Here is a 115,343-nt window from a genome sequence, read left to right as displayed (position 1 = left end):
CCACTAAACCGGCTCTAACCGGAACGAATATCTTTATTTAAGGGTATCCATTTTTTCTGTAACAAAAAGGAAGGGGGCTATGATGAAAATACATAATACGATTGTCGCTCTGGCACTGGGGGTTAGTCTTGTATTTCCCATAGGAACATCTGCACAGAGCATGAGCAATGAAATAACTACGCCGATTACCGTCTTGGAAGACGGGGTACCGAAGAAGCTGAAGATGCGAGGAGCAGATCGATTCGAGATCAAGTGGAACTACAATGCAGGGCAAGGATATTTCTCTGAAGTTGTTGATGAAGCGACAGGTATGATGTATTTGCTTTCGGCAGACGGTGTGCTTCATGCGCTGAATCCGAGTGGACAGGTCAAGTGGCACAGTGATCTGGGGCTTGACTGGGCTAATCACCTTAAGCTAGGCAAGGACGGATTGTTGTACGCACAAAATCATAACTTGTACGATTTTAAAGATGGCGAACCTGCTTGGATTCTTGCCGTAGACAAAGCTGGGAAGGAACGCTGGACAATGGAGCTACCGCATATGTACAGCTACGGTTCGACTTTTGATGTGTCAGCCGACGGTATTATGTTCGTGCTAACGGATAGAGGGGTTACGGCAATTGATCAGGATGCAAGACTGATCTGGGCCAACGATCAAGCGGTCACCTATAAATACGATTACTACCTCTCACATGACGTGGTACGGTTGACATGGATCGAATCCATTCAAACATTGCTAGTGGAGAAGACAGACAACAAACTGGTTGCTCTTAGCCTAAGTGGGAAAATCAAGTGGCAGCGGGAAAACGTGCAGCCGGGGAGAAGGTATGTTTCAGACGATGGCATGGTGTACATCATAGGAGAAAAAGGTCTGTCATTTCTCCATGCTTCCGACGGCAAAGATCGTGCTGAAGCCCCAGTAGATACAGAGACACTCAATAAAGCAGGAATCCCGCATGATGGAGCGGGGAATTTTTACATCGAATATGATGAATTTACGATTGAGAAGGTAGATCGCACGGGCGAGAAAATTTGGAGCTACAGTCGTCCGGAGGGGCAAACGGGAGTAATAGGATTGGGTCTCATTTCTGATCGTCAAGGAAATGTTATCTTTACAGATACAGGCGGAAGTATTTTCTCGCTAGATCCAAATGGTAAGGAACGCTTTATTGTGTTACGTAATGACGAGGGGCTTGTTTTTACGCGCATTTGGGCAGGTCCTGATGGGGTATTGTATGCGAGTGCGGATGGAATGGGCTTGTTGGCGATCTCACCGAAGGGCAAGGCGCACAAAGGAACAAATACAAAATAAGTCACTCTTCTTTAACTGGATGGAAGGGCAACTCGTTTACAACAGGCGCATGGTTATCGCCCATTGGCCTCACCGTCAACTCATACACTTTCTTGTTTTTGATATCGTGGACCCTCGTGAAATACCGATTCATCCCGTAACGAAAAGATGGTATGTCAGCCTTCAAATCTTCTAAAGGAATGTTATATTTTTGATGGATGTAAGTAATCGCCGTACATCCTCCTACAACAACAGGAATGGACATGATCAGGAGGGCATAGCTTAATACTCGTTCTCGTTTGGCCATAATTGCACTTCACTCCCTTCCTCTCATGTAGCGATTCATTGATCTTGTATAGTAAAATAATACAAAAAAGGGGACGGAAGGTGTAAGCGATGTGCCGAAACATCAAAACCTTGTTCAACTTCGAGCCACCCGCGACAGAAGATGAGATTCAAGCAGCAGCCCTGCAATTCGTGCGAAAGCTCTCGGGCTTCAACACGCCTTCGAAGGCTAATGAAGAGGCTTTTCACCGTGCAGTCCAAGAGGTCTCCGTTGTTGCAAAAAATCTCCTGGATTCGCTCGTGACGAATGCAGAGCCACGCAATCGAGAAGTTGAGATCGAGCGTGCTCGTGCGAGAAACGCTAAACGGTTTGGCACGACAGGGCAGTGAGACCATAAAGACAAGCAGTCTATTCTAGGGGCAGTCCATTTGGGAACTGCCCATTTTTCTTAACTGTTTCGGGACTTCCCTGATTAATTTTGGATGACAGTTGCTATGTATCAGAAATTTCAGCATCTTATCATCGCCGTATGAGATGATTTATCATTTCGCTACTATGTTTCTCTCCTGCAAATTATATTATCGTAGAAGGCAAAGGGGAGAGGATCATCATGGAAAAGGTGAACGTCGCACAACATTTATCACGCTTGCAAGATTCCTGGGGCTCTCTGGTTGTCGGAGAGATGAATGATACGTCTATTAAGCTAGAGAAGCTGCAAGGTGAGTATCCTTGGCAACAAAACGACCAGAAAGATGAACTGCTGTTTGTCGTCAAAGGCAGACTGCTGCTGATGTATCACGAGCGTAATATATGGGTGGAAGCCGGAGAGTTTATCGTTGTGCCAAAGGGAGTTTCCTACAAGCTGTTTATCCCGAATGGCGATTGTCATCTACTGGCGATTGAACCGAAAAAATTCGCTGCTCTCAAGCGCTGCTCCTAGGACGATTAACATAGAAAATCAAGCGTTATTCGTTCGCGGATAGCGATGATATAGAGCTGTCAATCGACCGGTCACTTTCGTTGGCTGGACAATTGGCGGCTTTTTTGCTATTACTATATGTTCAAAAAGACGACCTTTTGAGCTTCTATAAATAGAAAAAAGTGTTGACTTATGTGCAATTTGTTATGTAATAAATACTGATAGCTCCAACTCTTTTCGAGGTGATGAATGTTGGACGACGGCATATATGTATTGATCAAAAAGGGAGACCCCGAACAGCTTCAAAAGCGTCAGTTTCTACATAAGGAAGAGTGTATGATTGGGAGACGGGGCAATCAATTACAACCAGACATTGCTTTTTCCAGTCCGTATATATCCAGAAGGCATGCAGTGATACGGAAAATCAATAACCAATATACGATTTCTGATTTGCAAAGCAAGCATGGGACAGAAGTGAACGGAATGCCGATAGAGCAAGCACCGCATTTTCTTTATCATGGTGATCATATTACGCTGGCAAAAGGCGTGGTAGAAATGATATTTTTCGCAGAGGGCAGCGAGATGGATGTGACGCGGGAGTTCTCATTCCCTTTGACGAATCCAAAAGAAACTACCTCCACTTCCGGCTTGGTCATCAATCTGGAACGCAGAGAAATACGTCTCGATGGCGCACGAATCCATTTGACCGGAAAAGATATGGACTTGCTCATGCTTTTGTACCAACGTGCGAACCAGGCGGTCAGCTATGAGGAAATCATGGTGCTCGTCTGGCCAGAGCGTTTGCTGAATGCAAAGAGCAGCGTTCCCGATGTTGGACGAGCCGAGATCAACGCTCTCGTTTATCGCTTGCGTAAGCGTCTGGGCAGATATGGCGAGAATGTCACCACGATCCCGCGCTTTGGTTACATGTGGGAAGAATAGTAGGCAGTACGACAGACACAGGATGAATCTCCTGTGTTTTTTTTGCATTTGATGTAACTATCTGACACTTATCATCGTCCTATGAGAATAGTCTCATCTTGCCATCATCTTTTTTCCATATATTATGGTATCCGACTGTAATATCGTGTGATAAGGAAGGTGAATGACTAGTGAAAAAGACATGGATAGTATTTTGGACGGTTTTTGTCGTTGTTCTTTCAGGATTTTTTTATCTTTTCTGGGACTTTTGGAAGGACACCACGCAGTCGGAAGGCGAGAGGGCAAAGGCAGCATTCACCGCGTATACGACAAAGTGGGGAGAACAGAAATTCTCGGACATGTACGAGCAGCTTTCTTTACATACAAAAAAGACCATCAGCAAAGAAGAATTCGTTTCCCGTTACCAAAACATTTACGGTGGAATCGATGCCAAAGCAATTGTAGTCGAGCCGATGTACAATGGCGACGTCAGACCAGGGGAGAATGGGCAAATCAACTTTCATTACCGGTTGACGATGGAAACTTTCGCCGAACCAATTTCCTTTACAGGGAAAGCAACACTTGTCAAAGAAACGCAGAACGACTTGGAGGACTGGTACATTCAGTGGAATCCTTCTTTTATTTTTCCAGAAATGAAAGAAGGGGACAAAGTAAGAGCCAATACGGTGTATCCCAGACGAGGTGAAATCACGGATCGGGCAGGGCGTCCGTTGGCCACAGAGCGTATCGTAGTAGATATCGGGATAAATCCGGGAGAATGGAGCCAGGCTTCACAGACCGGGAAATTGGAGGTCAGCAAGCTTTTGCAAATTCCGTTGGATGACCTCACCTCGAAGGTCCAAGCTACGACAAGCAAGGCGGCCAAGTTCATCCGGATCGCCACGCTGCCGGAGGATGATGCACGCATCAAACAATTAGAAAAAACAGAAGGTCTCAAATTGCATAAAAAGAAAGCCCGCTACTATCCCTATCAGGACGCGACGGCCCATCTGGTTGGCTATGTAGGAGCGATCAATCAGGAAGAGTACGAGAAGCGAAAGGATCAGGGCTATAAAACGTCCGATGTGATTGGAAAATCAGGACTGGAACAGATTTTTGAGGAGAAGCTAAGAGGGAGTGCAGGTGGGCGTATCGTCATCACGGATGCAGATGGAATGGAAAAAAAGACCGTGGTGGAACGCTTCGCCAAGCATGGACAGTCACTGGCCTTAACCATAGATGCTGAAGTACAGCGGACGATTTACCAGGAGCTGAAAAGCGAAGCAGGCATGGCTGCGGCCATCTCACCGAAGACCGGGGAAATACTGGCCCTCGTTAATTCTCCGTCCTTTGATCCGAATGCGTTTGTGCTTGGGATGTCGGCTACAGAGTGGAAGCAATTGAATGAAAATCCACAAAAGCCGCTTCTCAATCGATTCGCTCGCGGGTTTGCGCCGGGCTCCACCTTCAAACCGATTACGGCAGCGATTGGACTTACGTCAGGAGCCATTACCCCTGCGGACAGTATCCACATCCGCGGACTGCATTGGCAAAAGGATACGTCCTGGGGTGGATACGAGGTAACGCGGGTCAGCGATTACGGGGGACCTGTTAATTTGGAAAAAGCATTGGTGTACTCCGACAATATTTATTTCGCGAAAGCGGCGCTCTCCATAGGAAAGGAGCAATTCGCAAAAAAGAGCGAGTTGCTTGGATTCCATGAAGCTCTCCCGATTCCATATCCACTGGACAAGTCGAAGCTGTATAACGACGGTTTTCAAAACGAGATTCAATTGGCAGACTCCGGTTACGGTCAGGGCGAGGTAACGATGACGCCGCTTCACCTCGCGTTGGTGTACAGCGCTTTTGCAAATGACGGGAGTATCGTTTATCCATCACTGTTGCAGGAAGACAAAAAAGACGGGTATTGGAAGACAAATGTCATACCTGCCGATGTGGCGAGCACGGTGAAGCAGCATTTAATACAGGTTATGGAAGACCCGCGCGGCACCGGGCGAGGAGCACGCGTGCCTGGTATTCGCATGGCGGGCAAGACTGGAACAGCTGAGCTGAAACAGAAAAAGGGCGAGCTCGGGTTGGAAAACGGATGGTATGCCGTTTTCAATGTAGATGATCCGCGTTTGCTGGTTACCATGATGATAGAAGATGTCCGTGGTCGGGGTGGCAGTCATGTACTCGATGCAAGTATTAAACGGATTTTCACGAAGGTACTGAAAGAGTAGGGAGAGCAAGTATGAAGGAAGAAAAAAACGACCGTGTGAAACGACTGCAAATCGTCTATATCGTCGTGTTTCTGATGTTTGTGGTAATCATTTTGAGATTAGCGCAAATCCAAATTCAGCAAGGGAGCATTTATGCAAATGAGCTGGCAGACAGATCGTATAAAAAAGATTATATTGCCGCTATGCGAGGAAACATTTATGACCGCAACGGATATGTCATTGCCGAAAGTCGGCCTTCTCACCTCGCTGTCTTCCGTGAACAAGAGGTCATGGAGAAGAAAGCGTACTTTGACCTGGTGGAAAAGCTGGAGAAAATACTGAGCGTCGACAAGGCTACGCTGTTAAAAAAGATGGATGTCGGCTATGCCTACGAGAAAGGTAAGTATGTGGAAGCGGCGCGACAATTGCCGCGCTATTTGGAGAAAGAGCTGAAGGTGGATTTGACGAATAAAGAAATCGCGGTACTGGGTGAGCAGCGTGGCGATCTGCCGGGGATTGAGGTGGTCACTAAACCGATCAGAAAATACGATCCCAAACAAATCGCTGTACAGGCGGTCGGGTATGTCCGGCCCTTTCACATTGCTGAAAATGTGAAGCTCGCCTCCTACAAGGATGAGAGTTCACAGTATTTGCCGAACCAGCTGGTCGGACTCGATGGCATTGAGCTGTCTTACGAAAAAGAGCTTCGCGGGAGTAACGGTTACCGGATGTATGAGGTGGCGGCAGATCAGACGGTTGTGAAGCAAGTGGAGGAAGTTCCATCTATTCCGGGTAATCATGTGTATCTCACCATTGATCAGCGGGTACAGCTAGGTATCCGGGATTCAATCCGAGAATTTCTTCCGAAGATGCGTGCAACTATTCCCGAAGCGAGGAGAGCAAAGGGAGCATACGTCGTGGCAATCGAGGTTAAGACAGGCAAGGTCGTCGCGATGGTCAGCTATCCGGAATACGATCCAAACGTGTGGATTGAGGGACCGGATCAAAAAATGTATGACGAGATCAAGCTGGCCGTGACGAATGGGACGATTCGGGAAGCGCCATACGATACAAGGCCATTAACGGGCGAGGCGGCCATCCAGGAGGGCTACAAGCATCCGGGTTCAATTGTGCCATCAGGGTCTGTCCTCAAGCCGATTACGGTATTGCTCGGTTTGCAGGAAGGCATCATCTCTCCCTTCGATCGTTGGAATGATGGAGGTGTGTATCACTATGGACGTGGTACGGATCGGATTAAGAACGACAATTCCAAAGCGCATGGCATGATTACTCCTGCGATCTCCCTGCAAAAGTCATCGAATACCTACATGGCGAGAATCGGGGAGGAGCTGTCCCGTCGAAAAGGAAAAGAATCAGCGTCCGTGCTGCAATCGTACTATCACGCGTTCGGATTAGGGGTTCAGACTGGTGTGGATTTGCCGAATGAAAACAAAGGCAAAGAAGACTATTTGGTGATGGATGAAAACTATGGGCCATTAGCCGCGATGGTGCAGGCTTCCTTCGGGCAGCAAGTTCGGGCAACGACGATGCAATTGGCACAGTATGCAGCGACACTTGCGAATAAAGGTGTACGTTTGCAGCCGCAGATGGTAGATAAGATCACAGACGCAAAAGGAAAACTGGTCAAAACGCACACGCCAAAAACCATGAGTACCTTCCCTCACCCAGATAAATATTGGGACATTTTGGAGCAAGGCATGGTGATGGTGACGAAACCAGGGGGAACAGCAGTCCGCGCGTATGAGGGAATGCCGTTTCAGGTAGCTGCAAAAACGGGTACATCTGAGCAAGATATTTATGTGCCGGTGACAGTGACAGATGAGAAAACAGGACAGAAAAAGACAAGGTGGAAAATGCACGCCCGCATTACGAACGGCGTCAGCATTTCGTATGCGCCTGTCGACAATCCGGTCCTGGCAGTAGCCGTAATCGTTCCTGAGGGTGGTTATGGGGGAAGATCGGCTGCAATCATTTCACGTTCCGTATACGATGTGTATAACAAGCATATCGGATTGAAATAGCAAGCTGTTCGAAGTGGTTCTGTCGAGAATCTACTTCGGGCAGCTTTCTTTCGTTTTCTATGGCCCTCCCATCCCCTGAAATAATGCGGCAGATAGCGTAAACAGGCTATAATAGAAGGAATAGGAGAGGGGGAAGCAGCGTTGATTGCAAATGAAGCCTATCGACAGTTAAAACAGATGATCTACTCCCTCGGCACGGTCAGTCTTGAGACTTGCCGTCACAATGAACCACTGATCCTCTCGCCTGCTGATTCTCATCAAATCGGTTTTGTCAAAAATAGTAAAGGAACAATGGAAGAGGACGGGAAGAGACAGTCAGTTGAGGCAGGAGATGTGCTTTTTATCAAGCCAAAGACGAGCGTTTCTATGTGGACGGAACAAGACAAAGAGCTGGAAGTCTTTGTTATTTCGTTCTCCTATTGGATCGAACAAAACGAAACAGGGAAAGAGAGAGTATTTGTTCCGGGCGGAGAAAATTTTCCTCTGGAAGGGATTTTCCGAGTACGCAGCCATTCGCAGGTCTTGCATTTAATGGAGGAACTACATAAAAGCTATGCGTCGGATGAGGAGAGAGAGCAATTTCGGCAAAGGCTGATATTCGAGCGCATTCTGTACATTCTGGTGAAAGATTTTTCTTCGATTGAGAGCAACGAAAATACGATGGCTAGCATCGAGGAAACGATTTTGTATGTCGACCAGCACTATATGCTCAATCTCACGCTGGAGATGTTGGCAGGAAAGGCGAATGTCAGTCCCAGCTATTATTCACGTATGTTCAAAACGTTAAAGGGTGTGAGCTTTTCCGATTACATGACAAGCCTTCGGATCAATCGGGCAAAGGTGCTGCTCCGATTGTCGGGGAGTCGATTGCGTGAGGTAGCTCAAAGCGTAGGCTATAACGATGAGTTTTACTTCAGCAAGATGTTTAAAAAAGTGGTTGGCTTATCACCATCGGAATACGTCAAGACGCATATGAGACAAGATAATTCATGAAATCGAGCAAGATTCTTCATGGTATGGTGTAGTGGCTATCGATATAATCTCTATTGAAAATGATTTTCAATTTCGATAGAGTTTTATTTTGGCAGGAGGTTTTCTCATCATGAGAGCAAGACTGTTGTTACCCGGATTTCTTCTTATTTTTATACTGTCTGTCTTTTTGAGTGGTTGCGGTACAGCGATACAAAATGCACAGGGAACAGCGCCAGCAGCTGCGACCCAAACAGAACCTACACCAGCTGCTTCAAGTGAAAAGCGAGTGATCAAGCATGAGCTGGGGGAAACGGAAATCGTCGGCAAGCCTGCGCGTATTGTCGTGATGGACTTTTCCTTTGCAGATGCTTTGGCGACATTGGGTGTAGCTCCTGTAGGAATCTCTGATGACAATGATGCGAATCTGATCATTCCTGAGGTGAAAGGAAAAGTAGGAACTTATACATCGCTCGGTTCTCGTTACGAACCAAACATGGAGCTGATCAGTTCCCTTGCTCCTGATCTCATCATTGCAGATTTGAACAAGCACAAGGCTGTTTACGACAAATTGAAGCAAATTGCACCGACCATTGTACTGAATGACCACCAGGCGAACTACGAGCATATGCTAGCCAATTACGCCGTAATCGCTGATGCAGTAGGCATGAAAGAAGAAGGCAAAAAACGCCTGGATGAGCATCAAGCGAAAATGGATGCCATCAAAGCGAAGCTGCCAAAAGCCGATGCTAAGCTGAAGGTTCTGCCGGCAGTAGTGAACCCGACCGGATTTTTCGCTCACTCCAATGCTTCCTATGCGGGCTCATTGATGGAATACCTCGGGTTGGAGGATGCGGCAAAGAGTGAAGAGGCGTATCCAAAAACCAATCTGGAACAGCTGGTTGCCCTCAATCCAGACGTGCTGTTTTTGATGAAAACAGGTGACAAGACGATTGTGGATGAATGGAAGACGAATCCACTTTGGCAAAACATCAATGCTGTAAAAAATGGCAAGGTGTTTGAAGTAGCTCGCAATAAATGGGCGCTGTCTCGAGGCTTGATCGGATCGGAGTTGAGTTCGGAGGAAGCAGTAACGCTTCTTTCCGGAAAATAAAGGGAAAGTTTTCGGGATGGGTGTCGTAGCTGACATCGATCCCGTCGTTTTTGCGGGAGGAGGTAGTACATATGCAGGGAGCTTCAAAGGCGGGCATTGTTCTTGCAGCAGGAATGCTCCTGCTCATTTTTGGCTTAGTCGTTAGTATCTCGGTTGGTTGGACAGACATGGGAGTGGTGAGTGGCGTAAAATCCCTTTTTGCCCCCTCTACATCACAGGAGCACCTGATTGTGACGACGCTCAGGCTTCCAAGAGCGCTATTGGCGGTAATCATTGGGGCCGGTCTCGGTGTGGCTGGTGCAATTATGCAAGCAATGACAGGCAATCCGCTTGCTTCTCCACAGACGTTTGGAGTTAACGCAGGTGCATCGATGGCTGTCGTTGCTGCCTTGGTACTCTTGCCCCATCTCCCGGTGCCATTTTTAGCGCCACTCGCTTTTGGCGGGGCTGTCATGGGTGGCTTTGCAGTGTACTATCTCGGTGCGGCTGGGGGGATGACTCCTGTTAAGCTGGCGTTGGCTGGCACAGCCGTCCATCTGTTTCTCGCTTCGATTACAGAGGCATTCATCTTGTTTCATCAGCACTCTACCGATCAAGTCCTGTTTTGGCTTGCGGGGTCATTGGATGGAGCAGATTGGACGGATGTGAACCGTGTGCTGCCATGGTCGATCGGTGGGCTCGTGGCAGCCTTTTTTATGGCTCGCTCCATCGGGATTATGCGTATGGGTGAGGATGTGGCCAAAAATCTTGGGCAACATGTAATCCGGGTACGGACAATCTGTGGAATCATTGTCATCGTACTCGCAGGCTCGGCTGTTGCCGTTGCTGGTCCTATCGGCTTTATCGGATTGATGGTGCCACATTTGACACGGCTTTTGCTAGGAAGAGAGAGTCAGCTATACCTCCCGATTACAGCGCTGCTCGGCGCATTGCTGCTGGTCTATGCCGACGTTCTTGCCAGGTTTATCGCGTATCCGTATGAGTCGCCAGTAGGCATCGTGACCGCTTTTCTGGGCGCTCCCTTTTTCCTCTACTTAGTGGGGAAGGAGAGGAGAGCATCATGACACGCAGACAAAGTATTGCACCTGCCTTCCTTCTGTTGCTCATCGTCACTGCCATTATCAGCATCGGAACTGGGGCGGTGTCCATATCGCCGCGTGAGGTAGTCGAGTCGCTTTTCGGGACGGGACCGAAAAATCATAGCTTTATTATTGGGGAATATCGTTTGCCGCGTGTTGTCCTCGCCATGCTGGCTGGAGCGGGATTGGCGGTATCTGGGGCTATTTTACAAGGAATGATTCGCAATCCGTTAGCCTCTCCTGACGTAATCGGCATCACTAAAGGGGCGGGACTCGCCTCTGCCATCGTCATTTTTCTTTTTCCCAAATCTCCGGCGTATTTGCTGCCGTTGGCGGCATTTGGGGGTGCGGCAGTTGTCGCTGCTATTTTGTATGTATATACCGCCCGAAAACGCGTCCAGCCTGCTACTCTAGCACTGGTAGGGATCGCCATCGGGGTCATTTGTCAGGCGGGCATCCAATATCTGATGGTCAAAAATCCAGGGGATGTCAATGCGGCACTGCTCTGGATGGCAGGCAGCTTGTGGGGGCGGGGATGGGAACACGTATGGGCGGTGCTTCCGTGGATACTCGTCTTTCTTCCGATTGCTTACTCATTGGCGAACCGACTTGACGTATTGTCTCTCGGAGATGAGGTAGCAGAAGGGTTGGGCGAGGATGTGACGAGACTTCGTGTTGTACTTTTGGTAACCTCTGTGGCACTTGCAGGAGCATGTGTGGCGGTTGTCGGTTCCATTGGGTTCGTCGGTCTGCTCTCACCGCATATCGCTCGTCGATTAGTAGGCGGGAAGCACGCACTTCTTCTCCCGGTCGCTGCTCTGCTCGGTGCTACGCTCATGGTCGCAGCTGATGGGCTAGGCAGATGGCTTTTGCCGCCGATGGAGGTTCCCGTGGGCATCGTGACAGCTGTCATTGGGGCTCCGTATTTCTTGTATTTGATTGGGCGAGAGAAAAGAAGAGGAATATAAAAAGGGACCAAATCTTGCAAAAGAGCTTGCGAGATTCGGTCTTTTTTGTGTGGTGGCGTTTTTATTTCGTATCTGCTTTTTGCAAAAAGCGGCGGATAACCCGCACGTATTCGTCTGTCTCTTCCAAATAGCCGACATGCGAGCTGTTTTCAAACACATGGAGCTCGGCGTTTGGCACCAGAGACTGATAATAACCTGTCGATTCAGGCGTCGCTTCATCATAACGGCCGCAAACGAACAGGGAAGGGATGTTGATTTGATGCAGCTTGGGTGTGTAGTCGAATGTTTTCAGATTCCCTGTCGGGCAAAACTCAGACGGTCCCCACATCGTCATGTACACTTCTTTGTTCGCTTTTGGACGGCTTTCTGTCATGATGGTTGGCATTGGATCAAGGCGGCACACATGGCGCTTGTAGTATTCCTTCATGGCATCCTGGTACTCTTGTGAATCAGTTGTGCCCTGCTCCTCATGTGTGGCGATGGTTTGTTGCACATCCACTGGCAATTGCTCGATTAAACGATCTGCGTCCTGTTTCCAACGCTCTGCGCTCAAGCATGGGCTGGAGAAGATGATGCTCTGTACCCCTTCCGGCTTGGCATCCACCAAATAAGCGGCTGCCAGCATCGTGCCCCACGAGTGCCCCAGAATGTGAACCTCTTTTAAGCCAAGGGCTTGTCTGATGCAAGCCAGCTCTTCCACAAAGCGCTCGGTTTTCCAAAGAGTCAGATCAGTCGGGCGATCGGAATTACCTGACCCGAGCTGATCGTAGAAAATGACGGGTCTGTCGTTGCCTAAGACATGAAGCGTTGATTTGAGCGGGTCATGCGTATTGCCAGGTCCTCCGTGAAGGACGATCAGGGGCGTTTTCTCCCCTTCGGCGACACGACTGTACCATACTCTTCCACCAGGAACGTCAATATAGCCTTCTTGCTTACTCATCGATAATGCCTCCACTTCAGGTTCAGACTGATTTCTCTTCCTTTCAATATAGCATATGGAATTGTTTTTACACTTTTTTAGAATTGAGTTAGAGCGTGTTTAGACCCTCTATTTATCATCACTGATATACCAGCACATCGGAAATGCGGCATACGTAAACACTTGGGTAATTAGTACCAAGTGTTTATTCTGTTTACCATAAATCGACAAACTTAGGTAAAATAAATGGCAGATGTCGAATATTGTATGAGTAATGCGAGCTAAGGGAGACACAGATCATGGAGAGAAAAATCAAAATCCTCGGAACAGGGAAATACTTGCCCACTCGGCGAGTGACAGCGGCAGAACTAGAAGAAAAGCTGGGACTTGCGCCTGGATGGGTAGAGAAAAAGTCCGGGGTAAGCGTCAGGCATTTTGTGACGAACGAAACGGCAGCACAGATGGGAGCCATCGCTGCTAGGCGTGCTTTGGAAGCGGCGGGACTTTCCCTTCACGATATCGATTGTATCGTATGTGCAAGCGGGACGGCGCAGCAGGAAATCCCATGCACGGCTGCTTTGATTCAAGAAGAGCTTCAAATAAGCAAATCAGGTATTCCTTGCTTTGATATAAATTCGACATGCCTAAGCTTTGTCACTGCGCTGGATGTGATGTCTTGCCAAATGGCGGTTGGTATTTACGAGCGAGTTTTGATCATTTCATCAGAAATATCCTCCGCAGGTTTGAATTGGGAGCAAAAAGAGAGCTGCGTGCTGTTCGGAGATGGTGCTGCGGCTGTTGTCATCGGCAGGACGCCGGAAACAGAAAGCTCCCGCATCTTGGGTTCAAGCATGAAAACATACAGTGAAGGCGCACATTATTCCGAAATAAGGGGTGGCGGCACGCTGATTCACCCGAGCCAATTTGCACAAGGAAGAGAAGCAGACTTTGCATTTGATATGGACGGACGGAAAATTTTTCGCCTGACCTCGCAGTTGATTACCGGATTTGTGGATCGTTTGCTGTCCTCAGCCTCCGTAACCAAGGAGCAGATCCGTACAGTTATTCCTCATCAGGCCAGTGGGATGGCGATGCGGATCATGGCAGGCAAGCTCGGGTTTAGCGACCAGCAAATGGTGAACATTCTGGCGGATCATGGTAATGTCATCGCAGCTTCGATCCCGATGGCGCTGCATGAAGCGATTGGGCAGAATCGAGTACAGCGGGGCGATCACCTGATGCTGCTGGGCACATCGGCTGGCTTGTCTCTCGGAGGAATTGTGCTTGAATACTAAACAATCAGTCTTGCTGACAGGAGGACGAGCTCCAGCTACGTTAGAGCTGGCTCGTTTGCTGGGCTCTGCGGGACATCGAGTCATTGTTGCGGAGAGTGCGCGGCGACATTTATGCCAGCACTCTCGTTATGTAGAGCGCTCCTACCAAGTGCCTCCTCCCCGACAAGAGCCCGATGCTTATATCGAAAAGCTGTGCGAAATCATGCAGCATGAGCGCATCGATCTTTTGATCCCGACTTGCGAGGAGATCTTCTACATATCGCGCGGGCGGGATCAATTGCTTGACTATGGTGAAGTGCTTGTAGAAGGAATCGAGGTACTGCGTTCGTTGCACGACAAATGGCTTTTTGCCGAAATGGCGCGCGAGGTGGGAGCTCTGGTTCCACAGACGGTTCGGGTACAATCTTCGGCTCAATTGCGGGAGACCATGCTGCAAGCAAGCGGACCTGTGGTGCTGAAGCCCGTCTATTCTCGCTTCGCAGCTCATGTACAAATCGTGGCAGACCCGTCATCTGCGGCAGGGCAGTCCACGCTGCCCGAACCGACAGTTAGGCAGCCATGGTTAGTCCAACAGTTTATAAAAGGGAAACAGGTGTGCAGCTACGCGGTTGCTCAGGATGGACAGCTCACCTTGTACGCCGATTACGAAACAACACATACAGCAGGGCAGGGTGCCTCGATTTACTTCGCCTATTCAGACCATCCACAGGTAAGAGATTTTGTTAGTCGCTTCGTGCAACGAAATACGTTTAGTGGACAAATCGCATTTGATTTCATTCAGAATGAGCAGGGAGAGCTATATGTGATTGAGTGCAATCCACGCCTGACAAGCGGTGTGCATTTGTTTACAGGACAGCAAGAGGCTGCTACTGCCTATTTTGCTGATCGGGGAAAAACCGTTGTTCCTGCTGGAAAACAAGCTTGCATGCTAGGGATGGCGATGCTGACATACGGTCTTCTTGGCATGACGAATGGAAAGAAGGCAAAGCGTTGGGTGAGCGACCTCCTTTCTGCAAGGGATGTTCTGTTTAGGTGGGACGATCCAAGGCCTTTTTTTGATCAGTTCTCCATGCTGGCAGATTTGGCTTGGCAGAGCTTTCGAACGGGAAAAAGCATGATCGCTTGCAGTACGAGCGATATCGAATGGAACGGAGAAGAGGCATAAGGAAGTGAGGAAGAGATGAACAAGCGAGTTCTAGTAACAGGGGCGACGGGGTTTCTCGGACAGAAGCTGGCTACACGACTGAATGAAATGGGCTATGAGGTAACAGCGCAAGGCCGAGACGAGCGAATCGGCCAGCTATTGCAGGAGCAAGGCATTCGATTCCTTCGGGCAGACCTAAGAGACAAAGAAGCCATGGTGAAGGCTTGCCGCGGTCAGGACATCGTGCATCACGCGGCAGCTTTTTCCTCCCCATGGGGAACGTACCGTGACATGTACGAGACGAATGTGACAGGAACCATTCATGTCATCGAGGGCTGCAAGCATCACGGCGTCGAACGTTTGGTCCATGTATCGACGCCGAGTATATATTTTGCTTTTGAAGATAAACTGGGAATCCGCGAAGATGAGCCGATGCCCGTGCGGTTTGCCAATACATACGCACAGACAAAATACCAGGCGGAGCTGGAGGTCGACAAGGCGTTTCTTGCAGGGCTTCCGACGATTACGATTCGTCCTCGGGCCTTGTTTGGCCCTGGGGACAATGCAATCCTTCCCAGATTGATCCGCGCCAATGAAAAGAAATTCGTTCCGCTGATCGACGGAGGCAAGGCGATCATTGATTTGACGTATGTGGAAAATGTCGTGGACGCGCTGATCTTGTGCATGGATTCTCCAGCGCACACATTGGGACAGGCTTACAACATTACAAATGGGGAGCCAGTGACGATGATCGAGGTGTTGTCAGATGTGTTCCGACGTTTGGGGGTTCCGCTGAAAACGCGCGAGCTGCCATATTGGAAGGCGTATGCGGCAGCTTGGGTGCTGGAGACACTCTCCAAGACCGTTTTGGGCTATCGTGAGCCGGTTTTGACGCGTTACTCGGTCGGTGTGCTCGCCAAATCACAAACCTTGGATATCTCAAAGGCGAAGCGCGATCTGGGTTATGAACCGCGGGTGAGCATTGCCGAGGGCATCGAGACGTTTACAGAATGGTGGAGGACGCATGATGGACGTTAAACTGACGCTGATGGACACGGGCTACTGCCAGCAGCTCGAAATGTTTTCACGAAAAGGCGGCCGGATGAAAAACATCCCGTTTCACGCCATCGCAGGGCTTATCGAGCATCCCGTCCACGGCTTGCTGCTCTTTGATACGGGCTATTCGCAGCGCTTTTTTGAAGCCACGAGCAAGCTTCCTTATTCGCTGTACGGCAAAATAACGCCAGTAGTCTCAGAGCCACATGAGAGTATTTCTGAGCAACTCGCGGCACGCGGAATCAAAACGACAGACATAGCGGGTATTCTCATTTCCCATTTTCATGCGGATCATATTGGCGGTTTGCGAGATTTTCCGCATGCGCGACTATACTGCTTCGAGAGTGCCTACAACCACGTCAAGGGAAAGACGGGGTGGGCGGCACTGCGGGAGGCGTACTTGCCTGATTTGATGCCGGACGATTTCGATGAACGGGTGATTTTCATTGATCGAGGAGCGCTGGTTGCATTGCCTGAAGCTTACGCGCCATACACCGAAGGCTACGATTTGTTTGCGGATCAGAGTCTGTACATCGTCGATCTGAACGGACATGCAATCGGGCAGTTTGGTGTGTTCCTTTGCGATCGGGATCGTGGAGACATATTTTTGTGCGCGGATGCCGCTTGGTCGAGTGAAGCCTACCGCGGTAACCTGTTGCCTCATCCGTTTGCTATGTTGGTCATGGCGGATCGACAGGCGTATCGCGAGCATTTGCACAAGCTGCATGTGCTATCCCGCCAGCGTCCCGATATGAAAATCATGCCGACTCACTGCGGGGAAGTCTGGCAGGCCAGCAGAGGAGCGTTCACATGGAGATCATGACCATCTTGAAGCAGTATGTAAAAACGAAGTGGCTTGCCCGTCGGTTTTCTTCGCGTGAGCAGCTGGTGAAATGGCAAGAAGCCCAGGTCAGAGAGATGTTGTCACGCATTTTGCCAGCTTCTCCTTTTTACCGACAGAGATTGGGAACGCCAGAACAATGGAGACAAATGGAGCCGATTGATAAAAAGCACATGATGGGCCATTTTGACGAGCTGAATACGTGCGGAATCAAGAAGGAAGAAGCATTTGCGATTGCACTGAAAGCAGAAACGACACGCGATTTTACTCCCCAATTAAATGGCGTGACCGTAGGCTTGTCTTCCGGGACATCTGGCAATCGCGGGCTTTTCCTCGTGGGACCGCAGGAGCAGGCGAAATGGGCAGGGGTGATTTTGGCGAAAGCGCTGCCTGGTCAGCTATGGTCGACACATCGGATTGCTTTTTTCTTGCGAGCGAATAGCAACCTGTATACGGCGGTCAACAGGCGTCGCATTCAATTCTCGTTCTTCGATCTGCAAATACCGCTCGATCAGCACCTTGATCACTTGAATCAGTATCAGCCAACGGTGGTGGTTGCGCCAGCCTCGATGTTGAGAATGCTCGCGACTGCCCAGCGTCAAGGGAAATTGCGGATATCTCCGATCAAGGTGATCTCGGTGGCGGAAGTGCTGGACCCGTTGGATCAAACGTACATCGCTGAAGTGTTCGGGCAGATTGTGCATCAAATTTATCAATGCACAGAAGGGCTGCTTGCGGTGAGCTGCTCACACGGGACGCTGCATGTCAATGAAGACCTCGTGGTGGTGGAAAAGGAATACCTCGATGAGCAAAAGGAGCGATTCTTTCCGATCATCACAGACTTTTCCCGGACGACGCAGCCGATTATCCGTTATCGATTGAACGACATTTTGACGGAAAAGCGTACGCCATGTCCGTGCGGCTCGGTGTTTATGGCATTGGAATCGATTGAGGGCAGGGCAGATGATCTGTTTGTTTTTCGCCATGAACACGAAGCGCGATGGATATCGGTCTTTCCTGATTTCATCCGTCGTGCTGTCATTACCTCGTCTGATGCGATTGAAGAGTATACGGTACGGCAGCTAAGCCACGAGCAAGTTGAGATAGCACTGCTCATGAAGAATGGGGAAGGACCGTCCATACGAGAGCAGGAACGAGTACGCCAAAGTCTTGAGGAAGTCATTGCCGATCAGCAAGGACAATTGCCTAAGATTGTGTTTGCACCGTACAAGTTGAATCTCGGTACAAAAAAATTGCGGCGGGTAGAGAGGATGTTTGTTCCAGGTGAGCAGGCAATGGATTGAATGGTATGAAGGGAGCTCGGCGGGGCAAATCCCTTGGGAACAGGCACAGGATGCCGACTACGTCAGAAGCTACTTGCTGCCCATGATGACGGAACAACCATCCCGCTATGTGCAAAATGTCCAGACGCAGATGCATGCACTTCGTGTAGGAGATCGGATCATGCCTGTAACGGTGAACCATACCGAGTACGACAATTCGTATGTCAGTTCGGTGTTTACCCACTACGTGACGTACGCGAAGGAAGAGCTAAGCATGCTCGATTCAGGGGTGTTGAGGCGGGTATTGTCGACCGTACTCACAGGCCTTGGGCGCTGGATGAAAAAAAGCCAATGCAACCAAATGGTCATCGTCAACAACTGGCTGTTATCAACGAATCTGTATCATGATGTGAGTGCAGATGAAGTAAAGGATATCACGGAAAACTGCATCCAAAAGTTCCCCGGCCATATCATCGCGTTTCGATCTGTTTGTCGCAGGCTGTATCCGGATCTCCACAAGGGACTCGTCGAGAAGGGCTATCTCATGGTTCCCAGCCGTTACGTCTACCTTTTTCACCCCGATTGGCCAGCGCAGGGCAAGTGGCGGGTCCGCAATACGCTCAATCGTGATCGGAAAATGCTTGCCAAATCCGGCTATCGCATCCTGCGTCATGAGGAGCTGGGAGAACAGCATGTCGAGCGAATTGTTGCTTTATACAACGCGCTATATCTGGATAAATACTCCCAGCATAATCCGCAGTTTTCGGTGGAGTTCGTCCGATTGGCGATGCAAAAGAGAACATTGACCCTCATCGGCTTGGAAAAAGACGGACGGCTGGACGGCATTCTTGGCTATTTCGAACGAAATGGTGTGATGACGACACCGCTATTCGGCTATGATACGACGCTCCCCAAAGAGACCGGGCTGTATCGGATGCTGTCGTGCCTCTTGGTACTAGAAGCAGAGAGCAAGGGCATCCTGCTCCATCAAAGTGCGGGCGTAGGCGCATTCAAAGCGGACAGGGGAGCCGAGGGGGAACCAGAATATACAGCGGTGTATGTCAAACATTTGCCGTTCTATCGTCAAGCAGTTTGGAAGGTGCTCGCTATCTTGCTGAACCGAATCGGGGTCAAGATGGTAGAGAAGTATCAACTGTAAACCAATAATACACTTCGACCCTCATCGAACTAACCGTCAGGTACACTACATGTAAGAGGAAACAAGTAGCTTGCCTGAAACGGGGGAACAACGCCATGAATCGAATTTTGTTCGGCATACTTGTCGTCGTGACGACATCATTGATGGGCTCGTCTTTTGCGGTAGGAAAGATTGGATTGGCCTATTTTTCACCATTGCTGCTGGTAGGACTGCGTTTTACGTTGGCAGGACTGATCATGGGTGCGTGGGTATGGAAAAAACCGCTCCCGAAGTCGGCGGGTGACTGGGGGAAGCTGTGTGTGATCGGATTTTTGCAGACGGCCGCCGTCATGGGGTGTATCTTTTTGAGTCTGCGTACAATCACAGCGGGTGAATCCTCGATCCTGACGTTTATGAATCCACTGCTCGTGGTCATATGGGGAACGGTGTTTCTAGGGATATCCTATCGGCTGACGCAATGGATGGGGGTTCTGATTGGACTGGTTGGGGTGTTCATCACGCTTGGCTTCCATCTGCAATGGGAGACGGGAACGCTGTTTGGTATCGGGTCCGCCCTTGCGTGGTCTATGGCTACGATTCTCGTCAAAAAGTGGGGAGTCCGCTTCAATGTGTGGGTGATGACAGCCTATCAGATGCTGTTCGGAGGAATTCTTCTCCTTGTGATGGGGTTCACGCTGGAAACGCCGAAGCTGATTATCACACCGACCGCTGTATTCGTCGTCCTCTGGCTCGCGATCATGGCTTCCATTGTACAGTTTGCGACGTGGTTTTACTTGCTGAATCACGGAGATCCGGGCAGGACGAGTGCTTTTTTGTTCCTCGCTCCGTTCTTCGGTGTTTTGTCGGGGTGGGTGTTGCTGGGTGAGGTAGTACAATGGCATGTGTATGCGGGAGGATTGTTGATTTTCGCAGGGATTTTTTTGGTGAATTGGACGTTTGCTCCACGACGCCAAGTAAGTGAAAAAGCACAGCTGGCAGAGTAGCTAGCTGTGCTTTTTGCATTCATCTACATGCAGTCCGAACTCGGTCATAAAGCCAGAGCTGCCCAATTCCGTGACACGGACTGCCCTTCCTCCAGGCACTCGCTCGATCCAGCCAAGCTCAAAAAATCGGTGGGTGAGTGAAGCCCCGAGACTGCCTGCCAAGTGGTGGCGACGCTCGCTCCAATCCAAACACGGACGAGCAAAGCGACGTCTGCTCTTCGGCTTGGCCACAAGGTCTACGCCGAGTGATTGCAGCTTGGTTTTTCCCGCTTCACTGAGCACGTAGTCCTGATCAGATACTTCCATTAACTGCAACTCCAGCATTCTCTGCGTCAGGGCAACGCCAACTTCTCCTGCGAGATGGTCGTAGCAGGTACGGGCATAGCGGATGGCTCGCAATTGGTCAGACTCGCGCAACGAACGAACCGGCTTAGGTGCAGCGATCGTCATTAATGATTCCAGGGCATGGGCGACATCAGGGCTGGCTAGGCGATAGTAGCGATGTCGTCCGTGTGATTCGCTGACCAAAAGACCGCCTTCCACCAGCTTTGCCAAATGCGTGCTTGCCGTTTGGGGGGTGACTTTTGCGTTTCGTGCGAGTTCACTGGCAGGGAGTGCCTTGCCATTCATCAGGCTGATCAGGATGGAGACGCGGGATGGTTCTCCTATGAGGGACGCGACCTCTATAATATTCGGGCTGGTACTCATCAGACAGCGGACCTCCTCCATCATTTTTTATCCTCTATCAATGACTCTAGCAGAATCTTACAGCTAAAAAAACTAAAGATGCTCGCAAAAGTATATTGTAAAATATATCCAAATGAAAATGGGGGAGATCAACATGGAGACTAAGCAATGGCGAGTAGGAATTTTTTTGTTTGACGATGTAGAGGTGTTGGATTTTGCAGGTCCGTTTGAAGTATTCTCGGTGACATTTATGGAAAATGGCGACCATATACCTTTTCGTGTAGAAACGGTATCGGAAAAAGGGAGCATGATTCAGACGCTGAATGGTCTGAAGGTTCAACCTGATTACAGCTTTGCCAATATGCCTGTTTTTGACATTCTCATCATTCCTGGCGGGGTAGGTGCGAGGGAGCGAGAAGTGCATAATGAGCCAGTGATTAAATGGATTCGTGAGCAAATGCAGCAGGTGGAGCTGATGGCGTCTGTCTGCACAGGAGCCTTTTTACTTGCAAAAGCGGGCTTATTATCGGGCAAAAAGGCAACGACCCATTGGGCAAGTCTCGATCGAATGGAAAAGGAATTTCCAGAAGTCGTTGTGCAAAAAGGAGTAAAATTCGTGGATGAAGGAAATATCGTCACCTCTGCTGGAATCTCAGCGGGGATCAATATGTCCTTTCAAATCATCAAGCGATTAGTAGGCGCGGAAGCAGCAGAACAGACTGCGAAGACAATGGAGTATGATATTGTCCTCTAAAAGAAAGCGGCAGTCCATCTCTTTGTATACAAGACAAAAGGATGGACTGCCCCTGTTTAACAGCTACACTATTTATTTCGCAGGAATGCTGTCACCTTGACGCGGATTCAATCCGTTCTCCCACTGAACGCGAATGGATTTGCTATGGAACAAATCTTTTCCGTCAGAGACCTGATAATGCAGATGAGGCTCGCTGGAATTGCCAGAGTTGCCGCATAGCCCAAGCAAATCCCCTTTCTCCACACGATCACCAACCTTTACCTTAGCGGAGCCTTCCTTCAAATGGGCGAAATAGCTGTATTCTCCATTGCCATGATCGAGGATGACGATGTTGCCAGCGGGCTGCTGTGCGTTCATCGCTCCGACAGGGGCATTATCCTTGATATTATTGACGACATGCACGACGGTTCCTGCCTGCGGTGCGAGTATTTCTTGCCCGAATGCGAAGTAGCTCTCGTTTTTCGCAGGATCACCCTTGTAAGATAATCCGTCTTTGACCTGAATCAGATCGTATGCATAGCGTTGGCTAGCCACCTCGTAGTGATAGTTTGAAAGGACATTCTGACCTCCCCAGAACACATACCACTCACCTGTAAACGGTGCGCTGTACGCCAGCTTTGTCAAAGCATTGTCGGTGTCAGGGTAGCTTTGCAGCGGCTTCAATAAAACACCCGTAATGATCCCTTTTTCATCCATCGAAAGGACAAGGCCTCGTTTGGCGTCCTGATCCACCCAGGTACCATAATAGCTGCCGTTTACGGACGTATGGGAATGGTGATTCCACGACTTTAACCCTGAGCTGAAAGCCGCATACCCTTCTACAAACTGTGCTTTTGAAACCTGCTGTTTGAATGACGGGCTTGTTTGCTCATAGACCTCCTCTATTTTTCCGTTAAGGAGAGCTTGCACAATAGATTCCGCTTGAACCGTCATTGTCTTTGCACCTTCTTCTTTCTTTGTAAGGGATTCAGCAGTAGAGGGGATTGCGGTTGCTTCTGATTGCGCAGCACATCCTGTCAAAAGAATTGCTCCTACACCGAGTGAAATCCAAACTTTTTTCATGTCGCCACTCCTATCTTTTTCTTAGCGTTAGCTCCATTATAGAAAGCCACTCTTATCGGATATGAAACGCTTGCTTACAGGATGCTTAAATCTGTCGCGGCAAAATTATGATTCCGTTAAGGTTGTTGCGGACGCGCGCTGGCACTACGCATGATAAAATGGAGGATAACGCAAAGCGCAAAAGGAGCGAAGTGATCGTGAAAGATGCAGCTATCCTTCTCGTGGACGATGAGCAAGCCATTCTCCAATTGCTTGAAACCGTACTGCACAAAGAAGGATTTCACTCGATCGACAAGGTGAAAACATCTGAGGAGGCGCTCTGTGCATGCGAACGAAAAAGCTATGACCTGATCGTCCTGGACGTAACGCTTCCAAACATGAGCGGCATAGAAGCCTGTCCATTCATCCGCCGTCTGACGGATGCGCCGATTCTGTTCTTGAGTGCGAGAGATACCGATTTTGACAAGCTGACCGGATTTGCCGTTGGCGGGGATGATTACGTGACCAAACCGTTTAATCCGATGGAGATCGTCGCACGCATCAAGGCATTGCTTCGCCGCACGCACAAACCGAACTCGGTTGTACCGACAGCACCCGTTCAAGGGGTCTATGATTTTGGTCGATTTCAAGTCTATGAAGCAGCAGGCGAGCTCTATGTGGAGGGGAAAGTCATTCCTTGTCCGTCCCTTGTTTTTCAACTGTTGCTATTTTTGTGTAAAAATCCGAATCGGATATTTTCGAAAAGCGAGCTGTACGAACGGGTATGGGGCGTAAATAGCTTGCGTGATGACAACACCATCATGGTGCATATCCACCGGATTCGGGAGCGCATCGAGCCCGATCCAGCGCAGCCGGAGTTTTTGGTGAACGTCAGGGGACTCGGGTACAAAATGGTGAAAAAGGGCCTTCCTTATGAATATTAAGAGCAGAATTGCGCTCCATCTGGTCATGTGGTTGGTGCTGGTTGGCCTCATTCTCTTTGTGCTAGCCGGGCTTACGTTATATTGGACGCTTGAAGAAATGTCAAAAGCACAGTCCTCACGTGAATTTGAGAGTGTCGGCTTGCAGCGGCTGATCCAAACCATAGAAGTAGAAGGAGAGAATGTTCGCTTTGATCCGAAGCTGCTGGAGAAGGTGCGAGATAGCGGAGGGTGGCTTCAGCGGATTGATGAAAAGGGGTATGTCACCGACTCTTTCTTTACCCCGCCTGACGTACCCAGCTACTACGGTCCTGGCCAGTTAACGGCTTATTGGCTCCGAAAAAGCCCATTCCCGTATCAGCTATCGTTATGGATACAGGAAAAAGACGGCGTGGTACACACCTTGCTGTATGGCATGACGAACCGCGATGACGATTTCTTGCAACAGGTGATCGAGGAGGCTGACCATAAAAATAACGAGATCATGCTTCCTCCGAGTATCCAAAATCAATTGAAGAGTAAAGCGGGCTGGGTGCAGCTCCTTGATCCGAAGGGAACAGAGCTGGCTTCCTTCAATAAGCCAGAAAAAGCGATCAAGGACTTTTCGTTGGAAGAGCTGGCGCTCCGCTCGGTATACCCGGATCGCTACGGGGCAACAATCGTATCGCATTATGATCAAAATAGCGGCCAAACCTGGGTACTCAGTTATCCATTGCCAGGAATGACTCCCGGGGAAAAACCGCTTTTGACACCGGAAAGTAAGGCCCTTTTTATCGGGATGGGCATGCTGCTCTTGTCGGCAATGCTCGTCTTCGGGATTGTGTCCTACTTGTTCGGACAGCGATTTGGCGCACCGATTGTTCACGTGTTACGGTGGCTGACCTTGCTGCGTGGAGGAAGGTACGAGGAGCCTGCCAATTCGGATGGTGTTCCGTTCAGCCAAGACAAGCGAGGGAAGAGAAAGCGCAAATACCGTATCTACCAAGATGTAATCGATTCGATGGACTCCTTGTCGCAAACGCTTTACCGCAATGAAAAGCTTCGTCAGGAAACGGAGCAATTGAGAAATGAGTGGATCGCAGGCGTTTCCCATGATCTGAAAACGCCGCTGTCCTCTGTCAAAGGGTACGCGCATCTGTTAGGAAATGCCGAGTATACGTGGACGACAGAAGAGGTACATACTTTCGCCAAAATTATTTTGGACAAGTCTGCGTATATGGAGGACTTGATCAATGATTTGGCGCTGACGTATCGATTGAGGAACGGACAAGGCGCCCCTACAGTCGAGCTCGTTGACTTGAATGTTTGCACAGCTGATGCCATTACAGAAGCAGCAAAACATCCGTTTTACCCGGAAGGCTGCATCCAGTTTACCCCCTCTGCCGAACCTGTTTACATGCTCCTCTACAAGCCTTGGTTTCAGCGTATTGTGGATAATTTGGTTGCCAATGCCTTGATTCACAATGAAAATGGTACGATTGTGTCCATCAGCGTACAGGCAGTCGAGCCATCTACAGCTCTGCTCATTTTTAGCGACAATGGTAGCGGGATGGATGAAGAAACAGCAGATCGACTATTTGAGAGGTATTATCGCGGCACAGACACTGAGTCTCGGACGGAAGGCTCAGGCCTTGGGATGGTCATTACAAAAGCATTAGTGGAAGCGTTTGGTGGTTCAATCGAGGTGAAAACAACTATCGGGCAGGGGACGACGATTTCGATTACGTGGGAAGCAGAGCAACCGCCTCGGGTTTAAATAGGGTGATAGGGAGAGGAAAAGGCTGCGTTTGCGAGGTCAGTGTTGACCAGCAAACGCAGCCTTTTTTCGTTTCAGAGATGATATTACACCTTAAATTGTTGAATCGATTCATGCAGCTCGTCCGCCATTTTTGACAAGGAAGCAGCAGAGGACGAAATTTCCTCCATAGAGGCTAATTGTTGTTCAGCGGCAGCCGAAATGTTTTGTGTTCCGAAAGCCGTTGTCTCCGCAGTGGTGGCAATCGCTTCAATGGAATGGACAGCTTGCTCTGCTCCGGTTGTCATGTGGTGAGTGGCAGAGGTAACTTGCTGAATCTGGCGTGCTACTTCTGTCGTTCCAGACAAAATTTCCTGGAAGGCCTTGCTGGCTTCATGTACGACTTCGATTCCAGCCGAAACCTCAGATGTCGTCGTCTGCATCACGTATACGGCTTTGTTCGTATCGACCTGAATCGCGCTAATGAGGTCTTTAATTTGCTGGGTAGATTTTGCTGATTGCTCAGCCAAGATACGTACTTCATTGGCGACGACAGCAAATCCACGTCCATGCTCTCCAGCACGGGCCGCTTCGATCGCAGCATTTAGCGCCAACAGGTTCGTTTGTTCGGCAATCGAGGTGATGACCTCGACAATATTGCTGATCTCCGAAGAGCGGTGGCCAAGCATTTTGATTGATTCTGCCAGCTCTTGGACAGTCGTGTTGATGGAATTCATTTGAGCGATGGCACCGACAATCGCTTCATTGCCGTTTGAGACCAGCATGTTCGTTGTATCGACTGTCAGAGAGACTTGTTCGGAACTGGATGCAATTTGTTGCAGACTCGACGACATGTCGTTGATCGTCTTGACCGTTCCATCGATCGTTTTGGACTGATCCTCTGCTCCGACGGCGATCTCTTGCATCGTGACGGCAATTTGCTCGGTTGCCTTACTCGTCTGTTCTGCACTCGCCGTCAACTCCTCAGAGGTAGAAGCGACATGCAGAGAGCTGATGCGGACACGAGAGATGAGCTCGCGCAAATTCTCTGTCATATGGGTCACGTCATGGACCAATTGTCCGATTTCATCACGGTTTTTTACGACGATGTCTTTCCCGGACAGATCGCCACCAGCAATTTCTTTCACACGCTCGGCAACTAGGGTAATAGGCTTGGAAATGAAACCGGAGGCATACCATGAGACGACGAATCCGACAATCAAGGAAATTCCCAGCACGATCATTAAATCAGACAGTACACTTTCGGCAGGGGCATTGAAGTCTTCCATGTAGCTGCTTGCGCTTACGATCCATCCCCAGTGAGGGTCTAGCTTGGAATAGGCGATTTTCGGATAGAGAACATCGGGCTCCGTTGGCTTCGACCACTGATAGTATGTAAAGCCGCCACCTTCCTGACCGCGCTTAATCATTTCTTGGGTAAAAAAGACACCGTCAGAATCTTTTGTATCCCACTGATTCTTCCCCTCAATGGAAGGAGAGGCCAGCATGACACCTTTCTCATCCAGAACAAACATGTATCCACTGGCACCGGAATCGACATTTTTGTTAATCGAGCGGGTTCCATCCGACTGCTTGGGGCCGAGGATGCGAATTTTTACTTGCTCTTGTGCATCTTCTTTGCTGATTTTTCCAGCTTCGACCTGTTTCTGGAGAACATCAATCATTTCAATCGTCAAGTTCACATTGTTTTTTAAGATGCGGCTGCCCAAGTCGTCCAAGCTGTAGCTCGCAGAATAATAGCCCTGAATTCCGATGTTAAGGCAAGGAAGCGCCAATAGCAGGAGACATAACAGGACGAGCTTAGTTCGTAGAGAGCTTGAACGGGAAAACTTGGCTGTTTTCATAAAGAACACCTCGTTGATCCATAGTATTTCATCTAGAAAAGAAAACACCAAGATGATTGCCCCTAGACTTACGTCAATTATCGACAATATGTAAACGTTTTTATAGAGGATTTTCAAAAAATCAACAAAAAATATTAGATTAGGAAACAATGCTTCTTACTTGAGCAGGATTCGAAAGCAGTATAGACCAACGGGAAATGGTATGATTAGGATGATAGAACGCTTACGGATGGAGGCTATCTCATGAAATTCATCGATAATCAAGGGATTACAGATCCGCGCATCAATTTGGCGATTGAGGAGTACGCCTTGAAGCATTTGCCCAATAGTGACGACTACTTGCTGTTTTATATCAATGAACCTTCTATTATTATTGGGAAAAATCAAAACACAATTGAGGAGATTAATGCGACTTATGTAGAGGAAAATCATATTCATGTCGTTCGCAGACTGTCTGGAGGCGGCGCTGTTTATCACGATCTGGGCAATCTCAATTTCAGCTTTATTACGAATGATGATGGCGAATCCTTTCACAATTTCCGCAAATTTACGGCTCCTGTGGTACAAGCCTTGAAAACATTAGGAGTAGAAGCAGAACTGACAGGACGAAATGACATACAGGTCGGAGAACGGAAAATTTCTGGCAACGCGCAGTATTCGACCAAAGGACGGATGTTCAGCCACGGCACGCTGCTTTTTGATTCGGAGATGGAAAACGTTGTGTCTGCGCTGAAGGTAAACGCAGAGAAGATCCAGTCCAAAGGGATCAAATCGATTCGCAGCCGTGTCGCCAACATCTCGGAGTTTTTGGAGACGAAGATGACCATTGAAGAGTTCCGTCAGGCGATTCTCCGTTCGATTTTTGGAGAAGGGGAGGTCGAAGAATACAAGCTGACTGAAAAGGATTGGGAGAACATTCACGAGCTTTCCCGTTCCCGTTACCAGACTTGGGAGTGGAACTACGGCAAGTCACCGAAAAGCAATTATCGTCAATCTAAACGCTTCGATATTGGCACGGTGGAGATCCAGCTTGATATTGAGAAAGGCAAAATTAAAGAAGCGAAGATATACGGAGATTTCTTCGGTGTACGTGATGTAGCAGAGCTTGAAGCAGTGCTGCGAGATACGCCGTACGATCGCACCTCGGTCAGTGAGCGACTCGCCGGCATCAATCTTCAGGAGTTTTTTGGGAAGCTGGATCAAGCGTCTTTTGTCGATCTGTTACTCGTCTAAAAAAAGAACGTCAAAAAACCTAACTTTTGTTAGGTTTTTTTCATTTTCCTCTCTGATAGCATTAGTTTGCATGATTTTGTCCTACAAAAGAAAAAGAGGGGGTATTTACATATGGGCAAACAGCAGCCAAAAGCCAAAACAATCCTAACAGCGGTTGTATCCACGGGTTTTTTGCTTTCTTTTGTCGGCAATGCCTATGCAGCCGTTTCCTATCCGATTAAAGAAATCCAGACAATTGGGACAGCCAGCGCATCAGTAGCAGAAGAGCAAACGGATGAGGAAGTACGAGAGGCATCAGAGGAAGTAGTAGAAGAAGATAAGCAGTCATGGGAGTCCTTGCTAGAGTCAGAGGGGCATACAGCGACGAATGGCTTTATTGCCTATCGATTGGAGAATGCTCCAGACAAGGCACCTGCTGCAAAGGATTTCCGGTTGACGGCCGCTATAGATGATCGAAATCCTACACGGATCAAAATCAAAAACTTTATTTGGCTAGAGGAAGAACAGCTTGTTTTGCTCAGTTTTTCACCGATTCGTGCCGCGAAAAAAGAACAGACGGTTTCCCTGCGCTTGCAGTATGACGGTGAAGAAGAGGAATTTGAACCATTTGTAATGGCCGAAAGAGGGACAAAAGCAGAGCGGATCGAGCTGGTAACGGTCGCAGAGGATGCCCTGCTATCTACCAAAGATCATACGGATAAATCGTTGACGCTGATCGCTGTTGCATTCGATGAAAATGACCGCATTGTTACTGGGCGGGATCTGCTCTGGAGCTCTAGCAATAAACGAATTGCCTTCGTCAACATTGAGGGGAAGGTAACAGCCAAGAACGAAGGACTGGTAGAAATTACGGCAAAAATGGATGATGCAGAAGCGGTCTTTGAGGTAGCCGTAGATGGAGCCGAGCTACCTGATTTGCCCGCGCTTTCTGTCAGCGAGACGGTGATAGAAGAATCAGGAGCAAATGATGGCAGCATCACAGCCAAACAGAGGCTCAAGCTGTCTAATGGCAAGTTCCTTGGTGAACTATCTGCCGATGATATCGAGGTACATAATTTGCCTGACGGGTTGGATATTGAGGTCAACCAAGAGAGCGATGACGAGCTCACCATTTTGTTTACGGGACAGGCTAGAAAGCATACAGTCGCGGACACTGTAAAAGAGGTCAGCTTCACGATCGACAAACGAAACATCAAGCGGGCACAGAAAGATGTCACGAGTGACAGTTTCTCCATCCGTTTCAAAGACCCCGTCATTGTGATTCCGCCTCCAATCGATCCTCCCCCGATTCCGGCTCTGCTAAAAGCGAAGAGAGCAGTCGAAGAGCTGTTTACGGATGGGAAGAAAGAGGAGCTGCGGGCAGGAACGACCCAGAAACAGATCGATGATGTCAAGAAGCTAGTCGAGGGTCTGGACAATCGTGTATCGGAAAAGCCAGGTCTGCTCGCCGATATCGAGAAGGCACAAACGCTGCTGGATAACGGGAACAATCTGCTGGAGGAAGTGAAGCAGGCTGTTGAGGGTCTTTATACGACGAATGATATGATCGAGCTGAGGCCCAAGGTTACTCAGGAAATGATCGATGCGGCCTCTTCCAAGGTCGAGCTTCTGAGTGAAAGTCCAGAAAAAACACACTGGATGTCGTATGTGGCAAAAGCACAAATGTTGTTCAGCATTCCACGCATGGATCGTTTGCCAGATGCAAAGATCGAGCTGCCGATTGCTCCGACTCAGAACCGTCAAGTTACGATTGCCGACAAATGGGAGCCGGCAATGGACAAAAGGGTATTGAGCGAATATCTTGAGGTATCTGTAAAAAACCAGCCTCTCTCGTACAAATATGACAACCAGTTGGACCGTTTTGTGATCAATGAAAAGGAATACATCACAGTCGAGGTCGACGGGTCATTACTGGAAATGAACCATGGAGATTATGGTGTGACGATCAAGGCCAAGCCAACGGTTACAGAAGATGACAACTCTTATGCAGTGTTCAAGCTGTATCGCGGCCAAGATTTGCTGGATACAGAGGAGATCGGTGTCGGGTTTGATGCTACTAACCCACAATTGTCCTCAGACGTCACTGAAGAGGGAACGACCTATACATTGTCGGCGTCAGAACCACTTCGTAATGACCCAAATCCCAATTTGCGGTTGTTATTCTCACCTTCCGGGAATTTTGACGACATGAGAGAGGTAACAGGGTATGCCAGATTCCAGGTGTCAGGAAACACCATTCGGGTAACGTTTCAGGATACATTCTACACCACGTTCGGGTCTCTCATCACGGAACAGAGCAAGGTTTCCTTTGAACCAGGCTTCATGAGGGATAAGGCCGGGAATCTAATACAAGGTAGAGCAACAGCACCTGTAAAACCCAAGCAATGAGTAAGCCAAAGTCCACGAGGAGGTACGAACATTGCAACTAGAGGAACTGACTGCTAGCACTGCACGGGCGTATAAATCGTTGGTGCACCCCAAGCACTTGGAGTGGCTGGACCAGATCAACAGCTCATCCGTTTGGGGATTTGGGGCTTCTAACAACAATCAGCCTGCGGGCATCGTTTTGGGGCGATCCGCTGTAAGCGAAGGACAGGCCAAGATCATCGAGCTTGTGGTAGCAGAGGGGCACCAACGGCGGGGAATGGGCATGAAGCTGCTGTGGCACGCTGAGCAAAAAATGAGAGAGCAAGGTATCAGCGATGGACAGTTTGCAGGTTTCATCAAAGCGCAAGATTTTTCATGGCTCTCCAAAATTGCGATCAGGGAAGGCTGGCAGTTGCCAAAGGTAAAAACCTATATGTACACACTCGGCTCGATGCGGCTGGGTGAATGCCAGTGGGTAGAGAGGCTTGCACTCCCCGAAGGTTTCACCCTCTTTCCCTGGAGAGACCTGACCCCAGCAGAGCGTCTGGAAATTGAGCAAGGTGAAGGGCAATGGTACACGTCGCTTTTGTCGCCATTTTTTGAAGAAGGAAAATTCGATCCCGATTACAGCACAGGCTTGCGTTATCAGGGGAAAGTTATTGGCTGGGTGATCGTACAGAGAATGGCCGGTAATCTGCTTTTGTACAAAACGATGTTTGTTCAGGAAAAGTATCAGAAGCAGGCAAGAGGGATTACGCTTTTGATGAAAACCATTGCACAGGCGCAGCCAGCGTTTCCTTTTGGCATTTGTTTTATCGAGCATGACAACGAGCCAATGCTGCGGTTTATGGAAAGAAGATTGGGTCCGACGATTTTGCACCGGAAGCTCTGGATTGAAACTACAAAGGTGCTGGTAGGACAATATTCGGATCACTTCTGTTAAAAATGTATGCATCACGCAGGGGTAACGGCGACCCTCGATATAAAAAAGGATAGAGATTCAGGGCTTCCTGAATTTCTATCCTTACTTTTTTAGACTACATGGACGGAACTTTTCTTCCACTTGGTTGTTGCTTTGTGACCGTTCGGTATTGCAGCTGTTTTCTCTGGAAGTGGTTGTTCCCAATCAGGGCAAGGATCACGAGCAAGGTGCCGCACAATTCGTAACGGCTGATCTCATAGCCTTGAAACGCCATCATGGCAAAGGTCGTGATCGGAACCAGGTTGATAAACAAAATGCCGTTGAGCGGAGTGAGCAGCTTAATGCCTGCATTCCAGCTCAAAAGAGCTACAAAGCCGGGTAAAAGAACCATGAACGCCATTTCGTATTTAATGGACATCACCGTTTCGACCGTAGGAACCGGAAGCCATTGAAAGAGTGAGGAAGTCGTGACAATCACGAAATTCACTCCTGTTCCTAAGAGACACGTCAACGTGGAGTAGCGAAGCGTAGACCATGTGTTAAAACGCCCGCCGCCGATCGAGTAGACTACCCAACCCACGACACCGATGAAAATGAAGAACAGCGGAAGCAAATGCTCACCTGCTGTAGTAAAGAAGGTAAGATTGCCATTGGTAATAACAAGGACCGCGCCGACCAAAGCTACGAGAATCGTCGCCAACGTATAGTACGGCGGCAGCTTTCTAGTGGTAATGGACAAAAGTACAATCGAGATCATCGGCATGAGCACTTCCATAATGGACGCTGCAATCGTGCCTGGCTCTCCCATCAAATCCTGCCCAAGAAATACTCCCATATTGTAGACGGTAAACGCCATTGTTCCAAAAAACAGCAGGGACTTCCCGCGCCCCTCCAAACGAAAAGCAGACAAGCCTTCTTTTGCCCAGAGCAAACCGCACAAAATGATCGTTACGAAAAAATAGCGAAGAAATGAGAAGTAAAATGGATCGATTTCTTGCAGTGCGATGTGCGCAACCGGAAACATCGCCCCCCATGACATACTGGCGACCATGCAGAAAATAGACCCTAAAAGTAGTTGCTTGTTCATTATGCGATTTCTCCCTTTCCATACAAAGCTGACTTACCACATCATACTGGATGGAAATATGTTAGTATAATGATTGATAATAACTTTATGTATCATTTTCAGTGATAGATAAAAGGAGGGAGAGAAACCGTGGAGATCAATGATTTGAAAATATTCCAGATGGTCGCCACATTGGGCAGCGTGAGCAAGACCGCAGCCGAGCTGAGCTACGTTCAGTCGAATGTGACAGCGCGGATCAAGCTGCTGGAAAAAGAGCTTGGAACGCCTTTGTTTTATCGCAACAAGCGAGGCATGACCTTAAATACAGAAGGGAAGCGCCTGCTCGAATATTCGCGAGAGATCATCGCCAAATTCGAAGAAATGCAAAACTACTTCCATCGGGCTTCCGAGCCGTCTGGGGTGCTGGAGGTTGGGATGGTCGAGACGATCAATGCCCTTCCGAGATTGCTATCCTCGTATTGCAGCCAGTATCCGCATGTGGATATTTCACTTAAAGCGGGCGTGACAGAGCATTTGCTGCAAAAAGTATTGGATCTCGCGCTGGATGGAGCGTTCGTGAGTGGACCGATCAACCATCCTTTGATCGAGCAAGAGCAAGTGTTTCAAGAGGAGCTTGTGTTGGTAACGAAAAACAGTTCCTTCACTGCCAGTGATATCACAGGGAAAGCTCTTTTGCTCTACAAAAAGGGGTGCGGGTATCGAGAACGGTTAGAGACTTGGATGAAGGTAGAGGGCTTGATCCCGAAAAAAGTGATGGAGTTCGGAACGTTTGAGACCATTATCGGGGGCGTAGCAGCGGGGATCGGCATTACTATTTTGCCGAAGTCGGCAGTACATCACTTGGTCGAGAGTGGAACGGTTCATATTCATCGCATTCCGGAGCCTTATCATGAAGTGACAACCGTTTTTATTCGCCGAAAAGATTCCTTTGTAACGAATACGATGCAAGCGTTTCTGGACGAAATCCGTTTGCAGAAAACGAATGCGTAACTGCTGTAATTTACTCCTTCCATCGTTCAGAAAAATATGGTAAATTTTATTTCAGAACAAACGTTCTGTATTTAGCTATGCAGAAGAGGGAGGGAGCAGCTCGATCGATGGACAGGTATACCGAAATTGACGAAGTGATCGCTTATATACATCGGCATTTAGACGAGCCTTTGCCACTTTCCCGGTTGGCGAATCATGTTGCGTATAGTCAGTATCATTTTGCGCGGATTTTTAAAGAAAGAATCGGTCTCCCGCCTCTTTATTACGTATCGACCATGCGACTCCAACGGGCAAAGGATTTATTGCTACGCACGAACATGAGTGTTCGCGACATCGGTCTGGAAATTGGCCAGCAGAGCCTGGGGACTTTCTCTACCCGTTTTACGGAGCGTGTCGGGGTATCGCCTAGCGAATTTCGAGAAACGGCCCAGCTAGCGGAGGACCGTCTCCGTTCCTTGCAGCAGTTGACCGAGTGGACTCGGTTACATCCAGCCCCCGAGCGACCGATGACCATTGCAGGGACAATCGAGTCCACAGAGCCTTTTCAAGGCGTCATTTTGATTGGATTGTTTGCCAAGCCGATTCCAGAAGGTCTTCCTTTATACGGAACATTGCTGCCCTCTCTAGGCCATTTTTGTTTTACCAATGTCAAGCCAGGTACGTATTACTTGATGGCGACATCTGTTGCCTGGGGCATGCAAGCGATGGATTTTCTCTTGCCGTACGAGACATTGCGCACACGTTCCAAGAAACCAATCATTGTCACACCAACTGCGATCGTCCCTCATCAGCAAGTTACTCTTCATGTGCCTCATCCGGACGACCCTCCCATCTTGATTTCTCTTTCTTTGCTCATGAATAGATTCATTCAGCGGCTTCCTCAATAGAACAAGAATCCCTTATTTTAAAATGGCGGTCTACGAATCTTTGGACTGCCTTTTTGGCATGGTCCGGTTAGAATGGAGCTTCTTGGGAAAGCATACTATCACAATAGTCGAACTTTTTTTCGTGAGCAGGATATTGGACGAAAAAGTGAAATGATAACTAGGCGCGACTATCATGCGCAAAAGAAAGGAAAGCAGGGAACGAGAATGTCAAAGCCTTACAAAAAAGTTTTTTGGGCAGCCGGTTTTGGCTGGATGTTCGATGCCATGGATGTTGCACTTTTATCTTTTATTATGGTGGCATTACGACAGGAATGGGGTTTGACGGGGGAAGAGGCTGGGCTCTTAGGGACGGGCAATCTCGTCGGCATGGCGATTGGGGCGATTGCAGGTGGCTATTTGGCTGACCGCATTGGCCGCAAGCCAGTGTTTTTGCTGACTTTGATCTTGTTTGGCTTGGCGAGCTTTGCGAGCGCTTTCGCGACTGGTTTTGCGACCATGCTGCTGTTCCGTTTCCTGATGGGACTCGGTTTGGGTGCCGAGCTGCCGGTAGCCTCGACGCTGGTAAACGAGTTTGCGCCACCGGAGAAGCGAGGAAGTACGGTTGTACTGCTGGAGAGCTTTTGGGCGGTTGGTTGGATCGCGGCAGCCGTCATATCGTATTTCATCATTCCGGACTATGGCTGGCGTGTGGCTGTCATGATCGGGGCGTTGCCCGTCGTGTACGCTTTGTTTGCCCGTCGAAGCATTCCTGAATCTCCGCAGTTTCAAAAGCAGGCCGAGAATATTCCTGTTGGAAAGCTGTTGACGTCCCATCGCACAGAGACAATTACGCTGTGGGTCGTCTGGTTTGCAATTGCTTTCTCGTACTACGGCATGTTTTTATGGATGCCATCTGTTTTGGTCGACAAAGGCTTTACGATGATCAAAAGCTTCCAGTATGTACTGATCATGACGTTGGCCCAACTGCCAGGTTATTTCGCGGCAGCCTATCTCGTGGAAAAATGGGGACGGAAATGGACGCTGGCGACCTTCTTGTTCATGACTGGTGTGATGGCCTTCGCTTTTGGACAAAGCAGTGGGACCATGGAGCTGTTGGTAACAGGAGCCTTCTTGTCCTTCTTCAATCTGGGGGCCTGGGGTGCTTTGTACGCGTACACGCCGGAAAATTATCCGACACCGCTGCGCGCTACCGGTTCTGGTATGGCATCTGGTGTCGGAAGAATCGGCAGTATTATCGCACCGTATCTCGTCGGTTACTACTCGTCGCATCATTACAGCTATACATTTATTTTTAGTGTATTTACCACGGTGTTGATTGTGGGAGCAATCGTCCTGCTCATCTACGGACGAGAAACAAAAGTCCTTGCTAATTCGGGGCCTCGTACAGGCCAAGTGTAGCACGCACCTGCTCTATAACCTCACGTTTCAGTTCATGTGGCTCCAATACTTGAATGTGCGGGCCGAAGCTGAGCACCAGAGAGCATGCTGACGCAAGTGTGTGAAATTCAACCTCTGCTTCCATCCAGTCGTCTGTTGCGGCTTGGGTGGAAGCTATTTTTATATAACGCTCCTGTTTTACGGCAGGCAACGTCTCTTTTTTGACGAGCAACCGCGCAGGATAACGTGGGAGACTGGACTTGAAGTCCAAAGTGGATTGTTCCCAATAAGAAGCGAGGTCGAAATCATTTGGGCGGAGGAAGACATCATCTAGGAGTTGGGCATCCAAAAGTCGTGAAATCCGGTACGTCCGCATGTCTTCGTCCACTTTTGCGACCAAATACCAAATGCTTCGCTTGGCGACGAGTCCGAGCGGGCAAACAATGCGCTCTACGGCCACATCCTCGCGCATGTAACGAATGAACAGCTTGCGGGAGAGCCAAACGGCATCTTGAACCATTGACAAGAATGGAAACGTCTCCGTCGATTCATGCCAGCCAGCCCCATCGATATGAAGGAGCTGGCGTACGTGGATGGCATCCTGCTGAACAGTTTTTGGCAGTGCGGACAGCAGCTTGAGAAAAGCAGCTTCATAGTTTTCATGCAGTCCGAGATCATTCAACAAGGCAGCTGGGGAGGCTACGAGCAGTGATTGCAGCTCATTTATTTTCATTCCGGTCAAATTACTGCGATACCCATCTGCCAAAGCCCAGCCCCCATCTGCACCGCGCAGCGCATAGACGGGAACACCTGACGTACTCAAAGCTTCCATATCACGATGAACGGTTCGCTCGGATACCTCCAGCCTTTCTGCTAATTGCTTGGAAGTCATGCGACCGTGGTTTTGCAAGAGTAACAAGATCGTAAGGAGTCGATCTGCCCGCATAAAAAGCCCTCCTAGAAGAAAGTCACAACATTACTTTGATTGTATCGTAACGAATATGACAGCAGTTGTCATATTTACTTCGTTATTCTTGATGCATGAATCGATAAGGAGGCATTATGAATGAAACCATTACAAGGCAAAGTAGCGGTGGTAGCAGGCGGTACAAGAGGAGCGGGACGGGGGATTGCGGTCAGTCTGGGAGAAGCAGGGGCGACGGTATATGTGACGGGACGCACGGTGCGTGGTCAACACTCTGATATGGCACGCCAGGAGACGATAGAAGAGACAGCAGAGCTCGTGACGGCAAGCGGCGGAAACGGGATCGCTGTGCGAGTCGATCATACGCAGGAAGAAGAGGTAAAAGCGTTCTTTGAGCGAGTAAAAGCGGAGCAAAATGGTAAGCTCGATCTATTGGTCAATGACATCTGGGGTGGAGATCCGTTGACTCACTGGGGGACGCCGTTCTGGGAGCAGCCATTGGCAGACGGCTTATTGATGCAAGAACGCGCCATTCGTACGCATATGATCACCAGTCACTATGCGGTTCCACTCATGGTGGCACAGAAAAAAGGGCTGATCATCGAGATTACAGACGGAATCGACTATCGGTACCGCGGCAATCTGTACTACAGCTTGGCAAAAATCTCGACGATTCACCTAGCTGTGTCGATGGCAGAGGACCTGCGTCCACACGGGGTTACTGCGTTGGCTTTAACGCCGGGCTTCCTGCGCTCAGAAGCGATGCTCGATCATTTTGGCGTGACAGAAGAGACGTGGAGAGAGGCGGCGAAGCAAGATAAGCACTTCCTCATGTCGGAAACACCTACGTACATCGGTCGAGCGGTGGTTGCGCTGGCTTCAGACCCGGCTGTCGCAGGAAAAACAGGGAAAACGCTCAGTACATGGGGCTTGTCGGACGAGTATCCTTTTACAGATAGAGACGGCAGTCGCCCGCATTGGGGAAATTACGCCGAGGAACAAGGGTTTTACCGGTAAGAACATACAAAACGGCTCCTTCGAATCAGTTCGAAAGAGCCGTTTTCCCTTAAAGGTTTATACCCCTTTCACTTCCTCCTTGTTTCGTCGGAGTGAATACCAGTTCATAAAACCGCGCATGCCATATACCGTATTTGCCGCCGTACAAGCCACGACATGACGGCTTTTTCGCAATGGATGGGTACTCGTTGAAATGCTAATGCTCCGGAGCTGCTCAACCGTGATGTCTTTTTTGGTTAAAGCATCGTCAAACTCCTTTTGCGCAGCTTGTTTTGCTTTAAACAGCATCATCTGTATGCGGCTGTATACGTTGATCGCTCCATCTCCCGTTGTTTCAATCGGAAGGAAGATGGCATCGGGGTATTTTTCAGTAATGAATGATTGAACACCATCGGAGACGCCAGAAGACGGCATACATCCGAATGGCTTGACGGAGAGGGTCATGTTTACTTTCCGTTTGGCGACGTTTAAGATTAGCTTTCCTACTTCCATATGACCTTCTCCACCGCGGACATGGTTGTTGTAGTGTTGGTGGGATACCTCTGCGATCTCGTCCATGTCGGGCAGATGATAACCATTGAGCCCGATCGTCTTCGCGTAGACCTGGAACAGGACTCGAATGGCACGGTCAGCTATAGCCAACATGCGCAGACGTACCACAGGGTTTTTCCCTTCCAAGCCGTAGCGGCCTGAATCTTCTCCACGCAGTCTCATCCGCTTTTTGGTGTCATAGCGTCCTTCCCAAATCAGGAAAAGAATCCACGCGGTAATCGATTGTACTTCCACCTCGGCTCCTTCCTGTTCGAGAAACCGCTGTAATTGATAGTTGCCGTCACCTTCTGTTGTCATCGCCCAAAACTCGCCGATGATGCTCACCTTCGGCTTGACTTGTGTACGGTCTACCTTGATTGCTTCCAGTTCTTTGCGGCATCTGATCAGCGCGGGAATCAGCCACTTGCGTTGATGCAGGGCATCGTACAGGAACTGCTTACAGCGTGCGAGAGCGGCATCGGTGGAGCCTGCTTCCACCTCATAGGGACGAATCCGATAAGCGATGGCATTCAAAATATCTCCCAGGAGAACCGCTTTGAGAAAACCGGCAAAAAACGAGGTGTCCAATTTCAGAGCCGATTCGCCGCCTGTTGCCTGTTTCAGACCGTTCTGCTGCTGAAACAAAAGAACGCGAAATCCGTCAAATCCGGCATCACGCAAGGCTTTGCGATACTCCGTGACATAGGTGCCAAAGCGGCATGGGCCGCAAGAACCGCTGGTGATAAACAGGTAGTTGCTCACGATTTCCTCTTTTGATTTTCCTTCGACCTCGCGCAGATGATGCAGATACTTAATCAGGTTGCCTACGGTAAAGTACGTCGGGTTGCATTGCCCGCGGTTTCCGAACTCTTTGCCAAACCGAAGTGACTCGGTATCCGGGCAATCCATGTGCTTCACCGTATAGCCCAATCCTTTCAATACTCCCTCAACCAGAAAATCGTGCGCCATGGTAAGTCCGCCAAAGAGGATGGTTGTGGTTGCCTTATCCTTCATTAAAAATTGACGCGGTACCGGATCGAACCATTGTGTTCTTTTTGCCTGTTCCAAACCTAACGCAAGTTCCTGTTCCGCTTGAAAATGAAGCAATTTACTCTCATCAGTTGAGCGGTTTGTCTTTGAGTCGTTGGGAAGCACTTTGCTTGTTGTCATCTGTTGGCTGTCGCTCCTTTTTTCTGGACGTTTAGTTGCCCGTCTGAGAAAGGTTTTTTTGCTCGTAGGAGTCCGTTTGCAAGCTGGAAAGCTCCAGTCGCTTCTGTTCTAAACGCAGTTGCAGTTCCGCTTTTTTCTGGGCCAGATCATGCAAGCGTTCTTCATGGAGTCCCAAGCTATGGGCATAGGTTTTTACGCGAATTTTGATCGACCCGCTTGGCTTGTTGGCATCAATATCGTGCAAGGCGGAGTAAGGCGTCCCTGCAGTCGAAATGATCGAGTCAATGAGTCCGTAGGTAGGCGCATCATGTCCGCATTTAAAGCTGGATAAGTCAAGTACGGCCACATTGGGATGACGGGCGGCAAATTTGGATGCCCATACTTTTTGCACAGAATTGGAACTGAAGTTTTCCGGCCACACATCACTGACCTCTAATGCATACTCCACACGTCCGCTCTCCAGATCGTCTTGGAAAAAGCGGTGCAGCCACTCTTCATCTTTCGGAATGGAGCGCATGGAGAGAATCGGATAACCCAATACTTGAAACTCTTCCAAAACGCCATGATTCATGCCAGGATCGGAATGATAGGGACGGCCGATCATCAGAATCGCGAGCCGATTATCCGCTTCCACCTGCTCGAGGATCATTTTTCCTCTTTCCTGCATCTCGGCATCAAACAGATTCATCGCGATCCAGCCCTGCTGCACGGCAAAATCGCTTTCATCCTCTGTCATTTGCAAAAAGTCTTTGAACGCTTCATACAACTGTTTTTTCATCAAGTTCAGCTCGGTGAAGGTAACGGCTGGATCGAGATAGGTAACTCCTCTCGTCTCAAAAAAGTTGACTTCTTTAGTAAAGGCGGCCTTAATCACGTTAGGTGCTCCTGCTACAATGGGACAGCTTGCTGAATCCATCACATTTTGCAGATGCGTCGGGATATGGGTGATGCATGGGAAAAAAATGTAGTCGAGCGGCTTTTTCTCATGGTGCTTAAACAGCAAATTGTGGATATGGGCTTGCGCCACCTTAGACGGGTAGCAAGGGTCGATGGAACCGTACTTTCCGCCTTCTTGCCACATTTCTTCACTGGTAAAGTCACTGAAAACAATATTGTTTTTATCTACACCGAGCGTTTCGAAGTAGGTGCGCCAAAAAGGGGCGGTGGACCAAATATTAAGCACGCGGGGAATCCCGATGCGTATCTGGCTTCTTCGTTCCATTTCCGCCGGGGCAGAGCGTTGGAATGGACGTTGATAGGAAGCCTTCCGCGTGCCGCCCCATCCTAACCAGCTTCGTTTGAACCGAACATCCTCTACGAGTGTATCCGTTTCGGGGAGCGGCTCTGGGTCGTAAAAGTGCTGATACATCCGAACGGCTTCATATTCCACCAAATTCGGATAGTGCTTCTTCAGCTCTTGTCGCTTCTTGGTGAGCTGGATCACGGCTTCCTTGTCCTCCACCGTTCCTTTCTCACAGCTAAAACCGGAGATATACCTGGCTGTTTGCCCATCCGGCGTCTCGGAATCGATAAACGTACGGCTGCAATGGTTCGGGCAGAATGTACAGCGAGTAGATTCATCGTTACGGCTCAAATAGGACAGGTTAATCGCTGATTCAAGACCCAAAAAGGTAGAATGGCCGCGGCGCTTGACTACACGCAGCGTTTCCATCGCGGCGCCGATTGCTCCCGCTTCTCCTGGATGGGGATGAACGTAAACTTCTGCATCAGGAACGCGCTGCTTGATGTAATCGACTTGTGCTTTTACCGCGGCGAGATTATATTGCGTTCCCCCTTGCAGAACGAACTTGCGTCCCAGTTCAGACATGCGAGGGATTTGCACGACATATTGCCAAACGTTTTTCGGCAAAACCAAAGCGAGGCCGGCCAACAGTTCTTCCTTCGAATAGCCTTCCTTTTGGAAATTGACACGGTCGGCATCGAGGAAAACGGCACATCCGTATGAGAAGGTAGGGGAAAGGTCAGCTTGGAAAGCTGTATCCGCATATTCTTGAACGGGAATGCCGAACTGGTCTGCCATCGCTTGCAACAACATTCCGTTTCCAGCAGAGCATTGGTTAGACAGTCTGAAATTGCGGATGTCTCCATTTTTCATGAAGAGAACCTTGATATCTTGTCCACCGATGTCGCAAATAACATCGATATCGCCAAATTGGTTGACAGCACTCATCATATGAGCAACGGTTTCGACAATGTTGACATCCGCCCTTAATGTTTTTTCCAGAACATCGGCAGCATAACCTGTGGCCCCGAAGCCGATGATCTCTAATTCGGCTCCTTGCTCACTCACCCTGTCTCGGAGCCTCTTCAGCATTTCCTTTGTATCTTCCAAGGGATTGCCCTTTGATAATTGGTACTCCTTCAGCAAGATGTTTCCGCTATCATCGACGAGAACCGCTTTGGATGAAGTAGAGCCGCCATCGAGACCGATTACGGCGCGTACCTTTTGCCCCGGCGTGAAGCTCGCAGATGTAAATTTGGGTATGCTGTACATCCTGCGGAATTCTTCCTGTTCTGTTTCCGACCGCATAAGCGGGGGGCCTGCCTTCTCGCCCAGTTTTGCCTTCCGACCGTTCGCAATAAATTCCTTCAGTCCTTCCAAACCCGTGTAATTGCCAACGCCAGCCGGCTCATGCATTCCGTAAATGACGGCACCGTAAGCGGCGTAGTACTGGGAATTGTCAGGAACAAAGATCAGTTCTTCTATCGGGACGTTTCGAGGATATTCGTATCCGCGCTCTTGCCAGGTCTGCGGAATCCGTTTTCGCCAGCATTCTTGAAGGAAAGGCAAGTATGTATTAGGGCCGCCTAGTAAAAGGACACGGTGGCGCAACGTATTGCCGCGGGTGAGAACGGAGAGATTTTGCATCACAATCGCATCGGCAAGGGAGCACATAATTTCAGCGGAGGGAATTCCGCTTTTCACCAGATTGACAATGTCTGTTTCCGCAAACACACCGCATTTGGCTGCCACATGGTGCAGTTTGGAATCATCAAAATGCAGTCGGCCCACTTCATCCATCGGCATGCCAGCTTTTATCATGCACTTGTCAATCGTGGCACCCGTGCCAGATGCGCATTTGTCATTCATTGACGTAAGGGCTTGCTTGTTGCCTGTCTCCTCGTTTTCCTTAAAAATAATGATTTTGGCGTCCTGTCCTCCCAGTTCGATGACACTCCCTACATCGGGATGAAGTTGTTCTACAGCCATCGTGACGGCATTCACTTCTTGAACAAACTTCGCTCCGATGTGCTCAGCAATCGGACCTGCACCAGAGCCTGTAATAAATACACGAATTTTTTTTTGAGGAATGTGAGGAAACTGATTTCCAATGGCAACCAATAGCTCCAGAACCTTTTCCGCCTGCTTTGTATGGTGCCGTTGATAATCTGACCACAGAATTTCTTTGCTGTTCGGGTTTACCACTGTCGCTTTGACGGTTGTCGAGCCGACATCAATGCCGAGAATGACAGAATCTAACCATTGATCTGTGCTGTCCATATCATCATTCCTTCTCCAAATTCTTCAAATACATTATTCGAATAATGGAAGCAACATATACAACATGGTTACAGTGATAAATGAAAGTGTTGAGATTGATATAAAAAACGCCGGTATCCTGTACGTTAAGGAATACCGGCAAGCATTCATTTGTGAAGACCGATTCGTTATCGGGCGTTTGGAAAAACCCGTTGGACCATCTCGTTAAATTCCTCAAAAAAGCCAGCAGCGGGTCTTCCTTGTCCTACATCTGTCACATACCGATTGACGCTATCAACAAATTCCGGGTTGGTGGATACGTACACATTTTGAATGTTTGGATCGGCTGCTCGGACTTGCTTGGAGATCTGATCTTCCAGCTCTTGGGTGAGTTTACCTTGATTAGTATTCACTGCAGCAGCTACATAGGCATTTCTTTGTGTAACCAGTACATTCGCTTGCGTCACACCGTTTATTTTTGCAATCTTTTCGGCCGCCTGATTGGCAATTTGAATGCGATTATCCAAATTATCCTGCGGTTGAGCTTGGTTTTGCTGTTGATTTTGGTTTTGTTGTTGATTTTGGGCTTGCTGTGTTTGAGCCCCTGGTTGTTGGCCTTGGTTATTGTTCAGGCAGCCAGCCATCATTATGGAAATGATGAATAGCCATATAATTCTTTTCATGCTTGTGCGTCACTCCTTCCAGCAATATGCCCTTATTATGTTTCATGCTTCGTATCCCATTCGCCAAATTCATTGATTAACTTCAATACGAACGGTTTAGAGGAGGGTTAGGGCATACTGAAACGGTTAGGAGGTGAGCAAAGATGGGACGAACAACAAAAAGAGCAGGAAGCCATCTAAGGTTCCTGCTCTTGTTTAACTTGTAGCATAGATGCATCGTTGGAACACACCTATATTTAAGCTAACGGCTGCGTATTCTTCTTTTTCACAAACCAGCTTTTCACATTGCCATTCAAAATCAAATGGGTGATTACCCCCGCAATCAAGCCCCAGAAAGCAGCGCCGATCCCGCCAATGGAAATACCGGAAATCGTGACGAGAAATGTAACCAAGGCGCATTCCCGTTCTTTCGCTTCGCTCATCGCCTGTGCGAGGCTGGAACTGAGTGAAGCAAACAGAGCCAAGCCAGCAATGACGGCGATCAATTCTTTGGGCAAGGTAGCGAATACAGAAGCCATCGTAGCGCCAAACATCCCGAAGATTAAGTAAAAGCCTCCGCAGGCAATCCCGGCAATGTAGCGCTTGGTATGATCCGGATGAGCTTCTTTTCCTGTGCAAATGGCTGCTGTAATCGCTGCCAGATTGATTCCCGGTGAACCAAAAGGAGCGAGCAACAGCGACGCGATGCCAGTAGTCGTTACGAGCGGTCCAGCAGGTGTATCGTACCCGTCTGCTTTTAAGACGCTAATTCCTGGGGCATTCTGAGAGGCAAGCGCGACGATGCACAATGGAATCCCCAAGCCGATGATCGCATCGAGAGAAAACGTCGGCATCGTAAAGACAGGCTGGACAAGGGACATCTGAACATTGTCCATTTGCAAATGCCCCAAAAGAAAGGCGACACCCAAGCCGACGAAAAGCGTAAGCACGACGGCATACCGCGGAGACCAGCGTTTTGCGAATAAATAGCAAAAGATCATCGGCAGAGCCAATGCAGGCAGGTGCTGCATGGAAACAAAGACTTCTACGCCAAAAGACAGAAGAATCCCCGCGAGCATGGCGGTCGTAATCGACTGCGGGACGTATTTCATCAAGACGGAAAACAAACCGGAAACGCCGACGAGTGTAATGACCACGGCTGAAAAAATATACGCGCCAATCGCGTCGGGGAAGGAGTATACTGTCAAACTGGTGACCAAAAGGACTGCCCCCGGCGTCGACCAAGCCGTGATTACCGGGGTGCGAAACCAGATGCTGAGCACAATACATGTTAAGCCGCTCCCAATCGAGATGGCCCAAATCCAAGAGGCGAGGACAGCATCGCTGAGTCCTGCACCCTTGGCAGCTTGAAAGACGATCAGCAATGGGCCCGCATAGGAGACCATCGTGGCGATGAGTCCAACAATAACGGCAGATAGAGAGAAGTCAGCAGGGATTTTTTTCAGGGTCGAGAAAGGTTTTTCGGGAACCACGACGTAAATGCCTCCTAGATGCGCCAATGCAGACGTTATGCTTTTTCGTTCAAAATGTAGCGAATCGTCCGTTTGGTGATGTTTAATTTTTTGCTTAAAAGCTGCCTGTTTCCATTCGTTTCGGTCAAGCCTTTTGCGATAATCGTTCGCCCGATCTCGCCTTCGAGCTGTTTAACCCGCTTGATCAAATAATCGAAGTCGATCCCGTCTACAGAGGTGACAAGTCGACTGATCGTATCGACAAAGCGTTCGCACTCGTGATCGATGGCCTGCTCGATCCGTTTGGGGACAGTGGGTGGATTCACTTGTACCGTGCGGCTCCGCAAATTCGCTGGCAAATGCTCGGCACGCAGTCGTTCGCATTCGTGCAACGCGATGGTTTGATTCAGTACGTTGATCAGTTGTCGGACATTGCCTGGCCAATCGTAGCGCTGCAAGAGCTCGATGGCATCCTGCTCGATTTCACATGGCCCTCCACTGCGCTTTTGCAAGTAGTAGTGCGCGATTGTGGGAATATCCTGAATCCGTTCGCGAAGAGGCGGAATCGACAGCTTGATCCCTTCCAGACGATACAAGAGGTCACTGCGGAAACGATTCATTTCGACTTCATGCTCCAGATCGCGGTTGGTAGCAGAAATAAAGCGAATATTGCTCTGACCGATCTGCTCGCCACCGACGCGCATGAACTCTCCCGTCTCTAGTGTCCGCAAGAGCTTCACTTGGATAGAAGGGGGAGCCTCCCCGATCTCGTCGAGAAACAGCGTTCCGTTATGTGCCAGCTCGAATAAGCCTTTGCGGGATTTGAGCGCTCCGGTAAAAGCGCCCTTTTCATAGCCGAACAACTCACTTTCCAGCAAGGATTCCGGCACGGCCCCGCAGTTAAAAGCGACAAAAGGCTGCTGGGCGCGATTGCTTGCTCCGTGGAGAAAACGGGCCATCAGCTCCTTGCCGGTACCCGTTTCGCCCTCAATAAGCACGTGGATCGCCTTTTTTGCTAATTTTTTGGCAATTGCGGTCACATTGGCCATCGGACTGTCAGATGAATACACGATACCATATTGGGCGGCTTCTTGGGATAGGTGATCGCTGTGTTTGCTGGAAGAGGAGAGCACCGCGTCGATGACCTGCTCCAGACTGCTCAGGTCGTCGAACGGCTTCTCTAAGTAATCGCGCGCTCCCCATTGCATCGCTGTCACAGCCGATTTAATCGTACTGTAGCCCGTCATGATCAAAACTTCGCAGGCGGGAAACACGGCCTTGATCTGTTTGAGCAGCGTCAATCCGTCGGCATCTGGCAGCTTTAGGTCCACGAGTGCAGCATGAAAGCCGGTAGTATCCGTATGAAGCAGCCGTTCCACGTCCTTGCCAGAATTGGCGACGACGATATCGCAGCCTTTTTTCTTGAGGAAATAGGTGAAAAAGGTAGTCACTTCTGTTTCATCATCCACGATCAAAATCCGTTTTTTCTCCATCGTTGTCCTCCTAGTCAGCTAACAGTGGCAAAAGCATCGTAAACTTGCTGTACTCTCCCTCCACGCTTTCGGCAAACAGCTTCCCGCCGTGTGCTTCTGCAATTCCAAGACTGACGGAAAGTCCGAGACCAGTCCCTTTTGTTCGTTCCTTCGTCGAGAAGAAGGGCTGAAAAATCTGCGAAAGCTGCTCTGCACAAATCCCTGTGCCGTTATCGTAAACGGATAAGCCTACGTAAGAGCTATTGTCCTCTTGTACGAGGAAGGAACGGATGACGATGCGTGGAGATTCCCTGCCTGCCACAGCGTCCCGTGCATTTAACAGGAGATTGATCACAATTTGCTCGATTTGATGACGACTTCCATGAAACAGCAGGGGAGGCTCAGACATTTCCCGGGTTATGGTCAAGCCGGAAACAGACAGCTGGTAGCCAATCAGCCCCAGTACGTCCTCTACGACCTCGTCAATAGAGGTAGTGGAAAACAAGTACTCTTCCTGCCGAGAGAAAGTGAGCAGGTTTTGAATGATCTTTTTGCAGCGCACCCCGCATTGATAGATGTCTTTCATCAAAGGAGCCGCTGGTGCATCTGCATCTGTCATCTCGCGCATGAGCAATTGAGAGTTTCCCAGGATGGCCGTGAGCGGACTGTTTAGCTCATGGGCGATGCCGGCAGCCATCTCGCCAATCGCCGCCATTTTTGCAGATTGAATCAGTTGGGCTTCGATTTTGATTTTTTCACTCACGTCTTGAAAAAGCAGGCTGTTTTCTACGACGACACCGACATGGCTGGCGACAAGCTGGATCAATTCGGTTTCGTCCCGATCGACTGGCTGCTTTGTTTGGCGTAAGAGTGTCAGAAAACCAAAGGTCTGATTCAATTGGCTGCGCAGTGGAACAGAGGTGGCGTGATGCTCTGGCAGCACTTCGGCAAGGGTAAGATGAACCTGCCCGGTGAGCACAGGCGCTTCCACTGAAACAGTCTGTGTCAGCGTATGGCATTGCCAATCTCCGTCATTCCACGTGGCGAGATACGAGGAGAGCATGCCCCCCTTCACAATGGTCAGGGCAAAATGCTCGAACACGAGAATTTGCGAGAGCTGTGCGGCGATATAACTAGTTGTCTGTTGCCAGGTGGCGTTGATCTGGATTTGTGTCAGCTGGTTAATGACGGCGAGCTGCTTGTTTTTCTTTTTCATCTCCTCGATCAGATAGACGAGCTCGCTGTAATAGCTTTTTCGCGAAGATTGAATCCCGGTCAATTTTTCTAGAATCTCTTGTTTGGTATGCATGGTAAACCTCCTACAAGGCTTGGCGAAACAACGTCGCGACATCGTGGACGGTCATGTCGCGAGGATTGGTCGTCATGCACACGTCCAGGACAGCGAGAGAACTGAGCAGGTCGATTTGCTCCGGATGCACTCCGATGTCCGACAACGATTGAGGCACCTCCAGATCGCTTACCAGCTCCTTAACCGCTTTGAGTGTGAGACGAGAGGCGGCATGTGTGCTTAAGCCCGCCGTGTTTTCACCGAGGCATTCAGCGATTTGCCTGTACTTTTCCGGTGCGGCGATGTAGTTGTATTCGAGTACATGGGGGAGCAGGATGGCATTCACCTCGCCATGCGGAGCGTCAAGGAATCCCCCAAGCTGATGGGACATGGCATGCACAGCACCGAGTATGGCGTTGGAAAAAGCGATTCCGGCTTGAAGACTTGCCATGGCCATTGCTTGCTTGGCCTCTGTATTGTATTGACTGGCGACAGAGGGGCGCAAATGCTGGGCGATGAGACGCATGGCTTGCAGCGAATGCACCTCGGTCAGCGGCGTCGCGGCGAGCGAAATATACGATTCAATGGCATGTGTCAGTACATCTATGCCTGTATTGGCAGTAAGCAGCTTGTCCTTGGTCATCAAGGTTTGCGGGTCGATGATGGCGATATCGGGTATGAGTGATTTGGAGATAATCGCCATTTTCACCTTGCGTGCACTGTCTACAATAATGGAAAATTGCGAAACCTCCGAACCGGAGCCGGCTGTCGTCGGTACCATCACCATGGGAGGAAGAGGATGCTGGATATTATCGACGCCTTCGTATTGGACGATGCTGCCCTCGTTGGTAGCCAACAGTGCAATTGCCTTTGCTGCATCGATGGCACTGCCTCCGCCAACACCGAGAATAGCATTGCATTCCTTGGCGCGATATTCAGCAATCCCGGCATGAATCTCGTAATCTTTTGGATTGGCCGTCACGTTGGTCCATAGATGGTAGTCGAGCTTTTGCTGCTGCAAGTAAGAGATGATCCGCTCGACCCAGCCTGCGCTTGCCACCCCCGGATCACTGACAAGAAAGACGCGAGAAGCTCCCAATCTCCGCAAGCTTTCCCCTACCTGTCCGAGAGACTGATTCCCAAAAATAATTTCCGGCGTCATGAACTTGGATATTTGCATGCGTTCGCCCCCTTTTTCCACTACGTAGTAATACCGCAGGCAGGGAGGAATACCCTTTTTTGGACAAAAGGTTGGCAAGTGGGCCGTTTTTTCGGCTCATGTGCCGCAATATCGGCTGCGTGGAAGAAAAGAAGCCGCATAATGACTCGTTTTTAAAGCGTTTTCATTTTGGCATACTGCTTGCAATTAGTAGGAGGCAGGAAGAACACCTGCCCTTTGCGCACATGCCTGAAGGGGATAAAAGAGGAGGAAGGTCAAGATGAAAGCAGCAGTAGTCAACGAGTTCCATCAAAAGCTGGAAGTAAAGGAAGTCGCCATTCCAGAGGTCGGACACGGTGAGGTTCTGGTAAAAATCAAGACGTGTGGTGTCTGCCATACGGACCTGCATGCGGCACACGGAGATTGGCCTGTAAAGCCAAAGCTGCCTTTGATTCCTGGACATGAGGGCGTAGGTGTTGTCGAAAAGCTCGGGGAAGGTGTTACCTCGCTGAAAATTGGTGATCGGGTAGGCATTCCGTGGCTCTTCTCCGCTTGCGGCGAATGCGACTACTGCCTGACAGGCTGGGAGACACTGTGCTTGCAGCAGTTAAACGGGGGCTATTCCGCAGACGGTGCTTATGCCGAATATTGCGTGGCACCTGCTGCTTATGTCGCGCGGATTCCTGATGAGCTGGGCGATGTGGAAGCAGCGCCGATCCTGTGCGCTGGGGTAACCACGTATAAAGCATTGAAGGTAGCAAACGTGAAGCCGGGTGAATGGGTAGCGATCTACGGCATCGGCGGCTTGGGGCATGTGGCTCTCCAATATGCCAAGGCGATGGGCTACAACGTCGTAGCGGTCGATATTCACAAAGAAAAGCTGGACTTGGCCAAAGAACTTGGGGCAGATGTGACAGTAAACGGCAGTGAGGTTGATCCGGTACAAGCCATTCAAGAGCAGGTGGGCGGTGTCCACGGGGCGATCAGCGTGGCAGTTACCAAGAAGGCGTTTGAACAAGCGTACAAATCCGTTCGACGCGGCGGCTCTCTCGTCGTTGTTGGCTTGCCGAATGCAGAGCTGCCGATTCCGATTTTTGACACGGTGTTGAATGGCGTGACGGTGAAAGGCTCCATCGTGGGGACGCGCAAGGATATGCAAGAAGCACTTGATTTTGCGGCACGTGGCAAGGTTCGCGCGATCATCGAGACGCAGCCGCTGGATCAGATCAACGATGTATTGGAGCGTTTGGAAAAAGGTCAAATCAATGGTCGGGTTGTTTTGACGATGGAGTAATGGAAGGATAGGTGAAGCTGTTGTCAGGCTATGCTTTTCTTAAGCATTGTCCTGACGACAGCTTTCTTTTTATAAAAGGAGCTCAGTGGGGGGAAGAAGCGAATTTCCAGTCTACGCTTCGGCCTACGCCCTGCAAGGCGGGGAGACTGTCCGCTCAGGAAGAAATAGCGGGAGCGCTTCAAACGTAGAAATTTCGATGAGGTAATTCATAAGTGAAGCTTAAATTCTCCGCCATTTCTTCCTAAGCCGGGCCGGGCTCCAGAAGCGCTTGGACTGGAAGTTCGCTTCTTCCTCCCACTTCTTCACTTTGAAATCCGATAGACAGAAAAATCCTGATATGATTAGAGCAATGACTTGAATGCCAAGAAAAGCTGTCTGCATAATGGTAGTAACACTGAATCAGTAAAAAGTGTAATCTATTTAAAAAATGATTCAAATCGATTATATCATTCGTGGTTTATTGTGCTATCATATCCATAAAAAGGAATCATCAGGAGGGTGTATTTGCTGTGATTTCAGAGGGAAAGACCTTTGGGGGCATATTACGAGTATATCGAAATAGAGCAAACTTAACACTGACTGAGTTATCAGAAAGAACAGGTGTAGCTTCTGGAACCATTAGTAAGATAGAATCCGATGCATTTACTTTACCAAACATGCAGCATGTTATGAAACTGGCAAAAGAACTAGATATTCCACTCTATACAGCGATCGTACCCTATTTACATAAAATTAAGCGCGAAGCGACACTTCGGACTCTATTAGAGGCTGTGATGCAAGAGAAGAATGTAGTACTTACCAACAAAGTCGCTTTGCAATTGCTAAATTGTCCCAAAAGCAATACGTTTCTTTCTTTAGACTATCTGTATCAAACCGCCGGAACGGAAGCGAATGAAGAACTGCGCTTGGCTCTTTATGACGTGATCTGTGACTACTCACGTGAGAATGGAATTCCTTTGTATCTGGCAAGATCGCTTTTCCAACGATACATGATTCGACGAGAAAATCTAAGCCAGCTAGATCAAACCTATGTAGAGGGTAAGGAGCTATTACACTATACATCCTATCTGCATATCAATGAGCGAATTTTGGCCTACTACAAATTTTCCTTCCATGCATTGCGTCTAGGATTCTATTCAGATTGCATTCATTTGTGTAAACAAGGGCTTGAAATCGATCATAGTCAGAGTGAGCAAAAAGCAGCAGCGATCCTTGCGATCATCATTTCCTATTTTGAGCTGGAAGACTATACATTGGGACATTTTTATCTGGAGAGATACGAAATGTTCGATTATCCCGAGGTGCATAAACATGCAAGACATATTCGGGGGAAACTATACGGAAAGACGGGGAAATTTGATAAAGCCATTCCGGTATTACAAGAGTGTCTTGCGCAACAAGCACAGGATGACAAAATTGTGATCGCGAATGATTTGTTGGAGATTTATCTCCAGGTAGGGGAAGAAAAGAAAATTCGTGAACTATTTTTGGCAGAAGCATCGATTTTGCCAGAGAATTTAACTACTCCGAATCAATACAATCAAATGGGACTGTATTTCCGAACGAAGGGCATCTTTTACATTCAAAAAAACGAAGTAGACCTGGGAATCGATAGTCTTGTGGAGAGCGTGAATTATTATCGGGCAATCAATGAGATAAAACAAGCAGATAAGAGTCTTAGTGTTCTTTTTGAATTCTATGTGTCACAGAAAAAAAATCTTCCTGTTGGTATACTCCATAAATTGGTAAACGTGTATAATGGAAGTAGTAATCATAGATCCAAACAGGAGGTATAGGTCATGAAGAAATGGATATTGTCTTTGTGTATGTTAACCGCCTTCATTACAATGCCAGTTTTAGTAGAACAACCAGCCAAGCAATCTAATCTATTTATACAATATGGCTGGCCGGAGCCTTGGTAATCATCTTTTATTCTCTGACAGTAGAAACATAAGCAACATACTGAACCATACAATCAATGCCCTCCAATTGGAGGGCATTTCTTATTCGTACAAAATGTTTCATGCACGAAGAAATCCAAAGCTGTACAGAAGTCGGAAGACAACTTTTACTTGAGTAATTTGTTATAATTAATTATAACTAGTTATATATAGTTATAATTGGTGTGGGGGTAGCGGATGCAGATGGTGACGACGACGATGGTCGATTCGCAAAAATTACGGATGGTGGTTAAGCGGATGGAGCCTCATTTGATCCGCAATCAAGCCAATATGGAGAAGCTTTTGAAAATGCTCATGATCTACGATGTTTCGAACGGCGATATCAAAGAGCTTTGGAGCGAGCTTGAAAGCAATGAGACGTATGAAGCGAAAGTGGCTCATGCCATTATTCGTCTGAGCAACCAAATCGAAATCTAAATGACTACCATATGCTGTGTCCCGTACGGACTGGCTATGGTAGTTTTTTCATGCTTTCGCACACAATGGGCGCATATGCCATAGGCTGTTGGTAGCTTTTTTGCTGAGGTGATACACATGAGACCCCCGGATAATCAGCCAGATTTTATCGGTGCCCTTCTAAGTATGTTCCTTGGAGTCGTCATATCATTCGAGGCCTATCGTTTGGAGGCATTTTCGACATCCTTGTACGTAGGGGATCACACGCTGCCTGCGATTCTCGGCTTATTGTTTTTCATGCTCGGAGGTGTGCTGCTAATCCAATCATTTCGTGTGACTGAGGAAGCCTCTTCGCCAAATCCCGGACCGCTTTTTCCTGGGAAAAGGCTGCGCCTGCTGCTTTGCTTTTTATTCCTGTTGCTGTATGTCTGGCTGCTCGGCGCGATCGGCTACACAATGGCTACGCTATTTGTCTCCTTTGCATTTTTTATACTGATCGGCAGCTATCGGTGGCGTACGTCGATCGTGTACTCCGTCCTTTTGACAGGGGGGCTGTATGTGGTGTTCATCTACTCGCTGCATATCACGCTGCCTGGAGGAGATTTGTTTTAGAGCAAGCATGATAAGGAGGTGCTGATCATCGAGACGTTCCAATTACTACTGGCTGGCTTTGCTTCAGCCCTTACGCCGGAGCATTTGCTCATGGCAGCACTCGGCGCTCTTATTGGCACTTTTGTAGGTGTATTGCCCGGCCTCGGTCCCACCTCTGCCATCGCGATTCTGCTTCCGGTGACAGCCGTACTGGAGCCGACACAAGGGATGATCATGCTGGCAGGTATATATTACGGTGCCATGTACGGTGGCTCGACGACAGCGATTCTGCTCAATATCCCGGGGGAGCTATCATCAGTTCCCACGTGTCTGGATGGCTATCCGCTCGCGAAAAAAGGGAGAGGTGGGCCGGCATTGGGGATATCCGCAGTGGCTTCGTTTGGTGCAGGGGTACTGGGGGTCATCGGTCTTGTATTTTTCGCTCCGATTCTGGCAGATCAAGCGCTAAAATTCGGACCGCCTGAATATTTTGCGCTGATGATTTTGGCTCTCACGCTGATGGTCAGTCTATCAGGAGGATCATTGGTCAAATCGTTTTTGATGGGGGCGTTCGGCTATACGCTTGCTTTAGTTGGGCTGGGACCGTCCTCAGGAATGCCGCGCTTTGATTACGGCGTCCCCGCGTTGGTCGGCGGCTTTGACATGATTAGCATTATTATCGGATTGTTTGCGATTACGGAAGTACTCAAAGGGATTGATGAAAAACGCACAGCCACCCTGATTGGCAAGCCAGGCAGCGTCTACCCGAAAAAGGAAGACCTGAGAGCAAGTGCCGGGCCCATGTTAAGAGGCGGGATTGTCGGCTTTTTTCTTGGATTGCTGCCGGGCTGTTCGGCTGCGATCACGTCGTTTTTGGCGTACGATATGGAGAAAAAACTATCGAAGCATCCCGAAAAGTTTGGTCAGGGAACGATCGAAGGGGTGGCGGCACCAGAAGCAGCGAATAATGCGACGAGCAGTGCGGGCTTCATCCCGCTTTTTTCGCTCGGGATTCCATCCTCACCGCCACTGGCGATTTTGTTGGCAGGCTTGATGATCTACGGATTGACGCCGGGCCCTGTTTTGTTTGAACAAAATGCGAGCTTTGTCTGGACGGTCATCGCCTCGATGTTTGTGGGGAATGCGATGCTTCTCGTGCTGAACCTCCCGATGGTCTGGGTGTGGGTCAAATTGACGAGGGTGCCATATGGCATCATGGCTCCGATCATCTTGATGTTCTGCACGATTGGGGCATACAGTGTCCGGAACAGTATGTTTGATGTGTGGGTAGCGTTTTTGTTTGGTGGACTTGGGTATGTTTTTTCCAAATATAAATGGCCCGTTGTTCCGCTGGTGTTATGCTTCATTCTGGGACCTCTTCTGGAAGAATCATTTATTCAAACGATGGCGATGGGATCGGGTGATCTCAGCATTGTTTTGTTTCGGCCGCTATCATTGACCATATTGCTGGCAGCAGGAGCACTCTTGATCATCTCTATGATGCTGAACCGCCGGACACAACAACGGTTGAAAGAAGAGCGAGATCGGGGAGTAGATGTCGCGTAGGGAGGATAATCATTGAAAGGGTATAAACAATGGGCGGCTGTCATGATGTCACTGCTTTTGGGGGTAGCCGTCAGCGCATGTGGAAATCAAGGTACAGCCGAGTCGGCCTATCCATCGAAGCAGGTGGAGTATATCGTGCCGTATTCTGCCGGGGGCGGGGTCGATCTCGTAGCCAGAGCGGCAGCAGATTATTTGAGCAAGGAATGGGGGCAGCCCATCGTCGTCGTCAACAAGGCGGGAGGTGGTGGGGCGGTAGGAGCGGAGTATGCTCTAAAGCAAGCGAAAAACGATGGCTACACAGCTCTTGCTGTCAATGTATCCAATACCACGATGCTCGCTGCTGGCATGAAAACACCGCCGATTACAAACGAGGATCAGGTCTATACAGCTAGGATTGGCAAAGGCACGCTTGCTTTTGCCGTTAAAGCCGATGCGCCTTGGAAAGACTTCGCTGAATTTTCCGCGTGGGTGCGCGCGAATCCAGAGCAGTTAACATGGACTTCTGTAGGCCCAGCAGGCTTTTCCGCTTTTGGGGTAGCAGAGTGGCTGGATGTGATTGGAGCTGACTTCGCCAAGACGAGAATGATCGTGACGAAAGGCGCCTCCGATTCTGTCCCGAAAGTCGCTGGAGGGCACGCAGTTTTAGCGGTGCATACAGTGGGAGAGATCATGCCGATGCTGCAAGCGGGCAAGGTCAAAATCCTCGCCGTATCTGGTGACACGCGAAGTCCCTTCCTCCCTGACGTCCCGACTGCGGAGGAGCAAGGGATTCAAGGCTTGTCGGTTTTCTGGTGGACGGGAGTGTCTTTTGCCAAAGGAACGCCGGAGTCGGTTATCCGCAAATGGGAAGAAGCGATTGCCAAAATGGAAAAGGACCCAGCCTTTTTGCAAAAGCTGAGTGAAATCCAAGTGGAGCCGGCATATGCGGCAAGTGAAGCATTTACGAAGGAAACACAGACAGAAACGACGTACTACTTGGAATTGGCGACCAAGAAGGGCATTCGAAAATAAGAGTGACGAAAGAAAAAAGGGAGAATGGCCTGTAGCTGTTCTCCCCTTTTCCATCTATCTATTTAGGTATCCGTTTTTCGTACCTGAATTTATAAAAACCATTCGCTGCGTTCGGTTCAGTCTCGCCGACCTTTTTGTAACCGCATTTCTCGTAAAAGTGTTGGTTGCGTACGGCTTCATAGCCAGTATCAAGCGTCCACTTCTTGATGTGTGGATACGCGGCCTCCATGAACTGCATGGTTTGGCTGCCGATACGCAAGTTTTGCTTATCAGGATCGACATAGATGATCCCCAGCTCCAAATGCTCATGATCGACTGGAATGAGGCAAAAACCGCCGACGATCTGGTCATCCAGCAAGATCGTATAGTAATGGGCCTTTTGCATGAACAAAATATGCTGGTCAGGCTGGTCATGTCCGGCAGGGCCCTCTCCGTACTTTTGGACGTCTTCTGCGAAGCAGCGAATAGCAATTTGGGTGAGTTGCTCTGCGTTCGCGGGGACAGCCTTTTTGAAAAAAACCATAGGACTCATGAGATCATCTCCAGTTCGTCTGACTAATGATTAGTAAAATTCTCCTATATAGCAGACGGATGAACCCACAGATTGGTTACCCACTTATTTTTCTCATGAAGCTTTCCAACGGTCCTCGCTCGAACCAACGTCTCCATATAAGCGTGAGCACAATGGAAAAGAGGAAGAATCCTACGGCGTAGAGCATCGCAAAAGCGAGGGTTTGATTTTCAAGCCTGCCAGTGAAGGCGAGGAATCCGAGCCCGATAATAATATGGCTGACGTAGTGTGTCAGTGTCAGCTGTCCGGTTTTTACCCATGTCTGCGTAAACCAGCTGCTTGCGAATTTTTCCGCAAAGCTGACGCACAGAAGGATGATGATGACAGCGGTGCTTGAGCTGGACAGCACATAAAACAGGTTGGGTGGAACTGGTTTCGTTCCCCATAAAAATAGGGCCATCTCGCTTCCGACGATCGGAATAGAGAGCTTGATCAACCCATATGATAAAACTTCCAAGCTGACGAACAGGGCAGTTGCCCAGCCCAACATTTTTTTGCGTACAGATCGATCGAGCAGGTTTCGTCGACCCAGCCATAAGCCGAGAAGGAAAAAGCACATCCATGGAAATACCGGGTGATAACCGTTGTACAGCAGGTTGCGCAAGAATCCTTCGACTGTCCAAAAATCAAGGTACTCGATAAATAGTTGCCTCGGGTCCCACCCTTGCAAATAGTTGAGCGACAACTGTAGCGTTTGAGCTGTGAGCAGGATGCCGCTAAATGCGAGAAGAAGCGTTTTTCCAGATACGACGAGGAGGAAAGAGGCGATGAGCATATAGACACCGTAGTAATGCAGGATGTCACCGCTCCAACCGCCGAGATAAAGCAACATCCCGGTCACAAATAAAAACAAGGAGCGGTTCCAAAGGACGCGGCGGCTAGTCTGCAAGAGGGTCGAGTCGCCTGAGATCCTCGCTTTTTTTGTCATAAACGCAATGCCAATTCCCGCTAAAACAACAAATACGGTAGATGCTCTGCCTTGAAACAAACTGGATAAAGCAATGAGCCAGTCAGGTCCGTTATGTTCTGCGTTCAAGATGACGACGTAATTGACGATCATCATGCCCAGCATGGCCCACGCCCTCGCAAAATCGAGACCAATGACTCTGGTAGAAGACACTTTCATCCGGGTTTTTTCCTCTCCACTTTTATTTACTTACCGGTAAGTAAAATATAATGGGTTAGATTGTAAATAGCAAGCACTAAAATGTTGGAGATGGAGAAGCACAACTGTCCTTTGCCCGGACACAGATGTCTCACACCTGTCTGGATTTGAGAAGGTGCAGACTGCTTGTCACTTGTAAAAACCACGTACGACGAGGGGGAACTCGGTTGGTATCCAACTTGCAGAGCTTTTTTCTGAATGCGGATGCAATTGCAGAGGAAGGGAGAGAATGGCTTGGATATGCGGGAAGTGGTTGCCATTGTAACGGGTGGTGCTTCCGGTTTGGGAGAAGCCGCTGTGAGGAATGTAGTTCAACACGGGGGAAGAGTAGCCATTCTTGATTTAACGGTAGAGAAGGGGCAAGCGCTGGCGAATGAGCTGGGGCGCGAGAATGCTTTGTTCGTGCATACGGATGTCATGAGTGAGGTGAGCGTACGAGAGGCAATCGATCAGGCTGCTGGCACATTCGGTACGATTCACGCCGTGGTTAACTGTGCGGGCATCAGTTTGGCACAAAAAACGCTGTCGCGAAGCGGGCCACATCCACTGGAATCCTTCAGCAAAGTCATTTCAGTCAATCTGATCGGTACTTTTAATGTCATTCGGTTGGCAGTGGAGCAAATGGCAGGAAACGAGCCGAACCAACAGGGGGAGCGGGGTGTTATCATCAATACCGCATCGGTGGCAGCTTTTGAAGGGCAGGTGGGGCAGGTTGCCTACAGCGCCTCCAAAGGCGGAATTGTAAGCATGACCCTGCCGCTAGCAAGAGATCTGGCTTGGTATGGCATACGCGTGATGGCGATTGCTCCGGGCCTATTTGACACGCCGATGTTCGATCAGCTCCCGCGCTCTGAAAAAGCTGCGTTGGGTGCGACTGTTCCTTTTCCCGCTCGCATGGGTGATCCGCAAGAATACGCGATGCTCGTGAACAGCATCATCACCAATCCGATGTTGAATGGAGAAACGATCCGGCTGGATGGGGCAATCAGGATGGGACCGAAATAATTGAAGGCGATCTGCTGCACTTCGCCTGAAGCACTCCGACATGATGATCTAATGGAGTATGCAAATGCAAGAACATATCGAAAAGTTCCGTTAATCAACAGGGCTATTTTCCAGCAGCGAAATTTCTTGGGCTTTCAGAAGAGCCTGTGTGCGATTGGTGACACCGAGCTTGCCATATATCCGATGCAAATACACCTTGACCGTCCCGAGTGTATTCCCTAGCTCATCGGCAATCATCTTGTTGGATGCTCCTTTGGCCAGCATGGAAAGGATGATCATTTCTTTTCCGGTTAGCGGCTCGATCAAAGGAGCTTTTCTTTTCTCTATTTTCTTAGGGAAAAGGGATAGCAGTTGATTGACATGCGCAGCCGATACGGACGGACCTGGTTGTTGGGACCGTTTTTTCAAGCGCAGCTGGTAATCGTGCAAGAGGTGAGACATCGCCGTTCCTTCGTCCAGAAAGCTACGGACGTAGCAGTTGTTTCCTCCAATCAAGAGGGCTTCGTGGAGGAAAGCCAGCGCTTCCTTTTTGTTGCCGGACTGCTGGTGGGCAAGCGCTTGCAGAATGGCGATGTCTACCTGACTGATCAACAGCTCCTCGCGAATACTGGATGGCTTTAGGAGCGTTAAAATACGCAAGGCTTCCTGTTCCTGCTGCTGGGCGAGCAGCAAACGGACATAGGTCAAAACCTCTAATTCTCTCTGAATGCTAGGCTGATTCAATATGGAAGGGGGAAGCTTGGACAACTCCGTTTTCGCCAAAGCGATGTCCCCTTCCTGGATCGCGATGTGTGCGAGAAATGCTTGTAATGGGTTTAACCAATACGAGACACCCCAGCCTGCGACTGTTTCCCGTGCCTCTGAAATGATTTTTCGTGCCGCAGCAAAATTCCCCTCCACTAGCTTGTGCTTGGAGTATGTCAACGCATAGGGGACGAGCAGGCCTGGGATTTTCTTTTGCAGTGCGACCAAACGAACTCGCTGAAGATGATCGAGGCTTTCTTCCAGCCTGTTTTCCTCATACAGCCCCTCCGCCAATGCCTGAACGACATACAGATTGATCAAGGAATCCTTCCAGCCATGTGCTTCGAGTATGCCGGAGAACTGCTTGCCAACAGCCTCTGTCTGATCGGACAGCATCCCTTTTAACCCGAATCGCGTACGCCGAATAAAGGGCTCAGTCGTGTTGTAATTAAAATGGTAAAATAACGGGCTCTCTGGCAGCTCACCACTTAACTGTGATGAACTGGCAATCCAGCTCTCAAAATCTCCGGTTGCAAACACTAGATTCGCCCGCACAAAAAACAGCCCGCTCAAAAACTGTTGATGCTCCGTCGAGTCTTCTAGGCTCACAGCGCTTTGCTCCAATTGGGTGAGGGCGAGCTCTGCCCGGTCCGTATAACCGCAAGCAACCAAGAGGAACACATAGAGCAGGCGAAAAAGTGGTGAGAAATGGTTCGCGTGATCAGGGATGCTGTCCAGCGTTCTGAGAAAGCTGGAAAACTCGCCGCGTTGGAGCAATACCGGAATATGTTGGGCAAGGAAGCTTGCAGCCAGCGTGTAATCGGCAGCGGCAATCGCATGATCGATCGCTTCGTCCATCATTCCACGCTCCGCATAGCTCTCACTGGCTAGTCGGTGCAGCTCACGTGCTTCACCGGGAGTTGTCTGCTCCAATTGACTGCGCAAAAAATCGGCAAACAAGTGATGGTACCGATACCACGTCCCGTAATCATCCAGTGGGATTAAGAAAATGTTTTGGCGGTGCAAGTGGGTCAGCATTTGTTGGCACTGGGGCAGGCCGGTGAGAGCGTGGCACACGTGAGCGTCCATTCTCGCCAGCACAGAGGTTTTGAGCAAGAAGCTGCGCTCCTCTTCCGGAAGTCGCATGATCACTTCATGAAACAAATACTCCGAAATATTGCGATGAGAGCCACTAAATCCGGCAAAAAATTGATCGTGATTCTCCGTATTCACCAGTGAAATGGCTGCGAGCTGCAAGCCGGCGACCCAGCCCTCCGTACTTTTCACCAGTTGTTCAATTTGCGTTTCGGTCAGTGGCAAATCGTGAACCTGCCGGTAAAAGCTGTCCGTCTCTTGTTGACTGAAAAGAAATTGTCCCGCCTCAATGTGACATACTTCATGGCGTACGTTCCATTTGACAGTAGAAAAAGGCAACGAATTGCGACTGGCGATGTACAGATGGACGTGACTCGGGACATATTCCAAAAAATAAGCAAGACTGTTGTGAATCGTCTCATCCGAGATCACGTGATAATCATCGAGAATGATAGCAAGAGGCTGTGTCGTAGCAGCGAGTTCATTGAGCAGACAATCGATGAAGGTAAAGATCGAGGTATGACTGGTTGCCTTCATGGCGGGTTCCATTCGCTCGGAGAGTTCAGTGAAGTCAGATTCAGACAGCGTAAATACGATGTATCTCCAAAAGCGAATCAGGTCATTATCCATCTCATCGAGTGAGAGCCATACGGTGGAACCGCCGTATTGATGAGCCCATTGACTGAGCAAGGTTGTTTTTCCATAACCGGCTGGGGCGTATAGTGTAGTTAGTCGGCATTGCAGACCAGCGTCCATTTTTTGCAGCAGTCGGCTCCTATGAACGCTATTTGACCGAACGGCGGGCATTGCTGTTTTGGTTTTCAGCATAATGGAATGATGGAGCATGTTTGTACCGTCCTATGTATTAGAATCTTACGTGTCCATTATACTGGTTATCGGCAAAAATCGACATTTGGAAAAGGAAGGAATATTTTGACTCGAGGAGCAGGACCCAAACCGCCATCTTTTGCATGCCCGTCACTTTTCGGCGAGAAATTTCCACGGAAGCCAGACATGCTTCAACAGGCTTCACATCCCGCGGCTTCTAGAATGGAAGCAAAAAAGAGAAGTGGGCGAAAGAGGCATGAAAATTGGACGATGGAAACACGCCGTAATCGTGGTAGCTGCCGTGATGCTCTGTATTGCGATGGGAACGGAATCTGGCGCCGTCCAGGCGAACAGCGAAGAGGATGTGCAAGAGCAGGATTCTATTCAGGTTGCATTTGTCGGGGATATGATTTTGGATAAGAGCGTTGGGAATCAGATCGGGCGTCACGGCGTAGATTATCCGTTTCAAAAAACAGCGGATTTTCTCAAGCAGGCAGATCTGACGATTGGCAATCTAGAGACACCCGTCAGCACGCGGGGGCGTCCGGAAAAAAAGGAATATACCTATCGTGCGAAGCCAGAGTCATTGAAGGGGCTCGTGAACGCGGGCTTCGACGTGGTCAACCTGGCAAATAATCACTCGCTGGATTATGGACCAGACGCGCTCTCTGACACGATGGTGCATTTGAAAAAGGCGAAGATCGGTTACGTAGGGGCAGGGAAAAACGAGGAAGAAGCATTCGCTCCCTACATCCAAACGATCAAGGGAAAACGCGTGGCAGTCATCGGGATCAGCCGTGTCCTTCCTAATGAGCGTTGGTATGCGCGAAAAAACAAGCCAGGTCTCGCACATGCCTACTCGTACGAGCCGATGCTGTCCCATGTAAAAAAGGCAGTGGCGGAGTCAGACATTACGATTGCGGTCATGCACTGGAATCAGGAATATAAGGATTACCCAGAACCTTATGCGCGTGAGATGGCGAAAAAGCTGATCGACAGCGGTGTGGATGCAATAGTCGGGTCGCACAGCCATTCGATTATGGGCGTTGAGTTTTATAAAAAGGCGCCGATCTATTACAGCGTAGGAAATTTTGTGTTTACCACCTCGCGCAATCCGAAAGGTCGCGAAGCCATGATGGTCCAACTAACATTTACAAAAGACGGGAGCAAGAGCCGCGTGATCCCGGTAAAGCTCACGAACGGTCAGCCTGCTCCGATGGACGAGAAAAACAAACAGAGGATCATCGACAAGCTCAACCGCATTTCCTATGGGGCGAGCATATCCGAAAAAGGGGAAGTAACCGAGTCTAAGCCTCAATAGCGAGTCGCCGCATCATTTCTCTGCGTGTGAAACCAAACATTAACTAAGACAGGCATTTGCCTGTCTTTTTCTATTTTCTTACCAAAATATCCGAATGCGCTAATTAGACTCCAAAAATAAAGTTTTCTTAGTTCTTTATTCTGAAAGCTAAAGACCACATGCTAAATACGTACGAGCTACATTTCATATTTGGAAATTCATTTTTGTTGAATGAAGGGATTTCCTGTGATTTAAATGACCATGAGCCAGTTTTTACCTCTGTCTAAAACGTGAAGGTCGTTTATGGTACTTCTGAAATAAGTTTATTGCCAATTTCGCGAATCAGTACCTTAAACTGAAGGGAACACGCTTTCAAAGTTTGCGGACTAAAACCCAGCATGCGTTATCGGCCTCATACAACGTCCAGATATCAGTCATTTTCATAAAACAAACCCCCTCCCAAGGCTAATTTCTATTAGCTTCACTATGTTGGGGAGGGATTAATCCGTATTTCGAATTTGTTGAACTAGTGATACCCGTTAGTTTAATACTGCTTAAGGCACTCCTTAGCTCTTTATAGACACATCTTTTTCCAATGTTAATTCATGAAATGATTTCATACGTAGTTGTAAAAATGGGGTAAACAATAATGTACAAGCCGAAGCTAACAATCCAATGCCACCCGCAAATAAAGCGAACCGCAAACCCATTGCCCCCCCTATCATTCCTCCAATTAACGAACCAAGCGGTAAAGAACCCCACGAGATAAATCGAAATGTAGCATTCACGCGACCTTGCAGGGCATCGGGTACAATTACTTGACGTAAACTGATGGTACTAATGCTAAACATTGAGACACCCATTCCGAAAAGAAGCTGTCCGAGCATCATAATCAACGCAATACTTAATTCTGATCCTACTGCTAATGGAGCAAGCAAACCGCCACTTGCTGCTATCGTAGCGGAACCCACTATTGTTGGACCTACTCCAAAACGACGTACAGCCCTTTGGGCAAGCAGAGAGCCAAATAAGTACCCTACTCCTAGCGTTCCATAAATGATGCCAAGAATGTTCGCACTGATTTTGAGTTCTTGCGATGCATATAGAACATAAACACTAAAAATAACATTCCAGGAAAGGTTAAAGACTGTTGAGCAGCGCACCACTCCCCACAACAACGGTTTTGTGTAAACCGTATGCAGCCCTTCTTTAATTTCCAGCCACATGTTTTTTTGTTTTTTCGCATCTGTCACGACTGTCTCCAACTTGCGAATCCGGGCTATATACACAGCGGATACAAAAAAGGATACCGACGTGAACAATATTGCAAAAGGAGCGGTGATTAACTGTTCCAGTCCACCTGATAAACCCGGCCCAGCAATTTGTGCGGTAGATTTACTTGTCTCTAGTTTGCTATTCCCATCAACAAGCTGCTCCTTGCTCACAATGGAAGGCAAAAAGGATGTATAGGCAACATCAAAAAAGACAGTACAGATACCCACTATGAAGGCTATCAAATATAGAACTGTCATATTCAGGAATCCAGTTAAGGCTGTCAGAGGCACAATGAGCAGTAATGCACCCCTGAAAAAGTTAGCGGCGACAAGAATTGGTCGCCGGGGAAATCTGTCTATCCATACACCAGCCAGCAAACCGAAAATGATAAATGGCGCATACTCGGCAAAACCAAGCAACCCCATTTGCATGGGACTGGCCCCTAAATAGAGAGCTGCCACTAATGGCATTCCTAATAATGCAACCTGAGTCCCAAACTGTGATGCAGTTTGCCCAATCCAGAGCCTGCGAAAATCTGTGTTAGTTAACAATCCTTCCACCTTGTTACTCATGCTCGTTCCCCCATTCTTCGTCACATTTTTAGTATAGGGGAACTTACGTTTCAAGATCTTGCGCTTTCATTATCGCAAATGTTGGATGATTTATTTTGTTATGCAGGCCTATGTCTGCTTTTTTCGTTTATAATGCCATACAATTACACCTCGGTTCTGCCAGTATCGTTAAAATATTTGAACTTCACTTAATCTACCCTTTTTATTCAATAAATATATGGCTTGAAAATAAAAATAAGCCGAGGAAAAACAGATATGCATACCTGAATTTCACTCGACTTATTAACATGACTTTAATCGCAAAGAAAAACTTTATACTCTTTACCAAGTCTAATGTAAATTTACTTACTCTAATGTCAACGAACAATAATCAGGTGATGTTCAGTGATAATAAAGTTCTAGAATGAATGGGTTAAGCAAACGGGCAACTTGACTTAGAGTCAACTCAAAGGTGTAAGATTGGACCAAGTCGACAACAGAAGGAGCTCCTCGAAATGAATATTAAAGAAGCTGCGGAAAGAACCGGGCTTTCTGCACATACCATTCGATTTTATGAAAGAAGTGGGTTATTTCCTAAAATAAAGAGATCCAAAAATGGAATACGCGAATTTAGGGATTCTGATGTAAACTTTCTTATTTTCATGGCGACTCTCAAAAAAACAGGGATGTCACTTGAAGATATTTCGGAGTTCACAAAAGATGGCTGCATTCTTGAACGTTTGGAAGCCGGGGAGATGCCCAAAGAACCAGTTAGGAATCGACTTTCGATTCTTATGGATCATCGGAATAAGTTGCTCGAACAACAACGAAATATTGAATTGTTTATAAATGCCGTAACTCAAAAAATTTCATTTTATGAGAGTTACATTGAAGGTACAGATAACAAAGAAGCGGAGGATTTTAAAGATGGCAGAAATAAGGTATGAAGTCGGTTCACAAGTAATGAATCAGGTTGTCGGAGAATCTGGTGTTCATACTCGTGAGTTTTTGAAAGGAATCGCCCCTGACTTTGAACGTTTATTAGTTGAATTCCCGTTTGGAGACATCTATAGCCGGCCAGGATTGGACTTGAAATCTCGTGAGATTGCGACTGTTGCAGCCTTAACCGCTCTTGGGTACGCAATCCCTCAACTGAAAGTTCATATTAACGGTGCCTTAAATGTTGGATGCACAAAAGAAGAGATCATGGAAATAATGATGCAAATGGCCGTTTATGCTGGTTTCCCCGCCGCATTAAATGGACTGAACGCAGCTAAGGAAGTTTTTACAGATAGAAGTTTTTAAAAGGGGGAGTATCAACATGTTAAACCGAAATATTTCTTTTACATGGCTTGGTTTTGGCGGATTTTATATAAAAACATCTGGAAATAAAAAAATACTTATTGATCCATGGATTAAAAACAATCCCTCCTGTCCCGAAACGATTAAAAACATAGAAAAAGTAGATTACATTTTTTTAACACATGCACATCGAGATCATGCTGAAGATGCCGTTTGGCTTGCGCAAAAAACAGGTGCCAGCGTATTGGCAGGTTGGGAACTGGCTTTTATTCTCCAGAAAAAAGGTGTTCAAAATATTGTTGCGATAAATAAAGGTGGAACTCGACAATTTGAAGATATTGCGGTTACTGCTGTACATGCAGACCATTCCTCGGCTTTCGTTGATGGTGATCAGATTCTCTATGGTGGGGAGCCTATGGGGTACGTAATCAAATTCGAAAATGGATACACTGTCTATCACGCTGGGGATACAAACGTATTTGGTGATATGGCTCTAATTGCTGAATTATACGTTCCAGACCTGGCACTATTGCCTATCGGTGATGCTTATACGATGTCTCCCCGAGAGGCTGCTAAGGCAGTCCGCTTGCTAAATATAAAAAATGTCATCCCTACACATTTTGGTGTATTTGATTTTTTAACTGGTCGGCCAAGCGAACTCTCTGCTTTGCTTTCTGATGTTAAAGATTTAACGGTTTATGATATAAGTCCTGGTGATACTGTTGTTATCAATCACGATAAATGAGAAAGAGAGATAGTATTCAGTTAAGGATGTTATAACGGCAATGACTTTCTAGTGTGAAGCAGAGTTATGCATATTGGAGGAACGGGCAGAATGGAGATGTATAACATCACGAAAAGGAGTGATTGTCAGTGCAAGCTATCACTACGTTTTTCATGTTCCACGGACAAGCGGAAGAAGCGATGAAGTTTTACACTTCTATTTTTGATCGCTCCGAAATCAAGCAGATCATGCATCACGAGAATGGACAAGTCCTGCACGCCACCTTCACCTTAAAAGACCAGACCTTCATGTGTATCGACAATACGAACGGTGACTATCATGCCTTTACTCCGGCGATTTCGTTGTTTGTGGACTGCGATACGGAGGAAGAGACTGATCGGGTTTTTGGACAGCTTTCCTTGGATGGACAAGTACTCATGCCGCTCGGGCAATATCCGTTCAGTGAAAAGTTCGGATGGGTTCAAGATCGTTACGGATTATCATGGCAGATTAATTTACCGAAAAGATGATATTGAAAAGCCGGTACACCTCCTGGTACCGGCCCTTTTTATGTTTATAAACGTTACTGTAGTGGGGGAAGAAGCGAATTTCCAGTCTACGCTTCGGCGTACGCCCCGCAAGGAGTATACACTGTCCGCTTCGGAAAAAATGGCGGGAGCGCTTCAAACGTAGAAGTTTCGAGGAGGTCATTCATAAGTGAAGCTGAAATTCCCCGCCATTTTTTCCGAAGCTGGGGTGGGCTCCAGAGGCGCTTGGACTGGAAATTCGCTTCTTCCTACGTAGCTTAAGCTAATTCGTTGAGAAGTGGTTCTAAGATGATTTTTTCTAATTGAATTGGCCTTTCAGAAGCTTTCCTTGCGTTAACTTGCAAAACGTTTTAAACCCACGAAAAAATCTACAGCTGTTCGGAAGCCCTGCCACATGTTTGGAAGGAGACCGCCCGAACGTAGTGAGGATACAGGCGACTGGAAAATATGTGGCAGGGCTTCTCCCGACCACAACCGATGGAATACAACTTTTTTTCTACATCGTCATCAACTGACGAAAACTACGACGATAACTCCACAGCAAATACACTTCCAATATCGCGACAATCAGTCCCATAGTAAGCATATCGGGATCGACAAACAGGTGGAACGTCAAGATGTTGACAGCAAGAGGAGCAGTGGCGGTTAGGGCCAGTGGGACGAAGCGGTTGGTCAGGAATAGCAATCCACAGATGATTTCGACGGTTTTGACCAAGACGAGCAGGTACCCTTGCAAAAGCTTCATGGCGGCAGGACTCGTTGGGAAGATAGGCTCGAATCCAAACAAGACGATGTAGCCATTCACACCTGCTCCAAGCAAAATCAATCCAAGGATGATACGGGCGAATACGGGCAAAGTCCGTGTCATCAGGCATCACTTCCTTGTGGTGGAATAGGGATGATGAAGTCTTCGAGGAAAGTATAACTCCGCTTTGACCACCTGGTCAATATGCGTTATGATAGGGAAAAGAAGAACGGGGAGAAGGTGACGGACATAAAAGCAATCTGGCAAGACGAAACGCTGGAGCCGAACAAGCGAAAGCTGTTGGAAGCGGCCCTTGTTGAATTTTCCGCGAAAGGCTACGAACGAGGCTCCACCAATCAAATCGTCCAGAACGCAGGCGTATCAAAGGGGATGCTGTTCCACTTTTTCGGGAATAAAAAGGGATTGTTTCTCGCGATTGTCGATGCTTGTATCGAACGTTTTTTTGCCTATATACAGACGCGAATGGAAGCGGCGCCGGAGGACTTTTTTGCGCGATTTCTTCACGTCAATCATGCGAAAATGGCACTCTTCGCCGAGGAACCAGCTATTTATCAAATGGCAGTAGCGACCTTTTTTGATTATCCTGAGGAATGCCGGGCTGAGATCGAAGACAGAGAGGCCCAGTTCAATGCGCGATATCTTCCCTTGTTTTTGGATCAAGTCGATACGTCATTGATCAAAGCGCAGTTCGATCCACAGAAGGCGCTGCATTTTTTGCTGTCGGCTGTAGAGGCATTGACGCAAAAGTACGTCCGCGAAAACTACGACGCCAGCGACAAAGGCTTTGCACATGTCCAATCCTTTTTTGCGGAATTAGAATCGTATATGGAAATGATGAAAGTAGGACTGTACAAACAATCAGACAGTGGAGCATAAAGGGGGTAAAACAATGGATGAGAAATGGACACGCCTGGTACATAATATGAACCCGTCAGCCAAGCTCCTTCGTGCATGGGAGCTAAAAGGCGGGATTTCTGCACAGGTCACCGCGCTTGAAATGGAGACCCCTGACGGCACGAAGAAAAAAGTAGTCGTCCGCGAGCATGGCCAGGCTGACCTCAAACGAAATCCGCAGATCGCATCAGATGAATTCAAACTTTTGCAAATACTGAAGGCAGCTGGCTTGCCGACTCCAACGCCTTATCACCTCGAAGCATCCAGCGATATGTTTCCCACACCGTGCCTTGTCATCGAATTCATAGATGGACAGACAGTTACCGCGCCAGCCGACTTGTCCAGCTTTCTGCAACAAGCAGCTATGGTGCTGACTCGCATTCATTCAGTAGACGCTTCTAGGCTAGCGGACACTTATTTGCCGAAACAAGAAGAAGCGATAACGGAAAAGCTCCACAAAAGACCTGCGATCCTGGACAAATCATTGGATGAGGGACTCATTCGCGAAGTGTTGGAGTCCGTTTGGCCGCTGCCCCAAGCGAATGCAGCATCCCTTTTGCATGGCGATTTCTGGCCGGGAAATACGATGTGGAAGGAAGAAAAACTGGCTGCTGTCATCGATTGGGAGGACGCTGCGATCGGCGACCCCTTGTCTGATCTCGGCAATGCCAGACTGGAGATTTTGTGGGCATTTGGAGTGGAGGCTATGAATGATTTTACCCTTCACTATCAATCTGCCAGCAAGACAATCGATTACAGTCAGCTTCCGTATTGGGATTTGTGTGCTGCACTGCGGCCAGCTTCGAATCTATCTGATTGGGGATTGGAAAAAAGAGTAGAGAAAACCATGCGCGAGCGACATGCTCTATTTGTGATGCAGGCGTGTGAAAAACTAGGCATTCCGTATAAAAGACATGCCACTTATGAGAGCCTCGAATAATCGGGGCTTTTTTTGTTTGGAAAAAAATGTTGACTTGATCAGGTGTAGATACCTATAATCTAATTCATAGTAAACGGGTAAGAATTATAAGGTATCATCTTTTGATCCGACCGGACCACCGGAGGAGCGGTTTCACTGAGTGAGTGGATATGAAGGAGGATCATCATGAAAAAAAGGCTTTCGCAGATCATTTCAACTTTGCTGCTAGGGACGCTACTGGTCACAGGGTGCAGCTCCGAAGGCAGTGCGCCGGCTACCTCGACACAAACGGCGACTCCGTCGACAGAAGCATCAGCGCCTGCTGCCAGCAAGGTGCAAGACATAAAAGACGGCATCAATTTGGCAACGGATTTATCCAAGCTGCCGGAAGCAGCAGCCAAAAGGACAGACACATTCATTGCGGGATTGACGGAGCCAGGCGGCGTGTTTAACCCGTTTTTTTACCACAACGGCTACGATGGCAACGTTTCCGCAGCGATTTTTGAATCACTGGTGGATGTCGATGCGACAGGAAAGCCAGTACCTAAACTCGCGGAAAAATGGGATGTATCTCCTGACCAGCTCACGTATACGTTCCACCTGAGACCGAATCTGAAATTCAGTGATGGTTCACCGCTGACGGCAGAGGATGTAGCCTTTACACTGACGGTTCTGCACGACAAAACGTACGACGGCGAAACAGACATTTTCGTTGCAAGTATCAAGGGTGGTCGTGAATACAAGGAAGGCAAAGCGAACACGATCGAAGGGATCAAGGTGATTGATCCACAGACGATCCAGATCACGACGGAGAAAGTGAACGCCAAGTCTCTCGTCCTGTTAGGCGGGCAGGTGCTCTCCAAGGCGTACTACGGCAAGGAGTACAAACCAGGCGATCTGGAGTATCTCCGCACCTTGCACGGCAAGCCATTGGGAGCTGGACCTTACAAATTCGAGGCGTACATTCCTGGTCAAGAAGTCCGCTATCTCGCAAACGAGCATTATTACGCGGGCAAGCCGCAAGTCGAGCACTTTATCTACAAGACGACCGAGGGTGACGCTCTGCAGTTTATCCAGACAGGAGAAATGGACTACAACTCCTTTACCGTCAACTCGGATAACATTGAGCAGTTGCAACAGCTGGGATACGTGAATATCAATCTGTACACATCCAGTGCTTATTCGTACATCAAGTTCAATCATTCTAAGCCATTTTTCAAAGACAAGCGCGTCCGTCAAGCCTTCATCTACGGACTGGATCGCCAAAAGATTCTGGACCTGACTTATCAAGGATACGCGCAAGTCGCCAATGTACCGATCAGCCCTGTTTCGTGGGCCTATACGGAGGATGTCAATCCGTACGCCTACAATCCAGAAAAGGCGAAGCAACTCCTGGATGAAGCGGGCTGGAAGCCGGGGGCCGATGGTATCCGCGAAAAAGACGGACAAAAGCTGATCGTGCATTACTACACAACGAAAGGAAAGCTTGGAGAGGTTCTGATCCCCATTGCCAAAGAAAACTACAAAGAGCTGGGCATCCAGTTTGAAGCAGAAATGATGGACTACAACGCCGTTTTGGCACGGACGGAAAAAGGAGATCACGACCTCGCTTCGTTCTCGACCACGATGCTGATCGATCCGGACGACGGTGTAGAGGCCTTCTCGACGAAAAAGGGCAAGAGCGGATTTACCGGAACAAATGGCTACTCCAATGCCAAAGTAGACGAATTGCTGGAAGCAGGTCTATCTACGCTGGACATCGAGAAGCGCAAAGCGATCTACAAAGACCTGTACAAAGAGCTGAGCGATGACCCACCGTACATCTTCCTCGGCTACCGCAAAATTTTGTCTGCGCACAACGGCAAGATCAAGGGCTTGGAACCGAATCCGTTCACGGGCATTTCGACCAGCCTGCCTGGCATCAAAATTGAGTAGCAAGTTCGAGTAACTGACTCACGAATGTTGTGCCCGGCCCTGGGGCTGGGCTTTCTTTTTTCCCCAAGCATGAAAGGAGGCCAACGATGACGTCCTACTTCCTGAAAAGGGTCTTTTACATGGCGTTGACGCTCTTCGGCGCATCCATTTTAATTTTTTTCTTGTATGCCCTAACGCCCGGTGATTTTGTCGATACGAGTCCCAAGCTGACAGCCGAACGAAAGCTGGAGCTAAAAGCGATGTACGGGCTGGATAAGCCTGTCGTCGAACGTTATTTCATCTGGATGAAAAACGCCCTCCAAGGCGATTTTGGTTATTCTCTGCAATACCAGCAGCCGGTGATGTCGCTATTGAACGATTACATCTGGAATTCATTTTTGCTGGCGATTACCTCCACCTTTTTTACGTGGCTGATCGCGATCTCAATCGGAGTTCTGTCTGCTGCAAGGCAGCATTCCTGGTTCGATGCGCTCGTGACGATCGGTGTTTTTGCCGCGATGTCGCTGCCTGTCTTCTTCGTCGGGCTGCTGTTTATTAAAATGTTTGCCGTCGATGCCAAGCTGTTTCCCGCAGGGGGCATGATGACGATCGGCAGCAAGGAGACAGGGCTTGCTTATGCGTGGGACGTGGTTCAGCATATGTTTTTACCTGTGACGGTGCTGACTTTGCTGAGCGTAGGGACGCTGACTCGCTATTTCCGAACGAACATGCTGGAGGTCATTCAACAAGACTTCGTGCGCACGGCCCGGGCAAAAGGGCTGAAGGAAAAAGTCGTCCTGCACAAGCACGCGCTGCGCAATGCGCTCCTGCCTGCCATTACACTGCTAGGCTTTGAGCTGCCAGCATTGTTCGGCGGGGCGATCATTACGGAAAAAATCTTTAACTGGCCCGGTGTCGGACAGTTGTACATGCAGGCGTTTTCTGTACGGGACTACCCGCTCTTGATGGGCTTTACGATGTTCCTGGCGATTCTCACCGTCATCGGAAACTTATCTGCTGATTTGCTGTACAGAGTGGCTGACCCGCGCGTTCGGTTGAAATAGGAGGGAAAACGATGGCATCAACGGTAAGTGAAATAGCGGAGGTGACGAGACCGGAGCAGGTAGCATTGCGTTCGTCCTTGTGGCACGAGGCGTTTTTGCGACTGAAAAAGAAGCGTCTGGCCATGGTTGGACTTGTGTTTTTACTCGTCATGGCAGCGGTATGCTTCATCGGTCCGTTTTTTTCTCCGTACGCATCCGGCAAGATTAATACGGCCATGATCAACAAACCGCCAAGCTTCTCCCATTGGCTCGGAACGGACAGCTTGGGCAGAGACATTTTGACGCGGTTGATGCAGGCTGGCCGAATCTCATTGACAGTCGGCATCGCCTCCATGGTGCTCTCCGTTTCCATTGGCGCCCTTCTCGGTGCACTGGCAGGCTTTTACCGCGGGTGGGTCGATCAAGTGATCATGCGTGTAGCAGACGTGCTGATGACCATTCCTGGTCTGCCGCTCTTGTTTATTATGGGCGCAGTCCTCTCCGAGTGGAAAATCCCGACCGACTACCGCATTTACATCGTCATGGTCATGCTGAGCCTGATCGGCTGGCCCGGCTTGGCGCGAATGGTCCGCAGCCAAATGCTCACCTTGCGCGAAAGTGAATTCATGCAAGCAGCAGAAGTACTCGGTCTGCGCGACAGACGCAAGCTATTCTTCCATTTGCTGCCCAATCTGACACCGCTCTTGATTGTTGTTGCTACCTTGAACGTCGGCGGTGCGATCCTGAGCGAATCCGTATTATCGTACTTCGGCCTCGGAGTCGTCCCGCCAACGCCGACTTGGGGCAACATGATGGATGCAGCGAATACTTTAATCGATTTTCAGAAAAGACCGTGGTTGTGGGTTCCTCCGGGTATTGCTATTTTTGCTACTGTCATCTCGATAAATCTGCTAGGGGATGGATTGCGAGATGCTTTGGACCCGAAGCAGAAGCGTTGATAAGGGTTATTGAAGTGTTGTCACCATCTTGAATCTACTCTCAAGAGAACTGGAGTAGCGTAGGGAGAAGTGATTTCCAGTCCAAGCGCCTCTGGAGCCCAGCCTAGCTTCGGAAAAAATGGCGGGGAATTTCAGCTTCACTTATGGACTACTTCCCCGAAACTTCAACGTTTGAAGCGCTCCCGACATTTTTTTCGAAGCGGACAGTGATACCCCCTTGCGGGGCGTAGGCCGAAGCGTAGACTGGAAATCACTTCTCCCCCTCCACTACAGCTACTTTTATAAAAAAGGCAGGTGAGCCAAGCATGAATGCTCTAGTCGAAATCCAAAATCTAAGCACCTACTTCAAGTCCGAGCAAGGCGTGGTCAAAGCAGTCGATGCCCTCGATCTGCGCGTCCATGAAGGAGAGACCGTATGCATCGTAGGCGAGTCAGGCTGCGGCAAAAGCGCGGCAGCCATGTCATTGATGGGACTGATCCCAGAGGCGGTAGGCAGTATCGTTTCGGGTGAGATATGGTTTGCAGGCCGTGATCTGCGAAAAGTCAGCAAAGAAGAAATGCGAAAACTCCGTGGCAACGAGTTAGCCATGATTTTTCAGGAGCCGATGTCGTCCCTCAATCCCGTACTGACCATCGGTGAGCAAATCATGGAGCCGATCATGGAGCATCAGGGCGTAAGCAAAAAAGCAGCTCAAGCGCGAGCTGTTGAGCTAATCGAGCTAGTTGGAATCCCACGGGCAAAAGAAATCGCCAAATCGTACCCCCATGAATTGAGCGGGGGCATGCTGCAACGCATTATGATTGCTATCGCAATATCCTGCAATCCCCGCCTGTTGATCGCCGATGAGCCGACGACTGCTTTGGATGTGACCATTCAGGCGCAAATTCTCGATCTGCTGCTCAAAATCAAGGAGGAATCCCAAACTGCGATTCTTTTTATCACGCACGATCTGGGGGTCGTTGCGGAAATGGCTGATCATGTGGTCGTGATGTACGCAGGGAAAGTAGTAGAGGTATCTCCTGTCGTCGAGCTGTTCGAGGAGCCGAAGCATCCATATACACAAGGCTTGCTTCGCTCCAAGCCTGTGTTGAATCAACGCAAAGCCAAGCTGTATTCCATCCCTGGTCAAGTGCCGAATCCGACGACCCTCGGCGAATCCTGCTATTTTCTTGACCGATGCGATCAGTGCTTGGACATTTGCCGGGTGAAGCAGCCGCCTTTGCGTGACGGGGGAGACGGCAGAAAGGTCGCGTGCTGGCTGTATGAGGAGGAGATCACCCGTGGAAAATAACTTGCTGGAAGTGCACCGATTGAAAAAATATTACCCGATTACCGGAGGGCTTTTAGGCAGGACGATCGGCCATGTAAAAGCGGTGGATGACGTCAGCTTTTCCATCCAAAAAGGGGAGACGTTCGGGCTGGTCGGTGAATCCGGCAGCGGGAAAAGCACGACAGGTCGCACCATCCTGCGCCTTTTGGAAAAGACAGAGGGAGAAGTCCGCTTCCAGGGTATCGATGTGCACGCCTTGAATCGTCAAGAGCTCCGAGCTTTGCGCCCCCGGATGCAATATATTTTTCAAGACCCGTACAGCTCCCTGAATCCGCGCGTCCGAATCGGAGAAGCACTGGGGGAAGCGCTGCTTGATCACGGGCTGCTCCCACAAGCGGAGGTCAGAGAAAGAGTCTTAGAGGTCATGGCTTTATGTGGATTGGCGACGTATCATGTCGATCGGTATCCGCATGAGTTCTCGGGTGGTCAGCGTCAACGGATCGGTATCGCGCGGGCCATTATGATGAACCCTGATTTTATCGTCGCGGATGAGCCAGTATCTGCACTGGATGTGTCGATCCAAGCCCAAATCATCAATTTGTTTGCAGAGTTGCAGGAGCAAAGGAAGCTGACGTACTTATTTATTTCTCATGATTTGAGCGTTGTGGAGCATCTGTGCACGAGGATCGGGGTTATGTATTTGGGGTCACTGCTGGAGCTGGCACCTCGGGATGAATTGTTTTTGGAGCCGCTTCATCCGTACACCAAAGCATTGCTCTCCTCTGTCCCTCTCCCGATCCCAAAGAAAAAGCGTGAACGCATCGTCCTGCAGGGAGACATGCCAAGTCCGGCGAATCCTCCGACAGGGTGCAAATTCCACACGCGCTGCCCGTATGTGAAAGACATTTGCCGACAGGAAGTGCCTGCTTTTCGGGAGGTTAGCACAGACAGATTTGTTGCCTGTCACTTGGTGTAACGGGAATCATAGGGAAACGAAGAACTGCACGGGCATTGACCGATTGCAGAAATATATGGTAATATTTTTATATCATAGTAAATGTATCGGTTTTTGTTAAATTGGCTGATCGGTCGACCGAAAGCTCCCGCGAGGACAAAGACAACCAAGCTGTCTAGTTGCGCAGGGAGCTTTTCGTCAATCAAAGGAAAATGAGGTGAGAAAAGCCTCTTGATGTCCGAACTGTTCGACATTGACAGCAATCGGGATCAAGAGGTATTATCAGGCTATAAAACAAAGTAATTAGGTAGGAATAATATACATTGATTATTACGAAACAGGAGGGTGATCCCCATGGCCAAAAATGAACTTCCCCTGGACGATCTCTTATTAGAGAAAATTGCACGCGCACTGGACGGTCTGGAATACGGGTCCATACATATTGTGGTTCACGATTCACAGGTCGTTCAGATTGAGCGAACGGAAAAATACAGACTTACGGCGGAAAAGCCTGGGGCAAAGATTCCGCAAGCGGGGACCGGAAAATAGATGGGTAGGCGTGGAAAAAAGAGAGGAGGAAGGACTATGGCAGGCGTTCTTGTGGTAGGAGGAGATCGGGTAGCAGAAATCGAGAGCTTGTTGCAGAACAAAGGGTTCCAGAATGTCTATCACGTATCGGGTCGCAAAAAATCCGATGTGAAGGCGACGATTCCTTCTGATACAGAGCTCGTTCTTGTCTTTATTAACTTCGTCAGTCACAGCTTGAGCAAAAATATCAAGAAGCTGGCGAAGCAAAAGCACGTCCCGATCGTTTTTTGCCGACGGTCATGTGATGCGGTAGCCATGTACGAACCAGCGATAAGCTAGAGAGGACAGCCCAATATGCGCGGATGAATAGAAGTATTCAAGGATGAATACTTCTTTTTTGCGTGACAGAGACTACTAGTAGAAACTTGTCAGAATGACTCGGGTAAAAGTATTCAGCAGGGAATAAAATCAACAAAAGAACAACCGAAAACACGAATGGCATAAAATTTGCAGAATATTTATTTAATATCCGGTTATCCGACTCAAACAGGGGGGTACAGCATGAAAAGACCAGTTGTCATGACAAGTCTCTTCGTATTGCTTACGGGACTATTTGCAGGCTGTAGCAGCGGCAATACGCCGACTCAAACCGCGCCAGACACCCAGCAGCAACCAGCGCCAGTACAGCAGGCAACTGTGCAGTCTGCGGCAGAGCAGACCTTGCATATGAATGCCGCAGAGCCTGAAACACTTGATTCAGGCATGTCCAACGATGTGATTTCCGGTGCCTTCATCCGTTCGCTGTACGACGGGCTCGTTCGATTGGACAAGGATGGCAAGCCAGTCAATTCTGTTGCATCCGACATTCAAGTATCTAAGGACAAAAAGGTGTACACCTTTACACTGCGCGACAGCAAGTGGAGCAATGGCGACTCGGTTACGGCTCAAGACTTCGCCTTTGGTTGGATGCGCGTGCTCAATCCGAAGACAGCCAGTGGCTCCGCCTACAAGTATTATCCGATCAAAAATGCCCGTGCCTTTTATGAAGGGAAGGCGAAAGCGGAGGATGTCGGCATCAAGGTCGTCAATGACAAGACACTGCAAGTCACCTTGGAAAACCCTACTCCTTACTTCCTGACACTTGCGACCTTCTACTATCCGGTCAACCAAAAGGTGGTAGAAGCCAATCCCGATTGGGCGAAAAAGCCTGAGTCCATCGTGACCAATGGGCCGTTTAAGCTGGTGAATTGGGAGCATAAAAACAAGATTGAGCTGGCTAAAAACGAGCACTATTGGGACAAAGACGTCGTGAAGTTTAACGAAATCGAGTTTTCCATGATTGAAGATACCAATACCGAGCTGGAGCTGTTCAATAGTGGCGAGCTGGATTGGGCTGGCGGCCCGATTAGCGGTCTGCCCGCGGATGCCATTGGACCGTTGCGCGACGAAGGCAAGCTGCAAACTATGCAACGTGCGACCAACTACTATCTCTTATTCCAGACACAGAAGCCGCCATTCACGAATAGCAAAATCCGCAAAGCGTTTGCCTACGCGATCAACCGCAGTGACATCGCAGAAAACATCGGTCAAGCCGGGCAGACTCCCTTGATGGGCTTCGTCCCGTTATCCGCCTCTCTGAAGCCGGAGGGATATTTCAAGGATAACGACGTGGAGACGGCGAAACAGTTATTGGCAGAAGGAATGAAGGAGATGGGCATCACCAAGCTTCCCGAAATCACCTATCTCTACAATACCTCCGACCTCAACAAGAAGATTGCCGAAGCGTTGCAGGCTCAATGGAAGCAAGCTCTCGGTGTGGACGTCAAGCTGATCAACAAAGAATTGAAGGTCATGTTTGACGATCAGGAGCAGGGGAAGTACATGATTTCCCGAACAGGCTGGACGGGTGATTACAATGATTCCGTCAACTTCCTGGAGCTGATGATGGAGAAGTACAGCTCCAATAACTCCACCTTTTGGTTTAACGAGAAATACGTTGAGCTGGTGAAAAAGGCGTACGCCGAGCCAGATGAGGCCAAGCGCAATCAGTATCTGGTCGAAGCGGAGAGCATCTTGATGGAAGAAATGCCGGTCACAGGTGTGTACTCCAGCGTCAATTCCTGGGTACAAAATGAAAAAGTAAAAGGCATCACAGTCGATCCTTTGGGCTACATCGACTTCAAATGGGGATACAAAGAACAATAGCGCTGAAAAGAAATGGCCGATACGAAAATCCATGTGTGGGCCGTTTCGGGAGCGATGGGGGAGGAATTTTCATGACATGGCAGCAAGCAGTAGAAAACGAGCTGAAGGAAGCGCCCGGTATTTTTGGAATCGCAGCTGTGCATTTGGAAACAGGAGAGACAGCAGGGCATTTGGATGAAGAGTTGTTTCAACTGGCGAGTACATTCAAAATTCCGATCATGGTCACCTTGATGCGCGAGGTGGAAGCAGGACGAATCCGCCTCGACCAACGTGTGACATTAAAATGGGAGGATCGCGTGCCGGGGTCAGGCATTTTGCAAGAGCTGGATGCCGGAGCAGCCTTGACGGTGAAAGACTTGGCGACACTGATGACGATTGTCAGCGATAACTATGCGACAGACCAAATCATTGAGCTGATCGGCGGCATCGACAAGGTGAATGAGCACATGCATGAGCTGGGTCTCTCGCAGATTCATTTGCCGCATAATTGCTGGGAGCTCCTCAACCATTGTGTGGGTATGAACGAGCCTGCACCTTCGCAGGCAGGGTTCGATGAGTTCATGCGACGGGAAGAGTCAGGCAATTACGAATTGATCCGCGATGTATCGATGCCTACCCGTGATAATAACGTAGCGACACCAGCCGAGCTGAATCGCCTTCTTATCATGATTGCGCGAAAAGAAATTCTCACGGAGGCCTCCTGCGAGCTGATGCAAGACATCATGCGACGTCAGCATTACAACAGCCGTCTGCCGTACTTGTTGCCAGAAGGAACAAAGGTCGCGCATAAGACAGGGACCGTCAATACGGTCGTCAATGATGCTGGAATCATTTATTTGCCTGAAGGAAAAGGAATGATTGCGATCACGGCATTGTCACGCGGTGTAACTGACAAAGAAGCCGCAGAGCTAACCATCGCCCGTGTTGCAAAAGCAATTTATGAGCAAGCGATGGGGAGTTGATGAGAATGACGGCATGGAAGGAACAGTTCCAGGCGTATGCACAGCAGCTGCTAGACGAGGCGAAGGCTCCGGGCGCAGCTATTGCTGTTGCGCGTAACGGTGAGCTTTTGTACGAGGGGATGTTCGGGTTTCGTGACAGGGAACAGCAACTGCCGCTTTCCCGCGACACCGTTTTTGGCATCGCATCCATCACCAAATCGTTTACCTGCGTTGCGATCATGCAGCTACAGGAGGCAGGCAAGCTGTCTGTCCATGATCCGGTCGTGAAATATTTACCTGAGTTTCGGGCGGGTGATCACGAGCTGACAGCACGCATGTCGATCCATCACTTCATGACACATACGCCCGGAATAATGCCTATGCCTTACTTAGACGGCGCAATGAGGCGGAGTATGGAAAATGATCCTGCTGTCATTGGTACCAAGGCAGAGGAAGAACTCAAGACCGTGCCTTACCTAGATACGTATGAAGAAGTCATGGAAGCCATTGCAGGATTCGAAGGGAAGCCACTCTCAGAGCCAGGGGGTGCCTTTAGCTACAACAACGATGTGTACGGGCTTTTGGGGGCGATCATTGAACATGGTCAGCAACCAGACGTATGAAAACTACGTTGCGACGCATATTTTGCAGCCACTGGGTATGAACAGAACCGTTTTCTCCGTGGATGAGTTGGCTGACCAGGATGACGTCACGATCTTGTATACCAACAAAAAAATCGATGACGAAAACCAAATCATTGCAGCACCTATCTGGCACGATGCCCCGGCGATGCGAGCAGCGGGGTTCCTCAAATCAACTGTGAATGATCTACTCGCTTATTTGGAAATCTTTCGTTTGGGGGCAGTGGGAAACCCGACACCTATTTTGTCTGCCGATAGCGTCCGGCAGATGCTCACTCCCTTTGCTCGTGTAGACGGACACCGCTCCTACGGCTATGGTCTGATGGTCTCGCCTGCCTTTCCGGATGGCTTGCTGGTAGAGCATGGCGGATCGTTGAAGGGAATCAGCTCGCACATTTTTTCGGTTCCGGCTCAAGGGATTACGGGCGTGATTCTGGTCAATCTCGATGGCGTGAGCGTCCGGGAGTTGGTCCTCGGCTTTTTGAACAGTTATTTTGCAAGACCGGCTGAAGCTCCGTTGTATAACTATGATCCATACGTGGTTACAGATGAGCAGTTGTCACTGTACGAGGGTCGCTACTCTTCGCAGGAATGGGTAAGCGCATCGATAGCCAAATGCGAAGGCAAACTATACGTGGAGGTGGATGGTCTCTCGTACTCACTGATCCCGGTACAAAAAGACAGCTTCGTTTTCCAAAAAAGAGATTCCATCCCCTGGATGGAATTTTTCCGGGATGAAGACGGGCAAATAGCGAGAATGAGCTACGGATTACGTCAGTTGACGAGGGAATCCACAAAATCACCAGGTTAAAGGGCTAAACAAGGGTAGGAATCCGATGGGTTCTTATCCTTTTTCGTTTCAATCAGGCAGCCGCTTTTGTCTTTATTTTGCTTTCTGTGCCCGATCCGAGCCATAATAGAGACAATACATACAGGATGTGATTACGCTTGCAGATCATTGTTTTTGACCTTGAAACGACACTGACTTATCAGAAAGACAAGATTCCGGAAATTATTGAGATCGGAGCGGCAAAAGTCGTACCCGGAAAAAATGGCGTGGAAGTCGACACATTTCAGCGCTATACCTTTCCAGCCATTGAGCGCCGAATCTCAGAGAGAACACGCAAGTTCATCGGTCTCGATAAAGAGAACATGCCAACCTTTATCCCGTTTCGCCGGGCATTTGCCGAATTTATGAAGTGGATTGGCAACGATTCTGAATACTACCTGTGCACTTGGGGGCAAGACGACAAGCGGCTGATGATCGAGCATTGTGCGCGATTTGGTTTGGACTTCAACTGGATGCGCAATTACAACGACATCCAGCCGCCAATTAGCTTGCTGTTGGCTGATCGCAAACAGATGAGCCTGAAAGAAGCGATCGACACGGCAGGGATCATCCAGGAGGGCAGGCTGCACTCTGCCTTGGTCGATGCCATCCACACGGCTCATTTGCTCATCAAATACAACAAGACGGTTCATCTGAAAGAAAACACGCCGGTGGAGAACTACAATTTGTCGAGCTCGTTGTACATTACGTGCCGGTCTTGCAAAAAAAGCAAATATTACACGGCTTTCGGGCGAAAAAGCAGAAGGTGCGAGGCTTGCCTGCAACATCGCAAGAAGTTGGAAAAAGCCGCAGAAGCAGCAACCGTCCAACAGAGCTAGCGGGAGAGAACGGAGGAGTGCGTAGATGATACGACAAGCACAATCAAATGACAAAGAGACAATCGTGACGATGATTGGCGAGGGCATGCTTTGGAGGACCGAAGAGATTGGTGATATCGTGGAAAAAGCTACGGTTTACATTTGGGAGGAAAACGATCAAATCCTCGGCTGCGGCACATATGATTTGAACTCCTCCGGCGAAGACGGGACAGCAGAAATATACGTCTATACACGACCTAACCATCGAAAGCGAGGAATCGGCTCACGGCTGTTCGATCAGCTTTGGCTAGAACTGCAGCAGCACGAGAAGAAGCCGACGGCAGTCATGGCTACCTATCGGGTAGATCACGGGCAGGGTGCCGATTTTTTTTCTAAGAGAGGCTTTGCTCCTATCTGGGGACATCATCTCATGAAATACACAGGAGAGATCGGGCCTGCACCGACACTTGACGTACGAAAATTCTCGGAGTCTGATATGGATATGTACATCCAATCGCAGAGTGATGCTTACTATGAGGTGCGCAAAGGCATCGATCTTCAGCCATACCGTTTGGCAGATTATCCTGAGAAAGCGATGAACGCGTGGAAAAACTGGCTCCTGAACGATATGAGAGAAGATATTTACTTATTCGAGCATGAGGGAGCATTCATAGGGTCTTTGATCATCACAGGACATGGCGAAGTTTACGATGTATTCGTAGATCCCGTGCATCAAGGCAAAGGCTACGGCAAAGAGCTTGTCCGCTTTTTTGTGAACCGGACGCTGGAGAAGGGCTTGCAGCCGTATCTCGTCACAGGCACCCATAACGAAACAGCGATTGCGTTGTACGAACGGACAGGCTTTCAAACGTTTCAGACGACCACGACAGCGAAGAGAGACTTCGCATGATTGCTCATAAAAAAATGCCGCCGGGATTAGACCCAAGCGGCATTTTTCGTTGTGACCGATAATCACTATACTCCGAGCAGGAGCAGGATAATGGACGTCAGACTAAAGCAAACACTGATCAAGCACAGGAAGGTGACGACCTGCTTCGGATTGAGTCCAGAACGCAGCAGGCGATAATGAACCTGGCTGGCATCTGCTTGGTAGATCGGCTTTCCTTGCAGGAAGCGTTTGGTCACCACAAACAGATTATCAAAAATCGGCACACCGAGTGCCAAAATCGGAATGAACAAGGAGAGAACGGTAGCCTGTTTAAAGGCACCATCCAACGCAATAACTGCCAAGATAAAGCCGAGGAAGGTCGCGCCTGCATCTCCCATGAAAATTTTGGCCGGCGGTTTGTTATACCGCAGATAAGCCAAGGCAACACCGATCAGACTGATCGCCATAATCGCAGATGTGCTTTGTCCTTTGACCAAAGCGACTACGAAGAGCGTGCCTGCGGAGATCGCAGAAAGCCCTCCAGCCAAGCCATCCATGCCATCCGAAAAATTGATGACCGTCGTTACCCCGAAAATCCACAGGATGGTCAGGATGAACTGCAACCATTGCGGGAGCAATATGTATTCGCCACTCAATGGATTGTAAAAGCCGGAAAAAGTAATACCCGACAGATAGACAATGACGGCGGCCGATACTTGGACGATCAGCTTGGGCAGGGCGGAAAAATCCTTGCCTTGCGTCTTGTACCAGTCATCAATGGTACCGATAATCAGCAGCAGTAGTGAGCCTGACAGAACAGCGATCGTTTGCCCGGTTGATTCTTTCGAGAAGAGCAAAAACGATGCAGCAAAGCCAACAAAAATAGCGTAGCTGGCTGTCAATGGGATAGGCTCCCGGTGAATTTTTCTTTCCACGTCTTTACGAGGCTTGTCCACAAAATCAAGGCGAAATGCCAATTTAGCCAGAGGCGGAATCAGCACCATAACGATACAAAACGACAGTAAAAACGAAAGAGCGTACGTTATCGTGACCATCTCCTACAGGTAGTGAGCTTTCTATATGCAAAGATACTCGCATACCATGTTGTTTGACAAGTCTATTATAGGAAGTATTCCAAATTTTGTCGACTCTTGCAATCACGTGAGGGTGAGGTACCAAAAAAAGTTGGTACTTATCTCCAGCAGATCCGATCCCTATAATCCTTCGTAGGAGGGATCCAGATGGAATACATGGCATTATGGTTTATCCTAGGAATCATTTTTTCCATAACACTCGCAGCGAAACAGATCAAGCCTTGGCTGAAATTTGTTATATTCGGTTACTACCTCGTGCTATCTTACCTATTTATATCACGTAAAGAACAGATATATAGTGAATATCATAAGGTGCCCGTGCCGGAGCAGTTCTGGGAAACCAACTCGGATTGGGTGGGACTCATGCTTGGCTTTTATTTTGTCCCATTTCTCCTCATCCTGCTGTTCATCTACTTTTGGCTGTTTCGAAATGCCAACGGTGTGAAGAAACGGTTTTTCATTTCTCTTACCATTGTACCCGCAGCGATCATCTATCTATGCTTGCTGTTTGTTTTCAGTATGTACGGATATCGACCTTAAAAACAATTCGGAGGCTCCTCGTTTTGGATACAAGAGCGGGCGATCCATCCAGCCAGTTGTATCAGTCGATGGGCTATCAAGAAGCAGGACGTATTCCGGGGCTTGCCCGATCGGCTGATGGCAGCCTGCATGATACCGTTCTTTACTTTATACATTGGAATAGTCGAACAAGCTACAAGCGGACGGTTAACAGGCGTCCGTTTTTCTGTTTAAATAGTATGAATAGCTTCCGATGCGAGGAGGTTATTTATGGAGGAAGCAGGTACCCGTCAGGATTTTGACCTGACGGATTTTTTGGTGAAAAAATACTGATTATTCAAACAAGTAGAAAGGGGCCATCATGAACAGGAAAATCTCGACGCTTTTTTTGCAAGGAACGCTACGGGCGAAGATTCTCACGCTTTTTCTCTGCTTGATCGCAATCCCGTTAAGCTTGCAAGGAATCATCACGTACAGCAAGTTTTCGGCTTCAACGGAATTGAGAACGGCTGAATACACGGAGCAGATTGTGGGCCAGATCAATCGCAACCTGGAGCGTAATATTCGGGAGATAAAGCGTTTATCACTCATGCCGCTCTACGATCCAGAAATCCTGTCCATTTTAAAAGAAATTCAGACAAATACGTCGGCTACTTCTGTCGGAACGCAAATTGGAATCCGTGAGACACGCAGAATCGTCGGAGAGTACAGCTTGACGATCGAAGACGTGGTTGCAGGCAGACGTTTTCCGGATGTCGTCGCACGAAGCGGCTATCGGTTGACACTCACGATCCTTCTGGCAAAGGCGTAGTGGCAGCAGATATTGAGGGGGAGGGCGCTTATGACATTCCGTATCGATGCCTGATCCCTCAGTCCGTCGACAACTTGCTTGCGGCGGGGCGTTGTATCTCTACGACACATGAGGCGCTGGCTACGACCAGGCTTACCCCGAGCTGTATGGCGACAGGGCAAGCAGCAGGTACAGCAGCGGCCATCGCGTTTCATGGCAAGACCATTCCGCGTTCGATTCACGTGGCGAAATTACAGGAACAATTGCGTCTAGCGGATGCCGTTCTCGAGTAAACCTTTTCATTTTGAAAGGAGATTGGCTCTATGAAAAAGTTGCGCGTTGTCATTTCAACACTGGCTATGGCGGCACTAGTAACAGGCATGGTTCCATTTGCGCAGGCGAGTACAGTAGCGGCGAAAAAAGCGTTACCCAAGCCCATTGCCAAAGTCGCCCTTGTCCCCCTCGATGATCGCCCAGTCAATACGTATTTTCCGCAAATGTCAGCACGGGCAGGCGGAGTGGAGCCGATTATGCCGGACGAAGACATACTCGGTCATTTTATAACTCCGGGCGATGGGGAAGAAATTGGCGATTGGCTTCAAGCTTCCCTGGGAGCGGTTGTTTGAAGTCTTTGTCGGGCCAGAAGTGAGGATAGAAAGGGAGTAAGCTTTTTAAAAATCCGGTCTATTTTTCGAGTCTGCACATATCATGTCTCTATCGCTATAAGAAGGTGACGAGGATGGAGACTCTACAATGGTTGTATGTGCAGTATGACTTGGAAATGTATGCGCGGGTAGTGGTGAGCGCGATTCTCGGTTTGTTCATCGGGTGGGATCGCTCGCACAGAAACAAGCCTGCCGGACTGAAAACGTATATGTACGTGTCCGTAGCCTGCACGCTCATCACACTCGTTTCCATTTACAGTACAAAGCTATACAGTGCGCCTGGCAACGGAACGATGATGGACCCGATGCGCTTGGCTGCGCAGATTGTTACAGGTCTTGGCTTTTTGGGAGCAGGCGTCATCTTAAAGGACGGCTTGAAAGTAAAAGGACTGACCTCCGCAGCCATGATCTTTTTCGCTGGAGGGATTGGCATAGGGATCGGAGCCGGATTTTACGGCATTGTGATATTCTCGGTCATCATCGCCTTTGTACTCGCCAGGATCAGTCAGCGTGTGGAGGATGTCCAGCACAAGCGGTTAGGAAAGTGAATCGTGGAGAAGCGGTGCAGGGCAAGTTCCTTAGCATCGCTTTTTTGTATGAAATGGGGCTGTAGTGTGGGAAGAAGCGAATTTCCAGTCTACGCTTCGGCCTACGCCCCGCAAGAAGTATGACTGTCCGCTTCGGAATAAATGGCGGGAGCGCTTCAAACGTAGAAGTTTCGAGGAAGAATTTCATAAGTGAAGCTTAAATTCCCCGCCATTTATTCCGAAGCTAGGTTGGGCTCCAGAGGCGCTTGGACTGGAAATTCGCTTCTTCTACGCAGCTTCTCGTTATTGTTTGAAAGCAAAACTTAGAAGGTGAATGCAGTACAATGATCTCAAGAACTTCTTCGTACAAACTTGCCAAACGCCAAAAGCACGAAATCATCAACAGCTGTTCCCGATGATATTCCTCTGACAAACGCGCGTTATGCTGGAAGAGCAATCAAAATCCAGAAAGGACGCGTGCGCGATGAGAGATGAAAGACTAGGAAAAATAGCAGACAACTTAATTTCTTACAGCATGGATGTGCAGGCCAAACAGCATATTATGATCATGGTCGTGGATGAAGGAGAACCGCTCGCAATGGAATTGGTGAAGCGACTGTATGCGAAGGGAGCGTATCCCCACCTGCGCTTTGTACGGCCCCAGGTCCAGCGGGAATGGTTGAAAGGGCTAACCGAAGAGCAGCTTGCCCAGACCGTTCAGTGGGAAAAGGACATGTGGTTTGGCATGCAGGGCTATATCGGAATTCATGGCGAAACGAATGACAGTGAGATGAAGGATGTTCCGCAGGAGAAGTACCGTCTGTATGCAGAAGCGTATGATTCCATATTCCATTATGTCGACAATCAGATTACGGGACTGCGCATTAACTACCCGACTTCGGCTCTGGCCCAAAAGGCCAACATGACGACAGAAGCATTTGAGGATTTTTATTTCAACGTATGTTCACTCGATTATCGGAAAATGGCCGAAGCGTGCCAGCCGTTGTACGACCTCATGGACAAAACAGACAAGGTGCGCATCGTCGGACCAGGGACAGACCTGACGTTTTCGATCAAAGGGATTGGGACGCGGACAGCGGTAGGCAAACGAAACATTCCCGATGGAGAAGTGTACACCTCTCCTGTGCGCGACTCGATTCACGGGACGATCAGCTACAATACGCCCAGCAATTTCAAAGGTACGACGTTTGAAAACGTCCGGTTTACTTTTCGGGAAGGAAAGATTGTCGAGGCGCACGCGAACCATGCGGACAAGCTAACAGAAATATTGGACACAGATGAAGGTGCACGCTACATCGGTGAATTCGCCATTGCGTTTAACCCGTACATTTTGCATCCGATGGGGGATACTTTGTTTGATGAAAAAATCGCTGGCAGCTTCCATCTTACACCGGGTCGTGCCTATGATCAGGCGGATAACGGCAACCGCAGCGCGATTCACTGGGACCTGATCTGCATTCAGCGCCCCGAATACGGTGGCGGCGAAATCTGGTTTGACGATGTACTCATTCGAAAAGACGGAAGGTTTGTGCATGAGGCGCTGCTGGGGCTGAATCCGGAGCAATTGATTTTGTAGGGGAGGGCGATAATGCCCTACGCCTGCGATCATCATGCCGATTCCTTTAAACAAAGCAGGAATATTCGGATAGATTCGAGAAGTACAATTGTCGAGATAATAGGAAAGAGAGAAACGAAGGAGTGGTTCACATGACTTTGCCTGTAAGTGAAAGAATTATTGGATTTGTAGGAACGGGTGTCATGGGGAAAAGCATGGCAAACCATTTTCTGCAAGCGGGATATACAGTGCTGGTATACACGCGTACAAAGGAAAAAGCGGCAGATTTGCTGGCAGCCGGTGCGATCTGGAAGGAGCATGTCAGTGAGCTGGCAAAAGAGGCAAACGTCATCATTACTATGGTCGGCTACCCATCTGATGTCGAGGAAGTGTATCTTAGCGCGGATGGAATTGTGGCCAATGCGAAGCCAGGCACTTATTTGATCGATATGACGACATCGAAACCGTCGCTGGCGAAACATATTTATGAGGAAGCCAAAAAGCACGAGCTGTATTCCCTGGATGCGCCTGTCTCCGGTGGAGATGTAGGGGCACGGGAAGCGCGACTGACCATCATGGTTGGCGGCGATCAGGAAGTATTTGATGCGATGGAGCCAGTGTTCACGATCATGGGGACCAACGTCGTCTTGCAGGGTGGACCAGGTGCAGGTCAGCATACCAAAATGTGCAACCAGATTTGCATTGCGACGAACATGATCGGTGTGTGCGAAGCGATCGCGTATGCGAAAAAAGCAGGTCTGGACCCGGAAAAAGTGCTGACGAGCATTGGAGCGGGTGCCGCAGGCAGCTGGTCGCTGTCGAATCTGGCGCCGCGTATGATCGCGGGCAACTTCGCTCCTGGCTTTTACGTCAAACATTTTATCAAGGACATGGGTATCGCATTGGAAGCAGCGGAGGAAATGGGGCTGATGACGCCAGGACTTGCACTCTCCAAATCGCTCTATGAAGAATTGGCAGCAAACGGCGAGGCAGATAGCGGTACGCAAGCTTTGATCAAATGGTTTGAAGGCAAAAAATAAAAGCAAAAAGAAAAGGAGCCCTTTTCAAGAGGGGCTCCTTCTTTATTTCCATCCGTCAGGTATTGACTTGTACATCTCGCACATCTTTTGGAACGGATCGGTTTTTGGACGGGGGTTGTTCCATTTTCTTCACTTCGAAGATGTCCAGCAAGAAAACAAAGGACGGAATCCCGACAATCAGTCCCCATACCCCAAAGAAATGCTCGGAAAAGATCAGAACGACAAATGTGTAAAAAATCGGCAAGTGAGTCTTCGTTGCCATCAAGCGAGGATTCAGCACATAGGCTTCAAGCGCGTGAATCACCATGATGAAAATGAGCAAATAGACGACAGTTGCGATACCACCGACGCTATAGGCGATGGCACTGAGCGGAATCAATGAAATAGCAACACCTGCAACCGGAATGAGTCCCAGGATGAAGACCATGATCGCGAGTCCCAATAGATTCGGAAAGCCCATGATCCATAGACCGATGACGGTGAAGGTCGTATTGAATAAAGCGATCAACAGCTGTGTTTCGATTACTTTGCCAAAGGTCAGGATGAATTTTTGGCTGAAGTAGGCGATTTCGTTGTACAGCCAGGATAATTTGCTCGTGCGAAATTGAGCGGTAAACGTAACGACATTGTCTTTTCCGAGCAGGAAAAACAGGCTCAAAATAATCGCTAGAAAGACATTGAACCCAATGTTTCTGATCACTGCGAGAAAATCAAGGCTGCCTTGTACGATGCCCTTCATATCGAGCTTCCCAACAACAGACATAAGATAAGGGGCAAACTCATTGTGCTGATTTTGGTGGTACACTTGCTCGATAACATGGAACAATTGTCCGGTTTGGTGAATAAGCGCCGGAATGGCTTTCATCCCACCCACAACGAGAAAGAATGTCAGCAGCATATAGAGAAAAATGAGAATCAGCTTGGGATGGATCGGCACGACTTTGTGAGTGAGCCGCGTGAGGTATTGGTGCAGCCGATTCATTAAATAAGTAACTAAAAAGGTAAGCAAAACCATGTTCAGCATACTTCCCAAGGAGTAAAGCAACAAACAAAACAACGCTAAAATCCCAAATCGTCTTACATCCGGCTTTTGCAAGGCGGCAGCAAAGAAATTCATGGGAACATCCTTTCCAAGTGCTCTTTTCAGCACTCCCATCCGTATACGATGATTATACTGCGTCGGTGTGAACAATTATAGCACGCTTAAAAGCGAGTGGACGGAAAGAAAAGGTTCCAGTTGCTTGAAAAGTGTAGCGAAACTATTTCACCCTACGAAGCGTCAAAGGAAGGGAACGTTGCCATAGGAGGCTAGTCACCAATGAACATAAAAACGAAAACCATGAGTTTGGTTACTGCGGTCATACTCGGGGCAAGTGCGTGGACTTCTTCTGTCCATGCTGCTACGTTTTCCCAGATTCAGCCGTATTTAACAGACTACAAGATCGGCTTTACGGATGGTAACAAGCTGGTTACTCAGGCGATTTATGATGAATTTCAGATAACTTCTTCAGGCATGATCGTTACAAAGGGCGGTAAAAAAGGAATTATCGACCCGCGAACCGGGAAGGAAATAACCCCTACAATTTGGGATAACATCGACATTCCCGATTCCAAAAATATCGCGATTGTTCAAAAAGGCGGCTGGTTTCAGTATATCGATTTGAAGACGCACAAGCTGTCGACCATGAAATTTGCTGGGGCGCATCCGTATTATTCGTCCGCAGAGCAAGGGACGGCAATTATGCTGCTGGGAAAATCATCGATGCTGCTCAATGGGGATGGCAAGGTCCTCGTTCCTCCATTTGCGGGCAAGCTGACGATGGTGCAACTCGTTGCTCCTGGTCAGACGGAAAATAAAGAGGCGGAGAAAAAGCGATATTTCGTCGCGACCACACCCAAAGAGCTTATCATGTACGATTCTGCTTCCGGCAAAAAGCTGTTTGCACTGGCAAAGACAGAACTGATTCCGAACGAAGGTGGTCCAGACACCGCGTATCTTAAGGTTCGATCTGGTGGAAAAGAAGGCTTGCTTGATCGCAATGGAAAGTACGTACTGGAGCCCAAATACAACGCGATTTATATATGGAATAATGGATACTTTCAGGTGATTGGGCCAAAAGGACAAGGGTTGTGGAAAGACGGACGGATGCTGGCAGAGCCCATATATAAAGAAGTGGGGATCGAAAACCAAAATCCGGATGTGTACTACACCGTAACTGGAGATGTAGCCACATATCATTCCGTTGCCAAAGGCACTGCACATCCATTCAAAAAAGGCGCCCAATTTTTACATGGGAGCTATGTACTGGGACAGGACCCTAAAACGAATCTGTACGGAGTCGCCCAGGTTGGAGGAGGAACGGTCATACCGTTCACTTATTCTTCGGTAGAAGGTCCGCCAGCTGCACGCTTGCTCGTCCGCAGCGACGGGAAAAAAGCAATCCTCCCTGGCTGGAATAAAGAAGTCAAAGAGCCTGATTTTTGGTTCGACTCGTATGTGACATTGGGCAGCTACAGCATGCTCAGCATTAAGGACGGAAACAAAATCGGACTTTATTCTGAAAATGAAGGCTTGGTTTTGGCTCCTGTCGAGAATCGAGTCATTCGCTATGAGGAAGCAACGGGGCGGGTGTTGGTGACTGAGCCGGATGGAAAAGTGCAGCGATACAACTTCAGCGGGAAACCACAAGAAGCTGGCAATCCAAAACCGTTGTCCGATGATTTGACGACAGAGTATCAGCCGGGAAAAGGCGTTATGATCGTGGACCGCAAGACAAAACAACCAATCAGCAAGCACTACCAATCTGTCTACTTGGGTTCCGATACCAAGCTGATCGTTGCAATGGATCGTGATTGGACCGATTTGTATACGCCAGAGGGCAAGCTGCTGACTACAGAGAACAAAGTCGGGATGTGGAAGGGTGGCAACGACAGATCGCCAATCACCTTGATCAAAGTGGCTGACTCCGTATACACCATGAGTGTAAGACCGGGTGTCGTGGGAATGTCAATGAGCAAGACCGATGGCGGGCAGCTTCAGGTCGTCAGCGAAGCTATTTATCGCGATATAACCGAAAGAATGCTACAAGATCACAAAATCGCGATAGCGGCACGTGCAGACGGCACCTTTGATATATGGGCACCAGAAGGAAATCAGCTCGTAAATAAGCTCACGGGCGTGAACGGTTATGTAGCAGAGGCCGATTTCAACAAGCTGCTCGTTCAAACGAGTGCAGGGTGGGACGTATACTCACCAGAGCTGCAGCGCTTGAGCACAGGGGATTATCAGTCCTTGAAGTTTTTGATTTTACCGGATCGCAAGCAGAGTGCCATCGTTTATCAGGATAAAAAGACGGGATTATTTGGACTGCTGTCTATGGATGGCAAGGTGCTGACCAGTGCCAAATTTGAGACGATTATGCCGGTTGACCAGTTATTTATGCAATTGTGGAGCACTTCTGCCAGCCAGCCTCCCTATGTGTTCACGACAAAAGACCAATTTGGCTATCTCGGGCATGGCGGGCAAGAGCTGTTTGCCACCCGATTCCTGACGAAAAAGCCAGTAGTCACCTATCGGCCGATCTCCTTCCAGTCATTTTCTGCCTACTCAGAGTTGATGCGACAACGCCCGCTTGAGCTGATCGATTTCGATAAACCGTATAGCTGGCCAGCTGGCGGCAACAGCGAGAGCCATTTTTTTGCCAATCTGGCGCTTTATTTGAATCTGCCGAAGGATGCAGGCAAGCAGGCGGTACTTTCAGAACTGGTGTCCAAGGGTATCATCAAAGCCGATGAGAATCGTTCTGTCATGAGCGACGAAGATATGTTCCGAGTGGCTTATTTCATGGCGACGGGCAAAACTAGTCAAGCGATGACGACGCCACAGGTATTGGAATGGGCACAGAAACGGGGAATTGTACCGTTTCGAGAGGGAATGAGCTACTACATGACGATGAATTTGTACGCGGAGTATCAGCACATCTTGATGACAGAGCTCATGCGTTCCCTGAAAGGAAAAAAAGTGCTCAAGCCAAAGGTGTTAACGACGGCTTCACTCAGTGACGCACAACAGCAAATGCTCACAACAGCACTAATCGTGAACGGCAAGCCGGCCAATCAACTACCAGTGCCGTTCCCACAAGCTGAGTGGCAAAAAGCCATTCAAGGCTTGGTCAACCAGTACAACAAGCAAGCAGCTCAATTGCTTGCGGCCTATGAAGCGAAGCTGTGAGTAGATCAACGTACAGGCGCGGGTGTTCATCCTTCGCCTTTTTCGTGCTATTAAAAAAACGGCCAATATTTTACAATTAACCAATAGAAGGCAGCGTGAACGCAAGCCGTGACGGCCAAGGACACAATGAACGAGACAAACGAAATCTGATCGAGCTTGTAAGCGACAAAGAAAAATATCGTAAAGGCAATAAAGGCGATAAACGTGCCTTCTTCCAAATAAGCAACTGCCATATTCATTCCACCTCGAGTTAAGAAAGGATACGTATCCATGATGATTGCTATCGAAAAATTAAGCATACAGGATGCAGCCAGCTTGTTTCAATTTGAACTGAGCAATCGCGCCTTTTTTGAAAAATCGGTTCCCAGTCGGGGAGACGCTTACTACCAATATGACCATTTTTTACGAGGTCTGCAAGCCTTGCTCGACGAGCAGGCGCAAGGAATCTCGTTTTTTGGCCTCATCAAAAACAGCCAGGGTGATATCTTGGGCAGAATGAATTTGGTAGACATCGAGAAAGACGAAGGAATCGGACATCTCGGCTATCGCGTCGGGGAAGATACCGCTGGAAAAGGAGTGGCTTCACAGGCACTGAAGCTCTTTTTGGAGGAGCATGTTCCCCACTTGAATGTCAGAATGATCTGTGCGAAAACAACACCGGATAACATCTCCTCGCAAAAAGTGTTGTTGAAAAATGGATTCGAACCCTATGACATGGAGTCGGAAACACCGGATGACTTTCTCCACTATCGCTTGTGCGTTGTCTAAAAAGCTGCTGGCTGAAGGCATGTAGGAGCAAAAAGTCCCCTGCCTGTAAAAGGTAAGGGGACTTTTGGGCGCTATGGGGTGTTCAATAATGGCTCCCACGGACGTCTCGTTCCGAGCATATCCGCGAGATGCTTGTTATCCTTGCGCCTGATTTTCCGTGCCGCAGCTCGTTCGTCAGCACCATTGTGCAGGAATACCTCCTCTTCCGTCTCCGGCACGATCTTGGGTACAGGGGTAGGCCGCCCATCTTCACCAATCGCTACAAACGTGAGAAATGATGTGGCACAGACGGTTCGAACGCCTGTTAGCAAATCCTCCGCAACAATTTTGACGAATACCTCCATCGACGTATTATGCGTCCATGTGACGAAGGCTTCAAGTGCAACCTCATTGTCCACCCGAATCGGCTGCAAAAAGTCGACGGAATCAGTAGAAGCGGTAACGACTGGTCCCCGGGCATGCTTCATGGCAGAGATCGCAGCAACATCGTCGATATGCGCCATCAGCCTGCCGCCGAACAGCGTATTGTGATTGTTCGTATCCGGAGGCAGCACATGGCTTGCTTTGAACGTGCGCGACTCCCGAACAAAACGTTGAATCGTCATAAAGGTAGCTCCCTTCTTTCTTGCAATCGGATTATGAATGATGACAATCTTCTCTCCTTTTCATTGTTCCACAAATACATGGATCTATTCCTCCTGCAAAAAGAGACTCTGATGCTGTTGCCACGAATGTCATTTGCCGCTATACTTGTGGAGTAGTTTATGGATAAAAATGTAACGGTTGTTGCTACGATCGTCTCTATATCGAAATGGTATGCACAAAAAACAGCGGAAAGGAGGGTATCCATATGAAAAAAAGATCATTATTGTCATTGCCAAAAGGAATTGGATACTCCACCGCTGTTTTCTTTGATCTGGCTAAATCACGGGAGAAGTATGTCCAAAAACGGATATAGCGACCATCCTTTGATGTAGTGGGATTCATCAGGATACAGTGGAAAAACGCCACAGGTCGCATTCCTGTGGTTTTCTTTTTAGGGCACCGCAGGATTTCCTGTGGTGTTTTTTATTTCGAAAAAGGGAGATGGATTGTATGCAAGGAAACGGAGAGAACATTTACGTAAGACTGGTACAAGAAGCGGATGCACAAAGCCTCTTGGCGCTTGAAGTGAGAAACAGAGATTTCTTTCAAAACTTCACAGGGACGAGAGAAGAGGCGTTTTACACGCTGGAAGGACAAATCGACAGGATCAAGAGTGCGATGGCATTAAAAGAAGAAGACAGAGGGTACGTTTTTGTCATTGCAAAAAAAGGACAGGAAGAAATCATTGGCGAAGTCATCCTTTCGGAGGTTGTAAGAGATAACCTGCAAAGCTGCTGGATTGGCTACTTCCTGGACAAAGAGCATAATGGAAAAGGCTACATGACCGAAGCGGTAAAACTCGTCGTGGCTTATGCCTTCGAGACATTAGGTCTTCACCGTTTGGAAGCAGGAGTGATGCCGCATAATATAGGCTCGATCAAGGTGCTGCTAAAAGCTGGTTTCCACAAGGAAGGGATTGCCAAGAAAAACGTGAAAATCAATGGTCGTTGGGAAGATCATCAAACACTGGCGATCGTCAAGGAAGAACAAACTGATCAGGCGAAGCCCCAGGTTCAGCGTAAAAATCCTAGCACAGTTGCTCCGCCGATGGGACCCTATTCACATCTGACGGTCGTTCCAAAAGGAGCCGATTTGCTCGTGCTTTCTGGGCAGGTAGGAATGGACCTTCACGGAGAGTTGCCGACAGATATGAAAGAACAAGTAGAAAACACGCTACAGAACATACTGCGCATTTTTGAAAGTGAGTCAGTTACTGCGGCCCAAATCATCAAAATCAATATATGGGCAACCGAGCAAATGGATTGGAAGCATTTTAATCAGGTGTGGGAGAAGTTCCACGGGGGGACACCGCCAGCGATGACCATGTCTTACGTCCCGGCATTGGCAGTCCCTTCGCTCAAAGTTGAGATAGAAGCTTGGGCAGCGAAATGGTAGGTAGGAAATAGAATAGAGAAAAAGGGTGAAGCTTTTCGCTTCATCCTTTTTTCTGTAACTTTTTTCTAGCAAATACGTCACTATTTTCAGGAGATAGAATGATCGTGACGATATTGCTGTTTTGAGAGCAAAAGATGTCAAAACATGAAGGAATACGCGGATGAATCGAGAAGTTCTTTCTATTAGCTGGATTTTCCAAAAATAAGAGAAAAACAGAGGGGAACGAGGAACTTGCTTTTACGAGTAAATGTCAGCTTGCTAGCTGTTTTCTTCCTGATTTTGCTGATGCCTCTGTCCATTGCGCGAGCGGCCACCCATGTAGAAGTGGCGGTCGATCAGTTAAATATTCGAAGCGAGCCAGGTACGACTACACAGATTGTCGCAACACTCAAAAAAGCGACGCGGTTGCCAATCACCAAACAGCAAAAAGATTGGACCCAGGTAAAGCTGCCGAACGGTAATACCGGATGGGTCAATAATAAGTATGTGAAGATGATAGAAGTTCCACAGATCAAATATGTCAGAAGCAATGTGGACATGCTGAATGTTCGGGCGGAACCAAATGCCACTGCACAAATTTTGCAGATCATCGACAAAAACGGTGTGTTTTTGCAAATGAGAAAGCAAGGGGATTGGGCACAAATTAAGCTGTCTGATCAAAAGAACGGCTGGGTGAAAGCTAGTTTCTTGACGGAGACAACGGCACCAAAACCAGTCCCGGTTCCAGCGCCTGCTCCGGTACCAGTACCAACTCCGGCACCAACGCCTATCCCAGCCCCGACAACAATGCCAGCCCCACCCCCTCCTGTACTCCCATCCAATACAGGTAGTGGATTCGGGCAAGGGACAATCGTATTAACGGAAGGCTATGAAGTTTATGCGCAGCCAGATATTCTTGGTACTGTCATTGGTCAAATCCATGGCGGGATGACGATCAACCATTACGGATATGCGAATGGTTGGTACACGATTAACTTTAACGGGACCTACGGTTATATCTTCAAACCAATGGAACAGACTGGGACAGCTCCGACACCGCCGAGTTCAACACCGGGGGCACCAGCAACTTTGCCAACAACAACGCCGCCCTCTGTACAAGAACTGCAAATTCGCGTCAAAAATCCTGATTCCAACATCCGCAACGGTCCCACTACCGCTCATGCTGTAATCGGAACAGTTCAACCCGGACAAGTATTCCCGGTTGTGCAAACAGTAGGAGATTGGTACCTCATCAGGCTGGCAGACAATTCGACCGCCTACATCGCGGGGTGGATCGTAGAGAAGATTCAACCAGCTGGTACTCTGCCACCGACAGGAGCAACGTACGAGTACAACAGTGGGATGATTGGAAACGAGAAAGTGTATATCTATCACACCCACAATCGTGAGTCTTGGAGAAATGTTGCACGGAACCAGCAAGGGAGCTCGGTAGATGATCCTGAAATCAACATCACGCTTGTTGGGAAACGGCTCGGCGAGCTGTTGCAAGCAAGAGGTATTTCGGCAATGGCGAGTCAGGACGATTTCGCTCAGAGATTGAGGGAACAAAATAAAAGCTACTCGATGTCTTATACCGAGTCGTACAAGGCGGTAGCGGCAGCGGCTGCAACCAGTCCGCACTTGCAGTACATTTTCGATATTCATCGGGACAGTGATGAGCCACGCAGCAAGGTAGCGATCACGATCAATGGCAAAACCTATTCCCGGATGCTGTTTGTAATCGGAACAGCGAACCCGAACCATCTGGCGAACAAAAAGCTTGCGGAAGAGCTGAACGCCCGTCTGGAAGCCTCTTATCCCGGTTTGTCGCGGGGGATTATCCTGAAAGGTTCCAATCAAGGGAACGGGGTTTACAATCAGTCCATTTCCGAGGGAGCCCTGCTTTTGGAATTCGGTGGTACGAACAACACCTTGGAAGAAGGCTATAATACAGCAGAAGCCTTTGCCGAAGTCTTTGGGAATTACCTGATCGAATCTCAAATCGCATTTAATTAAAAGTAGCACGATTCTTTTCGCCACATGCGAGAGAATCGTGTTTTTTTCCAGGAGGATCATTTATGGCTACACATCAAGAACACATACAATCGACTAACGATCACAGTCGCAGTCATCTTCAAGGTGACTGTGAAAGCTGCTTTGGCTTGTGCTGTGTGGCATTACCTTTTGCTGCTTCCTCTGACTTTGCCATCAATAAAGACGCAGGCAAGCCCTGTAGTAGCTTACAGGCAGACTTCCGGTGTGGTGTTCACACAAAGCTGAGAGACATTGGCTTTCGCGGTTGCACTGTCTACGATTGTTTTGGGGCTGGTCAAAAGGTGTCACAAGTCACCTATGGCGGCCAAGATTGGCGTAAAGAACCCGGATCAGCGAAGCAAATGTACGAAGTATTTCCGATCATGTGGCAGCTTCATGAGCTGCTTTGGTATATAACGGAGGCGTTGACTAAGCAAGCTGCGGAGCCCCTCCATCCTGCATTGGAGGAAGCTTTGGAGGAGACACAGCGCCTGACGGATCAGAGTCCTGAGGAAATCCTGAAGCTGGACATCGCTCTTCATCGAGCAAAAGTTAATGAATTATTGTTGCGGACAAGTGAATGGGTACGCAAGGACGCGGTTGCCAAGTACAAAGGGGGCAAGCCAGGAAAATCCTACGGCCGAGGCGCTGATCTCATCGGTGCCAAGCTCAAAGGCGCTGATTTACGAGGAGCCCAATTACGCGGCGCTTATTTGATTGCTGCTGATTTGCGGGGGGCAGATTTGCGGGGAGCTGACCTCATTGGTGCAGATTTTCGCGACACAGATGTGAGCGGAGCGAACTTGACGGAGACGTTGTTTCTCACGCAGGTTCAGCTCAACGCGGCGAAGGGAGATGCAAGCACCAAGCTGCCACCTTCGTTCACGCGTCCACCGCACTGGGCTAAATAAATGGACCAAAAGCAGGGTGTCATTCGTTGACATCCTGCTTTTTTCAGTCATATGTTTCCCTCCAAGACCAGATGCTATTTTTTACGGTCTGGATTGGAATGCTCTCGCCTTCATTTTTCGAGTAAATGTTATTTCCTCCGATCTTTGAAAAACGTTGTTAATACATTTCTACTTTTGCCGTATTAACTATCGTGAGGCTCACAACCAAACAAATTGCGCAATTTGTTTATTCCATCCAGAAGGGAGGGGAAGTAGTTGGAGATTGCCCAAGTGAACACTGGCATCTGCCAAAAAGAAGAACATAAAAGCCAAGCAGAAAGCATGTCCACCGAAACTTTTGCCCAAATTTACGGTGCGTACTATAAGCGCGTCTACAAATATATTTGCTATCGTATCAATAATCACTACACAGCGGAAGAAATATGCAGTCATGTGTTTGAAATGGTGATAGCAAAATACAGCAGCTTCACGCCGGATAAATCAAACTTTGAGGTCTGGTTGTTTGCGATCGCCAGAAACGCAGTGACAGATTACTTCCGCTTACAGAAGAAAAGGAGCAGCTTTTCATTGGATTCGATTCTGAATCTGGTCTTGCCGAAGTCGTCACCGGAGGACATCGTGATCCGCGACGATAATCATCAAGCCTTATTTCAAGCACTGGCCAAGCTGAGTGACAAGGAGCGCAATATCATCGCCATGAAATATGCGGCAGGTCTTAAAAACGCAGAAATTGCAGAACTTCTTGGTGTCAGTGGTTCAAATATTGGGGTCGTGCTCTACAGATGCTTGAAAAAGCTGCAGATGGAATTGCAAAAAGGGGGCTTCTGTTATGAAGAGTAAGCATGATCTAGACGATTTTCGTGAACTCACCAACTTGCTTACTGATCTGGAACTAGATGACGCCACTTCAAAAGCCAACATATACAATCGGTTGAAATTCAAATTGGAATCAGGAAACATACAACTACATGAAAGTAAAAAGGACGGGATCTATATGAAAACGAATAAATGGAAAGCTGCCACAGTTAGTGCTGTTGCTGTTGTTTGCCTTTTAGGTGCATTCTCGACTACATCGTTTGCCCAAGAAATGTTCCAGACGATCTTGGCACGCTTTCAGGTCGGGAACATGGAAATTACCCAATACGATAAAGAACAGCCTGCTACTCAGTCCAATTCCCAAGTAATCGAGATACCTGTAGAACCCAAGGCACCCCCACAGATGACATTGGAAGAAGCACGCGCAGCCAGCAAAATGGACTTTCCCGCACCGACATGGTTGTCAGAGCATTATTCCTATAAAAACACGGTCGTTTATGGCGAGAGTAGTGTAGAGATTCAGTATAAAAAAGGGAAAGAGTTTATCTCCTTGGCGATTTCAATCGGTGGCGAAAACGGCATTAGCACGACAGAGGGTGTCAAGATCGAAACCATTGGCGGGAAAAAGGTGTATTTCGCCAACGGGATCGTGATTTGGGAGCATGAAGGATTCACGTTCGAGCTGTACCAAATGGCAGAGAAGAGCTTTGATGCTGCGACCATTGGCAAAATCATCGAATCCTTGTCAACGAAAGCCGCCAATAAATAAGCAGTTGTCACTAAACTACGTACCCAGGCACACCGACTTCGATTGCTTTTCGACGTTGGTGATCGTCTGGGTGTTTTCGTCATGTGGTAAAAAGAGGCTGTTCCGGAGAGGGACAGCCTTTTCGTTTAAGATAGGGCCTCGCTGGTTACACCCCTGTAGTAATGAGTGTGTCCGTCATCATAGGTGGTTTGCCCTGAAAACTCGTGGTAATGACTTCCGTCTGGCAACGGAATAGGCGGACTCGTCCATCCCCTGTAGTGATGCACATGTCCATCATCAAACGTGGTGGTACCTTCGTAGTAATGGACGTGCCGATCTCTCATTCCTTCTGGTGGCGACGTTCTGCCACGGATTCGGTGACGATGACGATCCGAAATGCTTGTCAGTGTGTCATACCCATGAAAATGCCCGGGCCGATCGGCAAATCGAATAAAGCGTAATGAATGAGAGTGCCGAAAGCTCACAATAAACGCCCCTTTGCATGCATTTGTCACTAGTAAATGCGTTTGTCAGGCGTTTCGAAACGGACATTCGTCTATGCGTTGAAAAAGAACGAGAGCCTTCCTCAATGGAAAAGGCTCTCGTCTGATTAAAACAGTTTTTTTCCCATGATATGATCGAGTGGGATCACGCCAATGACTCTACTATCATCGCTATTGTTACGATTATCTCCCATCACAAACACATGGTTTTCTGGTATGACGATTTTGGCATCAGGTAAGTCGACCATTTTTTCTTTTATGTACGGCTCGTTTAACGGCTGTCCATTCCGATACAGGCTCTCGTTCTTAAACTCCAAAGTATCGCCAGGTTTGCCAATGACTCGTTTTACCCAAAATGTTTTGGCTTCGCTTTTCCCCATGGCGAGCATGAGTAAAGGATTTTCAAGGATGTCATCTTTTAACGTACGATCCCGGTTTACACGGCTGTCGATCACGACAATATCGTTGTACTCAGGGAGATAAGAGAATGTATGGGACAATTTCGACACATAGATACGTTCGTCGTTTTGCAAAGTGGGCTCCATCGATTGTCCATTCACTTTAAAAGGTTGGAGGACAAATATGTTAACCAGCATCGCGAGTGAAAGGGAGATGCCCAATGTTTTGGTCCAGCCCCATATTTTTTTTACGCTTTTCAAATCAGACCGCATCCTTCCCTGTGAAAGATTACTTTGGTGTGGCTACTGGTTAGGACGTGAAATGGTGCTTTTGGGTTACATAAATGAAGAAGATTAAGCTTGAGAAACAAAAGGAATTAAGCAAAAAAGCTGAAAAAGATGACAGCAAAAATGCCGCTGGGTGCAGAGGCGAGCAGGAAATAAAAGGTCCATTTCCATCTGCTTTTATAATCTTGCACTTCATGTTCTTTGTAATAGGCTGAAGGGGAGCTAAGGGCGTTATAAACCATTAGACCAGCTAGTGTAAGGAGACCAAATACAAGGTACTCAGCATAATTGCCCGCTTGATCGATGTTCCCAGTCGTTATCGCTATGATCATACAGAGAATCTGCAAAGCAACGCCAAAACCAAGTGCTCTGAGCATGTAACTACCTACTTTTGGGATATTTTAACTGAAATTACGTGTAAAGGGACGAAACGTTTCAAAATCTCAAATATCAGCCAATAGTAGAGGGCTGTAAGTTTAAATCTGTTTTACAAAAATAACCCGGTCGTTTCCTTTTCCATCATAATTAGAAGACACATCGATTCCATCCACTATTTTATCCCCTTTTTCAATGGCAAAACCTAGCTTCGTGTGGAAGGAGATTGAGCCCTTATTAACAGGAGAAGTAATGCAGCGAATCGTATCGCATCCTTTTTGTTTTACGGTTTGAAAGAAATGGTGGTATAATTCGCGCCCCCATCCATCTTTTCGCTTGTCCGGATGCACACCAACGAAGTGAATGTAAGCTTCGCCGGGCAACGTCTGGGACAAGAAGCCGATGAGGAAAGCGATGACTTCTCCATTCTCTTCAACAATAAAGCTCGTCGATTGGAAATGGATAAAAAACAGCTTGGGTAACATATCAGACATTTGTCGTCCACTCCACCAATCATTGAGGACCGTAATAACTTTGAGGTAGTCTTGCTCTTGTACATTTCGGATTTGCATCATGCGTGCCTCCTTATCAATAGTCCTCATTGAGACAAGTCTTTCTGCTCAGGCAGTTTTTCCCAGACTACAATGATTAACGTTGCGATAGGGCCAAGAAATAAAGAGAGAAAAAACCAATTAAGACCGCTACGGTTTTTTCCTTGAGCTAGTCCAGCGTTGATGAGGGCTAATGTACCCCAACCAACAAAATATTGATCTTCCATTTGTGAATCTGCCTCCATTGCTGAAATATTGCTCCTATTATATAGAATTGCTAAGAGTTTTACAAAATGTGTATGAACAAACTAAAAATGGCCACTCGAAAACGAGGGCCACTGAGAGGAACAGGTGCGGGAACGGAAGGGGGGCCCTGAACCATTGGATTAGGCGTTTTGATACGCGGTTATTTATACAAAATATCATCCCGTAGAGATCCTACTTTGCCGAGAGCATCGGCAATATCTTCTTCGCTGACACCAAAGTGAGTCAAGGCCTCACGCAGATGCCTAACGATAGCATCAAAATGAACGGGTTGCAGATTCATTCCTTCGTGAGCCTTTGCCATGGACTGCCCAGAATATTGATTCGGACCACCAAGGGCATAGCTGATGAACTTTGTTTGGTGTTTACGTTGTTTTTCCATATCGGTGTTTTTGAAAAAGTGGTTCACGGTGTCATCAGCTAAAACTAAATCATAAAAGTAGTCCACTACTTTTGCGACCGTATCCTCGCCACCATATTTCTCATAAAACGTGCTCATTATTGGCCTCCTTAGGACGATTGCTTCCCTTATATATTCCACCATTGATGGAAACTTATTAAAGAAAAGCCCGCAAGCTGATGCCGATTGCATTTCGACGTCAGCCTACGGACTAGATGCATGTCATGTGCGCTTTGTTTTAGCCAACTTTCCTGATCACTTTCGAATTTCCACCTGAACTGACAATAATCCATCCTTCAGGAACAGGCGAGGCTTGCAGTACCTCAATCTGTGTTCCGTTAGGAGCATCATTAACATTTCTGATCACATTCGATCCTCCATAGGTTCGAACCATGATCCATCCTTTTGGGATAGGCGAAGCGAGCATCACTTCTACCTCCGTGCCGTACGAAGCACCGTTCATATTCTTGAGTACATTCGATCCTCTAAAGGCTCGAACCATGACCCATCCTTCAGGAATAGGCGAGGCGAGCATCACCTCTACCTCCGTACCATAAGAAGCACCGTTCATATTCTTGATTACATTCGATCCTCTAAAGGCTCGAACCATGACCCATCCGGTTGGGATAGGCGAAGCTAGCAGCACCTCTACCTCCGTGCCATAAGAAGCACCGTTCATATTCTTGATCAGGTTCTGCGTTCCTAAAGTTCTAACGATAACCCATCCGGCTGGAATAGGTGAGGTAAGCGACACCCAGATTTCTTCACCATACGTGGCGTTTCTGATTTTTTTATTGGAAGCGTAGGTGGTTGCCTTTTCCTGTGTAGGGAGCGCTGCCCCTTGGACTTGTGTGGCTAGAGAGGGTACTACGACGACTGAACTTAATGACAGGATAATAAGTGCTTTTTTAAACATGAGCATCAACCTTTCATGATAAAAGTTGTTTGGAAACGATCATCGAGTCAGTCGAAAGTTGTATATTTCTGAAAATACTAATTTATTACATTTTATACGATTATTGTTCTGATTACTTTAGGAGATATTGTCGAATGCTAGGCAAAGTTGACGATAGGTTGAACAGCCGCGAGAAAAGCAAAAGACCCTCTCATCGGTTGAGAGGGTTGAGGTAAGGTGGGCTCCTATTTCATAAAGCTTAAAGCGACGCCAATGGAATAAGGTACAAGCCATAATATCCATACGATCAAGCTAAATTTATGGAACTGCTTGATTTGATGTGCATTCTTTTTCCATAGGACGACACAGGCCCACACTGTATGGAAAAACATCAAGATCAGAGCGATCAACCCAGTAATGCCATGCAAATTTAAACTGGAGTTGTCAGCAAGTAGTTTCATAAACGTAGTTCCGATCGTATCGAATGCCAAGCCAAGACCAAAAAAGATAAGGTGTTTCCTCTTTAGCTCTCCCGAACGTTTTTCGCTCCATACCCCAATCGTATAGGCAATGAGAGCAAGATTTATAAAAATCACGGCTGCTGCTAACAAGTAAGATCATCTCCTGTTCATTTCTTTTGACTACGCTTGTAAGTGTAATCGTTGAACATGAACATAAGATGAACGACCGTGAACGACCGTATAGATGGAGGTACCGATGCCCCTCAAATGAGGAGCACCAGTACTGCAAAGCTAGTTGTCTAGGTGCGATAGACGATCTGCATGAAACAAGTGTCTCAAGATCGCATGACTCACGTCGGTCACTGGTTCAAAAACAAAAGCAACCAGATGTTCATGTGGCTCCAGATAGTAATTCCTGTAGCCGAGCTGAATCAACTCCCGATTGAGTCGCGCTGCATCTTCGAAACTTGCATAGAAATACAGATGCTTGGACATGGTAATCACCTCCTTCCGCCCTAAAACGTAGCAGAAGGAGTAGAATCACACCAACGATCACGACCTTGTTTTCCAATTGGAAAAGGAAAAAACCCTTATTTACAATAAGGGTTTTTCTATGTTCACAACTATCAAACTCTACCGATTGTCCACTTTCTCTGGATACATATCATGATTCATCATCCGATGGCTCGCCATCTCCTCGTACTTCGTCCCCGGTTTTCCGTAGTTGCAATACGGATCGATCGAGATGCCGCCGCGCGGAGTGAACTTGCCCCATACCTCGATGTAGCGCGGGTTCATCAGCTTGATCAAGTCGTTCATGATAACGTTGACGCAATCCTCGTGGAAATCACCGTGATTGCGGAAGCTGAACAAGTACAGCTTGAGCGATTTGCTCTCTACCATTTTGATATCAGGAATGTAGCTGATATAGATCGTCGCAAAATCCGGCTGGCCGGTAATCGGGCACAGGCTGGTGAATTCCGGGCAGTTGAATTTTACGAAATAATCACGGTACGGATGCTTGTTGTCAAAAGACTCCAATACGCTCGGGTCATAGGAGTAGTTGTACGTTGTTCCTTGATTCCCCAAAAGAGTGAGGGAGGATAAATCACGTTCTTGTTGATGTGCCATATGAGTACAGTCCTCTTTTCTTGATGAAAGTAAAATATCGTTTAAACGCCTCGTTTATTGCCCCAGACGAGTGCATGCAGTTGAGGAAGAACCTTCGCGTCATTCATGTCCGGTGCTGACATCGCCTGATCAATCAGCCATTCAAAGCTCTCCAAAAGCTTATCCCGAAGCCGAGGCGTATCAGCATCAGTCAGGTCACTGTTTCCTGGCTGCAAGTAGAAAGGAACCTCTGGAAAGCGCTGATGGATGGCGCGTGCATAGGCAAAATCGGCGTCGTCGAAAACAACGACTTTCAGGCTAAGTCCTGGATGTTTTTGTTCCAACAGCTCGTGCACAATTCGATCAAGCGCTTGAAAATCTGTGTCCATCCCGGAACTAGGCGGCTTCGGTGAAATCGTAATGTCGTCAATCTGTGGAAGCCATGGTTGCCACTTGCTGCCTTGTGTTTCGACTGCTGTGCGAATGCCATGCTCCTTTAAAAGGGCGATTAAGTCACCGATGCCAGCCAAAAGCGCAGGATTTCCCCCGGAGATCGTGACATGAGAAAAACGGTCCCCGCCTAAGCGAGTGAGCTCCTCCCAGACCGCCTCGGGCGACATTTGCCGGATTTCATCCCGGGCAGATCCATCCCACGTAAAAGCGGAGTCGCACCAGTTGCAACGATAGTCACAACCAGCTGTTCGCACAAACATCGTTTTTTGTCCGATAACCATTCCTTCGCCCTGAATCGTAGGGCCGAATATTTCCAAGACCGGGATCATTCTATCATCCACTCCCGTCTTGCCTCTGCATAGCTGGTCGGTGTCTCGAACAGGCGAACGAACTCCACACGAGCGCCGTTGTAGCGGTCACGGTAGGCATCTGACTGCAATTGCTTTTCCATCTCTTCAAAAATCCACACGACCATGTTTTCGGCAGTGGTATTCATCGGAGGGAGCATTTCATTCAGATAGCGGTGATCCAAATAGATTTCGATGTGCTCCTTCCAGATTTGCTTGATGTCACCGAAATCGATCACGAGTCCGATCTCGTCCGGAAAGCCACTGATGCCAAAGACGACCGTGTACGTGTGGCCGTGGAGGTTTTTGCACTTTCCTTCATAGGCGTGCAGATGATGAGCAGCATCAAAAGTAAATTCCTTGCTTACCAAAACGCGTTTGTTATGGTAGCGAAGCTGTGATTTTTGAATATGGGTACCCAGTGCCTGCATGCGGTCGACAATACGAAAATCAAAGTTCGCGCTCATCAGGCCTGTTCTCCAGGTTGATTTTTCTCGGAAAGATACGTGTCCAGTCCGGCTTTTCGCAGGTGGCAGGCAGGGCAATCGCCGCAGCCGTCTCCTTTGATGCCGTTATAGCAGGTGAGGGTATTTTCGCGAATATAGGTGAAGGCACCCAGATCGTCCGCCAGCTTCCACGTTTGTGCTTTGTTCAGCCACATCAGTGGCGTGTGAATCACAAACGGATAGTCCATCGACAAATTCAATGTCACATTCAGTGATTTGATAAAGGCGTCACGGCAGTCGGGATAACCGCTAAAATCCGTTTCGCATACACCGGTAATCAAGTGACGTGCTCCTCGTTGCTTGGCGAAGACGCCCGCAAAGGAAAGGAACAACAAGTTGCGTCCGTCGACGAACGTGGATGGCAATTGGCCTTCTTCCTGGGTAATGTCAATATCTGTGCGGGTGAGTGCATTGGGAGCGAGCTGGTTTAACAGGCTCATGTCCAATACGGAGTTTTTGACGCCGAGCTCTGCGGCAATTTGCTGGGCGCACTCGATCTCCAGCTTGTGTCGCTGCCCGTAGTCAAACGTGAGGGTTTCTACTTCGCCGAATTGCTCTTTCGCCCAAAACAGGCAGGTAGTGCTGTCCTGACCTCCGCTAAAGACGACAACGGCTTTTTCCTTTTTCATCATTGCTCTCCATCTCCTTTTGAAGTATCGAAGAAAGAGAGTTCTTGAACTTTCCTGCAAAAAAACAATAACAATACCAAAGAAAGGTACTGTTATCCGGCTTAGTTTTTTATAGAGGGAGTTCGCGAACCTCTCCCGTGCAGATGCACGGATTTCTTATTTGTGCAACCCAAGTGGGCGCCTTGAGACATTATACAACAATCAACGCCGAAGTGGGGGATTATCGCTTGGAAAAAGATTGACGGATGGAGGGTGCTACTGCTAGTGTTTTTTTCATAATCGATCAACATGGAGTGGAGCGGGTGATTTTGATGAGAGACGTCCCATTAGTGGAAGAATATCGCGGTGGCATTCTGGAGAATGTACATAACGGCATCGTGTGCGGCGTGAATGAAAAAGGAGAAGTGGCTTATCGGGCAGGCGATGTGAATCATATCATCTTATTGCGCTCAGCAGCTAAGCCTTTTCAAGCCATTCCGATCGCCAAACGTAAAATTGATGAAAAATTCGGACTGAATAGCAGCGAAGCAGCACTCTTTGCGGCCTCCCATCGTGGCGAAGTCTATCATATGGAAGGCTTGGAGTCGATTTTACGAAAGACCGGCATTCAGGAAGACGAATTGCTAACTTGCCCGACATACCCGCTCAACGAGGAGCCGAAGTTTGCTTGCTTGTCCCAAGGCATAGGAAAACGTAGGCTCTTTCACAACTGTGCGGGAAAGCATTTGGGGTACTTGGCGCTGTCGAAAGATCAAGGATTTTCCACTCATGATTACTACAAGGCAGAGCATCCAGCGCAACAGGAGGCATTGAAGGTGTTTTCCGACCTGGCTGACTATCCAAAAGAGCAGGTTCAGCTAAGCGTCGACGGGTGTGGCTTCCCGGTTTTTGCGTTGCCGCTCAAGAACCTGGCGATCGCCTATCTAAAGCTCTCTTGTCCGGATCTAATCGAGGATCACGGGACGCGTGAGGCAGTAGAGAGAGTGACAGGCTGGATGACGAGCAGTCCCAAAATCATTGCCAGTCACAACTTCATCTGTACAGCCCTCTTAATGGATGAAAATATAATCGCCAAAGGCGGAGCGATGGGCGTATACGGCTTTGCTTTGAAAAAAGAGAGACTCAGCTTCTCGCTAAAGGTACTAAATGGCTCTGAATTAGTATGGCCTCTTATTATCGCGTCGATCTTGGAGCAGATTCAGTATGATAACCAGGAAACCATTGACCGACTGCATGCGCTGGCGCCAAAAGCCATTAAAAACGACAATCAGTTGGTGGTCGGGGAGAAACGACAAGTTTTTGTCTTGAACAAATGCTAGAAACGGAGGCGAAGAATCATGCTAGTGGAAGTGATTGCGACTTCAGTTGAGGATGCAAAACGTGCGGAGCAGGGCGGAGCTGACAGGCTGGAGCTTATCTCGGGAATTTTGGAGGGAGGCATTACTCCGAGCTGGGGATTGATTGAGGCAGTGGTCAAGGCGGTTTCTATCCCGGTAAACGTCATGGTGCGACCGCATAGCCAATCATTTTATTACACAGCAGAGGAACTTGCGGTCATGCGGCAGGATGTACGTATCATCCGTGAACTTGGCGCAGCAGGTGTCGTATTTGGCATGCTAACTCCAGAAAACAGGCTAGATCAGCATGGATTGGAGCTGTTGCTTGGCGAGTCAGGTGCATTGAATGTGACGTTCCATCGTGCTTTTGATGATGCTGTGGATCAACTGGAAGCAGCGCGTATTCTCCTGGAATATCCACAAGTGCGTACCATTCTTACTTCTGGCGGCAAAAAAACGGCCATTGAGGGAGCTGATTGCATCGAACAGCTCGTCAAGCTGACAGAGAACACACAGCTCACGATTTTGGCAGGAAGCGGATTGTCGCTGGCTAACGTGGGAGACCTCGTGAAACGTACGGGTGTCAAAGAGGTTCATTTTGGATCGGCAGTACGAGAAGCAGGACAGGCCCTCCGATATGTTGATGCAGAGCGAGTCGCTGCCATCAAACAACTACTGTAAGCATAAAACAAGCCGACACCTTACTTCTGGAGGGATGCCGGCTTGTTGTTCATTCGCTTCTGTATCCAGTAACCGACGACGAGAATCAGCGGATACAAGAACCCTTGTGTTAAATCAAAGAATGGCCAGTACGTATACGATTCGTATAAAAAAGCTCCGTTTGGAACGACGATAATAGCGATGGCAACAAACAAGATACAAATGGGCAAGGTGAGTGCCTGATGCTCCTTTAAATGAAGAAGCTGCTTTATACCCACGCAGAAACCATACATATACAGGACCACTTTGAAATAGATGGAGACAAACCACATGAGAGCCATCATCGCTTCCTGTCTTTGAAAGAACTCTCCTACATGGATTCGCTTGGCAAGGGAGTAGCTCGGAAAGGTCTCACGAGAAACTAATTCCGGGCCAAGCACCAAAAGCGATAAGAAGATCACGGCAAGTAGACAAACTCCACCGTATATCGCTCCTCGCAAAAAAGCAGATGTGAGCTTTTGTTTTGCATCTAGGAGTGGAGTAATCATAAGGAAAATAACCAGCTCCGAGAAAGGAAAAGCGGTCACGGAAAATACTCCTCTTATAACGGGCTTAATGCCATTTTCCAAGAAGGGGAAAAGGTTCTCGAATTGGAACTGAGGGCTTAACAAAAGAAAAAACGAAACGAACGTAAGGACAAACCAGAGGAAAAAGATTTCGCTCGTCCGTGCAAAAGCTTCAAGGCCTAATCGGACGGCAAAAATTGCGCAGGCAACGAGTAAAAACATGACAGCATGAATGGGAGTTTGTTTCATAATGTGCGTGGTCATGAATTCTCCGATCGTCCGTATATAGACAACGCCGTTGATTAACACAGCCCCCAAAAAGAAGAGAGAGAAGAACGTGCCGAGCCAACGTCCAAATATGAGATTGTTCTTTTCAATCAGCGTTTGTTCGGGATAGATGCGACCGACTACACAAAACAAGTATACGATGGGAAGCCCCAGTACCATGCCGATCAATCCTGATAGCCATCCATCGTGACCCGCTTCGGTTGCAGGTACGGAAGGTAAGATTAGGATGGAATCTCCAATGGTGATGAATGTTACAAGGATGACAAATTGGCGAACGCCAATCTTATCGGAGCTCTGCATGATGCCTCACCTTGTCCGTAGGTTTATCTTACGTATTATTTCCAAGTTTAGGATGGATAAACGAACCGTAAGCAGGCGCCGTCCCTTGTCTGAATCGTTTTCGGAATAGTATGATAAAAAGAAGGCGTCAAGAAACTACGAGCAACGGAGAAGGGAAGAAAAGCTGTGGAGTTGGAAAATAGGTTGTCGGCCATTATCAGGCAAGCGGAGGGGACTTGGGGAGTTGTTGTGGAGGAACAAGGCTCAGCTAAAGGAACCCGTTTTGAACATGTACCGGACGAGCTGTTTATTGCGGAGAGTGTTATCAAAGTGCCGATCATGGCAGCCGTTTTCGCTGCAAGTGAGCAGGGGCATTTTCGATTGGATGATCAGCTTGTTCTACGCAAAGAGGATCTGGTGGGGGGATCAGGGATTTTGTACGCGCTATCTCCAGGCTTGAAGCTTACGATTCGCGACTTGGTGACCCTCATGATTATTCAGAGCGACAATACAGCGACAAATATGCTGATTGATTTGGTAGGAAAAGCGCAAATCGACCAGACCATGATCGATTTGGGAATGCGCCAAAGCTATTATTCACGCAAGCTGATGATTTATCCACTCGACATCGCAGAAAACAATAAGATTACCGCTGGGGATGTTGCGAGTATGCTAGGTCATTTGGCAACGGGCAGTTATCTGTCCCAGCGTGCCTGCCAAGAGATGATCGCCATTATGAAAAAGCAGCAAGTCCGTAATGGTCTGCCGTCCCAATTGCCAAATGAGGAAGAATCCAATTATCCTGGGTGGGAACTGCCGTGTAAATCGGGCTGGGATACCGGCAGACAGCACGATGTAGGCTTGCTGTATACGAACAATCGCTGTTTTTCCATTACGGCCTTATCCAAAAATGTAACCGCTCAATCCGCTCTGAACACATTAGGATTACTGGGAAGAGCTGTGTATGACTACGCCATTATGGCTGTCGATTAGATCGGCAGCTTTTTTACATGGTGATGGCAAACCCAAGCCACTTCACCTATTGCCGTTATACTATTGATTTAAGATACTTTCTTCCAATACAGCATACTTGTCGCCGTATTCCTTAATGATATGCTTTTCGCCCCATAAGCAGAGCGAATCGAGAATACTTTTCAAGGTCCAGCCGTACTCGCTGAGCTCATACTCCACTTTTGGCGGAACTTGATTGTAAATAATCCGGTTGATAATGCCATCTTCTTCAAGCTCTCTAAGCTGCTGCGTCAGCATCTTTTGCGTAATGCCCGGCATCAGTCGTTTCAACTCACTTGTACGTTTTTTTCCGTGAGTCAGGTGACACAAAATAACGCATTTCCATTTACCGCCGATGACCTCAAGTGTAGCTTCCACTGATATGTTGTACTTCTTTTTCACTGTTGAATTCCTCCTGGATGATAGGTACTTATTAGTGCCTATCACACAAAAAAGTGCGTACTTTTACTTTTCGTTAGTCTATCTCATAATAACACTTGTCAAACGACATGAAGCACATTAGGTGACTGGAAACAGTCATACTATCATAGAGCACAAGAATGGAGGAGACTAGTTATGCCAAAACATTTGCAAGATACGACTACGCTGTACAACGGAGTAAAAATGCCTTGGGTGGGTCTGGGTGTTTTTAAAGTAGAGGAAGGTCAGGAGCTCGAGGAAGCTGTAAAAACAGCAATCAAGCATGGCTACCGCAGTATCGACACAGCTGCTATTTATAATAATGAAGAAGGTGTTGGCCGTGGAATCCGTGCAGGTTTGCAGGAAGCGGGCATCACTCGAGAAGATCTTTTTGTTACCTCGAAAGTATGGAATGCGGATTTGGGGTATGAGTCCACGTTGGAAGCATATGAGACGAGCCTGAAAAAACTCGGGCTGGAATACTTGGACTTGTACCTCATTCACTGGCCGGTAGAAGGAAAGTTTAAAGAAGCATGGAGAGCATTGGAGACGCTGTACAAAAAAGGGCTGGTAAAAGCAATCGGGGTAAGCAATTTCCACGTTCATCATTTAGAGGAACTGCTTAAAGACGCTGAGATTAAGCCGATGGTCAACCAAGTGGAATTCCATCCGCGCCTGTCCCAAGATGAACTGCGTGCTTACTGCAAGGAGCAAGGGATTCAATTTGAAGCATGGTCTCCGCTTATGCAAGGCCAGCTATTGGACAATCCCGTACTAAAAGGAATTGCAGAAAAATACGAGAAGTCCATTGCCCAAGTCATTATACGCTGGGATTTGCAAAATGGCGTCGTGACCATTCCAAAGTCGACCAAAGAGCATCGAATCGTCGAGAATGCATCTGTATTTGATTTCGAACTGTCGAAAGAAGACATGGAAATGATTCATGCGTTGAACCAAAATCACCGAGTTGGTCCAGACCCGGATAACTTTGATTTTTAATAGCTGACGGCATACAAAAAACTCCTGATGATTTCAGGAGTTTTTTGCGTTAAGGAAAAGGAAAAGGAATCAAATGACTTCTGGCAACTGAATATCGTCCATCGTTACTACACATTCAAATTGATTGGGGGAGTCGTGGTGAACATGCTCTTTGAGAATGCCCATTTTCACGAAAAAGCGCAGGCTGGTGTAAACGGTTGAGAGTGTGATGTTTGGCATCTCGTTTTTCAAAGCATGGTAAACGTCCTTGGCTGTATAGTATTTCCGCGTGGTAAGCATAAAAAGGAGTACGGCTCTTCTTTGGATGGTTAGTCTTTTTCCTAGATGCTTGACTTGTTGTGTGACACTGACAATATGATGATCCATTACAGGTCACTCCGTTCTTAAATTGTAATGATTACTATATGATAATTATCCTTTTTATTTTGTGTGCAGTCAACTTTTTCTTTCCGTATCTTATCCGGCTCATGGCCTAAGGGTGCATGTTTCTGGAGGATGCGTAAATCTTACATAAGAGAGATGAGGAAATAGGGGTTTTCTTTTCCACCAAAACATGGTAGTGTATGTGCGGATTTTGCTTACGTGATAATGTCAGGAGTGGAACCATGTGGCACGAAAAAGACGAACCGCAATCCAGATGAACAGTCCGCAGCGAAAAGTACTCGAATACGGCATGCTGGTTTTAGGATCGCTAGTATTGGCAACTAGTTTCAATCTGTTTTTAAATCCAAACCAAATTGCTTCTGGAGGCGTTTCTGGGCTATCGACGATTTTGCATAACTTGTTTGGTTTTTCTCCAGCAGTGGTGCAATGGGCAATGAATATTCCTTTGTTTCTATTAGGATTCAAACTTCTCGATCGGCAATACAGTATGAAGGCGGCGGTTGGTTCGATTGTTCTCCCTTTGTGCGTTATGCTGACCAGTCACCTGCAGCCGTTAACCACGAATCTTCTGCTTGCAAGTATTTATGGAGGAATCGGGGTAGGGCTTGGGATTGGTATCGTGTTTCGGGGGAGAGGATCGACGGGTGGCTTTTCAATTGCATCGCAAATCCTCCACAAATACTCAGGAATTAGCTTGGGTGCATGTGTAGCTGTGTTTGATGGGCTAGTGATCTTGTTTGCCGGGATTGTATTCGACCCGGAAAAAGCATTGTATGCACTTATCGCGTTGTTTGTGACCAGCAAGACGATTGATATTGTTCAGATGGGCTGGAATACATCCAAAGTCGCTTATATCATTTCGAATGAAACAGATACGTTGAGAGAAACCATCTTGTATGATTTGGACCGTGGTGTCACTTTGCTGGATGGTGCTGGTGGATATACTGGAGACGCACGCAAGGTGCTCATGGCAGTTGTCAGCCAAAGTGAAGTAAGCAAGCTAAAAATCATGGTGCGTTCGGTGGATCCCGATGCGTTCATTATTTTGTGTCCTGCTCAGGAAGTGTTAGGAGAGGGCTTTCGAGCGGGATAATATATAGAAGAAAGGAGCGGTGGGGAGTGATTCCACTGCTCTTTTTTTGTTCGATTTTTATTTTGAATGAAATTATTTTAGATTTTCTATTGCATTTAAAATTTATACGTGCTATATTAAATCTCGTGAGCGGGACACACACGAAACGCACACAACGAAAAACAAATCAAATGCCGGTGTAGCTCAATTGGTAGAGCACCTGACTTGTAATCAGGGGGTTGTGGGTTCAAGTCCTATCGCCGGCACCACTACTTAATCTGTAGTTGGGAAATGAAACGGAGCGCTTGATAGCGCGAAATGCTCTTTGAAAACTG

111 protein-coding genes, 1 tRNA gene, 2 pseudogenes and 1 riboswitch are annotated in these 115,343 nt (G+C 48.3%); of the genes and pseudogenes, 75 read left to right on the top strand and 39 right to left on the bottom strand.

All coding sequences use genetic code 11. The features are described from left to right. The first annotated feature begins 79 nt into the window (after positions 1-79). Positions 80-1,312, top strand: a complete 1,233-nt coding sequence (locus C7R91_RS25955; RefSeq protein ID WP_083995235.1) for an outer membrane protein assembly factor BamB family protein — start codon at positions 80-82, stop codon at positions 1,310-1,312. Between the two features lies 1 nt (position 1,313). Here C7R91_RS25955 and C7R91_RS25950 read toward each other — a convergent pair whose 3' ends face one another. Beyond that, positions 1,314-1,598, bottom strand: a complete 285-nt coding sequence (locus C7R91_RS25950; RefSeq protein ID WP_052773447.1) for a hypothetical protein — start codon at positions 1,596-1,598, stop codon at positions 1,314-1,316. 89 nt (positions 1,599-1,687) lie between these two features. Between C7R91_RS25950 and C7R91_RS25945 the strand changes: the two genes are divergently transcribed. The 9 genes from C7R91_RS25945 to C7R91_RS25905 all read left to right on the top strand — a co-directional run bounded on the left by C7R91_RS25945 (position 1,688) and on the right by C7R91_RS25905 (position 11,811). Further along, the gene (locus C7R91_RS25945) at positions 1,688-1,966 is read left to right on the top strand and encodes a DUF2277 domain-containing protein (RefSeq protein ID WP_047074240.1); all 279 of its coding nucleotides are present in this window, start codon (positions 1,688-1,690) and stop codon (positions 1,964-1,966) included. 221 nt (positions 1,967-2,187) lie between these two features. Then, positions 2,188-2,517: a cupin domain-containing protein gene (locus C7R91_RS25940; protein ID WP_017251270.1), complete on the top strand. Its 330-nt coding sequence runs from the start codon at positions 2,188-2,190 to the stop codon at positions 2,515-2,517. A gap of 228 nt (positions 2,518-2,745) precedes the next feature. Then, positions 2,746-3,438, top strand: a complete 693-nt coding sequence (locus tag C7R91_RS25935) for an FHA domain-containing protein (protein WP_047074239.1) — start codon at positions 2,746-2,748, stop codon at positions 3,436-3,438. 170 nt (positions 3,439-3,608) lie between these two features. After that, positions 3,609-5,660, top strand: a complete 2,052-nt coding sequence (locus C7R91_RS25930; RefSeq protein ID WP_047074238.1) for a penicillin-binding transpeptidase domain-containing protein — start codon at positions 3,609-3,611, stop codon at positions 5,658-5,660. Between the two features lie 11 nt (positions 5,661-5,671). Beyond that, entirely contained in the window at positions 5,672-7,681 is a 2,010-nt protein-coding gene (locus C7R91_RS25925; RefSeq protein ID WP_047074237.1) for a peptidoglycan D,D-transpeptidase FtsI family protein, read from the top strand. Positions 7,682-7,822: 141 nt separating this feature from the next. After that, positions 7,823-8,674: an AraC family transcriptional regulator gene (locus tag C7R91_RS25920; protein WP_047074236.1), complete on the top strand. Its 852-nt coding sequence runs from the start codon at positions 7,823-7,825 to the stop codon at positions 8,672-8,674. 109 nt (positions 8,675-8,783) lie between these two features. Next, positions 8,784-9,764 (top strand): ABC transporter substrate-binding protein, encoded by a 981-nt coding sequence (locus C7R91_RS25915; protein WP_047074235.1) that lies wholly within the window; start codon positions 8,784-8,786, stop codon positions 9,762-9,764. Between the two features lie 71 nt (positions 9,765-9,835). Continuing rightward, a complete protein-coding gene (locus C7R91_RS25910; RefSeq protein WP_047074234.1) occupies positions 9,836-10,828 on the top strand; it encodes a FecCD family ABC transporter permease in 993 nt (330 codons plus the stop codon). After that, on the top strand, positions 10,825-11,811 hold the full coding sequence (locus C7R91_RS25905; RefSeq protein WP_047074233.1) for a FecCD family ABC transporter permease: 987 nt from the start codon (positions 10,825-10,827) through the stop codon (positions 11,809-11,811). Before C7R91_RS25910 ends, C7R91_RS25905 begins: the two co-directional genes overlap by 4 nt. Positions 11,812-11,872: 61 nt before the next feature. On the opposite strand, the gene C7R91_RS25900 is transcribed toward C7R91_RS25905, so the two are convergent. Beyond that, positions 11,873-12,751, bottom strand: coding sequence for a proline iminopeptidase-family hydrolase (locus tag C7R91_RS25900; RefSeq protein ID WP_047074232.1), 879 nt, complete (start codon positions 12,749-12,751; stop codon positions 11,873-11,875). 278 nt (positions 12,752-13,029) lie between these two features. Here C7R91_RS25900 and C7R91_RS25895 point away from each other — a divergent pair, with 278 nt between their 5' ends. From C7R91_RS25895 to C7R91_RS25865, 7 genes are all read left to right on the top strand, one after another. Further along, a complete protein-coding gene (locus C7R91_RS25895) occupies positions 13,030-14,025 on the top strand; it encodes a beta-ketoacyl-ACP synthase III (RefSeq protein ID WP_047074231.1) in 996 nt (331 codons plus the stop codon). Further along, the gene (locus C7R91_RS25890) at positions 14,015-15,190 is read left to right on the top strand and encodes an ATP-grasp domain-containing protein (protein ID WP_047074230.1); all 1,176 of its coding nucleotides are present in this window, start codon (positions 14,015-14,017) and stop codon (positions 15,188-15,190) included. The genes C7R91_RS25895 and C7R91_RS25890 overlap by 11 nt, the downstream gene beginning before the upstream one ends. A gap of 15 nt (positions 15,191-15,205) precedes the next feature. Beyond that, positions 15,206-16,207 carry an NAD-dependent epimerase/dehydratase family protein gene (locus C7R91_RS25885; protein WP_047074229.1) on the top strand — a complete coding sequence of 334 codons (1,002 nt, stop codon included), beginning with the start codon at positions 15,206-15,208 and terminating at the stop codon, positions 16,205-16,207. Further along, a complete protein-coding gene (locus tag C7R91_RS25880; RefSeq protein ID WP_236697977.1) occupies positions 16,194-17,048 on the top strand; it encodes an MBL fold metallo-hydrolase in 855 nt (284 codons plus the stop codon). The genes C7R91_RS25885 and C7R91_RS25880 overlap by 14 nt, the downstream gene beginning before the upstream one ends. After that, entirely contained in the window at positions 17,036-18,370 is a 1,335-nt protein-coding gene (locus C7R91_RS25875; RefSeq protein ID WP_047074227.1) for a F390 synthetase-related protein, read from the top strand. The genes C7R91_RS25880 and C7R91_RS25875 overlap by 13 nt, the downstream gene beginning before the upstream one ends. Continuing rightward, positions 18,351-19,508 carry a GNAT family N-acetyltransferase gene (locus C7R91_RS25870; RefSeq protein WP_047074226.1) on the top strand — a complete coding sequence of 386 codons (1,158 nt, stop codon included), beginning with the start codon at positions 18,351-18,353 and terminating at the stop codon, positions 19,506-19,508. Before C7R91_RS25875 ends, C7R91_RS25870 begins: the two co-directional genes overlap by 20 nt. A gap of 95 nt (positions 19,509-19,603) precedes the next feature. Beyond that, positions 19,604-20,491, top strand: coding sequence for a DMT family transporter (locus C7R91_RS25865; RefSeq protein WP_047074225.1), 888 nt, complete (start codon positions 19,604-19,606; stop codon positions 20,489-20,491). Here C7R91_RS25865 and C7R91_RS25860 read toward each other — a convergent pair whose 3' ends face one another. Further along, the gene (locus tag C7R91_RS25860) at positions 20,492-21,199 is read right to left on the bottom strand and encodes an ArsR/SmtB family transcription factor (RefSeq protein WP_047074224.1); all 708 of its coding nucleotides are present in this window, start codon (positions 21,197-21,199) and stop codon (positions 20,492-20,494) included. It abuts the gene before it with no gap. 133 nt (positions 21,200-21,332) lie between these two features. Here C7R91_RS25860 and C7R91_RS25855 point away from each other — a divergent pair, with 133 nt between their 5' ends. Beyond that, entirely contained in the window at positions 21,333-21,932 is a 600-nt protein-coding gene (locus C7R91_RS25855) for a DJ-1/PfpI family protein (RefSeq protein ID WP_047074222.1), read from the top strand. Positions 21,933-22,004: 72 nt separating this feature from the next. On the opposite strand, the gene C7R91_RS25850 is transcribed toward C7R91_RS25855, so the two are convergent. After that, entirely contained in the window at positions 22,005-22,994 is a 990-nt protein-coding gene (locus C7R91_RS25850; RefSeq protein ID WP_047074220.1) for a M23 family metallopeptidase, read from the bottom strand. A 197-nt stretch (positions 22,995-23,191) separates the two neighbouring features. Here C7R91_RS25850 and C7R91_RS25845 point away from each other — a divergent pair, with 197 nt between their 5' ends. Further along, positions 23,192-23,917, top strand: a complete 726-nt coding sequence (locus C7R91_RS25845; RefSeq protein WP_047074326.1) for a response regulator transcription factor — start codon at positions 23,192-23,194, stop codon at positions 23,915-23,917. Then, on the top strand, positions 23,907-25,670 hold the full coding sequence (locus tag C7R91_RS25840; protein ID WP_047074219.1) for a sensor histidine kinase: 1,764 nt from the start codon (positions 23,907-23,909) through the stop codon (positions 25,668-25,670). The genes C7R91_RS25845 and C7R91_RS25840 overlap by 11 nt, the downstream gene beginning before the upstream one ends. A gap of 86 nt (positions 25,671-25,756) precedes the next feature. Here the strand turns inward: C7R91_RS25840 and C7R91_RS25835 are convergent, their stop codons facing one another. Beyond that, the gene (locus C7R91_RS25835) at positions 25,757-27,514 is read right to left on the bottom strand and encodes a methyl-accepting chemotaxis protein (RefSeq protein ID WP_047074217.1); all 1,758 of its coding nucleotides are present in this window, start codon (positions 27,512-27,514) and stop codon (positions 25,757-25,759) included. A 243-nt stretch (positions 27,515-27,757) separates the two neighbouring features. Here C7R91_RS25835 and lplA point away from each other — a divergent pair, with 243 nt between their 5' ends. The 3 genes from lplA to C7R91_RS25820 all read left to right on the top strand — a co-directional run bounded on the left by lplA (position 27,758) and on the right by C7R91_RS25820 (position 32,057). After that, positions 27,758-28,747 carry a lipoate--protein ligase gene (gene lplA / locus C7R91_RS25830; protein WP_047074215.1) on the top strand — a complete coding sequence of 330 codons (990 nt, stop codon included), beginning with the start codon at positions 27,758-27,760 and terminating at the stop codon, positions 28,745-28,747. Between the two features lie 111 nt (positions 28,748-28,858). Next, positions 28,859-31,135 (top strand): toxin Cry1Ac domain D-VI-related protein, encoded by a 2,277-nt coding sequence (locus C7R91_RS25825; RefSeq protein ID WP_047074213.1) that lies wholly within the window; start codon positions 28,859-28,861, stop codon positions 31,133-31,135. 31 nt (positions 31,136-31,166) lie between these two features. Then, positions 31,167-32,057, top strand: coding sequence for a GNAT family N-acetyltransferase (locus tag C7R91_RS25820; RefSeq protein WP_047074211.1), 891 nt, complete (start codon positions 31,167-31,169; stop codon positions 32,055-32,057). A 94-nt stretch (positions 32,058-32,151) separates the two neighbouring features. Here the strand turns inward: C7R91_RS25820 and C7R91_RS25815 are convergent, their stop codons facing one another. Next, positions 32,152-33,123 (bottom strand): DMT family transporter, encoded by a 972-nt coding sequence (locus C7R91_RS25815; protein ID WP_047074210.1) that lies wholly within the window; start codon positions 33,121-33,123, stop codon positions 32,152-32,154. A gap of 129 nt (positions 33,124-33,252) precedes the next feature. Between C7R91_RS25815 and C7R91_RS25810 the strand changes: the two genes are divergently transcribed. The 3 genes from C7R91_RS25810 to C7R91_RS25800 all read left to right on the top strand — a co-directional run bounded on the left by C7R91_RS25810 (position 33,253) and on the right by C7R91_RS25800 (position 36,398). After that, positions 33,253-34,113 (top strand): LysR family transcriptional regulator, encoded by an 861-nt coding sequence (locus tag C7R91_RS25810; RefSeq protein WP_047074208.1) that lies wholly within the window; start codon positions 33,253-33,255, stop codon positions 34,111-34,113. Between the two features lie 107 nt (positions 34,114-34,220). Further along, on the top strand, positions 34,221-35,000 hold the full coding sequence (locus tag C7R91_RS25805) for a helix-turn-helix domain-containing protein (protein WP_047074206.1): 780 nt from the start codon (positions 34,221-34,223) through the stop codon (positions 34,998-35,000). A 204-nt stretch (positions 35,001-35,204) separates the two neighbouring features. Next, positions 35,205-36,398: an MFS transporter gene (locus tag C7R91_RS25800; protein ID WP_047074204.1), complete on the top strand. Its 1,194-nt coding sequence runs from the start codon at positions 35,205-35,207 to the stop codon at positions 36,396-36,398. On the opposite strand, the gene C7R91_RS25795 is transcribed toward C7R91_RS25800, so the two are convergent. Beyond that, positions 36,367-37,323 carry a helix-turn-helix transcriptional regulator gene (locus C7R91_RS25795; protein ID WP_047074201.1) on the bottom strand — a complete coding sequence of 319 codons (957 nt, stop codon included), beginning with the start codon at positions 37,321-37,323 and terminating at the stop codon, positions 36,367-36,369. The two genes, C7R91_RS25800 and C7R91_RS25795, sit on opposite strands and share 32 nt — an antisense overlap. A gap of 120 nt (positions 37,324-37,443) precedes the next feature. Here C7R91_RS25795 and C7R91_RS25790 point away from each other — a divergent pair, with 120 nt between their 5' ends. Continuing rightward, the gene (locus C7R91_RS25790) at positions 37,444-38,319 is read left to right on the top strand and encodes an SDR family oxidoreductase (protein WP_047074199.1); all 876 of its coding nucleotides are present in this window, start codon (positions 37,444-37,446) and stop codon (positions 38,317-38,319) included. A gap of 57 nt (positions 38,320-38,376) precedes the next feature. Here C7R91_RS25790 and C7R91_RS25785 read toward each other — a convergent pair whose 3' ends face one another. The 7 genes from C7R91_RS25785 to C7R91_RS25755 all read right to left on the bottom strand — a co-directional run bounded on the left by C7R91_RS25785 (position 38,377) and on the right by C7R91_RS25755 (position 49,596). Then, positions 38,377-40,020 (bottom strand): 2-hydroxyglutaryl-CoA dehydratase, encoded by a 1,644-nt coding sequence (locus tag C7R91_RS25785; RefSeq protein ID WP_047074197.1) that lies wholly within the window; start codon positions 40,018-40,020, stop codon positions 38,377-38,379. A gap of 31 nt (positions 40,021-40,051) precedes the next feature. Next, a complete protein-coding gene (locus tag C7R91_RS25780; protein WP_047074196.1) occupies positions 40,052-43,543 on the bottom strand; it encodes a BadF/BadG/BcrA/BcrD ATPase family protein in 3,492 nt (1,163 codons plus the stop codon). A 167-nt stretch (positions 43,544-43,710) separates the two neighbouring features. Next, positions 43,711-44,205, bottom strand: a complete 495-nt coding sequence (locus C7R91_RS25775) for a YhcN/YlaJ family sporulation lipoprotein (protein ID WP_047074195.1) — start codon at positions 44,203-44,205, stop codon at positions 43,711-43,713. Between the two features lie 236 nt (positions 44,206-44,441). Next, positions 44,442-45,677, bottom strand: coding sequence for a benzoate/H(+) symporter BenE family transporter (locus C7R91_RS25770; RefSeq protein ID WP_047074193.1), 1,236 nt, complete (start codon positions 45,675-45,677; stop codon positions 44,442-44,444). Between the two features lie 35 nt (positions 45,678-45,712). Beyond that, positions 45,713-47,149 (bottom strand): sigma-54-dependent transcriptional regulator, encoded by a 1,437-nt coding sequence (locus C7R91_RS25765; protein ID WP_047074192.1) that lies wholly within the window; start codon positions 47,147-47,149, stop codon positions 45,713-45,715. 10 nt (positions 47,150-47,159) lie between these two features. After that, on the bottom strand, positions 47,160-48,437 hold the full coding sequence (locus C7R91_RS25760) for an ATP-binding protein (protein WP_106786237.1): 1,278 nt from the start codon (positions 48,435-48,437) through the stop codon (positions 47,160-47,162). Positions 48,438-48,447: 10 nt separating this feature from the next. Next, entirely contained in the window at positions 48,448-49,596 is a 1,149-nt protein-coding gene (locus tag C7R91_RS25755; protein ID WP_047074189.1) for an iron-containing alcohol dehydrogenase, read from the bottom strand. Between the two features lie 259 nt (positions 49,597-49,855). On the opposite strand from C7R91_RS25755, the gene adhP reads away from it, so the two are divergent. The 7 genes from adhP (at position 49,856) to C7R91_RS25715 (ending at position 56,394) form a co-directional block, all read left to right on the top strand. Beyond that, complete coding sequence (adhP, locus tag C7R91_RS25745) at positions 49,856-50,869, top strand: alcohol dehydrogenase AdhP (protein ID WP_047074185.1); 1,014 nt, start codon at positions 49,856-49,858, stop codon at positions 50,867-50,869. 509 nt (positions 50,870-51,378) lie between these two features. Continuing rightward, entirely contained in the window at positions 51,379-52,665 is a 1,287-nt protein-coding gene (locus tag C7R91_RS25735) for a helix-turn-helix domain-containing protein (RefSeq protein WP_047074184.1), read from the top strand. A gap of 3 nt (positions 52,666-52,668) precedes the next feature. After that, a complete protein-coding gene (locus C7R91_RS29840) occupies positions 52,669-52,791 on the top strand; it encodes a hypothetical protein (RefSeq protein ID WP_255322501.1) in 123 nt (40 codons plus the stop codon). 216 nt (positions 52,792-53,007) lie between these two features. Beyond that, positions 53,008-53,247, top strand: coding sequence for an HD domain-containing protein (locus C7R91_RS25730; protein ID WP_047074182.1), 240 nt, complete (start codon positions 53,008-53,010; stop codon positions 53,245-53,247). Between the two features lie 117 nt (positions 53,248-53,364). Continuing rightward, a complete protein-coding gene (locus C7R91_RS25725) occupies positions 53,365-53,838 on the top strand; it encodes a tripartite tricarboxylate transporter TctB family protein (RefSeq protein WP_047074180.1) in 474 nt (157 codons plus the stop codon). An 18-nt stretch (positions 53,839-53,856) separates the two neighbouring features. After that, positions 53,857-55,383, top strand: a complete 1,527-nt coding sequence (locus C7R91_RS25720; protein WP_083995233.1) for a tripartite tricarboxylate transporter permease — start codon at positions 53,857-53,859, stop codon at positions 55,381-55,383. A 12-nt stretch (positions 55,384-55,395) separates the two neighbouring features. Next, positions 55,396-56,394 (top strand): tripartite tricarboxylate transporter substrate binding protein, encoded by a 999-nt coding sequence (locus C7R91_RS25715; protein WP_236697976.1) that lies wholly within the window; start codon positions 55,396-55,398, stop codon positions 56,392-56,394. Positions 56,395-56,452: 58 nt separating this feature from the next. Here C7R91_RS25715 and C7R91_RS25710 read toward each other — a convergent pair whose 3' ends face one another. Together C7R91_RS25710 and C7R91_RS25705 are read right to left on the bottom strand one after the other, a co-directional pair. Continuing rightward, entirely contained in the window at positions 56,453-56,926 is a 474-nt protein-coding gene (locus C7R91_RS25710; protein ID WP_047074177.1) for a GNAT family N-acetyltransferase, read from the bottom strand. A 76-nt stretch (positions 56,927-57,002) separates the two neighbouring features. After that, positions 57,003-58,091, bottom strand: a complete 1,089-nt coding sequence (locus C7R91_RS25705) for a DUF418 domain-containing protein (protein WP_047074176.1) — start codon at positions 58,089-58,091, stop codon at positions 57,003-57,005. 273 nt (positions 58,092-58,364) lie between these two features. Here C7R91_RS25705 and C7R91_RS25700 point away from each other — a divergent pair, with 273 nt between their 5' ends. Continuing rightward, positions 58,365-59,135 carry a 3-hydroxyacyl-CoA dehydrogenase gene (locus tag C7R91_RS25700; RefSeq protein ID WP_047074174.1) on the top strand — a complete coding sequence of 257 codons (771 nt, stop codon included), beginning with the start codon at positions 58,365-58,367 and terminating at the stop codon, positions 59,133-59,135. Between the two features lie 90 nt (positions 59,136-59,225). Here C7R91_RS25700 and C7R91_RS25695 read toward each other — a convergent pair whose 3' ends face one another. After that, positions 59,226-61,820: a winged helix-turn-helix domain-containing protein gene (locus C7R91_RS25695; RefSeq protein ID WP_047074173.1), complete on the bottom strand. Its 2,595-nt coding sequence runs from the start codon at positions 61,818-61,820 to the stop codon at positions 59,226-59,228. Positions 61,821-62,058: 238 nt separating this feature from the next. Here C7R91_RS25695 and C7R91_RS25690 point away from each other — a divergent pair, with 238 nt between their 5' ends. Next, the gene (locus C7R91_RS25690; RefSeq protein WP_047074171.1) at positions 62,059-63,123 is read left to right on the top strand and encodes a CapA family protein; all 1,065 of its coding nucleotides are present in this window, start codon (positions 62,059-62,061) and stop codon (positions 63,121-63,123) included. Positions 63,124-63,668: 545 nt separating this feature from the next. On the opposite strand, the gene C7R91_RS25685 is transcribed toward C7R91_RS25690, so the two are convergent. Beyond that, complete coding sequence (locus C7R91_RS25685) at positions 63,669-64,949, bottom strand: MFS transporter (RefSeq protein ID WP_047074168.1); 1,281 nt, start codon at positions 64,947-64,949, stop codon at positions 63,669-63,671. A gap of 494 nt (positions 64,950-65,443) precedes the next feature. On the opposite strand from C7R91_RS25685, the gene C7R91_RS25675 reads away from it, so the two are divergent. From C7R91_RS25675 to C7R91_RS25660, 4 genes are all read left to right on the top strand, one after another. Continuing rightward, complete coding sequence (locus C7R91_RS25675) at positions 65,444-65,875, top strand: MerR family transcriptional regulator (RefSeq protein WP_047074164.1); 432 nt, start codon at positions 65,444-65,446, stop codon at positions 65,873-65,875. Continuing rightward, on the top strand, positions 65,856-66,233 hold the full coding sequence (locus tag C7R91_RS25670) for a carboxymuconolactone decarboxylase family protein (RefSeq protein ID WP_047074162.1): 378 nt from the start codon (positions 65,856-65,858) through the stop codon (positions 66,231-66,233). The genes C7R91_RS25675 and C7R91_RS25670 overlap by 20 nt, the downstream gene beginning before the upstream one ends. A 16-nt stretch (positions 66,234-66,249) precedes the next feature. Then, positions 66,250-66,975 carry a metal-dependent hydrolase gene (locus C7R91_RS25665; protein WP_047074161.1) on the top strand — a complete coding sequence of 242 codons (726 nt, stop codon included), beginning with the start codon at positions 66,250-66,252 and terminating at the stop codon, positions 66,973-66,975. A gap of 122 nt (positions 66,976-67,097) precedes the next feature. Next, positions 67,098-67,484, top strand: coding sequence for a VOC family protein (locus tag C7R91_RS25660; protein WP_083995231.1), 387 nt, complete (start codon positions 67,098-67,100; stop codon positions 67,482-67,484). Positions 67,485-67,998: 514 nt separating this feature from the next. Here C7R91_RS25660 and C7R91_RS25650 read toward each other — a convergent pair. Continuing rightward, entirely contained in the window at positions 67,999-68,370 is a 372-nt protein-coding gene (locus tag C7R91_RS25650) for a hypothetical protein (protein ID WP_047074159.1), read from the bottom strand. 117 nt (positions 68,371-68,487) lie between these two features. On the opposite strand from C7R91_RS25650, the gene C7R91_RS25645 reads away from it, so the two are divergent. The 15 genes from C7R91_RS25645 to C7R91_RS25580 all read left to right on the top strand — a co-directional run bounded on the left by C7R91_RS25645 (position 68,488) and on the right by C7R91_RS25580 (position 83,095). Then, positions 68,488-69,144 (top strand): TetR/AcrR family transcriptional regulator, encoded by a 657-nt coding sequence (locus tag C7R91_RS25645; RefSeq protein ID WP_047074317.1) that lies wholly within the window; start codon positions 68,488-68,490, stop codon positions 69,142-69,144. Positions 69,145-69,157: 13 nt separating this feature from the next. Continuing rightward, positions 69,158-70,102, top strand: a complete 945-nt coding sequence (locus C7R91_RS25640) for a phosphotransferase family protein (RefSeq protein ID WP_047074158.1) — start codon at positions 69,158-69,160, stop codon at positions 70,100-70,102. Between the two features lie 165 nt (positions 70,103-70,267). Continuing rightward, positions 70,268-72,016: an ABC transporter substrate-binding protein gene (locus tag C7R91_RS25635; protein ID WP_047074156.1), complete on the top strand. Its 1,749-nt coding sequence runs from the start codon at positions 70,268-70,270 to the stop codon at positions 72,014-72,016. Positions 72,017-72,102: 86 nt separating this feature from the next. Next, the gene (locus C7R91_RS25630; RefSeq protein ID WP_047074154.1) at positions 72,103-73,059 is read left to right on the top strand and encodes an ABC transporter permease; all 957 of its coding nucleotides are present in this window, start codon (positions 72,103-72,105) and stop codon (positions 73,057-73,059) included. 11 nt (positions 73,060-73,070) lie between these two features. Next, positions 73,071-73,997: an oligopeptide ABC transporter permease gene (gene opp4C / locus C7R91_RS25625; protein WP_047074152.1), complete on the top strand. Its 927-nt coding sequence runs from the start codon at positions 73,071-73,073 to the stop codon at positions 73,995-73,997. Positions 73,998-74,302: 305 nt separating this feature from the next. Continuing rightward, the gene (locus C7R91_RS25620) at positions 74,303-75,289 is read left to right on the top strand and encodes an ABC transporter ATP-binding protein (protein ID WP_047074150.1); all 987 of its coding nucleotides are present in this window, start codon (positions 74,303-74,305) and stop codon (positions 75,287-75,289) included. Beyond that, positions 75,279-76,244, top strand: coding sequence for an ABC transporter ATP-binding protein (locus C7R91_RS25615; RefSeq protein ID WP_304363577.1), 966 nt, complete (start codon positions 75,279-75,281; stop codon positions 76,242-76,244). Before C7R91_RS25620 ends, C7R91_RS25615 begins: the two co-directional genes overlap by 11 nt. 333 nt (positions 76,245-76,577) lie before the next feature. Beyond that, entirely contained in the window at positions 76,578-76,772 is a 195-nt protein-coding gene (locus C7R91_RS25610; protein WP_047074147.1) for a YezD family protein, read from the top strand. A gap of 36 nt (positions 76,773-76,808) precedes the next feature. After that, positions 76,809-77,090 carry a DUF2325 domain-containing protein gene (locus C7R91_RS25605; RefSeq protein WP_007729617.1) on the top strand — a complete coding sequence of 94 codons (282 nt, stop codon included), beginning with the start codon at positions 76,809-76,811 and terminating at the stop codon, positions 77,088-77,090. A 222-nt stretch (positions 77,091-77,312) separates the two neighbouring features. Beyond that, on the top strand, positions 77,313-78,956 hold the full coding sequence (locus C7R91_RS25600; protein WP_047074145.1) for a peptide ABC transporter substrate-binding protein: 1,644 nt from the start codon (positions 77,313-77,315) through the stop codon (positions 78,954-78,956). A gap of 71 nt (positions 78,957-79,027) precedes the next feature. Next, positions 79,028-79,918, top strand: coding sequence for a serine hydrolase (locus tag C7R91_RS25595; protein ID WP_047074143.1), 891 nt, complete (start codon positions 79,028-79,030; stop codon positions 79,916-79,918). A gap of 5 nt (positions 79,919-79,923) precedes the next feature. Further along, positions 79,924-80,520: a serine hydrolase domain-containing protein gene (locus C7R91_RS29835; protein WP_236697975.1), complete on the top strand. Its 597-nt coding sequence runs from the start codon at positions 79,924-79,926 to the stop codon at positions 80,518-80,520. Then, the gene (locus C7R91_RS29830; RefSeq protein ID WP_236697981.1) at positions 80,498-81,349 is read left to right on the top strand and encodes a serine hydrolase domain-containing protein; all 852 of its coding nucleotides are present in this window, start codon (positions 80,498-80,500) and stop codon (positions 81,347-81,349) included. The genes C7R91_RS29835 and C7R91_RS29830 overlap by 23 nt, the downstream gene beginning before the upstream one ends. 137 nt (positions 81,350-81,486) lie before the next feature. Continuing rightward, positions 81,487-82,206, top strand: coding sequence for a 3'-5' exonuclease (locus C7R91_RS25585; RefSeq protein WP_047074142.1), 720 nt, complete (start codon positions 81,487-81,489; stop codon positions 82,204-82,206). Positions 82,207-82,231: 25 nt separating this feature from the next. Further along, entirely contained in the window at positions 82,232-83,095 is an 864-nt protein-coding gene (locus tag C7R91_RS25580) for a GNAT family N-acetyltransferase (protein WP_047074140.1), read from the top strand. A 65-nt stretch (positions 83,096-83,160) separates the two neighbouring features. Here the strand turns inward: C7R91_RS25580 and C7R91_RS25575 are convergent, their stop codons facing one another. After that, on the bottom strand, positions 83,161-84,129 hold the full coding sequence (locus C7R91_RS25575) for an MraY family glycosyltransferase (RefSeq protein WP_047074138.1): 969 nt from the start codon (positions 84,127-84,129) through the stop codon (positions 83,161-83,163). A gap of 186 nt (positions 84,130-84,315) precedes the next feature. On the opposite strand from C7R91_RS25575, the gene C7R91_RS25570 reads away from it, so the two are divergent. From C7R91_RS25570 to C7R91_RS25540, 7 genes and pseudogenes are all read left to right on the top strand, one after another. Further along, complete coding sequence (locus C7R91_RS25570; protein WP_047074135.1) at positions 84,316-84,708, top strand: hypothetical protein; 393 nt, start codon at positions 84,316-84,318, stop codon at positions 84,706-84,708. An 8-nt stretch (positions 84,709-84,716) separates the two neighbouring features. Continuing rightward, positions 84,717-84,857: pseudogene (locus C7R91_RS25565) on the top strand (GNAT family N-acetyltransferase); the annotation flags it as partial. Between the two features lie 191 nt (positions 84,858-85,048). Continuing rightward, positions 85,049-85,770 (top strand): annotated as a pseudogene (locus tag C7R91_RS30005) (FAD-dependent oxidoreductase). Between the two features lie 30 nt (positions 85,771-85,800). Beyond that, positions 85,801-86,103 carry a DUF4127 family protein gene (locus C7R91_RS25555; RefSeq protein WP_047074132.1) on the top strand — a complete coding sequence of 101 codons (303 nt, stop codon included), beginning with the start codon at positions 85,801-85,803 and terminating at the stop codon, positions 86,101-86,103. A 113-nt stretch (positions 86,104-86,216) separates the two neighbouring features. Then, the gene (locus tag C7R91_RS25550; RefSeq protein WP_047074130.1) at positions 86,217-86,690 is read left to right on the top strand and encodes an MgtC/SapB family protein; all 474 of its coding nucleotides are present in this window, start codon (positions 86,217-86,219) and stop codon (positions 86,688-86,690) included. A 463-nt stretch (positions 86,691-87,153) separates the two neighbouring features. Then, positions 87,154-88,266, top strand: coding sequence for an aminopeptidase (locus C7R91_RS25545; protein WP_047074128.1), 1,113 nt, complete (start codon positions 87,154-87,156; stop codon positions 88,264-88,266). Between the two features lie 131 nt (positions 88,267-88,397). Next, positions 88,398-89,285, top strand: a complete 888-nt coding sequence (locus C7R91_RS25540; protein WP_047074127.1) for an NAD(P)-dependent oxidoreductase — start codon at positions 88,398-88,400, stop codon at positions 89,283-89,285. Positions 89,286-89,340: 55 nt separating this feature from the next. Here C7R91_RS25540 and C7R91_RS25535 read toward each other — a convergent pair whose 3' ends face one another. Continuing rightward, positions 89,341-90,402 carry an AI-2E family transporter gene (locus C7R91_RS25535; RefSeq protein WP_047074125.1) on the bottom strand — a complete coding sequence of 354 codons (1,062 nt, stop codon included), beginning with the start codon at positions 90,400-90,402 and terminating at the stop codon, positions 89,341-89,343. Between the two features lie 201 nt (positions 90,403-90,603). Here C7R91_RS25535 and C7R91_RS25530 point away from each other — a divergent pair, with 201 nt between their 5' ends. Next, positions 90,604-93,516 (top strand): WG repeat-containing protein, encoded by a 2,913-nt coding sequence (locus tag C7R91_RS25530; protein ID WP_047074123.1) that lies wholly within the window; start codon positions 90,604-90,606, stop codon positions 93,514-93,516. A 50-nt stretch (positions 93,517-93,566) separates the two neighbouring features. Here the strand turns inward: C7R91_RS25530 and C7R91_RS25525 are convergent, their stop codons facing one another. Next, a complete protein-coding gene (locus C7R91_RS25525; protein WP_047074121.1) occupies positions 93,567-93,749 on the bottom strand; it encodes a hypothetical protein in 183 nt (60 codons plus the stop codon). 37 nt (positions 93,750-93,786) lie between these two features. Here C7R91_RS25525 and C7R91_RS25520 point away from each other — a divergent pair, with 37 nt between their 5' ends. Then, positions 93,787-94,284 (top strand): GNAT family N-acetyltransferase, encoded by a 498-nt coding sequence (locus C7R91_RS25520; RefSeq protein WP_047074119.1) that lies wholly within the window; start codon positions 93,787-93,789, stop codon positions 94,282-94,284. Positions 94,285-94,355: 71 nt separating this feature from the next. Here the strand turns inward: C7R91_RS25520 and C7R91_RS25515 are convergent, their stop codons facing one another. Beyond that, positions 94,356-94,889: an acyl-CoA thioesterase gene (locus C7R91_RS25515; protein ID WP_047074117.1), complete on the bottom strand. Its 534-nt coding sequence runs from the start codon at positions 94,887-94,889 to the stop codon at positions 94,356-94,358. Between the two features lie 490 nt (positions 94,890-95,379). Here C7R91_RS25515 and C7R91_RS25510 point away from each other — a divergent pair, with 490 nt between their 5' ends. From C7R91_RS25510 to C7R91_RS25490, 5 genes are all read left to right on the top strand, one after another. Continuing rightward, a complete protein-coding gene (locus C7R91_RS25510) occupies positions 95,380-96,324 on the top strand; it encodes a GNAT family N-acetyltransferase (protein ID WP_047074115.1) in 945 nt (314 codons plus the stop codon). A 231-nt stretch (positions 96,325-96,555) separates the two neighbouring features. Beyond that, positions 96,556-98,319 (top strand): stage II sporulation protein P, encoded by a 1,764-nt coding sequence (gene spoIIP / locus C7R91_RS25505; RefSeq protein WP_047074113.1) that lies wholly within the window; start codon positions 96,556-96,558, stop codon positions 98,317-98,319. Positions 98,320-98,381: 62 nt separating this feature from the next. After that, positions 98,382-99,248 carry a pentapeptide repeat-containing protein gene (locus tag C7R91_RS25500; protein ID WP_047074111.1) on the top strand — a complete coding sequence of 289 codons (867 nt, stop codon included), beginning with the start codon at positions 98,382-98,384 and terminating at the stop codon, positions 99,246-99,248. A 255-nt stretch (positions 99,249-99,503) separates the two neighbouring features. After that, positions 99,504-100,088, top strand: a complete 585-nt coding sequence (locus tag C7R91_RS25495) for a sigma-70 family RNA polymerase sigma factor (RefSeq protein WP_052773446.1) — start codon at positions 99,504-99,506, stop codon at positions 100,086-100,088. Continuing rightward, on the top strand, positions 100,078-100,833 hold the full coding sequence (locus C7R91_RS25490) for a hypothetical protein (protein WP_047074109.1): 756 nt from the start codon (positions 100,078-100,080) through the stop codon (positions 100,831-100,833). Before C7R91_RS25495 ends, C7R91_RS25490 begins: the two co-directional genes overlap by 11 nt. A 125-nt stretch (positions 100,834-100,958) precedes the next feature. Here C7R91_RS25490 and C7R91_RS25485 read toward each other — a convergent pair whose 3' ends face one another. The 13 genes from C7R91_RS25485 to queC all read right to left on the bottom strand — a co-directional run bounded on the left by C7R91_RS25485 (position 100,959) and on the right by queC (position 107,992). Next, a complete protein-coding gene (locus tag C7R91_RS25485; protein ID WP_083995229.1) occupies positions 100,959-101,297 on the bottom strand; it encodes a YmaF family protein in 339 nt (112 codons plus the stop codon). A gap of 125 nt (positions 101,298-101,422) precedes the next feature. Then, positions 101,423-101,986: a signal peptidase I gene (gene lepB, locus C7R91_RS25480; protein WP_047074107.1), complete on the bottom strand. Its 564-nt coding sequence runs from the start codon at positions 101,984-101,986 to the stop codon at positions 101,423-101,425. Positions 101,987-102,090: 104 nt separating this feature from the next. After that, on the bottom strand, positions 102,091-102,378 hold the full coding sequence (locus C7R91_RS25475) for a hypothetical protein (protein ID WP_047074105.1): 288 nt from the start codon (positions 102,376-102,378) through the stop codon (positions 102,091-102,093). Positions 102,379-102,477: 99 nt separating this feature from the next. Further along, positions 102,478-102,948 (bottom strand): GNAT family N-acetyltransferase, encoded by a 471-nt coding sequence (locus tag C7R91_RS25470; RefSeq protein WP_047074103.1) that lies wholly within the window; start codon positions 102,946-102,948, stop codon positions 102,478-102,480. A gap of 26 nt (positions 102,949-102,974) precedes the next feature. Further along, positions 102,975-103,154 (bottom strand): hypothetical protein, encoded by a 180-nt coding sequence (locus C7R91_RS25465; RefSeq protein ID WP_039961628.1) that lies wholly within the window; start codon positions 103,152-103,154, stop codon positions 102,975-102,977. Between the two features lie 179 nt (positions 103,155-103,333). Then, positions 103,334-103,690: a group I truncated hemoglobin gene (locus tag C7R91_RS25460; protein WP_047074101.1), complete on the bottom strand. Its 357-nt coding sequence runs from the start codon at positions 103,688-103,690 to the stop codon at positions 103,334-103,336. 139 nt (positions 103,691-103,829) lie between these two features. Then, complete coding sequence (locus C7R91_RS25455; protein ID WP_047074099.1) at positions 103,830-104,507, bottom strand: hypothetical protein; 678 nt, start codon at positions 104,505-104,507, stop codon at positions 103,830-103,832. A 224-nt stretch (positions 104,508-104,731) separates the two neighbouring features. After that, on the bottom strand, positions 104,732-105,097 hold the full coding sequence (locus C7R91_RS25450) for an HsmA family protein (protein ID WP_047074098.1): 366 nt from the start codon (positions 105,095-105,097) through the stop codon (positions 104,732-104,734). A 141-nt stretch (positions 105,098-105,238) separates the two neighbouring features. Continuing rightward, positions 105,239-105,442: a hypothetical protein gene (locus C7R91_RS25445; RefSeq protein ID WP_047074096.1), complete on the bottom strand. Its 204-nt coding sequence runs from the start codon at positions 105,440-105,442 to the stop codon at positions 105,239-105,241. A 138-nt stretch (positions 105,443-105,580) separates the two neighbouring features. Next, a complete protein-coding gene (gene queF, locus C7R91_RS25440; RefSeq protein ID WP_047074094.1) occupies positions 105,581-106,078 on the bottom strand; it encodes a preQ(1) synthase in 498 nt (165 codons plus the stop codon). Between the two features lie 41 nt (positions 106,079-106,119). Further along, complete coding sequence (gene queE / locus C7R91_RS25435) at positions 106,120-106,839, bottom strand: 7-carboxy-7-deazaguanine synthase QueE (protein WP_047074092.1); 720 nt, start codon at positions 106,837-106,839, stop codon at positions 106,120-106,122. Further along, on the bottom strand, positions 106,836-107,324 hold the full coding sequence (gene queD / locus C7R91_RS25430; protein ID WP_047074090.1) for a 6-carboxytetrahydropterin synthase QueD: 489 nt from the start codon (positions 107,322-107,324) through the stop codon (positions 106,836-106,838). Before queD ends, queE begins: the two co-directional genes overlap by 4 nt. Beyond that, positions 107,324-107,992 (bottom strand): 7-cyano-7-deazaguanine synthase QueC, encoded by a 669-nt coding sequence (gene queC, locus C7R91_RS25425; protein WP_047074315.1) that lies wholly within the window; start codon positions 107,990-107,992, stop codon positions 107,324-107,326. The genes queD and queC overlap by 1 nt, the downstream gene beginning before the upstream one ends. Before the next feature lie 95 nt (positions 107,993-108,087). After that, positions 108,088-108,131, bottom strand: a riboswitch (PreQ1 riboswitch). Between the two features lie 172 nt (positions 108,132-108,303). Between queC and C7R91_RS25420 the strand changes: the two genes are divergently transcribed. Together C7R91_RS25420 and C7R91_RS25415 are read left to right on the top strand one after the other, a co-directional pair. After that, entirely contained in the window at positions 108,304-109,311 is a 1,008-nt protein-coding gene (locus C7R91_RS25420; protein ID WP_047074314.1) for an asparaginase, read from the top strand. A gap of 18 nt (positions 109,312-109,329) precedes the next feature. Then, positions 109,330-110,010: a copper homeostasis protein CutC gene (locus C7R91_RS25415; protein WP_047074089.1), complete on the top strand. Its 681-nt coding sequence runs from the start codon at positions 109,330-109,332 to the stop codon at positions 110,008-110,010. A gap of 20 nt (positions 110,011-110,030) precedes the next feature. On the opposite strand, the gene C7R91_RS25410 is transcribed toward C7R91_RS25415, so the two are convergent. Continuing rightward, positions 110,031-111,143 carry a GerAB/ArcD/ProY family transporter gene (locus C7R91_RS25410; protein WP_047074087.1) on the bottom strand — a complete coding sequence of 371 codons (1,113 nt, stop codon included), beginning with the start codon at positions 111,141-111,143 and terminating at the stop codon, positions 110,031-110,033. Between the two features lie 165 nt (positions 111,144-111,308). Here C7R91_RS25410 and C7R91_RS25405 point away from each other — a divergent pair, with 165 nt between their 5' ends. Beyond that, positions 111,309-112,115, top strand: a complete 807-nt coding sequence (locus C7R91_RS25405; protein ID WP_047074086.1) for a serine hydrolase — start codon at positions 111,309-111,311, stop codon at positions 112,113-112,115. A gap of 60 nt (positions 112,116-112,175) precedes the next feature. Here C7R91_RS25405 and C7R91_RS25400 read toward each other — a convergent pair whose 3' ends face one another. Next, positions 112,176-112,535 (bottom strand): winged helix-turn-helix transcriptional regulator, encoded by a 360-nt coding sequence (locus tag C7R91_RS25400; RefSeq protein ID WP_047074085.1) that lies wholly within the window; start codon positions 112,533-112,535, stop codon positions 112,176-112,178. Positions 112,536-112,709: 174 nt separating this feature from the next. Between C7R91_RS25400 and pgoN the strand changes: the two genes are divergently transcribed. After that, positions 112,710-113,552: a glyoxal/methylglyoxal reductase gene (gene pgoN / locus C7R91_RS25395; RefSeq protein WP_047074084.1), complete on the top strand. Its 843-nt coding sequence runs from the start codon at positions 112,710-112,712 to the stop codon at positions 113,550-113,552. 69 nt (positions 113,553-113,621) lie between these two features. Here the strand turns inward: pgoN and C7R91_RS25390 are convergent, their stop codons facing one another. Further along, entirely contained in the window at positions 113,622-113,918 is a 297-nt protein-coding gene (locus tag C7R91_RS25390) for a Fur family transcriptional regulator (RefSeq protein WP_047074082.1), read from the bottom strand. Positions 113,919-114,159: 241 nt separating this feature from the next. On the opposite strand from C7R91_RS25390, the gene C7R91_RS25385 reads away from it, so the two are divergent. Both C7R91_RS25385 and C7R91_RS25380 read left to right on the top strand, forming a co-directional pair. Continuing rightward, positions 114,160-115,029 carry a YitT family protein gene (locus tag C7R91_RS25385; protein WP_047074081.1) on the top strand — a complete coding sequence of 290 codons (870 nt, stop codon included), beginning with the start codon at positions 114,160-114,162 and terminating at the stop codon, positions 115,027-115,029. 172 nt (positions 115,030-115,201) lie between these two features. Further along, positions 115,202-115,277: transfer RNA gene (locus C7R91_RS25380), tRNA-Thr, on the top strand. Positions 115,278-115,343: the final 66 nt, after the last annotated feature.

The sequence above is a fragment of the Brevibacillus formosus genome (assembly GCF_003013405.1).
GTDB lineage: Bacteria > Bacillota > Bacilli > Brevibacillales > Brevibacillaceae > Brevibacillus > Brevibacillus formosus.
This window is presented reverse-complemented; position numbering and strand designations above follow the sequence as displayed.

Excerpts from the sequence above, each read along its gene's own strand:
- C7R91_RS25955 (WP_083995235.1), top strand. The coding sequence starts at position 80 with ATGATGAAAATACATAATACGATTGTCGCTCTGGCACTGGGGGTTAGT.
- C7R91_RS25950 (WP_052773447.1), bottom strand. The coding sequence starts at position 1,598 with ATGGCCAAACGAGAACGAGTATTAAGCTATGCCCTCCTGATCATGTCC.
- C7R91_RS25945 (WP_047074240.1), top strand. The coding sequence starts at position 1,688 with ATGTGCCGAAACATCAAAACCTTGTTCAACTTCGAGCCACCCGCGACA.
- C7R91_RS25940 (WP_017251270.1), top strand. The coding sequence starts at position 2,188 with ATGGAAAAGGTGAACGTCGCACAACATTTATCACGCTTGCAAGATTCC.
- C7R91_RS25935 (WP_047074239.1), top strand. The coding sequence starts at position 2,746 with ATGTTGGACGACGGCATATATGTATTGATCAAAAAGGGAGACCCCGAA.
- C7R91_RS25925 (WP_047074237.1), top strand. The coding sequence starts at position 5,672 with ATGAAGGAAGAAAAAAACGACCGTGTGAAACGACTGCAAATCGTCTAT.
- C7R91_RS25915 (WP_047074235.1), top strand. The coding sequence starts at position 8,784 with ATGAGAGCAAGACTGTTGTTACCCGGATTTCTTCTTATTTTTATACTG.
- C7R91_RS25910 (WP_047074234.1), top strand. The coding sequence starts at position 9,836 with ATGCAGGGAGCTTCAAAGGCGGGCATTGTTCTTGCAGCAGGAATGCTC.
- C7R91_RS25905 (WP_047074233.1), top strand. The coding sequence starts at position 10,825 with ATGACACGCAGACAAAGTATTGCACCTGCCTTCCTTCTGTTGCTCATC.
- C7R91_RS25900 (WP_047074232.1), bottom strand. The coding sequence starts at position 12,751 with ATGAGTAAGCAAGAAGGCTATATTGACGTTCCTGGTGGAAGAGTATGG.
- C7R91_RS25895 (WP_047074231.1), top strand. The coding sequence starts at position 13,030 with ATGGAGAGAAAAATCAAAATCCTCGGAACAGGGAAATACTTGCCCACT.
- C7R91_RS25885 (WP_047074229.1), top strand. The coding sequence starts at position 15,206 with ATGAACAAGCGAGTTCTAGTAACAGGGGCGACGGGGTTTCTCGGACAG.
- C7R91_RS25880 (WP_236697977.1), top strand. The coding sequence starts at position 16,194 with ATGATGGACGTTAAACTGACGCTGATGGACACGGGCTACTGCCAGCAG.
- C7R91_RS25875 (WP_047074227.1), top strand. The coding sequence starts at position 17,036 with ATGGAGATCATGACCATCTTGAAGCAGTATGTAAAAACGAAGTGGCTT.
- C7R91_RS25865 (WP_047074225.1), top strand. The coding sequence starts at position 19,604 with ATGAATCGAATTTTGTTCGGCATACTTGTCGTCGTGACGACATCATTG.
- C7R91_RS25860 (WP_047074224.1), bottom strand. The coding sequence starts at position 21,199 with ATGAGTACCAGCCCGAATATTATAGAGGTCGCGTCCCTCATAGGAGAA.
- C7R91_RS25855 (WP_047074222.1), top strand. The coding sequence starts at position 21,333 with ATGGAGACTAAGCAATGGCGAGTAGGAATTTTTTTGTTTGACGATGTA.
- C7R91_RS25850 (WP_047074220.1), bottom strand. The coding sequence starts at position 22,994 with ATGAAAAAAGTTTGGATTTCACTCGGTGTAGGAGCAATTCTTTTGACA.
- C7R91_RS25840 (WP_047074219.1), top strand. The coding sequence starts at position 23,907 with ATGAATATTAAGAGCAGAATTGCGCTCCATCTGGTCATGTGGTTGGTG.
- C7R91_RS25835 (WP_047074217.1), bottom strand. The coding sequence starts at position 27,514 with ATGAAAACAGCCAAGTTTTCCCGTTCAAGCTCTCTACGAACTAAGCTC.
- lplA (WP_047074215.1), top strand. The coding sequence starts at position 27,758 with ATGAAATTCATCGATAATCAAGGGATTACAGATCCGCGCATCAATTTG.
- C7R91_RS25825 (WP_047074213.1), top strand. The coding sequence starts at position 28,859 with ATGGGCAAACAGCAGCCAAAAGCCAAAACAATCCTAACAGCGGTTGTA.
- C7R91_RS25815 (WP_047074210.1), bottom strand. The coding sequence starts at position 33,123 with ATGAACAAGCAACTACTTTTAGGGTCTATTTTCTGCATGGTCGCCAGT.
- C7R91_RS25805 (WP_047074206.1), top strand. The coding sequence starts at position 34,221 with ATGGACAGGTATACCGAAATTGACGAAGTGATCGCTTATATACATCGG.
- C7R91_RS25800 (WP_047074204.1), top strand. The coding sequence starts at position 35,205 with ATGTCAAAGCCTTACAAAAAAGTTTTTTGGGCAGCCGGTTTTGGCTGG.
- C7R91_RS25795 (WP_047074201.1), bottom strand. The coding sequence starts at position 37,323 with ATGCGGGCAGATCGACTCCTTACGATCTTGTTACTCTTGCAAAACCAC.
- C7R91_RS25790 (WP_047074199.1), top strand. The coding sequence starts at position 37,444 with ATGAAACCATTACAAGGCAAAGTAGCGGTGGTAGCAGGCGGTACAAGA.
- C7R91_RS25785 (WP_047074197.1), bottom strand. The coding sequence starts at position 40,020 with ATGACAACAAGCAAAGTGCTTCCCAACGACTCAAAGACAAACCGCTCA.
- C7R91_RS25780 (WP_047074196.1), bottom strand. The coding sequence starts at position 43,543 with ATGGACAGCACAGATCAATGGTTAGATTCTGTCATTCTCGGCATTGAT.
- C7R91_RS25775 (WP_047074195.1), bottom strand. The coding sequence starts at position 44,205 with ATGAAAAGAATTATATGGCTATTCATCATTTCCATAATGATGGCTGGC.
- C7R91_RS25765 (WP_047074192.1), bottom strand. The coding sequence starts at position 47,149 with ATGGAGAAAAAACGGATTTTGATCGTGGATGATGAAACAGAAGTGACT.
- C7R91_RS25760 (WP_106786237.1), bottom strand. The coding sequence starts at position 48,437 with ATGCATACCAAACAAGAGATTCTAGAAAAATTGACCGGGATTCAATCT.
- C7R91_RS25755 (WP_047074189.1), bottom strand. The coding sequence starts at position 49,596 with ATGCAAATATCCAAGTTCATGACGCCGGAAATTATTTTTGGGAATCAG.
- adhP (WP_047074185.1), top strand. The coding sequence starts at position 49,856 with ATGAAAGCAGCAGTAGTCAACGAGTTCCATCAAAAGCTGGAAGTAAAG.
- C7R91_RS29840 (WP_255322501.1), top strand. The coding sequence starts at position 52,669 with ATGAAGAAATGGATATTGTCTTTGTGTATGTTAACCGCCTTCATTACA.
- C7R91_RS25730 (WP_047074182.1), top strand. The coding sequence starts at position 53,008 with ATGCAGATGGTGACGACGACGATGGTCGATTCGCAAAAATTACGGATG.
- C7R91_RS25725 (WP_047074180.1), top strand. The coding sequence starts at position 53,365 with ATGAGACCCCCGGATAATCAGCCAGATTTTATCGGTGCCCTTCTAAGT.
- C7R91_RS25710 (WP_047074177.1), bottom strand. The coding sequence starts at position 56,926 with ATGAGTCCTATGGTTTTTTTCAAAAAGGCTGTCCCCGCGAACGCAGAG.
- C7R91_RS25705 (WP_047074176.1), bottom strand. The coding sequence starts at position 58,091 with ATGAAAGTGTCTTCTACCAGAGTCATTGGTCTCGATTTTGCGAGGGCG.
- C7R91_RS25695 (WP_047074173.1), bottom strand. The coding sequence starts at position 61,820 with ATGCTCCATCATTCCATTATGCTGAAAACCAAAACAGCAATGCCCGCC.
- C7R91_RS25690 (WP_047074171.1), top strand. The coding sequence starts at position 62,059 with ATGAAAATTGGACGATGGAAACACGCCGTAATCGTGGTAGCTGCCGTG.
- C7R91_RS25685 (WP_047074168.1), bottom strand. The coding sequence starts at position 64,949 with ATGAGTAACAAGGTGGAAGGATTGTTAACTAACACAGATTTTCGCAGG.
- C7R91_RS25675 (WP_047074164.1), top strand. The coding sequence starts at position 65,444 with ATGAATATTAAAGAAGCTGCGGAAAGAACCGGGCTTTCTGCACATACC.
- C7R91_RS25670 (WP_047074162.1), top strand. The coding sequence starts at position 65,856 with ATGGCAGAAATAAGGTATGAAGTCGGTTCACAAGTAATGAATCAGGTT.
- C7R91_RS25665 (WP_047074161.1), top strand. The coding sequence starts at position 66,250 with ATGTTAAACCGAAATATTTCTTTTACATGGCTTGGTTTTGGCGGATTT.
- C7R91_RS25650 (WP_047074159.1), bottom strand. The coding sequence starts at position 68,370 with ATGACACGGACTTTGCCCGTATTCGCCCGTATCATCCTTGGATTGATT.
- C7R91_RS25640 (WP_047074158.1), top strand. The coding sequence starts at position 69,158 with ATGGATGAGAAATGGACACGCCTGGTACATAATATGAACCCGTCAGCC.
- C7R91_RS25635 (WP_047074156.1), top strand. The coding sequence starts at position 70,268 with ATGAAAAAAAGGCTTTCGCAGATCATTTCAACTTTGCTGCTAGGGACG.
- C7R91_RS25630 (WP_047074154.1), top strand. The coding sequence starts at position 72,103 with ATGACGTCCTACTTCCTGAAAAGGGTCTTTTACATGGCGTTGACGCTC.
- opp4C (WP_047074152.1), top strand. The coding sequence starts at position 73,071 with ATGGCATCAACGGTAAGTGAAATAGCGGAGGTGACGAGACCGGAGCAG.
- C7R91_RS25620 (WP_047074150.1), top strand. The coding sequence starts at position 74,303 with ATGAATGCTCTAGTCGAAATCCAAAATCTAAGCACCTACTTCAAGTCC.
- C7R91_RS25610 (WP_047074147.1), top strand. The coding sequence starts at position 76,578 with ATGGCCAAAAATGAACTTCCCCTGGACGATCTCTTATTAGAGAAAATT.
- C7R91_RS25605 (WP_007729617.1), top strand. The coding sequence starts at position 76,809 with ATGGCAGGCGTTCTTGTGGTAGGAGGAGATCGGGTAGCAGAAATCGAG.
- C7R91_RS25600 (WP_047074145.1), top strand. The coding sequence starts at position 77,313 with ATGAAAAGACCAGTTGTCATGACAAGTCTCTTCGTATTGCTTACGGGA.
- C7R91_RS25595 (WP_047074143.1), top strand. The coding sequence starts at position 79,028 with ATGACATGGCAGCAAGCAGTAGAAAACGAGCTGAAGGAAGCGCCCGGT.
- C7R91_RS29835 (WP_236697975.1), top strand. The coding sequence starts at position 79,924 with ATGACGGCATGGAAGGAACAGTTCCAGGCGTATGCACAGCAGCTGCTA.
- C7R91_RS29830 (WP_236697981.1), top strand. The coding sequence starts at position 80,498 with ATGGTCAGCAACCAGACGTATGAAAACTACGTTGCGACGCATATTTTG.
- C7R91_RS25580 (WP_047074140.1), top strand. The coding sequence starts at position 82,232 with ATGATACGACAAGCACAATCAAATGACAAAGAGACAATCGTGACGATG.
- C7R91_RS25575 (WP_047074138.1), bottom strand. The coding sequence starts at position 84,129 with ATGGTCACGATAACGTACGCTCTTTCGTTTTTACTGTCGTTTTGTATC.
- C7R91_RS25570 (WP_047074135.1), top strand. The coding sequence starts at position 84,316 with ATGGAATACATGGCATTATGGTTTATCCTAGGAATCATTTTTTCCATA.
- C7R91_RS25555 (WP_047074132.1), top strand. The coding sequence starts at position 85,801 with ATGAAAAAGTTGCGCGTTGTCATTTCAACACTGGCTATGGCGGCACTA.
- C7R91_RS25550 (WP_047074130.1), top strand. The coding sequence starts at position 86,217 with ATGGAGACTCTACAATGGTTGTATGTGCAGTATGACTTGGAAATGTAT.
- C7R91_RS25545 (WP_047074128.1), top strand. The coding sequence starts at position 87,154 with ATGAGAGATGAAAGACTAGGAAAAATAGCAGACAACTTAATTTCTTAC.
- C7R91_RS25540 (WP_047074127.1), top strand. The coding sequence starts at position 88,398 with ATGACTTTGCCTGTAAGTGAAAGAATTATTGGATTTGTAGGAACGGGT.
- C7R91_RS25535 (WP_047074125.1), bottom strand. The coding sequence starts at position 90,402 with ATGAATTTCTTTGCTGCCGCCTTGCAAAAGCCGGATGTAAGACGATTT.
- C7R91_RS25530 (WP_047074123.1), top strand. The coding sequence starts at position 90,604 with ATGAACATAAAAACGAAAACCATGAGTTTGGTTACTGCGGTCATACTC.
- C7R91_RS25525 (WP_047074121.1), bottom strand. The coding sequence starts at position 93,749 with ATGGCAGTTGCTTATTTGGAAGAAGGCACGTTTATCGCCTTTATTGCC.
- C7R91_RS25520 (WP_047074119.1), top strand. The coding sequence starts at position 93,787 with ATGATGATTGCTATCGAAAAATTAAGCATACAGGATGCAGCCAGCTTG.
- C7R91_RS25515 (WP_047074117.1), bottom strand. The coding sequence starts at position 94,889 with ATGACGATTCAACGTTTTGTTCGGGAGTCGCGCACGTTCAAAGCAAGC.
- C7R91_RS25510 (WP_047074115.1), top strand. The coding sequence starts at position 95,380 with ATGCAAGGAAACGGAGAGAACATTTACGTAAGACTGGTACAAGAAGCG.
- C7R91_RS25500 (WP_047074111.1), top strand. The coding sequence starts at position 98,382 with ATGGCTACACATCAAGAACACATACAATCGACTAACGATCACAGTCGC.
- C7R91_RS25490 (WP_047074109.1), top strand. The coding sequence starts at position 100,078 with ATGAAGAGTAAGCATGATCTAGACGATTTTCGTGAACTCACCAACTTG.
- lepB (WP_047074107.1), bottom strand. The coding sequence starts at position 101,986 with ATGCGGTCTGATTTGAAAAGCGTAAAAAAAATATGGGGCTGGACCAAA.
- C7R91_RS25475 (WP_047074105.1), bottom strand. The coding sequence starts at position 102,378 with ATGCTCAGAGCACTTGGTTTTGGCGTTGCTTTGCAGATTCTCTGTATG.
- C7R91_RS25470 (WP_047074103.1), bottom strand. The coding sequence starts at position 102,948 with ATGCAAATCCGAAATGTACAAGAGCAAGACTACCTCAAAGTTATTACG.
- C7R91_RS25465 (WP_039961628.1), bottom strand. The coding sequence starts at position 103,154 with ATGGAAGATCAATATTTTGTTGGTTGGGGTACATTAGCCCTCATCAAC.
- C7R91_RS25460 (WP_047074101.1), bottom strand. The coding sequence starts at position 103,690 with ATGAGCACGTTTTATGAGAAATATGGTGGCGAGGATACGGTCGCAAAA.
- C7R91_RS25455 (WP_047074099.1), bottom strand. The coding sequence starts at position 104,507 with ATGTTTAAAAAAGCACTTATTATCCTGTCATTAAGTTCAGTCGTCGTA.
- C7R91_RS25445 (WP_047074096.1), bottom strand. The coding sequence starts at position 105,442 with ATGTCCAAGCATCTGTATTTCTATGCAAGTTTCGAAGATGCAGCGCGA.
- queF (WP_047074094.1), bottom strand. The coding sequence starts at position 106,078 with ATGGCACATCAACAAGAACGTGATTTATCCTCCCTCACTCTTTTGGGG.
- queE (WP_047074092.1), bottom strand. The coding sequence starts at position 106,839 with ATGATCCCGGTCTTGGAAATATTCGGCCCTACGATTCAGGGCGAAGGA.
- queD (WP_047074090.1), bottom strand. The coding sequence starts at position 107,324 with ATGAGCGCGAACTTTGATTTTCGTATTGTCGACCGCATGCAGGCACTG.
- queC (WP_047074315.1), bottom strand. The coding sequence starts at position 107,992 with ATGAAAAAGGAAAAAGCCGTTGTCGTCTTTAGCGGAGGTCAGGACAGC.
- C7R91_RS25420 (WP_047074314.1), top strand. The coding sequence starts at position 108,304 with ATGAGAGACGTCCCATTAGTGGAAGAATATCGCGGTGGCATTCTGGAG.
- C7R91_RS25415 (WP_047074089.1), top strand. The coding sequence starts at position 109,330 with ATGCTAGTGGAAGTGATTGCGACTTCAGTTGAGGATGCAAAACGTGCG.
- C7R91_RS25410 (WP_047074087.1), bottom strand. The coding sequence starts at position 111,143 with ATGCAGAGCTCCGATAAGATTGGCGTTCGCCAATTTGTCATCCTTGTA.
- pgoN (WP_047074084.1), top strand. The coding sequence starts at position 112,710 with ATGCCAAAACATTTGCAAGATACGACTACGCTGTACAACGGAGTAAAA.
- C7R91_RS25390 (WP_047074082.1), bottom strand. The coding sequence starts at position 113,918 with ATGGATCATCATATTGTCAGTGTCACACAACAAGTCAAGCATCTAGGA.